The sequence below is a fragment of the Rathayibacter sp. VKM Ac-2929 genome (assembly GCF_022815495.1).
Classification (GTDB): Bacteria; Actinomycetota; Actinomycetes; order Actinomycetales; family Microbacteriaceae; genus Rathayibacter; species Rathayibacter festucae.
In genome coordinates, this window is record NZ_JALGRV010000006.1 from 115,152 (window position 1) to 229,356 (window position 114,205).

The window sequence follows — 114,205 nt, forward strand, 5'->3', positions numbered from 1 at the left end:
GAGCTGGTCGTCGGCGAGCGGCGGCGCCACCCGGTAGCCCTTGTTGGCCACCCGGGTGACGAGGCCGGTCCGCTCCAGCTGCACGAGCGCCTCGCGCACCGGCGTCGGCGAGACGCCGAGCTCGCGCGCCACCGCGTCGATCGACAGGCGCATGCCCGGCTCGATGTCCGGGCCGAGCAGCACGTCGAGCACGCGCTCGTAGACGTGGTCGCGCAGCCCCCGCCGCTCGATCGACTCCGCGCCGGTCAGGCGGAACACGGCGTCGGTCATCACAGCCTCGCGGGTCGGTGCGGAAGGGGCGCGCCGCGGATCACCCGGTTCGGGGCGCTCGGCACAGCGGTCGGCTCAGCTTACGCAGTCGCTCCCGAGCGCTCGTACGCGACGATCTCCTCCACCTTCGCGGCCGAGGCGCTCGACTCGTCGAAGACGTAGCCGAGCCACTCCCGCACGTTCCGCCGGGCGACCTCGATGCCGACGACGCGCTGCCCCATGCAGAGCACCTGCGCGTCGTTCGAGAGCACGCCGCGCTCCACCGAGAAGGAGTCGTGCGCCGTCACAGCGCGGATCCCCTCGACCTTGTTCGCCGCGATGGCGACGCCCAGGCCGGTGCCGCAGATCAGCAGCGCCCGGTCGGCCTCGCCGCGCGCGACCAGCTCGGCCGCCGCGATCGCGACGCTCGGGTACGGCGTGTGCGACTCCGCATCCACGCCGACGTCGACGACCGAGACGACCCGGTCGTCGGCCTCGAGGTCGCGCTTCAGGATCTCCTTGTAGTCGTAGCCGGCGTCGTCGGATCCGACGACGATCCTCCAGGTGGTGCTCATGCGGTCTCTCCTTCGTGGGTGGTCGGTGCAGTCGTGGACGGTGCGTCCGTGGTCGATGCGGTGCCGGAGGCGGCACCGAGCTGCGGCGCGATCGCCTCGACGATCAGCGCGAACGAGATCGCGCCGGGGTCGGGCGTCCCGAGCGACTTCTCGCCGTGCGAGCGCGCGCGACCGAGTCCGGGCATCAGATCGGAGGTGGCGTCGGCGGCCGAGCGCGCGGCCCCGGCGGCGGCGCCCCACGCGTCGGCGAGCGCGTCGCCCGCACCGGCCCGCTCCGCCAGCGTCCCGGCGAACGGCACCAGCGCGTCGACCATCGTCTTGTCGCCGACGCTCGCCTTCCCGTAGCCGCGCACGGCGTCGGAGGCGGCGGTCACTCCCGCGCTCACCTCGCGCGCGCTCACGGCGCGGTCGTCGCCGAGCGCCTCGCCGACACTGCGGAGGATGACCCCCCACAGCGCGCCGGAGGTCCCGCCCGCGCGGTCCGACCAGGCGTCGCCGGCCCGGGTGAGCAGCGTCTGCGCGCCCGCCCCGCGCTCGAGCACGTCGGCGGCCTCCTGCGCGGCCGCCCGCGCCCCGCGCTGCATGCCGATGCCGTGGTCGCCGTCGCCCGCGATCGAGTCCAGACGGCCGAGCTCGTCGGCGTTCGCGTCGATCACGTCGCGGATCGCCGCGATCGCGTCGGACAGCCGTGCCGCCGCGGCGCGCGACTCCTCCGAGGCCTCGCCGACCTCGGCGGCGACCTCCTCGGCCTGCGTCGCGGTGACGGCCACGAGCGCGCCGCCGTCGACCGCCCCGGTGCGGAAGGCCGGCGTATCGCTCGGCGCCGTCCACAGCGTCTCGAGCTCCTCGTCGACCCAGAACAGCGTCAGCGAGACGCCGGCCATGTCGAAGCTGGTGCAGAACTCGCCCACCTGCGGGTCGACGAGGGTGATCCCGCGCGCCTCGAGCAGATCGGCGATCGTGCTGAAGACGACGAACAGCTCCTCGCTCTTCACCGAGCCGAGCCCGTTCAGCACCGGGACGACCCGGGCGCCGTCGACGCTCACGCCCTCGGGGATCTCGGCGTCGGCGAGCAGGTGCGTCACGAACAGCTCGGCGAGCTCCGCAGCGCTCGGGATGTCGACCTCGTCGATCCCGGGCTCGCCGTGGATGCCCAGGCCGACCGCCATCCGGCCCTCGGGCACCGAGAACAGCGGCTCGTCGGCTCCGGGCAGTGTGCAGCCGGTGAAGGCGACGCCGAGCGAGCGGGTGCGCGCGTTGCCGAGCACGGCCACCCGCTCCACGTCGTCGATCGCGTAGCCCGCGGCGGCCGCGGCCCCGGCCACCTTGAAGACGGTGAGGTCGCCGGCGATGCCGCGGCGCTTGTGCGCCTCCTCGGGCTTCGCGCTGAAGATGTCGTCGGTCACGGTGACGGTGCGGCAGTCGATGCCGTCGGCGAGCACCGCGTCCTGCGCGGCGGTGAAGTGCAGCACGTCGCCGGCGTAGTTGCCGTAGCTGAGCAGCACGCCGCGGCCCTGCTCGCTCGCGCGGATCACCGACTCGACCTGGTGCGCCGAGGGCGAGGCGAAGAGGTTGCCCATCGCGGCGCCGTGGGCGAGGCCGGGACCGACCAGTCCGGCGAAGGCCGGGTAGTGGCCCGAGCCGCCGCCGATGACCACCGCGACCTCGGGCTCCTCGGAGCGGGTCGAGCGGGAGACGCCGCCGACCACCTTGCGGACCCAGCGGCCGTTGGCGCGGACGAAGCCGTCGACCATGTCGTCGGCGAAGTCGGCGGGTTCGTTCCAGAGACGGGTCATGCTCGTCGGCTCCTCATCATCGAGTGGGCCGGCCCTCCGGCCGGACCCGTCGATCCTATAGGATTTTCACCGCTCGCTCCAGGCGGCCGAGGCAGGTCGCCTACTGCCGCCCCACCGCCAGCGCCTCCTCCTCGACATCGAGGAACGCCAGCGCGCTGCGCACCGCCGGCTCCTGGTAGCGCCCCTCGGCGCGCGCCTTGAGCACCGCCTCGCGCTCGGCCGCGATCATCACGCGCCGCAGCCGGTTGTAGGAGTGGGTCAGCGGCTCCGCACCCTCCCCCTCCGGCGGGTTCTCCAGCGCGTCCGCGAGGAACACCGCGTTCCGCCGCAGCCGGTCGAGCACCCGCTCCTCGACGCCGTCCTGCGGCTCCTGGTCGAGCCGCGCCAGACCGGCCGACTGCGCCTCCGCCAGCAGCATCTGCTTCTCGACGTGCTCCTGCTGCTCGTTCGGCGCCGGCAGCCTGAGCAGCCGCACCACCCGCGGCAGCGCGAGCCCCTCGACCAGCGTCCCCGCGACCACCACGAACGCCAGGAACTGCAGGAACGCCCGCTGCGGCGTCTCCACCGGCAGCAGGAAGGCGGCGGCGAGCGTGACGACGCCGCGGATCCCGGCCACGGACACCCCGAGTGCCGTCGGCCAGGTCCAGCCGCGCTGCTGCAGCCGCCGCGGGCCGTGCCGGAAGAGGACGGTGGTCAGGCACATCCAGAGCACCCGGCTGCCGATCAGCGCCCCGAGCAGCGCGGCGCTGATGCCGATGCCCTGCCAGACGCCGATGTCGGAGTCGGCGGTCGCCGCGACCACCGAGGACAGGCTCAGCCCGATGAAGAGGAAGACGGCGTTCTCGAGCAGGAACTGGATGGTGCGCCAGTTCAGCGACTCCGCGATCCGCGCCTGCGCCGACTGGATGACCGGCGCCCGGAAGCCGAGGAACAGCCCCGCGACCACGACCGCGAGCACCCCCGAGCCGTGCAGCAGCTGCGCCGGGATGAACGCGACGTACGGCGTCACCAGCGACAGGCTCGTGTCCAGCACCGAGGAGGACACCTGCTTGCGCACGAAGCCGAGGACGACCGCGATCAGGATGCCGACCCCCGCCCCGACCACGACGGCCAGCACGAAGTCGAGCGCGATCCCGCCGGGGGTCACGGTGCTGACGATCGCGAGCAGCGACGCGTTCAGCGCCACCAGCGCGGTCGCGTCGTTGAGCAGGCTCTCGCCCTCCAGCACCGTCAGCATCCGCCGCGGCAGCCGCAGCCGCCCCGCGATCGCGGTCACCGCCACGGCGTCGGTCGGCGCCACGATCGCGCCGAAGGCCAGGGCTGCGGCGATCGAGATCGCCGGCACCACCGCCCAGGCGACCGCGCCGACCACCAGCACCGTGAAGACGACGAGCCCGACCGAGAGCAGCAGGATGCTGTCGCCGCGGGCGCGGACGTCGAGCACCGAGGTGCGGATCGCCGCCGCGTAGAGCAGCGGCGGCAGGATCCCGTAGAGGACGACGTCCGGCTCGACCACCACCTCGGGGATCCCGGGGACGAAGGAGGCCAGCGCCCCGACGGCGACCAGCGCCACGGGAGCCGACCAGCCCGCCTTGCCCGAGAGCCCCGTCACCAGCACGGTGACGACCACGAACGAGACGATCCAGATGATGGCGACGACCGGTTCCTCCACGCGGCTCCCTCCCGAGAGCCGAGCCTAGGCCCGAGGGCCGACGCTAGGCACCGGCCTCGTGGATGTCGCGAGCCTTGGTCACGCGCCCCGCGTCGACCGGATTCATGCCGAGCACGATCTTGCCGCGGGAGTGCCGCTTCTCGAGGTCGTCGAACGCGTCCTGGACGAAGCCGTAGGGGTAGAAGCCGGAGACCAGCACTCGCAGCTTCTGGTCGCGGACCAGCGCGACCAGCTCGCCGAGGATCTCGGTGTCGCGCCGCGCGGTCTCGGCGTCGGGCCAGACGGCGCGCAGCTCGATCTCCTTGCGGTCGTCGCTGGAGTGGAAGCGGGCCGGCTCGATCCCGAGCTCCTCGGCCAGCGCCGCGTTGTCGCCGCCGAAGTTGTCGAGGAAGACGGTCACGCCGTTCGGCGCCGCGGCGCGGATGCGGTCGGCGATGCCCTCGCCGTAGACGATCGGCTTCACGCCGATCTGGCGGAGGTAGTCGAAGTTGCGCTCGCCGCAGGTGCCCAGCACGGTCGCGCCGCGCAGCTTCGCCAGCTGGATCTCCATGCTGCCCACGCCGCCCGCCGCCGCAGAGACGACCACGGTGTCGTCCGGCCCGATGTGGGTGGCCTCGATCGCGCGCCAGGCGGTGACGCCGGCGAGGAACAGCGCGCCGCCGACCTCCCAGCTCACCGAGGCGGGCTTGGCGACCAGGTTCTCCCGCGGGACGACGATGTGGGTGGCGTGCGAGCCGACCAGCGCGTGGCCGACGACGTCGCTGCGGAGCTTGAGGTCGGTGACGCCGTCACCGAGGCCGACGACGATGCCGGAGAAGTCGGTGCCCTGGCGCATCGGGAAGGCCGCGGAGTGGTCGGAGTCGAACATCCCGCGCCGGATGAACGCCTCCATGTGGTTCACGCCGGCCGCGAGGACCTCGACCAGCACCTCCCCCGGCCCGGGCTGGGGCCGCGCGATGTCGGCGATCTCGAGCACGTCCACGCCGCCGAAGCGGGAGAACTGGACGGCACGGGCGGAGTCGGAGCGCTGACGGGACATGCGCTCATCATCCGCCCCCGGCGGCGCGACCCCGTGACCCCCGAAAGGGGACGTGCGACGCCGGAGGGGCCGATCGGGCCGTCAGGCGACGGTGCCGGCGTCCCCCTCGGCGACGGCGTCCGGGCAGTAGAGCTGCGTGCGCGGGCCGCTGCGGTCGATCACGTGCTCCGACATCAGGCGGCCGCAGAGCGGGCAGGCGCGGCCGGCGGGAGCCTCGGGCTCGGGCTGGTCGTAGGGCCCGAGCGGCGGCGGGCCGAGCCAGGGGAAGAGCCGCGCGTTGAAGCGCTGGTAGAGGGAGCGGGTCGGCTTGGCCATATGCTTAGTGTACTAATGATCAGTGCGCGAGGGGAAAGGGAGGACGAATCCGTGGAGGACGAAGCCGTGGTGGCCGATCCCGGGGACACCGACCCGCTCGCCCTGCGGAACCAGGTCTGCTTCTCGCTCGCCGTGGCCGCCCGCACCGTCATCGGCCTCTACCGCCCCGTGCTCGAGCCGCTCGGCCTCACCCACCCGCAGTACCTCGTGATGCTCGCGCTCTGGGAGCGCGCCCCGCGCTCGCTCGCCGACCTCGGTGCCGCCCTGCACCTCGAGCCCGCCACCCTCAGCCCGCTGGTGAAGCGCCTGGAGGCCGGCGGCTACGTCACGCGCGCCCGCAGCACCGAGGACGAGCGCCGCCTCGACGTCGCGCTCACCCCGGAGGGAGCCGCCCTCCGCGAGCGGGCGCTCCAGGTCCCGCCGCAGATCGTCGAGCGCCTCGACCTCCCCCTCGACGAGCTGATCGCCGTCCGCGACACCCTCACGCGCCTGATCGGCGCCGCCACCCGCCCCTGACGCTGCGGGCGAACCGACTCCGGCGACGCGTCATGCCGGTCGAGTAGCCCCGGAGGGGCGTATCGAGACCCACCACCGCCAGCAGGGCGGGTCTGCAGACTCGCGTCCTGACCGTGGTGGATCTCGATACGCGCGCTCCGCGCGCTACTCGATCAGCATGGATGCGCCGCGCCCCTCTTCGCCGACCCTGCGCGTCGGAGACTTCCGCTTGCAGAACGAAGGTCTTAACCGAGAAGAGCGGTTCAGGGGTGTGCACACGGCACGCCCCTGAACCGCTCTTCTCGGTTCTCAGTAGCTCAGTTCGCGACGCGGAGCGTGATCGCCGAGCTGGTCGTCACGTTGCCGGCCTTGTCCTGGGCCTTGGCCGTCACCTGGTAGCTGGCGTTCGGGTAGGACTTCGAGTTGGCGGACAGCGTCCACGTCCCGTTCGACTGCAGGACGCCGTTGCCGAGCTTCGTGCCGCCGGCGTAGAACGCGACGGCCGTCACTCCGACGTTGTCGCTGGCCGAGGCCACCAGGCGGATCGAGCCGACGACCGTGGTGTTGGTCGAGGGCGACGTGATGCTCACCGTCGGCTTCTGCGTGTCGGTCGCCGGCGGGGTGGTCGGCGTCGCGGTCGGCGTCGGGGTGGCGGTCGGCTTCGGAGTCGAGGTCGGGGTCGCCGTGGGCGTGGCCGTCGGAGTCGCGGTGGGCGTCGCCGTCGGAGTCGCGGTCGGCGTGGCCGTCGGCGTCGGGTCCGGCGTCGGAACGGTGCCGACGGGGATCGTGCTCACCGCGTAGCCGAAGTAGCGGCCGGCGACGGGGCGGGTCGGGTCGCCCTGGAAGGTGCGGCCGCGCTCGGTCGCCGCCTTCGCCTGCGCGATGACCTGGGCGCGGACCTGCGCCGGGCTCTTGCCCGCGCAGGATCCACCGGAGCTCATGCAGTCGAGGACGACGCCGCTGGTGCCGGCGGCCGCCATGCTGGTGCCCGACTGGATGTAGGCGTAGGTGCCGCCCTTCTTGGTGGTGTACGGGCACATGCCGGGGGCGGCGATGGTGTGCTTCTGGTCGGCAGCCGAGACGGCGAAGTTGCTGTTGGTCGAGACCGCGTCGTCCTTGGTCTGGACGCCGCAGGGCGCCGAGCCGAGTCCGCCGGGCTTGCCGTCGTAGTTGGCCATGTTGGTCACGGCGAGCACCTCGTCGTAGGCGGCGGGGATCCAGCCCGCGAGGTCCTCGGAGGTGTTGCCCGCGGAGCCGACGGAGACGATGCCCTTGGCCTCGAGGTCGCAGATCGCCTGGTGGATCACGTCGCCGTTCGAGCGGCCGCAGTTGCCGTCGTCGGTGCCGTAGGTGGCGAGCGACATGTTGACGACCTTGATGTTGTACTTCGCCGCGTTCGCGGAGACCCAGTCGAGGGCGCACATCAGGGTGCCGGTGTTGCCGCGGTTGTTCGCGTCGAGCGCGCGGACCGAGTAGATCGGAGCGCCGGGGGCGACGCCGACCGAGCCGGTGCCGTTGTCGAGCGCGGCCATGTAGCCCGAGACGCCGGTGCCGTGGCCGTTGGCGTCGGCGGCGGTGCCCGAGCCGAAGCAGTTGATCTGCTCCTTGAGGTTGTAGTCGGGGTGCGAGCTGACGCCGGAGTCGATGACCGCGACGGCCGGACCGGTGTAGTTCGTCACTCCGTCGCCGGCGCGCACCGGGGCCTTGTCGGCCTCCGCGGTGAGCACGTGCGAGGGGACGGTCTGCGCCTGGCCGTCGACGACCTGGTCGGCGGGGGTGATGCCGAGGACGCGCGAGTCGGCCTCAAGGACCGCCTTCTGGCGCTCGGTGAGCGGGGCGGTGAAGCCCGCGACGCCGCCCTCGAACTGCACGTCGTCGGCGACGCCGAGCGCGGCGACGACCTGCTCCGAGATGGAGCTCGAGTCGACCGACACGAGGTACTGGCCGGTCGTGGCGGCCTGGGCGGGGGCGGAGCCGGCGAGGGCGATGCCGGCGGTCACGGCGAGCGCGGTGGCCAGGCCGGCTGCGCGCCAGAGGCGCGAGCGGGCCGGCGGCGCGGCGGTGCGGGAAGTGGACACGGGTTCCGTCGATTCTGTCGGCGTCTCGGCCGACCTGTCGTGGTGCGGGCGGGTCGACGCAGGCACTCCGAGCGAGCGCCCGCGCCGCTGCAGCGGGGCTCGGGTCAGAGGCCGGGAGGCGGCGGAACGGTGCAGGCCCCTCCGAGCGTCGACGGGCGGAACCCGTCGGCTCCCCCCATCGGAGTGACCTGTCTTCGACTTCAACAGACTTCGGGCGATTTCACAGCGTCGAGGGTGGCCCCAGTTCGAGGGTGATTTGACCCCCTGTCCCACAGATGGGGACCTCATTGGAACCGCTTGCCCGACAGCTGCGGAAATGCCCGGTCACAGCGCGGGTTCAGCGCTCGTCCGGCTGGAACGCGGGCGGCTTGACTGCCCCCGGCCACGGAGTAGTGTCGTCGCTCGTGACACACGAGGGCCCCCCTTCGGGCGCGAAGGCGTCCCCCACCGGTGCGGACGACGCCGACGCGAACGAGCTCCGCACCGCGAAGCACTTCTTCATCGGCGAACCGCTCTCCAGCGACAAGCTCGAGGGCCAGCTCCTGCAGAAGCGGCTCGCCCTCCCGATCTTCGCGAGCGACCCGCTCTCCTCCGTGGCCTACGCGCCGCAGGAGCTGCTGATGATCCTGCTGCTCGGCGGCCTCTCCTTCCTCACCTTCGCGCCCTGGGTCGCCGGCTGCGTCGTCGTCCTGCTGGTCGTCGTCGTCCTCAGCTACCGGCAGCTGATCAAGGCCTACCCCTCGGGCGGCGGCGACTACGAGGTCGCCCGCACCAACCTCGGCGAGACGGCCGGGTTGACGGTCGCCGCGGCCCTCCTGGTCGACTACGTGCTCACCGTCGCGGTCTCGGTCGCCTCCGGCGTCGACAACATCATCTCCGCGATCCCCGCGCTGGCCCCGCTCCGGGTCGAGCTCGCGATCCTCTTCGTGATCCTCCTGGCCGCCGTGAACCTCCGCGGCGTCTCGGAGTCGAGCAAGGCCTTCGCGGTCCCGACCTACCTCTTCGTCGCGAGCGTCTTCGTGATGGTCGTCGTCGGCCTCGGCCGCGCGGCCTTCGGCGACGCCCCGATCGCGGAGTCGGCCGGCTACACGGTGCAGGGCGAGCAGCTCACCCAGGCCGCGATCGTCCTGCTGCTGCTGCGCTCCTTCGCCAGCGGCTGCGCGGCGCTCACCGGTGTCGAGGCGATCTCGAACGGCGTGCCCGCCTTCCGCGTCCCCAAGGTCAAGAACGCGCAGCGCACCCTCGTCGCGATGGGCACGATCGCGATCGTCCTCTTCGTCGGGCTGACCGCTCTCGCCCTCCTCTCGAACGTGCACTACGCCGAGAACGCCTGCCACCTCGTCGGCTTCACCGACTGCGCGACGACGCCGCAGCGCTCCGTGATCGCGCAGGTCGCGGCCGCCACCTTCGGCAACAACACGATCCTCTTCTTCGTGATCCAGGCCGCCACCGCCGCCGTCCTGCTGCTCGCGGCCAACACGGCGTTCAACGGCTTCCCGCTGCTCGGCTCGGTCCTCGCCCGCGACGGCTACGCGCCCAAGTCGCTGAACACCCGCGGCGACCGCCTCATCTACTCCAACGGCGTCATCATCCTGGCGCTCGTCGCGGCGATCATCCTGCTCGTCTACCAGGCCTCGCTGACGAGCCTCGTGCAGCTCTACATCATCGGCGTCTTCGTCTCCTTCACCCTCGGGCAGTCCGGCATGGTGAAGCACTGGATCCGGATGATCAAGAACGGCGAGGGCTCGCGCACCGTCAAGACGAGCCTCGCGATCAACCTCTTCGGCGCCACGCTCACCTTCGCCGTCCTCGTGGTCGTCACGATCACGAAGTTCACCCACGGCGCCTGGCTGGTCTACCTGGTGATGCCGATCCTCGGCGTGCTGATGGCCGGCGTCTACCGCTACTACCGCGATGTGGAGAAGGAGATCGAGGTCGACCCGACCACGACCTTCGGCGCGAACGGCGATCACGCCGTCGTCCTCGTCGGCCGGATGAACAAGCCGACCCTGAAGGCCCTCGACTACGCCATCGCCGCGCGGCACGAGTCGCTGGAGGCGGTGCACTCGTCGATCGACGACGCGCAGACCGCCCAGCTCAAGGCCGACTGGGCGCGGATGGACATCGAGGTCCCGCTGCGCTGCATCGCCTCGCCGTACCGCGACATCTCGTACCCGCTGATCAAGTACATCAAGGCGCACCGCCTCGAGCACGGCTCCGAGATCATCACCGTCTACATGCCGCAGTACATCGTCGGGCACTGGTGGGAGGGCTTCCTCCACAACCACAAGTCGCGCCGCATCCGCCAGAAGCTGCTGCTCGTGCACGGCGTCACCGTCGCGCTCGTGCCGTGGCTGCTCGACTCCTCCGAGCTGATCTACGGCCGCCGCTCGCGCCCGATCCCCGGCCAGTCCCGCCGCGGCGAGCCCGTGCGCCCCGTCACCCGCCGGCCCATCCCGCCCGCCTCCGTCCTGCCCAAGGGCGCCGCCGGCGAGGGCGCCCCGCGCAGCGGCTCGCGCACCGCCGCGGCCACCCGCCCTAAGAAGCCCGCCGGCAAGGGCGGCGGCAAGCGCCGCTAGCCCGGCGCCCTCCGGCGACGCCGAGGTGGACGCGAGCCGCGGATCGCGGCCGGTCCGTCGACCGCTGCTCCTGCCTCATGCTGATCGAGCAGCCCGCGCAGCGGGCGTATCGAGATCCACCAGCGCCAGAACCTGAGTCTGCAGAACCACCCCGCTGGCAACGGCGGGTCTCGATACGCCCCTGGCGGGGCTACTCGACCAGCATGGATGCGCGAGGCGGCGAGTGGACGCGGAACGGGGTTCAGCAGGGCCGCAGAGCCCCACGCGCGTCCGTTCGCGCGACTCAGCGCTCTCGAATGGACCCGATTCGGGCCCCGCTCGCGTCCGGGGGCCCGATTCGAGTCCGTTCGCCGACTCCGGCAGACCGTGCAGCTGCGGAGCGCCCCCGCAGCCATGCTGGTCGAGTAGCCCCGCAGGGGCGTATCGAGACCCGCCCCCGCCAGCACGCCGAGCCCGCAGACAAGCGTCCGGACGACGTCGGCTGCTCGATCAGCGAGGACGCGAAGCGGTGTCCCTCTCGCCGGAGACAGGTAGAGGGCCCGCGGCGACTCGCCGCGGGCCCTCGATTTCCCCTTGTGCCTTCCCCCGAAGGCGGCCCGCCCCAACGGGCCGTCATCGACGCTATCGGCGGGCTATGCACCCGCGCATCCTCCTCACGACGGATCCGCGTCAGCCCCCTGGCGTGGTGCGACGCCGAGCGCGAGGTGCCAGAGGACGGCCACCGCGAGCAGGGCGGCGGTCGTCCAGACGACCACGAGGACGGCCGCGTCGACGACGTAGGAGCGGTACGCCTCCTCGAACGGATCCAGCCCCGAGCCCGAGAGCACCACGCCGGCCGGGACGACCGCGGCGGCGAGGACGGCCGTCCACGCCGCGACCCGCGCGGGGCCTCGGTGGTCGACGGCGACGTGATGCGGCCGGCGGGCGACGTACCAGACGAGGGCGCCGATCCCGAGGCCCACGAGGCCGAGCACCCCGCTGGCGTACTGCGCCCACTTGTAGCCCGCGAACGGGCCGAGCTCCTCGCGGAGGAACGGCAGGGCCGCGACGAACGGACCGCCGTCGTGGGTGAAGGCGTCCCAGAGCACGTGCGACGCCGCGCCGATCACGATCCCGACGATCGCCAGGACGATCGCCGCCGTCCTCGCCCGCGCGGTGCTCGGCGGTGCCGGCGGCGGTCGCAGGCGCACCCGGACGATCCACGGCGCGAGGTCGCGCCAGGCGGGCCGGAGCAGCACCAGCCAGAGCACGAGGCCGACGGCGCCGACCGCGAGGTCGACCGTCACGACCCCGAGCATCGAGTGCGTCGCGTCCCGTGCCCAGCGCAGCGGCAGGTAGAGACCGATGTCCGGGGCCATCGCGCCGATCGCGACCGCCGCGGCGGGAATGCGGCTGTTCGTGAACGCCAGAGCGACGACGGCGTGGCTCGGCGTGAACGGCATAGTGCACGGTATCCCGTGCGCACCTCGCTCCGGCGGTCCCGGACGCCCCCCGCACGGCCCCCGCCCGGGGAGCTCGGAGCGCCGCGACCGTAGAATCGTCCGGACGTCCGGCCCTCCGGGCTGGTCGAGGCGACGGATCGGAGCGGGTGTGCGGAAGGCGTTCGCGATCCTCCGTCTCGCGCTCGCGGGGCTGGGGGCCGTCGGGCTCGTCGGCGACTTCCTCTACACCCTCGGCTTCCGGCTGTTCCAGATCGACAACTTCTTCGCGTACTTCACCACGCAGTCGAACATGGCCGGCGTCGTCGTCCTCGGACTCTCCGGCATCGTCGCCCTCGCCCGCGAGCGCGAGCCGCGCTGGCTCAGCACCCTGCGTGCGCTGGTCCTGACCTACATGGTCGTCTCCGGCATCGTCTTCGGGCTGATCGCGGTGGAGGCGAACAACCGCGGCGTCCGCGTCGACGTCCCGTGGTCGAGCGCGCTGCTGCACTTCGTCATCCCGACGCTCGCGCTGCTCGACTGGCTCCTCGCCCCCGGCCGCCGCCCCGTCGCCTGGCGCGGCACCCTCACCGTGCTCGGCTTCCCGATCGTCTGGGGCGTGATCACGCTGGTGCGCGGCGCGCTGATCGGCTGGTACCCCTACTTCTTCCTCGACCCCGCCCAGGTCGACGGCCCGGTGATGTTCGTGGTCTACGACGTGATCGTGCTCGGCCTGATCTCCGGCATCGCCGCCTTCATGCTGGCGCTCAGCCGGGTCCGGCCGCTCGGTGCGGCGCGCGCGACGGAGTGGCGGGGCCCGCTCGCCCGGCTGCGGGAGCGGCTCAGCCGGCAGCGACGGCGAACGGCGTGAGCGCCGACTGCGCGACCACGAGCAGCTCGTCGTCGCTGAGCGACTGCAGCGACAGGGCCTGATCGGCGCCGACGAGCCCGACGAGCACCGCCTCACCGGTGGACGGCTCGAGGTTCAGCCACTCCGTGATCCCGGCCGCCGAGCCCACCAGCGACCAGCGCGCGGGCAGGGCCGGATCGGTGTCCCAGAACGGCTCGTCGAAGCGGAGCCAGAGCGTCTCGACGACCCCGGAGCCGATCGCCGCGATCGCGGTGCGGTGCGCGAACGGCAGCGGCGGATCGAACGCGATCGCGTCGCTCTGCAGCACCCCGATCGGCACCGTGACGAGGACGCGGTCGGCGGTGAACGACTCCCCCGTCGCGAGCCGGATGCTCGCGCCGGTGTCGCTGTAGCCGATGCCGCTGACGGCCGCGCGCAGCGAGATCTCGACGTCGGTGAGCAGCGTCTCGACGAGGGGCGCCAGGCCGTCGGTGAGGACCGCGGCGGCCTCGTCGGAGGAGTCGGCGACGTCCTCCGCGGTGCTGGCGGCCGAGGCGTCGCCCAGCCCGTACCAGGCGGAGAGCTCGGCGGGAGCGGCGCCCGTGCGCAGCACCGGGCCGCCCGCGAGGAACGCGGCGACGCGGGCGGCGTCGCCGTCCCCGCTGCCGGGCTCGACGGCCGCCGGGTCGGGAGCGCCGGAGCCGGCGAAGGCATCGGCGAGCGGCAGGTCGGTGGGCTGCTCCGCCGCCCACTCGAGCGCGCGGGTGAGCGCCTTCGCGGCGGTGTCGCCGACGTCGGGGCGGTCGCCGTCCTCGGTGCTGGAGAGGACGGTCGCGAGGTCGACGGCGGAGGTGGTGATCCCGGCGTCGAGGACGCTCTCTCGGAGCGCGGGGCCGGCGCCGGCGAGCGCCCAGGCGCCGCTGTCGACGGCGATCGGCCAGCCGTCGGGGGTGCTGGTGGCGATGCGGCCGCCGACGCGGTCGCGCGCCTCGACGAGCGCGACGTCGTAGCCGGCGTCGAGCAGGCGGCGGGCGGCGACGGCGCCCGCGAGCCCGGCGCCGATGATCGCGATCCGCTCGCCCTCCTCGGCGATCGCGGCGATCTCGCCGGCCGCGCGGACCCCGGAGTTCCAGGCGCCCTGCAGGGTGCCCGGCTCCTGGGAGTCGGTGGCCTCGCCGGCGAAGAACAGGCGGTCGAGCACGTTCCCGGCCAGGTCGTCGCGGTGCTCGGGGGTGGCTCCGACCGCGAGGTAGGAGACGGCGCCGAGTGCGTACGGGTCCTCGGCCCAGCCGGAGCGGACGAACGCGGCCGGCGTCGGCACGGCGGTGGTGCTGGGCGTGGGCACCGGGGCCTCGGTGACGGAGCGCGTGGGGGTCGGCCGCGGCGGAGTGCAGCCCGCGAGGACCAGGAGACCGGCGCCCGAGGCGGCTCCCGACAGGAAGAGGCGGCGTCCGATCGTCATCCCCGTCATCCTACGTTCTCGCCGCCCGGCGGGAGCCGCGGACACGGGCCGCCCGGCGGACGCTCGATCCCGAGTGGTAGACCTGTCCCATGAGCAACGACATCCGCGAACTCTCCGAGGGCGAGAGCTACCTCGCCTTCTTCCAGGGCGGGCCGTTCGACGGCCAGACCGAGACCCGTGTCAGCACCGAGGGCGGCTACGAGAAGTCGGTCGACGTCTACGCCGCCGTCGACGGCCAGGAGACGCACCTCGTCTACACGTCCGTCTCGGCCAAGGAGGTCGGCGAGTCGGTCCACGTGACCTACGCGCTCGACGCCCCCGACTCCGACCCCGTCGAGGACCCGGAGGACCGCGGCGGCGGATTCCAGTAGTCCGCAGCAGCGCCTCCCCGCTCCCGCGCGGGAGCACGGACGCCGTCCCGGTCGCGATCTCGCGATCCGGGGCGGCGTCTTCGTCTGCGCCGAGAGGCTCTTCATGACGAACCGTGACGTCGCCCAGGTCCGCTCCGAGTCCGCTTCCCTACGATCGCGCCGGAGCGTCCGATCCACGGCCGCCCGGACGGAGACGACGATGCCCACCGAGCAGACCACCGCGACGATCGGCGCGCAGACCGCCGACTTCACCACCGGCTTCAACGAGACGATCGGCGACGAGCTCGCCACGGTCTTCGCGAGCGAGCAGGCCGACCTCGTCGAGAACGGCGTCCCCGCCGGAGCCGTCGCGGCCGGGGAGCGGCTGCCGAGCGCGACCGTGGTCACCGGGGGCGGCGAGAGCGTCGCGCTCTCCTCCCTCCTCGGCGACGGCCCGGCCGTGCTCGTCTTCTACCGCGGCGCCTGGTGCCCGTACTGCAACATCACGCTGCGCCACTACGACGCGACCCTCGCCCCCGAGCTGGCGAGCCGCGGCATCGCCTTCGTCGCGGTCAGCCCGGAGACGCCCGACGCCTCCGCCACGCTGGGCGGCGAGCTCGGCTTCACCGTCGTCACCGATCCGGGCAACGCGCTCGCCACCGAGCTCGGCATCGTCACCGCCCCCAGCGACGCGGCGATCGAGGCGCACACGGCGCTCGGCTTCGCGGTGAAGGACTCGAACGCCGACGACACCCCGGCGATCCCGTTCCCGACCGTCCTGGTGCTCGACGCCGAGGGCGTGGTCCGCTTCGCCGACGTGCACGTCGACTACACGACGCGCACCGAGACCGAGGCGATCCTCGCCGCCGTCGACGCGCTCTCGTAGCCAGTACGGGGAGGGGCTGTCAAGGGCCCCTCCCCTCACGGCTCGCTCCCCATCCGCGGCGCCACACTCCTTCGAACAGACAGTTGACGCCGATCCACGGCGCCGGAAGGAGCACGACTCATGGCAGAGATCACCGCCCACCACGGCCTCTTCAAGGACACGGACCTCCACGTCGACGACACCGGCGGCTCGGGTCGCCCCGTCGTCCTGATCCACGGCTGGCCCCTGTCGGGCGAGTCCTGGAGCGAGCAGGTCCCCGCGTTCGCGGCGGCCGGCTTCCGCGTCATCACCTACGACCGCCGCGGCTTCGGCCGCAGCGACAAGCCGCTCACCGGCTACACCTACGACACCCTCACCGAGGACCTGCACACGCTTCTCACCGAGCTCGACCTGCAGGACGTCACCCTCGTCGGCTTCTCGATGGGCGGCGGCGAGGTAGCCCGCTACTTCTCGAAGTACGGCACCGAGCGCCTGCACAGCGTCGTCTTCGCGTCGGCCGTGCCGCCGTACCTGATGAAGACCGACGACAACCCGGACGGACCGCTGGAGAAGTCGGCCGCCGCGGAGATGACCGCCGGCCTGACCAAGGACGAGGACTCGTTCTACGAGCAGTTCACCACCGAGTTCTTCTCGGTGAACGGCGAGCTCAAGGTCACCGAGGCGCAGCGCCAGGACGCGCTCGCGCTCGCGAAGCAGTCGTCCAAGCACGCCGCGCTGGCCTGCATGGCCGCGTTCGCCGGCACCGACTTCCGCGAGGACCTGCCGAAGGTCACCGTCCCGACGCTCGTCATCCACGGCGACGGCGACGGCACCGTCCCCTTCGAGGGCTCCGGTGCGCGCACGCACGCCGCGATCCCCGGCTCCGAGCTCCACGTCGTCGCCGGCGCCCCGCACGGCGTCAACGTCAGCCACGCCGAGGAGTGGAACCGCGTCGTCCTCGAGTTCCTGAAGAAGTAGCACGGGCGAAGGGGCGCTCCGCTGCGGCGGGGCGCCCCTTCCGTGTTCCCGGATCTCGATACGCGCGCTGCGCGCGCTACTCGATCAGCATGGAGGGCGCGCTGCTCGCTCCATCAGATCAGCATGAAGTGCATGCTGGTCGAGTAGCCGCGGCACGCGGCGTATCGAGACCCTTCCGCTCAGCCCTTCTCCGCGCCCTCCGTGGTGTTCATGATCCGCCGCTGGAAGACGAAGAAGAGCACCGCGACCGGGATCGACATCAGCACCGCCGCCGCGAGCTGCAGCGGGTACTGGTTGCCGGTGCCCAGCTGCCCGGAGACCAGCGAGGCGACTCCGGTCGTCAGCGTGTTCAGCTCCGGAGACTGCCGCGAGACGACGAAGTGCGAGAACTCGTTCCACGAGCCCTGGAACGACAGGATGAACAGCGTCACGATCGCCGGCCGCGCCATCGGCACCACGATCGAGCGGAACGTCCGGAACACGCCGGCCCCGTCGATCCGGGCGGCCTCCTCGATCGACAGGGGGATCGAGTCGAAGAACTGCTTCATGATGAAGATGCCCGCCGCGTCGACGATCAGCGGCACGATCATCCCCGCGTAGCTGTCGTAGAGCCCGAGCTGCTTGAGGATGAGGAACCGCGGGATCAGCAGCACCACCGCCGGCACGCTCATCACGCCGATGAACAGCGCGAAGAGCAGCCCGCGACCGCGGAAGCGCAGCCGCGAGAGCGCGTAGCCCGCGAGCGAGTCGAAGAACACCCGCCCGACCGTGACGAAGACGGTCACGATCACCGAGTTCAGCGTCCAGAGCGGCAGCGGCACGTCGGTGAACAGCCGCTCGTAGGAGGCGAACGACCAGGTCGCCGGCAGCAGCGACAGCGGGTTCGAGGTCGCGTCGGCGTCGGTCTTGAACGACGACGCCACCGAGATCAGGAACGGGTAGATGTAGACCAGGGCGAGGCCGATCAGCAGCAGGTAGCCGCCGATCAGCGAGGCGCGCCCGCGGGCACCGAGCTGCACGCGGCGGTGCGGCAGCGGTGCCTGGGGCGGCGGCTCCGCCTCGGTGCGCGGCTCGGAGTCGACCAGGGTGCTCATCGCACTCCTCCCGTCGTGAGGGTCGTCGCGGCGTCCGCGCGGGCGGCCCGGCGGGTCCGGCGGGCGCTCGGCTCGCCCTTCTCGCGGAGGATCGCGCGCTGCAGCAGCGTCAGGACGACGATGATGAAGAACAGGATGAAGGCGATCGCCGCGCCCTGACCCCAGCGGAGATCCGTGAACGACGACTCGTAGGCGAGGTACGCCGGGGTGAGCAGCGTCTTGCCGGGCGCGCCGCCCCCGGTCAGGTAGATCTGGTCGAACACCTGCCAGGTGCCGATCAGCCCCAGGGTGAGCACGGTGAACAGCGTCGGCTTCAGCATCGGCAGCGTCACCGAGAAGAACTTCCGCAGCGGCCCCGCGCCGTCCATCAGCGCCGCCTCGTCGATCTCGGCGCCGATGTTCTGCAGCGCCGCGAGGAACAGCAGCATGAAGGTGCCCGAGGTGGTGAAGATCGCCATGGTGATCAGCACGCACATCGCCACCGACGGCCCGGACAGCCAGTCCCACCAGGTCAGCCCCAGCGGAGCGCCGCCCGCGAACCACGCGCCGTCGACGCCGACGAGCCCGAGCAGCGAGTGCAGCACCCCGGTCGGATCCGCCATCCAGGTCGGGCCGTCGGCGCCGAACCAGCCGAGCACCGCGTTCACGACGCCGGAGGCGCTGAAGAGGAACAGGAAGATCACCGTGATCGCGATCGACGAGGTCACGGACGGGAAGTAGAACGCGGTGCGGAAGAAGCCGCGCCCGCGCAGCACCCGGCGGTTGACCTGCACCGCCAGGAACAGCGCGAGCGCGGTCTGCAGCGGCACGACCAGCAGCACGTAGTAGACGTTGTTGCGGATCGCCGTGCCGAAGTCCTTCTGCGCCAGCCCGGAGTCCAGGAGCACCGCCCGGTAGTTGTCGGCGCCGACGAACTGCGCGGTCGGGCCCAGCGGCGAGCCGAGGCCGTTCCAGTTGCTGACGCTCACCCAGAGCGCGAGGGCGATCGGGACGACCAGGAAGACGCCGACGACGAGGATCGCGGGGAGGGTGAACAGCCAGCCGTAGCGGGCCTCGTTCCCGCGGATGCCGGAGCGGCGGCTCCGGGCGGCGGTGGCGGTGCTCATCGGCGTCGTCCCGCGCTACTTCGCGTTCGCGGTGTCGAGCGCGTCCTGCAGGTTGGTCTGCAGGTCCGCGAGGATCGCCTCCGGGTCGCCCGACGCCAGGCCCTCGAGGGCCGAGTTGAAGTCGGTGATCACGGTGGCGGCGCCGGCGAAGGCGACCGGGCTGACGGCGTAGTCGTTGCCGGTCACGAAGGCGGCGTTCTCGGGGTACTTGCTCGCGTACTCCGCGGCGCCCGACTCGGTCGAGGGGATCACGCCGAACGCGTCCGAGAAGGCGAGCTGCTGCTCGTCCGAGGTGAGCGACGCGACGAGCGACTCCGCCTGGTCGGCGGTGGTGCTGCCGGCCGGGATGCCCCAGCAGTTGCTGAAGGTGAAGGTCGACGTGCCGCCGGGGCCCGCGGGCAGCTCGGCGATCGTGTAGTTCACGTCCGGGTAGTCGGCCTCGAGCGCGCCGTTGATCCACGGGCCCTCGATCACCATCGCGGCCGCGCCCTTGCCGAACGCCTCGCCGGACCAGCCGGAGTCGAGGTCGGCCGGGAACTTCAGCACGCCGTCGCTCAGCAGGGTCTTCACCTCGGTGAGGCCCGCGACGTTCTCGGGGGTGTCCGCGGTGACGGTGGTGCCGTCCTCGGAGAGCAGCGAGCCGCCGGCCTGGTTCATGAAGGTGCCGATGCGGGCGTACTCGGGGCCGAAGGAGAGCCCGGTCACGCCGTTCGCGGTGAGCTTCTGCGCGGCGGACTGGAGCGACGCCCAGTCGGTCGGGATGTCGGCGTCGGTGAGGCCCGCGGCCGCCCAGAGGTCGGTGTTGATCACGAGGCCGAGCGTCGAGAAGTCCTTGGGCTCGCAGTAGAACTGGTCGTCGTAGGTGAAGGCGTCGCGCAGCGCCGGGTAGAAGGCGTCGGCGTCGTCCGCGTCCTGCGCGTAGGGCTCGAGGTAGCGGTTGCTCGCGTAGGTCTGGAACTGGTCCCAGCTCATGTAGAAGAGGTCGGGCGGGTTGCCGCCCGAGAAGCCCTGGCCGAGCTGCTGGGTGAGGTCGCTGGCCGCGACGACGTCGACGGCGGTGTCGTTCGCCTCGCCCCAGGAGTTCACGGCGTCGGTGACGGCGGTGGTCTCGGCGTCGCCGGACGAGCCGATCATCACGGTGAGCCCGGCGGAGTCGTCCGATCCGCCGCCGCCGCCGCCGCTCGAGCAGGCGCCGAGGGAGAGGGCGAGGCCGCCGGCGAGGACCGCGGCACCCCAGCGTGCCGTTCTGGTGCTGTGCGTCATGTTCTGACCTTTCATGGGTTTCGGGAGGGAGTCATGGGGAGTCGTGGGGGAAGCCGGCGCCCGGTGTGCGGCGTCAGCTCTCGGAGTGGTGGAGCGGGGTGCGCACGACGAGGTGCGGCGTGATGAGGCGGTGCGCCTCCCCGGGGGCGAGGGGGCGGTGGACGACGTCGTCGCCCTGCTCGCCGAGGAGGAGCTCGAGGGCGCCGGCCGCGACGGCGCCGAGGTCCTGCTCGACGCTGGAGAGGCCGACGGCTCCGGCGACCGGGGTGTTGTCGAAGCCGACGATCGCAAGGCTCGGCCGGCCGACCGCGACGGCCGCCATCGAGGCGCCGAGGGCGAGGGAGTCGGAGACGCAGACGAGCCCGTCGACGCCGGGGTGCGCCTCGAGGAAGGCGATCGCGGCGGAGCGCGCGCGCTGCACGTCGTCCTCGGCCTCCGCGACGAGCAGCGGCACGCCGGCGAAGCGCTCCGCCATCACCCGCTCCCAGCCGCTGCGGCGGTCGTCGCCGGTCGCCGAGCCGTCCGGCCAGCCGAAGAACGCGATCCGCGAGCAGCCCTCGTCGGCGAGATGCGCGGTGGCCTGCGCGACGCCCGCGGCGCCGTCGACGTCGACCCAGAGGTGCTGGGGGTCGCCCTGGTCGTCGAGCCCCCATGGGCGCCCGAAGGTGACGAACGGGACGCCCTGCTCGATCAGCCAGGCTGTGCGCCGGTCGCCGTAGAAGGTCGAGGTGAGCACGAAGGCGTCGACGTCGGCTCCGTCGCGGAGCTTGCCGATCCGCTCGATCTCCTCCTCGGGGCTCGCCGCCGTGTAGAGCAGGATCCGCATGCCGCGGGCGTCGGCCTGCTCGGTGACGGCGTGCAGGAAGCGGTCGAGCAGGCTGCCGGAGACGCCGTCGAGCACCCGGTCCATCCGGACGCCGATCGTCCCGGACTTGCGGGTGCGGAGGCGCCGGGCGGAGGCGTGCGGCCGGTAGTTGAGGTCGCCGATCGCCTTCTCCACCCGCTCCCGGGTGCTCTCGCGCACGATCTGCGGGCTGTTCAGCACGTTCGAGACGGTCTGGCGCGAGACACCGGCTGCGCGGGCGACGTCCTCGACGGTCGGCAGTGCCATGCGTCCTCCTCGACGGGTGTGCGGTGGTGCGATGCTCGGGCTTGATCGTTCAAATCCCCGCGGACCGAGTTATTTGATCGATCAAATTCCTGGGTAATGTTACCTGCGGCGACGGCGCTGTCAACCGGCCGTACGCTCCAGTACCGACGATCCAGTGAGGAGTCGAGCGTGACGACCGACCACGACGACCACCCCCGCCCGCCCCGGCAGCCCCTGCTGAACGACGCAGTCGTCCTGCTCCGGGCGCCCACCCAGCTCTGGAGCGACGACGCCGGCGAGCTCGGCGCGCTGCCCGCGCACGGGCTCTACCACGGCGACGTCCGCGTCCTGGCGGGCCTGCGCCTGCTCGTCGGCGGCGGGCCGCTCGAGTCGATCGCGGTCGGCCGCGACGGCGCCTCCTCCGCCCGCTTCACCGCCCTCGCGCGCCACCTCGACGACGACGCCGCCGACCCGCGCCTTCGCGTCGTGCGCCTCCGCACGGTCACCCCCGGCCGGCTCGAGGAGCGGATCCGGCTCGAGTCGGCGCTGCCCGACTCCGTCGCCACCACCGTCGAGCTCGCGCTCGACCCCGACTTCTCGCTCGTGCACGTGGTGAAGGCCGGACTGCGCGACGAGACCGCGGTGGCGACCGCCGTCGACGGCTCCTCCCTGGTCTGGACCCACGCAGGCGCCCGCGCCGAGGTCCGCGCCGAGGGCGCCGCGGTCTCCCCCGGCGGGACGCTCTCCTGGGACGTCGTCGTCCCGGCCCGCGGCGCGGTCGAGGTCGTCTGGAGCATCGCGATGACCGACTCCGCGGCCGTCGTCGGCGCCGCCCCCGGCCCCGCGGAGTGGGCCGGCGCCGTCGTCGAGGCCGGCGACTCGCGACTCGCCTCCTGGTGCCGCGCCGCCCTCGACGACCTGGACGCGCTGCGGATGGTGACCCTCGAGCGGCCGGACGAGCCGTTCCTCGCGGCCGGCGCGCCCTGGTTCTTCACGCTCTTCGGCCGCGACTCGATCTGGGCGGCGCGGATGCTCCTCCCGCTCGGCACCGAGCTGGCCGCCTCGACCCTCCGGGTCCTCGCGGGGCTGCAGGGCACCGAGCACGTCGCCGAGACGGCCGAGCAGCCGGGCAAGATCATGCACGAGCTGCGCTCGACGACCCTCGAGATCCCGGGCGAGGGCGTCTCGCTGCCGCCGCTCTACTTCGGCACCGTCGACGCGACCGCGCTCTGGGTCTGCCTGCTGCACGACGCCTGGCGCTGGGGTCTCGCGGACGAGGAGGTCGAGGCGCTGCTGCCGGCGCTGGAGGCCGCGCTGCGCTGGCTCCGCGACGAGGGCGACTCCGACGGCGACGGATTCCTCGAGTACGTCGACACCACCGGCCACGGCCTCGCGAACCAGGGCTGGAAGGACTCGGGCGACTCGATCCAGTGGCGCGACGGCAGCCTCGCCGAGGGGCCGATCGCACTCTGCGAGGTGCAGGCCTACGCCCACGAGGCGGCGGTCGGCGGTGCGGCGCTGCTCGAGCACTTCGGCCGCGACGGAGCGGAGTGGCGCGCCTACGCCGCCGCGCTCAAGGACCGCTTCACCGGCGCCTTCTGGATCGACGACGCCGACGGCGGGCACCCCGCGATCGCGCTGGACGCGTTCAAGCGGCCGGTCGACACCGTCACCAGCAACATCGGGCACCTGCTCGGCACCGGGATCCTGCAGCCGGAGCAGGCGGCCCGCGTGGCGGAGCTGCTCGGCTCCCCCGAGCTCGACTCGGGCTACGGGCTGCGCACCCTGTCGACCGACTCCGGCGGCTACTGGCCGCTCTCGTACCACGGCGGCTCGGTCTGGGCGCACGACACCGCGATCGCCGTGGCCGGGCTCGCCCGCGAGGGCTTCGGCGCGGAGGCGACCGCCCTCTCCCGCGGACTGCTCGCCGCCGCCGAGGGCTTCGGCTACCGGATGCCCGAGCTGCACTCCGGCGACGCCGCCGCCGAGGTGGCGGCCCCCGTGCCGTACCCCGCCGCCTGCCGCCCGCAGGCGTGGTCGGCCGCCGCCTCGATCGCGGTGCTCTCGGCCGCCCTCGGCCTCGCGCCCGGCGGCTCGACGCTCGTCGTCGCCCCGATCACGCCCGCCCTCGCCGGCTCGATCCGCGTCGACGGGATCCGCTACCGCGGCTCCGTCGTCCCCATCGACCGGCGCGACGCCCACTGAGCGGCGGAGGCCCGCGCCTTCTCTGCCGACCGAGCGGCCCGCGCCGCCCTCGCCGAATGAGCGGCCCGCGCCGCGGCCCGCGCCGTTTTCTGCTGATCGAGTAGGCCGCGCAGCGGGCGTATCGAGATCCACCATCGCCAGGACACAGACCCTGCGGACCACCGTCCTGACGACGACGGGTCCCGATACGCCCCTCCGGGGCTACTCGACCAGCAGGGAAGGGCGCCGCCTCACCGGGCCGCGCCGCCGTCAGGACAGCCGCGCCACGACCGCGCGGGCGATCCGCCGGCCGGAGCGGTTCGCGCCGATCGTCGACGCCGTCGGCCCGTAGCCCGCGAAGAAGACCCGGGGGTCCGTGAGCGACGCGCCGTCCTCGACCGCGACCCCGCCCTCGCGCTCGCGCAGGCCGAGCGGCGCGAGGTGCCGCAGCTCCGGGCGGAAGCCGGTGGCCCAGATGATCGCGTCGGCGCGGGTGTAGGAGCCGTCCGGCCAGCGCACCCCGTGCGGCTCGATCGAGGAGAACATGCCGCGCTCGTGCAGCACGCCGCGCTCGATGCCCGCCACGACCCGGCGCGTGCGCTGCACCCCGGTGCCGCCGACGATGCTCGGCAGCGCGCGGCCCGCCCGCGCCGCGCGGTCCTGCTCGGCCACCGCCTCCACCGCCGACTCCAGCGCGAGCTGCTCGCCGTCCCGGTAGACCACCGGTCGCCGCGTCGCCCAGGTCAGCGAGCGCGCGACCCGCTCCAGCTCGAGGAGGAAGCCGATCGCGGAGGTCCCGCCGCCGACCACGATCACCTGCTGCCCGGCGAAGTCGGCGGCGCGCAGGTACTCGGTCGTGTCGATCTGGACGCCCTCGAAGTCGTCCCGGCCCGGGTAGTACGGCAGGAACGGCGAGCCCCAGGTCCCGGTGGCGTTGACGAGGATCCGCGTGCGCTCGCTGCCGGCGTCGGTCTCCACGACGAGCGGTGCCGTCCTGTCGCCGATCGTCGCACTGCTGACGCCGCGCACCGCTACCGGCCGCCGGACGGCGAGCTCGTAGGCGCTCTCGTAGGCCTCGTAGTACTCCGTGACGACGTCGCGCGCGGGCCGGCGGCGGTCCGCGGTCGCGAAGGACAGGCCGAGCCGGTCCATCCCGGGCAGGTCGTGCACGCGGTGCGCGGAGCCGAGCCGGAGCGCCTCCCAGCGGAACTGCCAGGCACCGCCGGCGCGCGGCCCGCGGTCCAGGACGGCGAAGTCCACGCCCGGGCGCAGGCCCAGACGGCGGAGGTAGTAGGCGACCGAGAGCCCCGCCTGACCGGCGCCGACCACGACGACGGGCCGCGGATCGAGCGCACTGTCCACGGTGCTCCCCACGCGGTCGGGAGGCGCCGCTCACTCCGCTGCTCGCGCACAGGGGGGCCGGTGCCTCGTCTGCTAAACTACCGGCTAGATTTCATACTTCCTGTCTGCTTCTTTTTCTCCAGCCGGCTCACCGCCCGTCTGGCCTGTCATCGTGAGGGGGTCACCCATGGGGCGCGGCCGTCAGAAGGCAAAGAACACCAAGATCGCTCGGGAGCTGAAGTCGTTCAGCCCAACGGTCGATTACAGTGCGCTCGAGCGCGAGCTCAGCCACCCGGACGAGCCGGACTACTCGAAGTGGATCGACGACGAGGACGAGGGCGACGACACCGACCTCGTCGAGGAGCAGCACCAGAAGCGTGCCTGATCCCTCCTCCGCCGCGGGGCCGCTCCAGTCGAGCGACCCCGCGGCTTCTGCGTTCCCGGAGCAGTCCGGGCAGCACGGCCGCATTGAGCAGCTCTCCACCCGTGTCGCCTACGAGACCCCGTGGATCCGCGTCCGCGAGGACGAGGTGCGCTGGCCCGGCGGCGTCGAGGGCGTCTACTCCGTCGTCGAGCGCGCCGACTACGCGCTGATCGTCCCGCGCGAGCGCGACGGCTTCTGGCTGGTCGAGCAGTACCGCTACCCGATCGGCCGCCGCACCTGGGAGTTCCCGTCCGGCGGCTGGCCACACGACTCGCCCGGCGGCGACGCCGAGGCGCTCGCGCGTGCCGAGCTGCGCGAGGAGACCGGCCTGCGCGCCGGACGACTCCGACCGCTCGGCCGGCTCAGCGAGGCCGACGGGTTCGTCGCGCAGTCGTTCGACGTCTTCCTCGCCGAGGACCTCGAGCACGGCGAGCCCGAGCGCGAGGAGACCGAGCAGGACATGCGGCAGCAGTGGTTCCCGGACGCCGAGGTGGCGGCGATGGTCCACTCCGGTGCGATCGTCGGCACCTCCGACGTCGCCGCGCTCGGGCTGTTCTGGCTGGACCGGGGGCTCGGCTCGTGAGCGCGCCGACCGCCCGGGCGCGCTCGATGTCGGTCGTCGCTGCCAGGATGTCGAGATGAAGCCCGCGTCCGCGCCGTCGCCCGTGTGGCACTCGGAGACGCGCGGCCGCGACCTCGACGAGGCGCGCGCGTTCTACTCCCGCGGCTACAACGGGTCGGGCTTCCGCGCCGAGCACACCCGCGTCCCGTTCGCCTACCGCTACGCGTCGACCGGCCCTGGCCCCGTGAGCCTGCACGCGGCCTCCTTCCTCGGCTCGGTGCGCGGCACGGTCGAGCCCACCGGCGTCTACATCGTGCTCTGGCTCAACGACGGGCGCGCGAGCCTCGACCTCGGCCGCGACGAGAACCGGCTGGTCGCCGGCCGTCCGGCGATGTTCCCCTCCGGCCGCCCGTTCGGCTTCGAGACGAGCGAGTACCGCGACGCGCTGGTCCACTTCGACTCCGCCTACCTGGAGCGCGCCGCCGCCGAGCTGCACGGCACCGCGCCCGGCCCGATCCGCTTCGCCCCGCTCGCGCACTCGCCCGCCCCCTGGTGGGCGGCGGTGCGGGTGCTCCGCGACACGCTCACCGGAGTGAAGGCCCCCTCGTCGCTGCAGCGCGAGTCCGCGTCGCAGGTCGCCGCCGCGGCCGTGCTGCAGGCCTTCGCGCACCGGGTCGTCCCGCTGCCCTTCGCACCTCACTCGGTCAGCGCCCGGCGGCTGCGACGGGCGGTCGAGTTCGTGCACGCGAACGCCGACCTGCCGCTCGGCGTCGCCGACATCGCCGACGCCGCCGGACTGACCGTGCGCGGCGTCCAGCTCGCCTTCCAGCGCGCCTACTCGATGACGCCGCGGCAGTACCTGCGCGGCGTGCGCCTCGACCTCGCCCACGACGAGCTCGTCGCCGGCGGCCCGCAGACCCTCGTCGTCGGCGACGTGGCCGCGCACTGGGGATTCATCAGCGGCGGCCGGTTCGCCCAGCACTACACCCAGCGCTTCGGCGAGCTGCCGAGCGAGACCCTGCGGCGCTGAGTCGGCCTCGCTGAGCCTGCGGCGCTGAGTCCGCTGGCCTGTGTCCGGGCTGCCGTGTCCGCGTCATCGAACCGGCCTCACCGACTCCGCGACGCCGCAGGACGCAGCATCGGCCGCCGCTCCCGAGCGTCGGCCCGGCGGACCTGGCCGCACCGCGAGGACTCCGCCGCGCCGACCCCGCCAGGGCTCTCGGAGGCGTAGTGTCCGAAGTCCACCCGCGGAACGACCCGCGGGTCCGCGTCGATGGAGCCGCGATGTTCGAACCCGAAGGATCCGCGCGCCCGGTCGCCCGGATCATGTCCGTGACCGCCGCACTGCTGATCGGCGCCGTCCTCGTCGGCGGCGCGGTCGGAGCCGCGGTCGCCCTGGCCCTCTACCTCCCGAGCGCGCTCGCCGCCGGAGCGCTCGACCCCTCCGCGCTGGTCGGCTTCGGGATGCTGATGGGCGTCGCCTCCGGCGCCGGCCTCGGCGCGGTGGGAGGCCTCGGCGCGATCGCCGGCATGGTCACCGTCCGCGCGATGAGCCGCCGGAGCGGCGCCTTCATCGCCGGGACGAGCGTCGGCGCCGCGTTCGGCGTGCTGATCCTCGCCGCGAACCTCCTCGTCAGCCGCGACGCCGCCACCTGGATCACCGCACTGCTCGCCACGGCGGCCGCCTTCCTGCTCTGCGCGTGGGGCTCCTGGCTGCTGACCCGCCGCGAGCACTCCTGGGAGCGGGCGCACGCCCCCGAGCGCCGGCGCCCTCCCGCGCAGCCCGCCGCCCCGGGTGCTCCGTCGCCGGCGACCCGCCACCGCCCGGCCTGACGCGCCCCGCCCCTCCGGCACGGACCTCCGGCACGCGGTACCACCTCCGGCACGCCCGATCAGCCGATTCCGACGAGCCGAAGGTCGATTCACGAGCCGAAGGTCGAACCGGACGGCTCCGCGGTCAGCCCGCGTACGAGCCGACCAGGCGCACCGCGCCGCCGTCGACGCCCTTGGCGCCCTGCTCGAAGCCGTCGAGCGAGCGCTCGCTCAGAGACACCCGGCCCGCGACCCAGGACGGCACGCCCGACGCCTCGAGCGCCGCGATCACCGCGGGCGCCGCGTCGGCGTCGACGACGGCGAACATCCCGATGCCGAGGTTCCAGGTGCCCTCGGTGCTCTCCAGCGTCGCCCCCGACATCGCGGCGAGCGCGCGGAACACGTCGGCCGGGCTCCAGCTCGAGCGCTCGACCTCGACCCAGGAGCCGCGCGGCAGCACCCGCGCCAGGTTCGCCGCGATCCCACCGCCGGTCACGTGGCTGATCGAGTGCACGCCCGCGCCGAGCGCGTCGTCCTCGAGCACGCGGAGCAGCGGCGCCGTGTAGAGGCGGGTCGGCTCGAGCAGCACCTCGCCCACGATTCCCCCGAGTTCGGCGGAGGGGTCGGTGAAGCGGATCCCCTTCTCGGCGAGGATGTGGCGCACGAGCGAGTAGCCGTTGGAGTGCAGCCCGGAGGAGGCCATCGCGATCACCAGGTCGCCGTCGCGCACCCGGTCGGCGCCGCGCACCGCGTCCGCCTCGACCGCGCCGACGGCCGCACCGGCCACGTCGTAGTCGTCCGGGCCGAGGAGCCCCGGGTGCTCGGCGGTCTCGCCGCCGACGAGCGCGGTCCCGGTGGCCGAGCAGGCGCGGGCGATCCCCGCGACGATGTCCGCGATCCGCGCGGGGACGACCTTGCCGCAGGCGATGTAGTCGGTCATGAAGAGCGGGCGGGCGCCGACCACGACGATGTCGTCGACGACCATGCCGACGAGGTCCTGCCCGATGGTGTCGTGCTTGTCGATCGCCTGCGCGATGGCGACCTTCGTGCCGACGCCGTCGGTCGAGGTCGCGAGCAGCGGCGCCCGGAAGTCCTTGAGGAACGAGACGTCGTAGAGCCCGGCGAACCCGCCCACTCCCCCGAGCACGTTGCGGTCGTGGGTCGCGGACACCGCCGCCTTCATCAGCTCGACGGCGAGGTCCCCGGCCGCCGTGTCGACTCCCGCGCGGGCGTAGCTGCTCGTCTCGTTGCTCACGCGACGACCCTACCGAAGGGCCGCGCCGTGCAGACGCTGCGATCCGCCGGGGACGACCCGCGATCCCCGTCTGCGCCAGGATCGTCTCCGTGCTGCTCGCTCCCGCCCTGCCCGAGGACCTTGCTGCACTCCGCGCCTTCCTCTCGGAAGCGGATCTCACCCTCGCAGGCCTGGAGGACCACTCGGTCCGTCTCTGGATCGACCGCCGCGAGGACGGGACGATCTGCGGCAGCACCGGTTTCGAGCTCAGCGGAGACGGTGCTCACGCGCTGATCCGCAGCGTCGCGGTCTCGGCCGATCGCCGGAGGACGGGAGCCGGGACATCCCTCGCGCGCTATGCGCTGAGAGCGGCCGCGGAGAGCGGGGCGACCGACGCCTGGCTGTTCTCCCGCCGCTCGGGCACCTTCTGGCAGACGCTCGGCTTCACGCCCGCTGATCGGGCCGCGCTGACGGAGGCCCTCCCCGGCGCGCACCAGGTCGCCCTCTTCGCGCGGACGGGACAGCTCGAGAACGAGGTCGCCTGGCGGCGGTCACTGCGCGATCCTCTCGTCGTCGAGCCGGAGTCGCCCCCACCCGCCGAGGACGGCTGCAGCTGAGACGCACTCCCGAGGAGCAGCCGCAGCGCACCCCCTTCAGGGGTTGATCTCAGAATCGCGACTGACACAGCAATGGTTGCGTTGCCATGATCGGCGCAGTCCCCTCCTTCATCCGGGACGGCGCCGCGCTGCACGCCGTCCTCCGCACCCCGAGGAATCCTGATGGCCGACTCCGCCTTCCCGTCCGGCTCGCCGCTCCGCCGCCGCTCGATCGTGGCGGCCGCCGCCTGGTCGGTCCCCACGGTGGCCGCCGTCGTCTCCGCCCCGACTGCTGCCGCCTCGACACCACCCGAGCCCGTCGGGCCGCCGGGCCTGCGCGACGTGTCCGGGTTCGAGGCCGTCCGCTGCGAGGTCGTCCCGGCCGGCACGGTCGTGTTCCAGGCCCTCGACGGAACGTCCCCCGCGGCGAGAGGCGGCTCGGTGACCGTCTCGCTCCCGCCCGGCCTGAGCTTCTCCGCCGGCGACAGCACCGGCGGCGGCGCCTCCGCCGTCGTGCCCGTCGGCGCGGAGGGCGTCGTCTCCGTGCCGGCGTTCACGGCCTCGGGCTCCGCGGGCGCGTACACGGTCACGGCCGCGTACGGAACGGCGATCGCCTTCGCGGAGGGGACCGTGACGGCGAGCCCGGGGCAGGTGCTGGAGCTCACGCGCTCTCCCGGCGGAGCGAACCAGCGGCCGACCTTCTCCACCGCCATCGTGCCGGGCGTCGCCGACGGGGTCCACGGAGCGATCTCCGGCGACGAGGTCGCGGCGAGCGCCGGCCGGAACGCCGCCGTGCTGACCGCTGATGGACGGGTGCGCTACTGGGGCGCGAACTTCGGCGCTCCGGTGACGACCCCGGGCACGCTCACTCTCGGCCAGAGCCCGGTGACGGGGATGGTCTACGTGGACACCTGGACCTGCGCGCAGGCCGGCAACACCTCCGCCGGTGGGATCGCCGCCGGCGTCCGAGCGGACTCCGTCCACCAGTGGGCGCGCGCCGGCACCGGCACGGGCCCGCTCACGGTGGCCGCCGTGACCGGCGTCAGCGGCACCGTGCTCGCCGCGGAGTCCAACGACGGCTACAGCTACGCCCTCACGAGCAGCGGACTGCACTGGTGGGCGAACGCGACCTCGGGCGACCGGGTCGCCGCGACGCTGATCGCGGGCACGGCCGGCTCGACGGCGATCAGCACCTGGAGCTACCGCCGCGTCAACGGCGTCCTCGTCTTCGGCGGCGCGATCCTCCTCGCTGACGGCAGCGTGAGCTTCTGGAGCGGAAGCCACGCCCTCGCCCCCTCGATCGGCGCACCCGCCGACATCGTGGAATTCCAGGCCGGCCAGTCCTCCACCTATGCCCGTACAGGCTCCGGCGAGCTGTGGACGCAGGGGGTCGCCTTCACCCCCTCGCCCGGCGGAGCGGCGTGGACCCGACGCGCGGAGAACGTCGCGACCAGCAACGCCTGGTCCTTCGAGGAGTACACCGGCGGCGTCTACGTCACCACGGCGGGCGCGGTCGTCCAGTTCATGGCCGCGCAGCCCGTCGGCGGCATCGTCTTCAGCACCGAGGCGCGGACGATCCCCGCGGGCGTCACCCTGACGAAGGTGTTCAGCACGGACGGCACCTACCTGGCACTCGCCTCGAACGCGACCGTCTACGCCTGGGGCGGCAACCTCGACAACTCCGGCCGCTCGCAGCCCGCCCTCGTCGCCGGAGTCGCGAACGCCACCGACCTCAACGCCTGGGGCTTCCACGGACCGTCCTACGTCGGCGGCGGGTACGTCATCTCCTCGATCGGCTGCTGACGCCGTGCGATCCGCCCGCCTCGCGACCCGCGAGCGCGCCCGCCCGGGCGGATCCGCCGGGAGCGAACCGTTAGGGGATGCGTCGTCCGCGTGCCAGGATGGACCGTCAATCCCCCCTGCTATCCCCTTGGGAGCCCCTCCGGCATGTGCGGAATCGTTGGGATCGTGTCCTCCGGACCGGTCAACCAGTCCATCTACGACAGCCTCTCCCTCCTGCAGCACCGCGGCCAGGACTCGACCGGCATCGCGACCGCCGACGGCAGCACGCTGCACATCAAGAAGGCGGCGGGGCAGGTCCGCGAGGCGTTCCGCACCCGCGACATGCGCTCGCTGCTCGGCACGATGGGCCTCGGGCACGTCCGCTACGCCACCAAGGGCAACGCGGAGCGCGAGGAGGAGGCGCAGCCGTTCTACGTGAACGCGCCGTACGGCATCATCCTCATCCACAACGGCAACCTGACGAACACGCGCGAGCTCACCGAGGAGCTCTTCACCGTCGATCGCCGCCACCTCAACACCACCTCCGACACCGAGCTGCTGGTCAACGTGCTCGCGAACGAGCTGCAGGCCTCGATCTCGGGCCGCGACCTCGACGCGGACGAGGTGTTCGACGCGGTCGCCCGCGTGCACGAGCGGGTCGAGGGCTCCTACGCCACGATCGCGCTGATCGCCGGCCACGGACTGCTCGCGTTCCGCGACCCGTTCGGCATCCGGCCGCTGATCGTCGGCCGCCGGTTCAATGTGAACGGGCCGGACGACTGGGTGGTCGCCTCCGAGTCGCTCGTCCTCGAGGCGCAGGGCTTCGAGATCGTCCGCGACGTCGCTCCGGGCGAGGCGATCTTCATCACCCCCGACGGCCGGATGACCAGCCGCCAGTGCGCGAAGAACCCGCGGCTCATCCCGTGCTCGTTCGAGTACGTGTACCTCGCGCGGCCCGACTCGATCCTCTCGGGGATCTCGGTCTACGAGGCCCGGCTGCGCCTCGGCGACCGCCTCGCCGACACCATCGCCGAGTACACGCCGGGCGGCGCGATCGACGTGGTCATGCCGATCCCGGACTCCTCGCGCCCCGCCGCGATGCAGGTCGCGCAGAAGCTGGGCATCCCGTACCGCGAGGGCTTCTACAAGAACCGCTACGTCGGCCGGACGTTCATCATGCCCGGGCAGGCGGTGCGCAAGAAGTCGGTGCGGCAGAAGCTCAACGCGATGTCGAGCGAGTTCAAGGGCAAGAACGTGCTGATCGTCGACGACTCGATCGTGCGCGGCACGACCTCGAAGGAGATCGTCGACATGGCCCGCACGGCCGGCGCGAACAGCGTCACCTTCGCCTCCGCGGCGCCGCCGGTGCGCTACCCGCACGTCTACGGCATCAACATGCCGTCGCGGCAGGAGCTCGTCGCACACAACCGCCGGATTCCCGAGATCTCGGAGGCGATCGGCGCCGACTACCTGATCTACCAGGAGGTCGCCGACATGAAGGCGGCGATCCTGGAGGGGTCGGACGTCACCGACCTCGAGACCAGCTGCTTCACCGGCGAGTACGTCACCGGCACCGTCACGCCCGAGTACCTCGACTGGGTGGAGCGCACGCAGCTGAGCTGACGCTGGGAGGGCGCGCATCGGGCAGGCACAGCGCCCGGATGCGCGCAACGGGGTGCCCTGCGGCGGCGCATCGTCCATGATCGTGGGGCGCCGCTCCGTGCGCCCGAGACGAGGAGTCCCCGTGATCTACCGCCTGCTGCCCCTGCTCCTGACGTTCATCGCGGGCCGCCTGAAGAAGTCGCAGAAGGCCAAGCGCGCCACGCAGAACGCCGCGCGCTCGACGAGCCGCAGCAGCCGCAAGCGCCGCTGACCGCTGCGCCTGGAGAGCGTCGTCCCTAGCGCGTCGAGGCGTCCGGCTCCGTGCCGGGCGCCTCGTTCTCGTCCGAGGCGTCGTCCGGGTCGTCCGCCGGCTCGTCGTCGATGTCCGCCTCGCGGGCGACCGTGCGCTCGGCGGTGGTGCGGACGACGCGGCGGCCGACGACCCGGTCCAGGATCACGACGACGAGAGCAGCGAGACCGCCGAAGATCGTCACGAAGAGCAGCAGGCTGAAGCCGAAGACCTGTGCCTGGCTGAAGCCTTCGGTCTCGGGCAGCGCGAAGGTGAGCACGAAGGCGACGATCGCGCCGAGGCCCGCGCCGAGTGCGAGGATGCGCCAGACCCGCGGCGAGCGGCGGACATCGACCTCCTCGCGGGTGATCTCGACGTCGTCGGGGCGCGGCGAGGAGTCGAGCGGATCGGTCATGCCTCCATTGTCCCCTGTGCCCGGCCGGGTGCGGGCCGAGTGGCGAGGCGGCGGCGGATCGGGTACCGCGCGGTGCGGGGCGGGGCCGCGGCATGCTGATCGAGTAGCCGGCCGAGCCGGCGTATCGAGATCCACCGTCGTTCGGTGGGTAGGTCTCGATACGCCGCTGCGCGGCTACTCGACCAGCATGAAGAGGGCGCTGCGCGACTGTTCGACCAGCACGGGGGCCCAGCAGCATGTTGATCGAGTAGCCGGCGGAGCCGGCGTATCGAGATCCACCGTGATCGAGACGCTGGTCTGCAACATGCTGATCGAGTAGCCGACGAAATCGGCGTATCGAGATCCACCATCGTCGGAACAGTGGTCTGCAGGCCCCCGCGCTGGAGGACGGTGGGTCTCGATACGCCGCTGCGCGGCTACTCGACCAGCATGAGGGGGGCGCCGCCTCGCGGCTCCGAGGGCGCGGCTCCGCAGCCGCGGTCACATGGAGTGGAGGAGGCGGCCCGCCTGGGCGCGGAGCTCGCGGACGACGGTCCGCACGGAGAGCCGCTCCGCGCGGTCGGGGCGCATCAGCGCGACGATGTGGCGCACGGAGTTCACGCCGCGCAGGGGCTTCACGACGATGCCGGCCGTGCCCGCGGTGTAGCGCGGGACCACGGCGATGCCGAGGCCGGCCGCGACGAACGCCTCCGTCACGCGCGTCGAGGCGAAGCGCTGCTCCACCCGCACCGGCTCACCGGAAGTCGTCTCGATCTCCTGCATGATCCGCTCGAAGGGGAAGCCGTCGGGCACCCCGATCCAGGTCTCGCCGACGAGATCGCCCGCCGTGACGGTCGCGCGGTCGGCGAGCCGGTGGCCGAGCGGCAGGGCGATGTCGAGCGGCTCGACCATCAGCTCGGCCATCGCGAGCCCGTGCCCGGCCCAGGCGCTGCGGCCGGTGGGCGAGTGCGCGAGGACGATGTCGAAGTCGGCGGTGAGATCGAGGAACTCGTCGGTCCCGGGATCCGCGTCCTCGCAGTGCACGACGAGCCCCTCGACGCTGCGCAGAGCGACCAGCGCGTCCGGCAGCAGCATCTGCCCGGCCGTCGGGAAGGTGGCGATCGTCACCTCGCCGATCGGATTGTTCTTGAAGGTCTGCCACACCGCGTCGGCGCGTTCGAGAGCGGTCGCGATCTCCGTGGCGCTGCGGGCCAGCTCGCGGCCGGCCGCGGTGAGGACGACGCCGCGTCCCGAGCGCTCGATCAGCGGCACTCCCGCCTCGCGCTCGAGCACCTTGAGCTGCTGCGAGACCGCCGAGGGAGTGCGGTGCGTCGCCGCCGCCACCGCGGTGATCGAGCGCCGCATCGAGAGCTCTCGGAGTAGTTCCAGCCGTCGCACGTCCATGTAGGAACGCTACACGTCAGGCCAAGAACAGTGCGATTGTCCTAAGGAACAGAAAGTCCGAGAGTGGACGTTGTACAGAGCATCCCGGCGGATGGATCGCCAAACCTGGCAGACACGTCGGAGCAACGAAAGGCAGAACACTCATGAGCATCGCAATCCTCGTCGTCCTCGGTGCCGTCGCCGCATGGGGCACGGTGTCGACGGTGCTCGTCGCCAGCCGCGACGGATACCGTCAGGTCCCCGTCCGCCACTGAGCCCCGCGCTCCGCGACAGCACCTCATCGCGTTCCGATGCCGTCTCCCCACCCGGGGAGGCGGCGTTCTCGCGTTCCAGGGGGCGCCCGCACGTCACGCTCCCCCGGAGACGCAGAAGAGGCCCCGCGGCGCGAACCGCGGGGCCTCTCCTGTGCGAGCGCTACTTCGCGGCGGTGCGGCGGCGCAGACGCGCCACGGTCATGCCGAGTCCGAGCAGCAACGCCGCGATCCCGGCCGCGAAGGCCGGCGTCGCGTCGACGCCGGTCGCGGCGAGGTGACCGGTCGAGCCGCCCGAGGCGCCGGGAACGGCGGGAGCCGTCGTGGCCGGGGTCGTCGGGATGACGGTCTCGGTGGGCTCCGGGGTCGGGGTGGGCGTCGTGGCGACGGCCGCGACGGCGAAGTCGAGGCTGATCGTCGTGCCGGTCGCGTCGCCCAGGGCGAAGCTCGCGGTGTGGGTGCCGCCGGCGAGGCTCTCGCCGATCGGCACGGCGACGGAGGCGCGACCCGTCGAGTCGTCGGTCACGGCCCGCGTCGGGTCGATCTCGGCGGTGGTGACGACCGCGTCGTCGACCGAGACGGTCACGACCGTGTCGGTGGGCGCTCCGGTGCTGAACAGCAGCGAGGAGAGGTCGACGGTCATCGTGTCGCCGACCGCGTACTCACCGGACTCGGGCAGGTTGGCGGTGAGGCCGATCGAGCGCTGGACCGGGTCGGGGCTGACCGTGCCGAGGTCCTGGATGTAGGACACGAACGCGTCGAGGTCGATGCGGCCGGAGTCGGCCGTGCCGGTGCCCTCGGTGAAAGTGCTGAAGCCGTCGCCACCGGTGGAGAGGAAGCTGTTCGTCACGATCGTGAAGGTCGCGGCCGGGTCGATCGGAGCGTTCTCGAAGAAGACCTCCGAGATGCGCGAGCCCTCCGGGGCGGCCGGGTCGAAGACGTAGGTCAGCGCCGCCGAGGTCGCGAGCTTGAGCTGCGGGTGGCTCGAGCTGCCGACCCACTGCTCCTCGAGCAGGTCCTCGATCTGCGCTCCGGTGAGCTGGAGCGTCACGAGGGTGTTCGCGAACGGCTGGGCGTCCGACGCCTCCGCGTAGGTGACGACGCCGTCGGCGTCGCCCGGGGTCTCGGCGCTGGCGGCGAAGTCGAGGTCGTCGCGCAGGCCGCCGGCGTTGGTGAAGGCGATCTGGGTGCCGAGCTCACGGGTGGCCCAGAGCTGCGCGTCGGCGACGAGGTTGCCCAGCGTCGACTCCGAGCCGCGGTTCGTGGTGATGCCGTCCTCGCGGTAGGCGCGCGAGATGTCGTCGGTGATGGTGCCGACCTGGACGCTGCCCTCCTCGACGGCGACCGCGGCGGCCGCCTCGACGATGGCGGCGACCTCGGGGTCGGCCGGGTAGGCGCCGACGTCGATGGTGTCGGCCGGGTCGTCGGACTCGGGGTCGTCGGCGACGACCGTCAGCGGCAGGACCTCGCTGGTGAGCGAGGTGAGCTGCTTGGTCGCCGGGTCGACGGTGAGGGCCATGTGGCCCAGGTTCTCGGCGTAGCTGCCGGTCTGCGAGACGACGGTCGGGAAGGTGCGGCCGGCGTCGATCGTCGCGTTGTACTCCTGGTGGCTGTGACCGGAGACGATGGCGTCGACGTTCGGGGCGACGGCGTTCACGATCGCGCCGAACTTGGGGTCGTCCGCGGGGGCGTTCGCCTCGGCGGCGTCGGCGTCGGCGCCCTCGTGCAGCAGGAGGACGATGACGTCCGCCTCGCCGTTCGCGGCGTCGCCGTCCTGGAGCTCGGTCGCGACCTCGTTGACGTTCTCGACGATCGGCTCGATCGAGAGGGTGGAGATGCCGCCGGGGCTGACCAGCGTGCCCAGGTCCTCGGTGATCGCGCCGATGAAGGCGACCGAGACACCGCCCTGGTCCGCGATGAAGTACGGGTCGTAGGCGCGCTCGCCGGTCGTCGTGTCGAAGAGGTTCGCGTTGACGTACGGGAAGTCGGACTCGTCGGTCACGCGGCCGTCGACGTCGGAGCGGCCCTTGTCGAACTCGTGGTTGCCGAGGGTGCTGACGTCCAGGCCCATCTCGTTGAGCACGTCGAGGGTCGGCTGGTCGTCCTGCACCTTCGAGGTGAAGGTGGAGGCGCCGATGTTGTCGCCGGCCGAGACGAACAGCGTGTTCGGGTTGGCGGCGCGGTAGGAGTCGACCGCGCCGGCGAGGACAGCGGCGCCGGCGGTCGTGCCGTCGGCCTCGATCCGGCCGTGGAAGTCGTTGATCGAGAGGATGTCGATCGCGACATCGCCCTCGGCGGCACTCGCGGGGGCCGCTCCGAGGAGGGCCGCTCCGGCGACCGCGCTGACGGCGGTGACGGAGAGGAGTCTGGTCAGGCCGCGACGGCCGGAGGTAGTGCATCGCATCTGTAGGAGGTCTCCAAGCATCGAGCGGCGATTCGGAGAGAACTCCTGCCGCAGTGGGGGAACTTTCCCAGACAACCCGACGCGGGCCTGTCCGTCAAACGTCGATCGGGGCGGCGGCGGTGCGTTTACGAGATGTTAATTCGCCGACGGCCGGTGGACGTGGAGCAGCGGGAGGAACGGCGAGAGGTCGGCGCGCACGCCCGAGGCGTGGATCCGGCCGCTCGCGAGGCCCTCGCTCCAGGGGAGGGAGCCGGTGGCGAGCGGCAGCCAGGTGGCGGCGTCCATCTCGATCACGTTCGGCGGCGTGCCGCGGGTGTGGCCCGGGCCCTCGACGCACTGGGCGGCGCCGAACGGCGGCACGCGGACCTCGACGCTGCGGCCCGGGACGTTCGTCTCGATGATCTGCAGGAGGAAGCGCACGGCGGTCGCGGTCGTGTTGCGGTCGGCCCCGCCGGCGAGCGCCGCCCGCACGGCGTCCTGCCCGGTCACCTCGTCGATCTTCCCCTTGGCCATGCGTCCAGTCTGCCGTGCCGCCCGGTGCCCCCCGGTGCCCGGCGGCTCCGCGAGATGCCACTTGTGCACGCGACACGCCGCAGAAGGCGTGCACAACTGGCATCTCGCGGAGGAGGGAGGGGGCGCGCGGCGACGGGGCGCGCACCCGGGCGGGGGCGCTCCGGGGCGGGCCTATCCTGTCAGGGTGAAGATCCTCGTCCTCGGCTCGGGTGCCCGTGAGCACGCCATCATCACCGCCCTGCTCGCGGAGGAGGAGGCGCACGAGATCATCGCCGCCCCCGGCAACGCGGGGATCGCGCGCGACGTGGAGGTCATCCACTTCGACACCAACAGCCCGCGCCTGGTCAGCGACTTCGCGGTCGAGCAGGGCATCGAGCTCGTCGTCATCGGCCCGGAGGCGCCCCTCGTCGCGGGGGTCGCCGACGCCCTGCGCCGCCGCCGCATCCCCACCTTCGGTCCCGACCGCGCGGCCGCCGCCCTCGAGGGCTCGAAGACCTTCGCCAAGCGCGTGATGGACATGGCGCGCGTCCCCACCGGCCGGGCGACCCGCGTCTCGACGCTCGTCGACGCGACGCGCGTCATCGACGAGTTCGGCGCCCCCTACGTCGTGAAGGCCGACGGCCTCGCCGCCGGCAAGGGCGTGCTCGTGACCGAGTCGCGCACCGCCGCCGTCGCGCACGCCGAGTTCTGGCTGCAGTCCGGCGACGTGCTGATCGAGGAGTTCCTGGCCGGCCAGGAGGTCTCGCTCTTCCTCCTCTCCGACGGCCACGACGTCGTCCCGCTCTCGCCCGCCCAGGACTACAAGCGCCTCGCCGACGGCGACGAGGGACCGAACACCGGCGGCATGGGCGCCTACTCCCCGCTCCCCTGGCTCGCGGACCGCTGGGAGAGCGAGCGCGCCTTCGTCGACGAGGTCATCGACACCGTCGCCATCCCGACCATCCGCCAGCTCGAGCGCGAGCGGACCCCGTTCGTCGGACTCCTCTACTGCGGCCTCATCGTCACCGACGTCGGCATCCGCGTGATCGAGTTCAACGCGCGCTTCGGCGACCCCGAGACGCAGGTCGTGCTGCCGCGCCTGGTCTCCCCGCTCTCGGCGCTGCTGTTCGCCGCGGCGACCGGCGCGCTCGCCTCCGTCCCGTGGCCGGCCTTCTCGGAGGACGTCGCCGTGACGGTCGTGCTCGCCAGCGAGGGCTACCCCGAGAACGCGGCCACCGGTCGCCCGCTCGGCGGCCTGGAGGCGGCGGCCGAGGTCCCCGGCGTGACGATCGCGCACGCCGCGACCCAGCTGGTCGACGGCCGCTTCGTCGCCACCGGCGGCCGGGTGCTGAACGTCGTCGCCCGCGGCGCCGACTTCGCCGAGGCGCGCGAGCGGGCGTACCGCGCGCTCGACCTGATCACCCTCGACGGCGGCCAGTACCGCCGCGACATCGCGCTGCGCGTCGCCGGGCGCTAGCACGGAGGCTCCCGCCGGCGCCTCGACCCGGTCGCCGGAGTGGGACGACGTGTCTCGCCGCGCCGCGCCCGTCGGCGGTCGTCGCTAGCGTGTGGCGCACCCGGCAGCCCGTCGCCCCGACCGAGCCGCCTCCGTCGCTCCGGAAGGCCGCCGTTGTCCCCTGCATCCCGCTCCCGGTCCCGCGTCCGCCTCCTCGCCACCGTGGGGGCGGTCCTGTCGCTGCTCGCGGGAGCCGTCGCGGCGGGGTCACCGGCGCAGGCCTCGGCGGCCGAGAGCATCGTCGTGTCCGGCATCGTCCGGGCCGCCCGCATCGACTCCGTTCCCGCTCCCACCGGCGAGGCGTACCGGGTGCAGGCGGTGGACGCGTCCTCGACCGTCGTCGAGGAGGTCGTCACCGAGGAGGCCTACTCGCTGACCCTCCCCGCGGGCGGGAGTTACGCGGTGCGCGCGGAGGTGATCGACGACGACGCCTGGTATCCGACGTGGAACGCCGGCAACCCTCTCGGCGGCCTCTACGGCAGTCCACTCGCGAGCGAGGCGGAGCACTTCACCGAATCGAACGAGGGTGTCGACATCCTGGTGGCGTCCGCCGGCACTGTGACCGGAGGGATCCTCCCGGCCGGTGCGCCGGGCGTCACGAGGGCGGACTTCATCGTCCAGGCCTGGATCATGGACGGGAGCGGGAATCTGGTCGAGTTCTCCTCGCTGCCGGTCCGCGGCGGCCCCGAGGCGGAGAGCCGCTACTCGTTCAGCGGCGCGGACCGCCTGCCCACGGGCGTCTACGTCTTCCGGCTCACCGAGGCGGGCGTCCCCGCGTACGACGACGAGTACTTCGAGGAGGCGGCTCGACTCGGCCAGTACGCCTACCAGTCGCTCGCGCCCGACGGCCTCACCGGCATCGACTTCACTCCCACCCCGTACGACTCGGACGTCGCGCGCGTGGCGGGGGTCGACCGCTACGAGACGGCGGCCCTGGTCTCCGTCGAGGGGTACGTCCCCCGCGACTCGCCGCTCTACGTCGCGAGCGGAGCGAACTGGCCGGACGCCCTGTCCGCCGGTCCCGCCGCGTCCGCCCAGCGTGGCAGCCTTCTCCTGACCGACCCGCTGGTGCTCCCCGAGACCGTCGCCCGCCAGGTCGAGGACCTGCGGCCGAGCCGGATCGTGGTGGTCGGGAGCGCCCTCTCGGTCAGCGACGCCGTGCTGCGGAGCCTGGACGACCTGACCGACGCTCCGGTCGTGCGGATCGCCGGCCGGGACCGCTACGAGACGTCGCGGCGGATCGTCGCCGACGCGTTCCGCGGCACCGACTACTCGACGGTCTTCCTCGCCACCGGCACGGACTTCCCCGACGCCCTCTCGGCCGCGCCGATCGCCGGGCGTCGGCTCGAGCCCGTCCTCCTCGTCGACGGCGCCCGGAGCGATCTGGACAACGCGACGCGGAACGCGATCCGCCGGCTCTCGGCGGAGTCGGGCCAGCTGCTCGGCGGAACCCCGTCGATCAGCTCCGGCATCGAGTCGGCCCTGCGCGCGTCGACCCTCGTCGAGTCCGTCCACCGGGTGGCGGGGACGGACCGGCATGACACCAGTCGCCTGCTCAACGCCCTCTATCCGCCGTCGGAGCTGGTCGACGAGGCCTTCGTCGCCTCGGCGACGAGCTTCGCCGACGCTCTGGCCGCCGGGCCTGCGGCGGCGGAGCGGGGGGCACCGCTGTACCTCAGCGAGCCGACCTGCCTCCCGGGCGCGACGAAGACGGCGATCGCGAGACAGGACCTCGACTACGTGACGATCCTCGGCGGCACTCCGACGCTCTCGGCCGCGGTCGGCCGGCTCCGGGCCTGCTGAGCGGGCGACTCCTCGAGAGTCGTCGTAGCGGGAGCTCGAGGACGACGATCTCTGGAGCGCGGATTCGGCGGACGGGGGTCAGGCGGTGCGCAGGGGCGTGCGGCGGGTCGCGGACCACCAGAGCGCCGCGCAGCCGAGGACGGCGGCGCTGCACAGGGCCATGACGGTGCGCGGCTCGAGGAGCAGGATCCCGAGCGAGACCAGGGCCTGGCTGAGAGCGATCGCGAGCATGGCGATCATGGTGTCGACCGCGAAGACGCGGCCGCGCAGGTCGTTCGCGGTGATCGACTGCAGGCCGTAGCCGCTGAGACTCGCGTTCATGCTGCCGCCGATGTGGGCGATCAGGACGAGGGCGATCGCGAGGACGACCGAGGTGCTGATCGACACCAGGGCGTAGCCGAGGCCGAAGAGGAGCACGGCGGCGACGATCCCGCCGCGCAGGTCGGGCGAGCGCTCCGCCGCGGACCGCGCGACGCGGGGCCCGATCACGGCGCCGACGCCACGCGCGGCGAAGAGGAGACTCGCGGCGACGGCGGGGTCCGCCGCCATCGTCAGAGCGAGCGCCGGGAAGAGCGCGATGGCGCCGTTGCCGAGGTGGCTGCCGGGCTTCGCCAGCAGGAGGGCCGGGATCCGCCGGTCGGAGCGGCAGAAGGCGGCGACCTCGCGGACATCGCGGGCGAACCGGGCGAGGCCTCCGCGGCGGCCGGCCTCGCGCCCCGCCCCCTGCCCCGCCCCGTGATCGGCGCCGCGCGCCGCGGGCAGGCCGAGCAGCAGCAGCGCGGAGAACCCGTAGGCGCCGGCGGTGATCGCGAAGCAGAAGTACGGCGAGACGAGCGCGGAGGCGATGCCGCCGAGGGAGGCGCCGAGCGCGAGCATCACTCCCCAGACCGAGTTCAGCCCGGTGCTCGCGACGAGCAGGCTCTCCCTCGGCACGATCTGCGGGACGATCGCATTCACGGCGGGGGTGAAGAACGCCTTGCCCGCCGCGAGCAGTCCGAAGGTGAGCACCGCGAGCCACGCGGTCCCCGCCGACTGCAGCAGGAACAGCGGCAGCACGGCGAGCGCCGACCCCGCCTGCGCGGCGACCAGCACCGTGCGGCGCGACGTGCGGTCGACGAGCCCGCCGGCCCAGAGCGAGAGCACGGCGATGACCGCGGTCTCGGCCGCGAGCAGCAGCGCGCCGAGGGCGCCGTCGCCGGTGAGGCGCTGGAGCAGGACGATCAGCGGGATCATCGTGAACCAGTCGCCGCCCTGGCTGACGATCTGGGCGAGGAAGACGCGGCGGTAGTCCGGGTTCGCCCGCAGGATCCGCCGGACGCTCTCGCGCGCGGTCGTCATCGCGGCGGGGTCCGTCCGGTCGGTCGTCGGGCGTCTCCGTCGGTGTCGGTGGGGTGCGGCCGGAGCTCGACGGCGAGAGTGAGCACGCTCCCGGTGCCGAGCTCCAGGCGGTGGACGCCGCTCGGGAGGGAGCGCAGCCTGGGGACGCAGACCTCGGCGAGGATCGAGCGCGTGCCGAGGACGGTCCGCTTCTGCTCCGAGCGCAGGACCAGCTCGGTCGAGAGGGTCGCGTTCACGATCTGGCAGCAGTCGGCCGGCACGGTGACGACGCGGCCCGGCTCGGTGCAGATCAGGACGACGCCGACGTCCGTGCGGAGCAGGAGCACGCCGTCCCGGTCGCTCTCGCGGTGGGCGCCGGCGCCGTGGTGCAGGAGCGCGCGGTACCAGCGGTGCACGCGGAGGAGGCAGACGCGCTGGCCCGGATCGAGCGCGGTGAGGTCGCGTCCCCAGGCGGGGACTCCCCCGGCGACCATCCGCAGGGCGATGACGCACACCTCGGCGGGCGACGCCGAGCGGGGGAAGGTCTGGTAGTCGTTCAGCCCCGGCATCCCCCGGGCCTGGAGGTGGTCCATCCGCACGAGGTTGGTCCGCGACGCGTACGGGGAGTCGCCGCCGCGCACGACCGAGCCGAGCCCGGCGATGGCGGCGGTGGCGTGGTCCTGCTTCATCTCGACGACGACCGGCCGCGGCTGCGCCTCGGTGATCGCCGCGCACTCGGCGAGGACGCGGTGCAGTCCGACGATCGTCGAGCCGAGGTCATGCGCGTGCTCGGGGGACTCGCACTCCTCGGACGGCAGCCCGTCGAAGAGGTCGTACGTGACGCCGTCGAAGGGGTGGCGCCGGAAGAGGTCCCGCACGACGTCGACCATGACCCGCCGGGCGCGCTCGCTGCGGAAGCACAGCGAGGAGAACATCGCCGGGTTCAGGATCGGGGCGCCGTGCGCGTCCTGGACGAGGAGGTCGCCGACCCGCCCGAAGGCCGCGGAGGCGGGACCGACGGCGTGCGGGGCGCACCAGATGATCACCCGGCTGCCGAGCGCGTGGATCGACTCGATCAGCCACGGCAGGTCCGGGTACTTGACCGGATCGGGTCCAGTCGCCGATGTCCATCGGCACGTCGTCGCTCGAGTCCCGTCCGCGGCCGAACCAGCCGTCGTCGATGACGATGTTCGGGATCCCCAGCTCCGCGGCGAGGCGGGCGTTCCGCAGGACGAGCTCCTGCGTGACGTGCTCGGAGCTCCAGTCGACCCCGGTGCACCAGTAGGGCTCGAGCGCCTCGGGGCGGGTGGGGTAGCGCACGTCCAGGGCCAGCCGCTCGCAGGCGGAGAACCGCCGCAGCACCGAGCGCCAGTCGGCGTGCTGCGACGCGGGGAGGACAGCGATCCAGAACCGGTGCACGGCCTCGCCGTCGGCACCGGCCTCCGCAGTGTCGGCGAGGTGGAGCAGCGTGAACTCCACCCGGAGCCGGCGGAAGTGCACGTTCAGCGCCCGGTTCGAGGCGGGCTCGTGCAGGGTGATGTCCATCTCCGTGGGCGCGGCGATCACGCCCACGCCGCTGGCGCCGCCGCCGAGCCGCTCGAAGACGTAGACCGGCGTCTTCAGCGAGTTCGCGCGGACCTGCAGGTCGCCGCTGAAGCGCCACGCGGAGACGGGGTGGCTGCTGTTCATGTGCCAGCGGCCCGTGTCCGGGACGTCGACGTGGTCGAGGGTGTCGAGGGTCGTCGTGTAGACGACGCTCACGTCGCGCAGCCCGGGGCGGGCGGGCAGGCCGACCTCGAGCAGCTCGTCCGCGGCGCCGGTGAACCGCCAGCCCGTCGGGACGGGAGTGCTGTCCGCGACGACGAGGCGGCCGTCGCCGGTCGCGACCAGCACGGCGCGGAATCCGACGGACGTCCCGTCGACGCGCCGGGCACGGACCTCGACGCTGCCGGCCGCGGTATGCCGGGCGGTGCTGTCGCTGGATCCCACGGTGTGCTGCTTCCTTCGTCGGCGGTGCCCGGCGGAGTCGGCGGCGCCGCGACGATCCGTGACCGTTCACGGAGCGCAGGGCCGCCTCGTACCGCGACACGGTGATCCGCGCCGTTCAGGGCATGGTGACGTTAGCATTCGAGCGCGTGCGATGAGTACCCGCGGGATCGGGGAGGGGCGCGGCGGGGGCGGGGCGCCGGTGTCGGGAGGGCGGTGTCGGGAGGGCGGGCGATCCCGGCCCGGGGTCAGCGCGCGGTCGCGACGATGTCGCGGAGGGCCTCGCCGAGGTCGGGGTGGGCGAAGGTGAAGCCGGCCTCCTCGAGGCGGCCGGGGACGACCCAGCGGCTCTTGAGCAGCAGCTCGGACTCGGTGCGCAGGGCGAAGGTCGCCGGCTCGAGGACGAAGCGCGGGGCGGGCAGGCCGATCCGCCGGCCGACCGCGGCGCGCAGGAGGCGGGAGAGCTCGGTGTTGTCGCTCGGGTTGGGCGCGGCGAGGTTCACGGGGCCGTCGAGGGGCTGCTCCTCCGGGCCCTGCTCCTCCAAGAACCGGATCGAGCGGTAGACGTCCTCGACGTGGATCCAGCTGAAGTGCTGGCGTCCGTGGGTGGGGCGGTACTCGTGGTGCACGCCGGCCGCGCGCCGGGCGCGGGTGGCCGGCCAGCGGCCGTCGAACTGCGGGCCGCCGAGGCCGAGCCGGGCGAGCTTCAGCAGGATGCCGGTGGCCGGGCCGTCGCCGAGCACGATCGTCATCCGCAGGGCGAGGCGGCGGACGCCGGGGGTCTCGCCGGCGAAGAACGCCTTCTCCCAGGCGCGTGCGACGTCGACGGAGAAGCCCTCGCCGAGCACGCCGTCCCGCTCGGTGTTGGCGCGCTCCTCCTCGTGGCGGTAGATGGTGGCCGTGCTCGCGTTCATCCAGACCGGCGGCGGGGTCGCGGCGGCCGCGGCGGCGCGGTGCAGCTCCGTCGTCGTGTCGATCCGGGAGCGCAGGATCTCGGCGCGGTTGGCGGCGGTGTAGCGGCAGTCGACGCTCTTGCCGGCCAGGTTGACGAGGAGGCGGGCGCCGTCGAGGGCCCGCGTGATCGCGGCGGTGTCGCCCCAGCGGGCGTCGGGGCCGGAGCGGCCGATCCGGCGGACGGTCCAGCCGTCGGCCTCGAAGCGGCGGGCGAGGTCGGTGCCGAGGAAGCCGCTCGCTCCGGCGAGGACGACGACGGGGCGCGCGGGGTCGGGCATGCGTTCATCGTGCCGCATGGCGGGCGTTCGTCGCGGCTCCGGATCCTCAGAGCTTGCGGGCCGCCGCCAGCGCGCCGGCGAGGCGCTCCGGGAAGCCGGGCGGGACGTCCTCGGGCAGGGCGTCGACCGGCCACCAGGCCAGGGCGTCGCTCTCGTCGCTGACGGCGAAGGGCTGCGCGGGGTCGGCGATCGCGCCGTAGCCGATGTCCCAGTGAGTGCTGCAGCGGCCGAAGCCGCCGCCGAGACCGTGCCGGTCGAGGTCGAGCGGGACGTCGCCGAGCAGGGTGAGGGCTGCGAGGCCGCTCTCCTCGCGGGCCTCGCGCTCCGCGGCGGCGGGGACGGAGGCGTCGGCCGGCTCGACGTGCCCGCCGAGCTGCACCCAGAAGCGGCCCTTGCGGTGGTAGCAGAGCAGGACCCGGTCGAGTGCGGGCGAGAGCACGAAGCAGCTCGCGGTGACGTGCTCGGGGCCGCCGTCCCGCTCGAGCGCCGCGTCGCCGTGCTCCGCGAGGAAGGCGAGGTACTCGTCCCGGAGCCCGGCGAGCGCCGCGGGCGCCGCCCACTCCGCCAGCTCGATGCTCAGCCTGCCTCCACGCGCGTTCTCCACCCGCACGAGCGTAGGCGTACGCCCCCTCCCGCGGTGCGCGTGCAGCCCGCAGTTCGCGAGATGCCACCTATGAGGGCGACACGCCGAGACGGGGGCTCATAAGTGGCATCTCGCGGGGCGAGCCGGGGGTGCGAGCCCCGGCGGCAGTCCGCGAGATGCCACTTCGGTACGCGACACGCCGAGTGAGCCGTACCCAAGTGGCATCTCGCGGGGAGGGCCCGGGGTACCCGTGCGGCCGCAGCCCGCGAGATGCCACTTACGAGGGCGACACGCCGAGGCGGAGGCTCATAAGTGGCATCTGGCGGGAGGGAGGGGGTCAGACGGCCAGGCCCGAGAGGCCCTCGCGGTCGACGCGGCGGTGGAAGCGCATGCCGGCGAGGCCGCCGAGGACGGCGCCGACCAGGGAGACGACCAGGGCGGCGAGGACGGTCACGATCGCGGTGACGGTGGCGTCGCCCGCGTCGAGCGGGATCTGCGGGAAGCCGCTGACGGCGGAGAGGATCTGGCTGCCTCCGGTGAGCGCGGAGACGATGCCGACGACGATCGCGACGACGACGGCCCAGGCCCAGACCGCGACGCCCTGCTTGGCGCCGCTGAAGCGGGCCATCCGGCCGGCGACGTAACCGCCGGAGTAGTAGGCCACGAGGAGGATCACGAGCAGTGCGATCGCGCCGACCCAGCCGAAGGCGGCGGGGTCCGCGGCCAGGTCAGCCGTGACGTCCTGCGTGCCGACGACGGCCGCGCCGATCGCGGTGACCAGGGCGGTGAGGATGACCGCGAGGCCGGTCGCGGCGAGCCAGCCGAAGAAGGCGCAGCCGATCTTGAGGCCGCCGAAGCGGTCCTTCTCGCGCTGGTGGATGTCCTTGCGCGCGGCGGTGCGGGCCTTCGCGGCCTCCGCGGAGTCGGGGTCGACGGGGGCGCGGTGCGCGGCGGGCTGGTCGTCGGGGGCGGTGGTCGCGGTGGCGCCTGTGGCGCCTGTGGCGGTCGAGGCGGTGCTCGTCGTGTCGAAGCGGGTGGTCGCGTCGTGGTCGGCGCCGCTCGGCTCGCTGCGGAAGCGGTCGCTGCGGTCGGGACCGGTGCTGTCGGAGCCGGGGCCCCGATCGGTGGGCGTGCTCATGTCGGCCTCCTCGTGCGCCCCGGTGCGGAGCGTCGGCTCAGTCAACTCCCCGGCTGCTCCCGGTGTCTCGGGCTTGACGGCGCGGATCGACGGGCGGCTCGGGTGCCGGCGGGGTCGTCGCCTCCTGCTGATCGAGTAGCCCGCGAAGCGGGCGTATCGAGATCCACCGTGGTCAGAAGGCGGGGTCTGCAGAGCCCGACTGCTGGTGACGGTGGGTCTCGATACGCCCCTGCGGGGCTACTCGACCAGCATGGCTGCGGCCGTGTCTTCCCAGTAGATCCACCATGGTCAGCAGGTGGGGTCTGCAGAATCAGCGTGCTGGTGACGGTGGGTCTCGAGACGCCCCTTCGGGGCTACTCGACCAGCAGGCAAGGGGGGCTGCTCATCAGAGCGGAAGAAGGCGTCAACCCCGTGGCGCGGCGGCGCGCGAGCGGCTTGCATGGGAGGACCGACCCACGACGAGAGGGAGCACCATGACTCCGGAATCCCCCGAGCAGACCCCGCCCGGTACCGAGGCCGAGCTGACGCCGAAGGCCGACCACGGCGAGACCAGCTACCGCGGCTCCGACCGCCTGCGCGGCAAGGTCGCCCTGGTCACCGGCGCCGACAGCGGCATCGGCAAGGCCGTCGCGATCGCGTTCGCCCGCGAGGGCGCCGACGTCGCGATCTCGTACCTGAACGAGCACGAGGACGCCGAGGACACCGCGAAGTGGGTGCGCGAGGCCGGCCGCGAGGCGCTGCTCCTCCCCGGCGACCTGCGGGACCCGGCGCACTGCCGCTCCGTCGTCGCCGAGACCGTCGAGAAGCTCGGCCACCTCGAGGTGCTCGTCAGCAACGCGGCGTTCCAGATGAGCCGCGAGGAGGTCACCGACATCCCCGACGAGGAGTGGGACCGCACCATCGCGACCAACATCAGCGCCTACTTCCACCTCGTGAAGTCCGCGCTGCCGCACCTGAAGAGCGGCGCCTCGATCATCGCGACGAGCTCGGTGCAGTCCGACCAGCCGTCGTACCAGCTGCTGCCCTACGCGGCGACGAAGGCCGCGATGCTCAGCATGACCGCCTCGCTCGCGCAGGCCCTCGGCGAGAAGGGGATCCGCGCGAACGCGGTCGCCCCCGGCCCGATCTGGACCCCGCTGATCCCGGCGACCATGCCGCCGGAGGCCGTCGCCTCGTTCGGCGAGCAGGTCCCGCTCGGCCGCCCCGGCCAGCCCGCCGAGGTCGCGCACGCCTACGTGCTGCTCGCCTCGGACGACGCCAGCTACATGAGCGGCTCGACGATCGCCGTCACCGGCGGGAAGCCGATCCTCTGAGCACCGCCACGCGGAGCCTCCGGAGCGCCGCTCACCCGCAGGAACGTGCGGTAGGTTCCCGCGGGTGAGCGTCCACATCCGCAGCATCGAGACGGCCGTCCCGCCCACGGTCCTGCACCAGCCGGAGCTCCGCGACCTCTTCGCCGCGCAGCCCGCCGTCACCCGCCTCGGCTCGCGGCTGATCGGCGCGGCCTTCAACGCCTCGGGGATCGACACCCGGCACACGGTCGTCGACGAGCTGGACGGCGAGGAGCGCGACGGCGAGAGCACCTTCTACGACGCCCGCTCCGGTCTTCTGCTCGACCCGGGCACGGCCGCGCGCAACGCCGTCTACACGGCCCGCGCTCCGGAGCTGTTCGCGCAGGCGGCCCGGCGCGCGCTCGAGGCGGCCGGCTTCGCGCCGGACGAGGTCACCCACGTGGTCACCGTCTCCTGCACCGGCTTCTACGCGCCCGGTCCCGACTACCAGCTGGTCCGCGCGCTCGGGCTGCGCGTCTCGACGCAGCGCTTCCACCTCGGCTTCATGGGCTGCTACGGCGCCTTCCCCGGGCTCCGCGCCGCCCGCGCGTTCTGCGAGGCGGACCCGTCGGCCGTCGTGCTGGTCGTCGCGGCGGAGCTCTGCAGCATCCACCTGACCAGCTCCAGCGACGCGGAGCAGATCGTCGCCACCTCCGTCTTCGCCGACGGGGCCGCCGCCGCGGTCGTCACGGCCCGCGCACCCGAGCCGGGCACCGCGGTGCTCGACATCGACGAGCTCGACACGACCCTCACCCCCGAGGGCGAGGACGAAATGGCCTGGACGATCGGCGACCACGGCTTCACCATGCGGCTGAGCACCTACGTGCCGTCCATCATCGGCACGAACATCACCGCCGCGCTCGAGCCGATGCTCGGCCTCGGCGGGGTCGGCGCCGCGGACGTGCAGCGCTGGGCCGTGCACCCGGGCGGCCGGAGCATCCTCGACCGCGTGCAGTCGGCGATCGGCCTCTCGGACGAGCAGATGCGGCCCTCGCGCGAGGTGCTGCGGACGGTCGGGAACATGTCGAGCGCGACCGTGCTGTTCATCCTGCGCCGCCTGCTGCACGGCGAGGCAGCCGACGGCGAGCGGATCGGCGCGATGGCGTTCGGACCCGGGCTGACCGTCGAGATGGCGCTGCTGACCAAGCGCGGCGGGGCGTGAGCGCCCACGCGCCGCTCGTCCCCGACCTCCGGCACCGGGAGACGGACGCGCAGGAGCTGATGGACGATCCGTCCTGCGACCGCGCCCTGCTCGACGCGACCTATGCGCGGTTCGGCACGGTGAACCGGCTCGTCTCCGGCTGGCGGCGGCTCTACCGGACCCGGCTGCGCCCGCTGTTCCGGAGCGAGGAGCCCCTGCGACTGCTCGACATCGGCTCGGGCGGCGGCGACATCGCGCGCTCGCTCGCCGACTGGGCGCACGCGGACGGGCTGCGGCTCGCGATCACCGCGATCGATCCGGACGAGCGGGCGTTCGCCTTCGCGACGTCGACGCCGGCGCCGGCCGGGCTCGAGTTCCGGCGGGCGAGCAGCGCCGACCTGGTGGCTGAGGGTGCTCAGTACGACATCGTGACGTCGAACCACCTGCTGCACCACCTGCCGGCGGAGGCTCTGAGCGCGCTGCTCGAGGACAGCGAGCGGCTCGCTCCGCGCGCCCTGCACAACGACATCGAGCGCTCGCGGCTGGCGTACACCGCGTACGCGGCGGCGACCCGGCCGATCGCCGCGGGGTCGTTCCTGCACTACGACGGGTCGCTGTCGGTGCGGCGGAGCTACACGGCGCCGGAGCTGCGCGTGCTGGCGCCCGAGGGCTGGCGCGTGGAGCGGGCGGCGCCGTACCGGCTGCTGCTGGCGCGCGGGTAGGGCGCGCTCGGGGCCGCGCGGCCGGAGTCACGCGTGGTCGGACTGCTGACCGGGGGCCGGCGGCGGGGCGGGAGCGGGTCGTGCCCGCCGGCCGGCGGAGCCCGGGCTAGCGGTGGGGGCGCTCGACGTCGTCGCCGGGCGTGCGCTCGTCGGGGCCGTGCGAGCGGCGGTACTGCCAGCCGGCGAGGGCGAGGATCAGCACGCCGCAGAGGACGGTGATGATGTCCGGCACGGAGACCCCGTCGCCGAGCGAGCTGATGCCGGCGCCGAGGAGCAGGACGCCGCCGATGAGGTAGAAGATGACTCGCGTTTTCATGGCCTCGTCGCTTTCGTCCGCCGGAACAGGCCCTGCGATGCTACCCGGTCGCGCCGGACGGCGGCCGGGCGCGGGTCCAGGCTGTGCTGGACCTCCCGCACGCGGAATCGGCCCCGGCACGCTGCAGTGCGCCGAACCGCGAGCCCGGGGCGGAAGCACGAGCCGAACGTCGAGGCTGAGTGCGACGGGCGCGCGCGAAGACGACGCTGTCCGCGGGGGACGCTCCATGCTGATCGAGTAGCCCTCGCAGAGGGCGGATCGAGATCCACTCGCGCCAGAAGGACGAGTCTGCAGACCCGCCCTGCTGACGACGTCGGGTCTCGATACGCCCCTGCGGGGCTACTCGACCAGAATGGGGTTCGCAGAGGCCCTCGGCGAGAGGGCGGCACCCCCTGCGGGGCTACTCGACCAGCATGCGGGTGAAGCGGCCCTCGACTAGGGGGCGCGGCCCGGGCTGTCAATGGGGCATCGGCGTGTCTGTCCGTCGATTCCGCGTGGAGGGGCTCCACCGGTTACCGTCCCCGAGGAGCTGTCCGCCGTGGGCGGCTCGCACTGACGAAGGGCGCCCGTGGCCACGCTGACCTATGGACCGCAGAATCTCGAGATCGAGTTCGAGGAGCGGGTGCTCGCCCACCTCAAGGTCGCCGTGCTGTCGAAGCTGCGGCGCAACGAGGCCTTCTCGCTCTCCTGGACCGAGGACGCCTCCACCGGCCACGGCCGCAGCTCGGTCTGGCTGCACCCGTCGGTGCCGCTGCACTTCCGCTTCGCCGAGACGCACCAGCCCAAGCTCAACCGCGCGTGGATCGAGCAGATGCTGAGCGTCGCGAGCATGCACGGCGAGCTGTCCGTCCTCCCGGAGCCCGAGGAGACGCGCCAGGGCTGAGCCCCCGGCCGCTCTGCCCCTCCGCGGTGCATCCGTCAACCCCACCCCCCGTCCCAGGGTCGCGTCGTAGCGTCTGAGGACAGTGACCGGGCGGTTCTCCGTCGGTCGCGACCACGGACGGAGACGACGATGACCGATACCGCGCGAGCAGTCGCAGCACCCACCCTCACCGGGACGGGAGGCTCCCTGCGCAAGGACGAGCCGATCGCCGTCCGCCACGCGCCCGATTCCGCCTCCACCGCCTCGCAGCCCGTGCTCGGCTGCCGGATCGACGTGAGCGGCCGGATCTTCACGGTCGAGCTCGAGATGGCCGGCATCTTCCTGCGGCAGGTGCGTCGCACGCTCCGTGACGGCGACAGTGCGCTCGTCCTTCTGCGTCACGTCGACGGGATCGAGATGATCCCCTTCACCCGTGCGACGCCGTTCGAGGTGTCCGACATCGTCTGCCCCGAGGGCGTCGAGCCCGTGCAGGCGCGGATCGACGAGGGACTGCGCGCCCGCTAGGACTGCCGCGGCGCGGGGTCGATCCCGCGCGGCCGTTCGATCGGATCCGCGCAGCCGCCGCGATCAGGCGGAGAGCGACGCCTCGATCAGCTGGACGATCCGCGGGTCGTCGGGCTCGACCGTCGGGCGGAAGCGGTGCACGGTGCCGTCCGCGGTGATCAGGAACTTCTCGAAGTTCCACTTCACCTTGCCGGCCTTGCCCGCCTCGTCCTCGGTCTTGGTCAGCTCCGCGTAGAGCGGGTGCGCCGAGCGTCCGTTGACCTTGACCTTCTCGAACATCGGGAAGGTGACGCCCCAGGTGGTCGAGCAGTACTCCTTGATCTTGTCGGAGTCGCTGAGCTCCTGGAGGAACTGGTTGCTCGGAAAGCCGAGCACCGTGAAGCCGCGGTCGCCGTACTGCTTCTGCAGCGCCTCGAGCTTCTCGTACTGCGGGGCGAGGCCGCAGCGGGAGGCGACGTTGACGATGAGCTTCACCGGCGCGTAGTCGGCGAGCGTCGACGCGGATCCGTCGATCGTGGTGAGCGGGATGTCGGTGATCGTCTCGGGCACGGGGGCTCCTTGTCGAGGAAGTGGGGTGATCGTCAGGCTATCCAGTGCAGCCGTGCGCGGGCCGCGAGACACTCCTCCACACCGCCGCCCTCGCCGCGATCCTCCCCCGTCGGCGCAACTCCCTCCCCGGCGGCGGACGGGCGACGCCACCATGGAGTCATGACCCCCTCCTCGCAGCAGCTCGTGTCGGTGGGTGGGCGGCGCCTGCGGCTGACCAACCTCGACAAGGTGGTCTATCCGGAGGCGGGGTTCACCAAGGCCGACGTCCTCTCCTACTACGCGTCCGTCGCCTCCGCGATGCTGCCGCACCTCGCCCGGCGGCCGGTGACGCGCAAGCGCTGGGTCGACGGGGTCGGCACTGTGGAGGAGCCCGGCGAGGTCTTCTTCGAGAAGAACCTGCCCTCCTCCGCGCCCTACTGGCTCAGCCGGACGACGCTCGCGCACTCGTCCCGCGACGTCGAGTACCCGCTCGTCGACGACGTCGCCGGGCTGACCTGGCTGGCCCAGCAGGCGGCGCTCGAGCTGCACGTGCCGCAGTGGCGGGTCGGCTCCGACGGCGAGCGGCGCCCGCCGGACCGGCTCGTGCTCGACCTCGACCCCGGCGAGGGGGCGGGGCTGGCGGAGTGCGCCGAGGTGGCGTTCCTGGCGCGCGACCTCCTGGAGGGGATGGGGCTCGAGCCCTTCCCGGTGACCAGCGGGAGCAAGGGCATCCATCTCTACTGCCCGCTGGACGCCTCCGCCTCGAGCGATCAGATCTCCTCGGTCGCGCACGAGCTGGCGAAGGTGCTCGAGGCCGACCACCGCGACCTGGTCGTCTCCGACATGAAGAAGACCCTGCGCGAGGGCAAGGTGCTCGTCGACTGGAGTCAGAACAGCGCCGCGAAGACGACCATCGCGCCGTACTCGCTGCGGGGCCGGATCCTGCCGCGGGTCGCCGCGCCGCGCACCTGGGAGGAGATCGGGGCGGCGGACCTGCGGCACCTCGCTCCGGACGAGGTGGTCGAGCGGCTGCGGAGTGACGGCGACCTGCTGCGCCCGGTGCTCGCGTCACGCGGTGCGGGGCTCGAGCCGTCGCCGGAGCGGATGGCGGGCTTCGCGGCGACCGACGCCTCCGCCGACCGGCTGGCCGCCTACCGCAGCATGCGCGACGCCTCGAAGACGCCGGAGCCGGTGCCCTCGCCGGGGGCGGGGATCGCGACGTCGGGCGACACCTTCGTCGTGCAGGAGCACCATGCGCGACGGCTGCACTACGACTTCCGGCTGGAGCACGACGGCGTCCTGGTCAGCTGGGCCGTGCCGAAGGGGCCGCCGCTGGACGGCGATCCGAACCGGCTGGCGGTGCAGACGGAGGACCACCCGCTCGAGTACGCGACCTTCGAGGGCACGATCCCCGCGGGCGAGTACGGCGGCGGCGAGGTGCGGATCTGGGACGAGGGCACCTACGCGCTGGAGAAGTGGCGCGAGGGCGAGGAGGTGATCGCGGTGCTGACCGGCCGGCCGGACGGCGGGCTCGGCGGCGAGCCGCGCCGGTACGCGCTGCTGCACACCGGGGCGAAGGGCGGGAAGGGGGACGAGAAGAACTGGCTGCTGCACCTGATGGCGCCGGGGGCCGCGGCGCACGGGGGACAGTCGCACGGAGGGAAGGCGCACGGGCGCGGGGGCGGGGTGCGGAAGGGCGGGGGGTCCGGCGGGGCGTCGGGGGCCGGGGCGGCGGGGTCTGGAGCGACTACGCCGTCCAGCTCTCCGATCGCGGAGGCCGCCGCGTTCCGGCCGATGCTCGCCACCGCCGGCCGGGCGGCGGACATCCCCGGGGACTCCGCGATCGAGATGAAGTGGGACGGCTACCGCGCCCTGGTGCGGGTGTCGGGCGGAACGGTGACCCTGACCAGCCGCAACGGCAACGACCTCACGGCCGCATTCCCCGATCTGCTGGATCCGATCGCCGAGGCGGTGGCGGTCGACTGCGTGCTCGACGGCGAGATCGTCGCGATCGACGACCGCGGCCGGCCCGACTTCGGCCGGCTGCAGACCCGCGGCGGCCTGACCAAGCCGCGCGAGATCGAAGCGGCGGCGCGCGCGACTCCGGTGCACCTGATGCTCTTCGACCTGCTGGCGATCGACGGCACGGAGGCGATCGGCCGCCCTTACGACGAGCGCCGCGCGGCTCTGGAGCAGCTGGCGACCGAGAACGAGCGCGTGCACGTCCCCTCGGTCTTCGACGGCGACCTGGAGGAGGCGATGTCGACGAGCCTCGCGCTCGGCTTGGAGGGCGTGGTCGCCAAGCGCCGGGACGCGGCCTACCGGCCGGGCGTCCGCTCCGGCGACTGGGTGAAGCTCACCCATCACCGCGTGCAGGAGGTGGTGATCGTCGGCTGGCGCGAGGGCGAGGGCGGACTCGTCGGCTCGGTCGGCTCGCTGCTGACGGCACTCCCCGGCGACGACGGCCTGGTCTACTCCGGCCGGGTGGGCAGCGGCTTCAGCGACCGCGAGCGTCGCGGCCTCGTCGACCGCCTCTCCGAGCACGCGACCGACGAGCCCGCGGTGGCCGTCCCACCCGCCGAGTCCCGCGGCGTGCACTGGGTCGAGCCCGTCCTCGTCGGCGAGGTCCGCTACCGCGAGCGCACCTCGGGCGGCACCCTCCGCCAGCCCGTCTGGCGAGGCTGGCGCGCCGACAAGTCCGCCGCGGAGGTGCGCCTGGAGTGACGGCGAGAGGCCGGAGACTTGGAGCGTCCACGGAGCCACTACATCTGAATCGGCTCCCAAGCCTCCATCAGTCGAAGGCTGTCCGTGACGCGCGTAAGGCCGCGACGCGCCGGACGCAGGGCCTTACGAATAGGAACGGAGAAGGTCTCCGCTGGCTTCATTTGGTCGAGCAAGCTATTCAGCTGCTCTCCGACGGCACCAAGACCAGTCAACTGACCCAAAGCCTTGTTGTAGCCATCCGCCAGCCCAGGATTAATGGACATGAGCTCAGTTGCGATACTTCGAAGGCGGCGCATGTCTAAATCGATATATTTTGTGGTGTTAAACATGCGCTCGCCGATCTCGCTGATTCGCTCAGATGGCTCCTTAAAGGAATTTGCCAGTCGCAAACTCCAAGTTTGCACCTGATGAGCAGACGGTTTACTGCCGACACCGCCCGACCCTGTAGCCGCATCCCCTAACGCCGCAATCGCAGGTGCCATAAGTTTGCTATCAGCCGTCAACTCGTCCATTTTTATGCCGAGCGAGATGGTGACCTCGGCGAGGCCCGGCCGATCCTCGTCGTCGTCCTCCTCGTCTTCGTTCGTTGGGTCGACGATATCGTCAGAACCCGTTCCGTCATGCTCGAGTTCCGCTAGCTTTGCCTCGGCAGTTTCGTAGGATTGAACGAAACGATCAGCCAATCTAGCCATCGTGGTCTTCCAAGCAGAAGACTTCGGATCCGACAGAACAGCTTCCTCAATGACCTCCCACTGCCGGGCCGACGCTTCGCGAACGACGTCATCGGTGGAATTCTCGTTGAAGATCGCCGGTGCATTGATGAGCAGGACGGGAAGCAAAAGCTCGTTGACGCCTAATGAAGATGCGTTCGCTTGGAAACGATTGAACTCCATACGGCAGTTTTGGCTATCCAGATAAGCGGCGCTAAGCAACGGAATGAATACAGATGCCGCCAGAATTTCCGCTTCGAGACGATCGCGCCAAAGCTCTCCCCACCCAATGCTTTCCTGATCCAGGAAAGCTTTTACCTTTCGCCCCGACTTTGCATAAATGAAATGGCTTAGGGTAGTCTTGAAGAGCGAAACCATTCCGTAGATGTCATCGTCAGCCCGAGCGTAGCTAAGGAAGACCGTTATTTCTCCTTCCCCGCTTTGGACCTTCGAGGAAGAAGGGCTCGCGCCTCTGTCCACCTCTAAATGCACCGAACCTACCTGCTTCCGACTTTTGCTCTTGCTAGCCACATATCCCCCGTCCGCGAGCTTTCCCTGGTTTTTTCGCTACGTCTTATGGATGCCTGATTGCGTGGGCAACGCGTCGGGTATCGCCAGAGCGAAATAAAGCAATCTCATGATGAGCGCCACGCGGCCTCGAAAGATAATCGATAGCGGCCTGCCGTGCACGAGAATTATGTCATAAGCCCTGGTCGGAAGCGGGCAATTGGGAACACCACGAGTGGTCAGTCGAGGCGGACGCCTCGGAGGAGGACGAGGGTGGAGCCGACGGCGACGCCGGTGCCGATGAGGACGCCGCCCGCGCCGGCCGCGGCGGCGATGGTGCCGAGGAGGGTCGGGAGGGCGATCAGGCCCAAGCGGTTGCCGGCCAGGCGGAGGGAGAGGGCGCGGCCGTGGCGGTCGGCGGGGGTGCGCTCGATCAGCCAGGACATGGTGATCGGCTGGCCGATGCCGAGGCCGAGGCCGAGCAGGGCGACGGCGACGAAGAGCAAGGCCGTGGGCGCGGGCAGGGCGGTGAGGACCAGGCAGACGGCCGAGACGACGATGCCGGCGACCATCACGCGGGTGCGGCCGAAGCGGGAGGTCGTCGCGCCGAGCAGGAGGCGGGAGGCCATCGAGGCGAGCGCGCGGACGGTCAGCAGGGCTCCGACCACGCCCGCGGGGAGGCCGCGCTCGGCGCCGAGGGCCGGGAGGTAGACGACGGTCAGGTCGACGGCGGCGACGACGGTCGCGCTGGTGAGCAGGGCGCGGGCGAGGCCGGGGATCCGCAGCAGGCCGAGCGTCGAGCCCTCGGACGGGGTCTCGACGGTGGCACGGGGTGCGGGGCGGGCTATCGCGGTGGTGACGGCGAGGAGGAGGACGGCGAGCGCGCCTCCGACCAGGAACAGCGGCGCGGGGTCGGGGCGGACGGCGCTGCCGGCGAAGACGGGGATGAACGCGGGGCCGATCGCCTGGCCGAGGGACGCTGCGAAGGTGTAGTAGCCGAAGCGGCTGTCGAGGCGGGTGCCGGCCGCTCCCCCGGCGACCACGGCCTGCTGGCCGACGACGCAGCCGAGGTGGCCGGCGCCGAGCAGGGCGGTGCCGCAGAGCAGGCCGACGAGGCCGCCGCCCGCGAGGAGCAGCAGGCCGGCGGCGGCGATCGTCAGCAGCGAGCCGCAGGCCATCACGAAGCGCGCGCCGACCCGGTCGACGAGGCCGCCGACGGGCAGCGCGATCAGCAGCGGCACCACCGCGAACGAGGCGCCGAGCGCCCCGAGCGCCCAGGCCGGCACGTCGAGCTGGATCGCCTGGTAGACGGCGGCCGGCCGCAGCAGGAAGGCGACGGCCTGGATGAGCACCGCGTGCGTGAGCAGCGCGCCGGTCGAGAGCGCCTGGCGGTCCGGCACGGCGCTCCCTCCCCTCGACGGGCGGTCGCCCGCCGTCCATCCTGGCGCACCGTCGGACGGGAGCCCGCGCAGACGATCGACGGCCCCGATGCGGTGAGCGAGGAGCTCGTTGGACTGAGTCGCCCGAGAAGGCTCGTTCCCGGGCCGGAGAACGCGCCTTCTCGGGCGACTCAGTGGGTGCGGGGCTCCCGCGGGCAGAGAGAGGCCGCGATCCGGCGCGAACGGCTCCTTCGGCGGGGAGGCAGCAGCCGGTGGTGACGGATCGGGCGACACGGAGGGGCGGGCAGGAGCGCGGACGTCGGGAGGTCAGCGGTCGAGCGGCTCCGGGCGCGGCTGGGCGTGCTCCGGCAGGACGCCGAGGTGGTGGCGGCCTCGGAGACGGAACCAGGCGAGGCCGACGGTGACGACCGCGCCGACGACGATGAGGGCGATCCAGCGGAGGGGGCCGTCGCCGTAGACCTCGGTCCGGGGCCAGGCGAGGTTCACGGCCATCGCGGCGCCCCAGAGCACGGCGACGATGTTGACCGGCAGGCCCAGGCGGCCGAGCGAGAAGCAGCCGGTGGGCGCGTCGGCGGTGGGCCAGCGGCCACGCAGGCGGCGCAGCAGCAGGGGCACGGTGACCAGGAGGTAGGCGAGGTAGATCAGGATGACGGCGACGCTCGTCACGGCGGTGAAGATCTCGGGGGTGCCGATGTTGACGACGAGGATCAGCACGGCGAGGACGCCGATCAGGACGGCAGGGGCGACCGGGGTGCGGCGGCGCGGGTCGACGCGGGCGAGCAGGGCGCTGCCGGGCAGGGCGTTGTCGCGGGCCATCGCGAAGACCAGGCGGATGCCGGCGGTGTGCACGGCGAGGGCGCAGACGGTGATCGCGACCACGATGCAGCCGAGGAACACCGAGCCGAGCGGGCCGCCGAGCACCTGGAGGACCACGAGCTGCAGGCCGCCGGACGGGGAGCCGAGTGCGGGGTCGGCGAAGTCGGGGGCGGCGAGGAGGCCGAAGAGGATGATCAGGCCGCCGAGAACGAACGAGGCGGTGATCGCGCGGAGGATCGCGGTCGGGGCGGTGCGCCGGGGGTCGACGGTCTCCTCGCCGAGCGAGCCGGCGGTGTCGAAGCCGTACATCACGTAGGCGGAGGCGATCGCGGCGATGAGGAACGCGCCGAGGTAGCCGCCGGGGACGCCCTCGCCGCGGCCGGCCGTCTCGAGGACGACGCTCGGTGGGTTGACCGCATTGGCGGCGAGGACGACGACGAGCAGCACCGCGGCGAACAGCTCGATCAGCACGCCGACGCTGTTGATGCGGGCCATCAGCCGCACGCCGATCGCGTTGACGCCGGTCGTGAACGCCACCAGGATCGCGCCCCAGAGCACCGCGCTGACCCCGGCGCTCGTGCCGGTGCCGTCGCCGACGAGCTGGAAGCCGCGCCAGATCTGCGGGAGCGTGCTCTGGTACGCGAGCACGACGGCGGCGAGCGAGACGACGGAGGCGAGGGCCATGATCCAGCCGGCGAGCCAGCTCACGGTGGGGCCGGCCAGGCGCTTGCTCCAGTTGTAGACGGAGCCGGCGACCGGGTAGCGCGCGGCCAGCTCGGCGAAGCAGAGCGCCACCGCCAGCTGCCCGGCGAAGACCATCGGCCAGGACCACCAGTAGGCGGGGCCGCCGTTCGCGTAGCCGAAGGAGAAGAGCTGGAAGGTGCCGGTCAGGATCGAGATGTAGCTGACTCCCGCGGCGAAGCTGCCGAAGCGGCCGATGCCGCGGGTGAGGGTCTGCCGGTAGCCGGACTCGGCCATCCCGTCGTCGGACATCGGCGCCTCCATGCACGGGGTCGGGCGCGTGCCCGGCCAGGATGGCAGGCGCCGGCGGGAGGCGGGGTGCGGAAGCACGGAAGGGGGGTGGGGGCGGGTGGTGATGGGGCTGGGAGGAGAGGTCGGGCGCCTCTGCGCCTGGGCGGCGGGGTCTCGATACGCCGCTGGCGCGGCTGCTCGACCAGCAGGGAGGGGACGACTCCAGCGCGTCTGCTCCTCGCGTGGGTCAGCGCGGGGTCGGTGGGCCGAAGACGAGGATCAGCTCGGCGGGGGCGTCCGACTCGTTGGCGACTCCGTGGTGGCTGCCGGCCGGGGCGTAGAGGGCGTCGCCCGCGCGCAGCACGGCGCTCTCGCCGTCGACGGTCATCACGACCTCGCCGAGCACGACCACGTAGAGCTCGTCGGAGCTCTCGGGCGAGCAGCTGCCGGCGTCGCCCGCGAGGTGCACGTGCTCGCCCTCGGAGGTGCCCGGCTCGAGGTGGAAGCGCATCACCGAGCTCGGCAGTGCGGTCGTGGCGCGGAAGTAGTACTCCAGATCGAGCACGCCCGAGCCGCCGTAGAGCGGGCGGCGGCGCGCATCCTCGCCGGATCTCTGGATCTGCACGGGTCCCCCTCCTCGGTCGCGGCGGCGGACCGCGCACGTGCTTCCAGGATGGCGGGCGCGGGCGCCGCAGCGCGACCTCTCACTCCCCCTGCCGCCCCGTGAGCAGAACGTTACGGACCGGCAACGGCCGCGAAATCGGCCGGAGTCTGCGCCGGTGATGCACTGAGGCCACTCGCTCCACTTCACCCCCTCCCCCCGGAATGGATCACGATGCCCGACCTCTTCTCCCCGTACACGCTCAAGGGCGTGACCCTCCGCAACCGCATCGCGATGTCGCCGATGACGATGTACCGCTCGACCGACGGCAAGCTGGACGACTTCCACCTGATGTATCTCGGTGCCCGTGCGGCCGGCGGGTTCGGCCTCGTCTTCCCCGAGCAGATCGCGATCACGCCCGACGGACGCACCACAGTGCACTGCGCCGGCCTCTACGACGACGACCAGATCGAGGGCCACAAGCGCGTGGTCGACATGATCACGTCGATGGGCGGCGTCGCCGCGATCCAGCTCGGCCACACCGGCCGCAAGGGCAGCCTCGTCACCCCGTGGGAGGGCGGCGCCATGCTCCCGCCCGAGCACGAGTCCGGCTGGCAGACCCGCGCGCCCTCCGCGATCGCCTACGGCGGCGACATGCCCTACGTGCCGCGCGCGCTGACCGTCGACGAGATCGCGCAGCTGATGCAGGACTACGCCGACACCGCCGCGCGCGCCGTCGAGGCCGGCTACGAGTGGGTCGAGATGCACTTCGCGCACGGCTACCTCGGCAGCGAGTTCTTCTCGCCGCTCGCCAACCAGCGCACGGACGCCTACGGCGGCAGCCTCGAGAACCGCACCCGGTTCCACCTCGAGGCCCTCGACGCGGTGCGCGCGGTGCTCCCCGAGCGCATCCCCCTGACGATGCGGCTCGGCGTCGACGACCTGCACCCGGGCGGCGCGACCGTCGACGAGTCGATCACGGCGATCGGCTGGATGAAGGAGCACGGACTCGACCTGGCCGACGTGAGCATCGGCTTCAACACCGACGCCATGCAGGGCGACATCCCGATCGGCAAGCTGGGCGGCATGGTCGGCACGGCCACCCGGATCCGCGAGGAGGTGGGCATCCCGGTCGCCGCCAGCTGGAACCTCGGACAGCCCGAGATCGCCAACCGGGTGATCGAGGAGGATCTGCTCGATCTGGTCTACCTCGGCCGCCCCGCGCTGGCCAACGCGCACTGGCCGGTCTACGCGGCCCGCGCCCTCGGCTACGAGGACCCGTTCAGCCTCGTCCCCGAGGACTGGGCGTGGTGGCTCCGCAACCTGCGGGGCGCCTCCGAGGCGATCGGCTGGCCGGCCGCCGCCCCCACGCGGCTCGGCGCACCCGCCGTGACCGCGGCGGCGCCCGTCGTGCGGCAGTCGCACGAGGTCGTCGAGCTCGAGCCGGCGGTGGAGGAGGAGCGCGAGGTCGCGTGACGGCGCGCGGGAGGGGGACGCTCCTCCTCCCGCGCCCTCAGCCCAGAAGGGGCGCCGCGACCGGCGGGGTCACTCCGAAGGCCGACACGTCCTCGCTGGTCGCACCGTCGAGGGCGAGCTCGGCGAGCACGCGGCCGATGGTCGGCGTGAACTTGAAGGCGTGCCCGGCGCCGAGCCCGACCAGGATGTCGGGGTGCTCGTCGAGCGGGCCGAGGACGAAGCGGCGGTCCGGCGTCAGCGCGTACTGGCAGGTGACGGTGCGCAGCACCTCGCCGGCGGCGGGAATCACGGCGCCGACGAAGCCCGCCAGCTCCTCCAGCAGCTCGGCCGAGGGGACGAAGGTGCGCTCGCGCGGCGCCATCAGGTTGTCGGAGACGTCGCGCGCGGCCTTGATCGTCGGCTCGCCGTAGGTCGGGAAGCCGTAGAAGCAGTGCTCGTCCTCCCAGATCCAGACCGGGAAGCGCTCGCGGTCGAAGGCGCTCGGCTCGGGCGGCGCGAAGTAGCTGACCTGCTCCTGCATCGTGACGAGCGGGATCTCGGCGCCGAGCGGTGCGAGCAGCTCGTTCGTCCAGGCGTCCGCGGCGAGGATCACCTTGCCCGCGAGCACGTCACCGCCCGCGGTGCGCAGGACGACCCCGTCCTCGCCGGGGAGCAGCGCCTCGACCGGCGTGCGGTCGCGGATCACGGCGCCGTGCTGCCGGGCCCGCAGCTGCAGCACGGCGACCGTGCGGGCGGCGTGCACGATGCCGGAGTCGGCGGTGTACACCGTCTGCGTGCCCTCGGGCAGCGAGAACTGCGGCCAGCGCGAAGTGACCTCGGCCGGCGTGAGCAGCTCGAACGGGACTCCGCTCTCGGTGAGGCTCGACCGGAACGCCTCGGCGGAGTAGGGGCTGCCGGCCGGGAAGAACACCAGCCCGCCGGTGATCGTGACGAGCGACTCGCCCGACTCCGCCTCGAGGTCGGCCCAGTCGAGGTACGCCGACTGCGCGAGCCGGACGTACTCGGGGGCGCCGTAGGAGGTGCGCAGGATGCGCGAGGTGTCGTGCGAGGCGCCGCGGACGTGGCCGAGCTCGAACTGCTCGAACGCGACGACCCGGGCGCCGCGGCGGGCCAGGTGGTAGGCGGCGGCGCTGCCGAGAGCGCCCATTCCGACGACGGCGACGTCGAACTTCTCCATGCTGATGCTTCGCTTCCGTGGATCGGTGAGGGCCGCCGGGATCGACGGCTCGGGTGACAGGGTCAGAGGACCTTGGACAGGAACGCGCGGGTGCGCTCGTGCTGCGGGTCGGCGAGGATCCGCTCGGGCGGCCCCGACTCGACGACGACGCCGCCGTCCATGAAGGTCACCGTGTCGGCGACCTCGCGGGCGAAGCCGATCTCGTGGGTGACGACGATCATCGTCATGCCCTCGGCGGCGAGGTCGCGCATCACGTCGAGCACCTCGCCGACCAGCTCGGGGTCGAGCGCGGAGGTCGGCTCGTCGAAGAGCATCAGGCGGGGTCGCATCGCGAGCGCACGGGCGATGGCGACCCGCTGCTGCTGACCGCCGGAGAGCGAGCGCGGGTAGGCGTCCGCCTTGGCGCCGAGACCGACCCGGTCGAGCAGCACGCGGGCGCGTGCCGTGGCGTCCGGCACCTTCTCGCGGCGGACCAGGACGGGCGCCTCGATCAGGTTCTCCAGCACGGTGAGGTGCGGGAAGAGGTTGAACTGCTGGAAGACCATGCCGATCTCACTGCGCCGCGTCGCGATCTCGGCGTCGCGCAGCTCGTGCAGACGGCCGTTGTGGCGGCGGTAGCCGACCAGCTCGCCGGCGACGCTGATCGTGCCCGCGTCGATCTTCTCGAGGTGGTTGATGCAGCGGAGGAAGGTGCTCTTGCCCGAGCCGGACGGGCCGAGCAGGCAGGTCACCTCGCCCGGCGCGACGGTCAGGTCGATGCCGCGGATGACGAGGTTGCCGCCGTACTGCTTGTGCACGCCGGTCGCCTGGACCATGGGCGCGGTCACAGCGCTCCCTCCCCTCGGGCGGCGGGCCGCGGCCTCGCGCTCGCGAGCAGCGCCCCGAGCGGGGTCGGGCCCTGGACGATCCGGTCGCCGCGGGAGAAGCGCCGCTCGATCATCCGCTGGCCCGCGCTGAGGACCGTGGTGACGAGCAGGTACCAGAGGCTGACGGTGATGAGCAGCGGGATCACCTCGAAGTTGCGGGAGTAGATGGTCTGGGCGGCGAAGAGGATGTCGGGGATCGCGATCACGCTCACCAGTGACGTCGTCTTCAGCATCGAGATCGTCTGGTTGCCGGTCGGCGGGATGATGACCCGCATCGCCTGCGGCAGGACGATCCGGCGGAAGACCTGGGCCCTCCGCAGCCCGAGCGCCTCGGCGGCGTCGACCTGGCCGGGGTCGACCGAGAGCAGGCCCGCGCGGACGATCTCGGACATGTAGGCGCCCTCGTTGAGCCCGAGGCCGAGGATCGCGGCGAGGAACGGGCTGATCAGCACGTTGGTGTCGGCGCTGGCGAAGGTGGGGCCGAACGGGATGCCCAGGCTCAGCTCGGGGTAGAGCGCGGCGAGGTTGAACCAGAAGATCAGCTGCACCAGGAGCGGCGTGCCGCGGAAGAAGGCGACGAACGCGCCCGCCGCCGTGGCGACCACGAGCGTCTGCGACTGCCGGCCGACGGCCATCAGGACGCCGATGACGATGCCGACGACCATCGCGATCACGGTGAGCAGGAGCGTGGTGCCGAGTCCGCGGAGGATCCGCCCGTCGAGGAAGTAGCCGAAGACGCTGCCCCACTCGAAGTTCGGGTTGGTCGCGACCGAGTGGGCGAGCAGCGCCGCCAGCACGAGGATCACGACGGTCGCCGCCCGCCGGCCCCAGTGCCGGACGGGGACCACGGTCTCGGGCGGCGCGGTGGTCGTCGCGCGCTGCTCCACGGCGGTCATCCGCTGATCTGGGCCGGGTCGGTGTAGAGCTCGGCCTGCTCGACCGCGCCGACCTCGACGCCGAAGCGCTCGAGGTTCTCCTGGTAGTCGCCCGTCGTCATCAGGTGCTCGAGGGCGGCCTGGAAGGCGGGGGCCAGCTCGGAGCCGTCCGGGAAGGCGATGCCCCAGGGGCTCGGCTCGAAGTTGACGTCGAGCGCCTCGAGCGCGCCGTCGGACTGCTCGGCCTGGAAGACGGCCGGGGGGACGGCGCTGACCGTCGCGTCGACGCGGCCGGAGCTCAGGGCGAGCACGGCGTCGGCCGCGGTCGGGAAGGTCGAGATCTCGATCGCCGGCTCGCCCGTCTCGGTGCAGACGGCGTCCCACTTCGGGAGCGTGATGTCGTTCTCGGTCGAGCCCTTGAGCACGCCGACGGACTGGCCGCAGAGCGTGTCGATCGTGAGGTCGAGCGGATTGCCGCCCTCGACCAGCAGCGTGGTGCCGCCGAGGAAGTCGCTGACGAAGTCGACGGTCTCGAGCCGCTCGGCGGTGACGCCCAGTGCGGCCGCCGCGGCGTCGATCTTCTTCGAGGCCAGCGAGGGGAAGAGCGCGTCGAACTTGATGTCCTCGAAGACGACGTCGAGGCCGAGCACCTCGCCGATCAGGCGCATCTCCTCGGGCTGCGAGCCCGAGAGCGTGGTGCCGTCGTCCGCGAGGTCGAGCAGCGGCGGGTAGCCGGGGCCGCTCGCGATGCGGATCTCGCCGGCCGCGGCGATGTCCTCGGGCACCAGGTCGGCGATGCTCTGCTCGAACAGGGCGCTCGGCTCCGCGTCGGTCGTGGCGGCGGCGTCGGCCGAGCAGCCGGCGAGGAGGGCCGCGGAGGCGAGCACCGCGGTGACGACGGCGGCCCGGCGGGCGGGGCGCGGCGTGGCGCGGGGCGCTGTGCGGGTCGCGGGGCGGGGGACGGTCGGGTTCATGGGACTCCTAGGGCTGTGGGAAGCGTTCGTGGAGCGGGTGACGGCGCGCCGCCGTCGCGCTCGGCGGGCCGTCGTGACCGCCGCCGGGCGAGTGCGATCACTGTAGGAACGGCGGGTTCCGGCGCTGTTACAGTGCGTGCTGGCGGCGATTCGGGCGCCTCGGGATTGACGGTTCTGCAGAGGGGCGGCTCGTGAGCGGACGCGTGACGACGGGCCTGCGGGTGGTGCGGCTGCTCGGCGAGCGGCCGGATCCGACGGCGCCGCTCGGGGTCGGCGTGATCGCCGCCGAGCTCGGCGCGCCGCTCAGCTCGGTCTCGCGGCTGTGCGCGGAGCTGGAGCGGACGGGGCTGATCGAGCGCGGCGCGGACTACGGCAGCTACCGCCTGGGCGCGGTCGCCGTGCGGCTCTCGGGACGGGCCGCGGCGCCGGTCGCGCGGTCGCTCCGCTTCGCGCTGACGCTCGCCTCGCAGCAGACCGGCGAGACCGTCGTGCTGGCGGCCGGGGCACCAGGGGCGATGCGGGTGATCGGCAGCGTGCTCTCGTCGTGGACCCTGCACTCCCCCGCCGCGGTCGGCGAGCGGATCGACGACGCGGGCAGCGCGATCGCCCGCGCCGCGGATCCGCTGGGCCCGGGCGACGACGCGGTCGCGGAGACGACCGAGGGGCTGCGGGTCGAGATCGCGACGCCGCTGCTGACGCCCGCGGGTGAGTGCGCGGCGGTGCTGGCGGTGCGGATGCCGACGGTCCGGCTGCGCGAGAACGGGCCGCGGATCCGGCGGGCTCTGGCGGTCGCGCGGCGGAGCATCGAGGCGGGGCTGAGCGGCTCGCGGGAGGCGGGCGCGGGGCACGACACGGCGGACAGCGACGACGCGCTGGTCTCCACCACCCCCTCCGCCGGCGGCTCCGCGCTCCACGCGGTCCTCCCTCTCCTCCAGCACCTGGCCGACGGGCCGGACACCGCCGCCGGCGCCGCGCGGGCGACGGGCCTCCGCCGCGACCGCACCGGCCGGCTGCTCGAGGCCTGCGTCGCGGCGGGCGTGGTCGAGCGCGGCGGCGACGGGGAGTTCCGCGTCGCCTGGGTCGTGCACGGCTGGTTCCGGGCGGCGGCCGCTCCGCTGATCGTGTCGCGCGGCGGGCCGCTGGTCGCGGAGGCGGCGCGGAGTCTTCGCGCCTGCGCGTTCGTCACCGTGCTCGCGGGGATGCGCAGTCTCACGCTCGTGGAAGAACTCGAGCTGGCCGGCGACGGCCTCGCGATGATCCCCTGGCTCGGCCGCGCCCACCCGATCGTCGGCTCGGACGGCGGCCCCACCATGCTGATGGACCTCGAGCCGGACGAGCTGACCCAGCTGTTCCCGGCCCGGCACACCCCGCGCGACCTGACCCGGTTCCTCCGCCGGATGCAGACCGTCCGCCGCGACGGCGTCCTCTCGATGCAGGCCTACGACGACGCCGGCATGGTCTCCATCTCGGCCCCGATCCGCGACGCGAGCGGCGCGGTCGTGGCGGCGGCGTGCCTGGTGGGCATGGCCGATGACGTCACGGCGCGCTCGCGCGAGCTCGAGCGCGCGGCGATCCGGCTGGCGGAGGCGGTGTCGGCGGTGCTGCGCTGACGATGTCCGCGCGCGGGCGTGCACGACGAAGGCTGGAAGCCGCGAGAACCGGCCTTCCTCAGCCGATCGGGCCTTCCAGGCTCAAGTGCGCACGCCCACTTCCATCACAGAGCGCAGAGACTCCGGCGAGGAGCATCGAAGGCCCGACACCGCAGGTCAGCGGCTCCGCTCGTGACGCGGGATCTGCGTCAAATCGATGCCGAGGACGCTCCGGAGCTGCGCGGCGAACGCCCGCTCGAGGTCGGCGCAGACCGGGTCGCCCTCGGTCCAGATCCGCGCGGCCCGGCAGCTCGCCTCGATCCGCTCAGCGGTCGCGGCCCGCCACCACTGCGGGTCGGCGGCTGCGGCGAGGAGGCTGCGGGCGTCCTCGACCTCGCGCCGGTAGCGGGTGAGCAGTCCGCGCGTCCTCTCGGGGTCGGCCTTGGCCGCCCAGAGGTCGTCGATGTGGGACTGCAGTTCGGCGTCCCCGACGCGGCAGGCGTGGAGGACCAGCTCGCGCGCGTTCTCGAGTGGCGGGGTGCGGGTGTCGTCGAGGCCGGTCACGGTCACGGCCGGTCGCCCGTGATGCGTCGGGCTTCGGGGGGTCGGGGGTCCAGCAGAGTCGTCATCGAGATCCTTCGGCGCGCAGTCGGGGGCGGGGAGCGGCGGGGCCCGGCGACGTGCGTCCGGCCGGCCGCGAGGGAGTGGGGGCTCTCCTGCGGCGGACGAGCAGTGCCCTCGTCGCCACGGCCCGAGGGTCGGCGTCCGCGGGCGGGCGCCTTCTCGTGGGGCCGCGGGGGGATGCGACGACGGCCGACTCCGGACCCGCTCGTCGACGACGCTATCTGAACATCCCTTCAGACATCGAGGTGTTGACAGGGCGCCGGATCCGCGCGGGTGGACCGGTGGCGGGCTCCGATGCTCGGTCACACCCCGTTCCGTGTCCAGTCGCAGTGCGCCTCCCGCGCGAGTGGACCCGCGTCGGGCTCTGGCGCCCTCGCAGCCCCCGCTCCGCGTCCAGTCGACGCGGCAGCACGCGTCAGCGCGTCGTCGCCATCACGCGCAGGCGGCAGGCCAGCTCCAGGGCGAAGCGGGTGTCCGGGTCCTCGAGGTCCAGGGCAAGGGCCTGCTCGATGCGGCGCACGCGGTAGTTCACGGCGTTCGGGTGCAGCAGCAGCACCTCGCCGGCCCGGGCGAGGGAGTTGCGGTTGCTGAGGTACGCCAGCAGCGTCCGCACGGAGATGGCCGAGCGCTCAGCGCCGAGGGCGTCCAGCGGCGCGAGCACGTCGTCGAGCAGCGCGCGGCTGAGCGGCGATGCGTAGAAGTCGAGCAGCACCCGGCGCAGGCCCGTGACGTCGGTGACCTCCACCGCGCCGAGGCGGCCCGCGGCGACGGCCGAGCCGGCGGTGATCCGCGCCTCCGTCGCCGACTGCCGGAGCCCCGAGGCGCCCGACTGCGGCGTGCCGAGCCCGACCGTGAACGTCCAGCCCTCCCCCGCGACCGCGCCGCCGTACGCGATCAGCCGCTCGGCCACGTCGCGCACGCGCCGCTGGTGGTCCGGCGCGCCCGACTCCTCCGACGCCACCACCACCAGGTCGTCGTGGAAGACCGCGAGGTGCCAGACCTCGTCGCGGCCGTCGGTCAGCTGGAAGGCGTTCAGCTCGATCGCCGCGACCAGCGCCGCGGGGAGGCGGCGCTCGGCGTCGTCGCGGTGGCGCGGGGTGATCCAGGCGGCGGCGTGCGCGGAGGCGACCGGCAGCCCGGCCCGCGCGGCGTCCACCGCGAGCGCGTCGATGCGCGAGGACTCCGCCAGCAGCAGCTCGACCACGAGGTCGGCCCGGGAGCGCGCCGGCCCGAAGCGCACCTGCGACTCGCGCTGCAGCGCCCGCGAGAGCAGCGCGGCGATCACCGGCAGCGCGATCACCGCCGCGGTCTCCGGCTGCTCGGCGACCAGCCGCCCGACGGCGACCTCGCCGATGCAGACCGCGTCGGGGTCGCTCCAGGTGACGGCCGGGTCCTCGATCATCCGCAGCTCGATCCCGAGCGCCGCCGTCGCGGCGTCGAGCACGGCCGCGCGCGCATCGAGCGGGTCGCCGTCGCAGGCGGCCCGGGCGGCGGCGATCGCGAGCTCCGCCCGGCCCAGCGCCTCGGCCGCCCCGCCGCGCAGCAGCCGGTCGATCGAGACGGCCAGCTCGGAGGGCGGCGCGCTCGCCGTCAGCACCGGCAGCGCCCCGCGGTCGGCCAGCGAGCGCGAGGTCTCGGCCAGCGCCAGCTCGCCGACGAAGAGCAGCGCGGCGACCTCGGCCGCGATCGCCCGCCGGATGACGATGTCGATCTGGTACGCCCGCGGCTGCTCCGCGCCGTGCAGCACGATCACCAGGTGCCCGGGCAGCGCCTGCCCCACGTCCTCGAGCGCGAGCATCTCCACTCCGCTGAGCGAGACGCCCGCCGGGTCGCCCGCGCGGCAGACCATGCCGAACTGCTCGCCGTGCTCGAGGACGTGGAGGAGGGACGTCTGTGCCATGAGCACAATCATGGCCGTTTCCTCATGGTGACGGCACATTCCACCCGCTTGCACCGCTGGCTAGCCTCGGAGCATGAGCTTCACGCCCCCGGCCGGACCGAGCCCCGTCCGCCTGATCACCCGCGACGACGTCGCTCCCCTGGCCGCCGGCTGCGCGGTCTTCGGCACCGGCGGAGGCGGCTCGGTGCACGGCGCCCAGCTCTCGGTCGAGAACGCGATCGACGCCAACGGCCCGGTGCGCGTCGTCGGCGTCGAGGACCTCGGCCCGGACGACGCGGTCATCATCATGTCCGGGATGGGCGCCCCCTCGGTCGGCATCGAGATGCTCGGCTCGAGCAGCCAAGCGCACACGCTGCTGCGCGAGGTCGAGCGCCTGATCGGCCGCCCGGTCACCACTGTGATGGCGGCCGAGATCGGCGGCAGCAACGGCGTCGCGCCGGTCGGCTGGGCCGCGGAGCTCGGGCTCGCGGTGCTCGATGCGGACGGCATGGGCCGCGCGTTCCCGAAGGCCACGATGATCTCGATGAACGTCGCCGGGCTGCCGAGCGAGTTCGCGGTGATGAGCGACGTGGTCGGCAACGTCACCGTCCTCCGCACCGTCGACATCGCCTGGCTGGAGCGCCACGCCCGCGCCTTCACCGTCGCGGCCGGCGGCATCGCCCTCGGCGCGCACTACCTGCTCACCCACGAGACCGCCCCGGGCGCCGTGATCGAGGGCACCGTCAGCCGTGCGATCCAGGTCGGCCGCCGCCTGCTCGCCTCCGCCGACCCGGTGACCGACATCGCCGAGGAGCTCGGCGCGGCCGTGCTGATCGGCGGCAAGGTCATCGACATCGACCGCAGCACCGAGGGCGGCTTCACCCGCGGCTCCGTCACGATCGACGGCGTCGGCGCCGACCGCAGCCGGATGGTGCGGGTCGAGATCCAGAACGAGAACCTCGTGGTGATCGAGGACGGCGGCGTGGTCGTCAGCGTCCCCGACCTCGTCTCGATCCTCGACTCCGAGACCGGCGAGGCGATCTCGACCGAGATGCTCCGCTTCGGTCAGCGGGTCAGCGTGCTCGCCTGGGCCTGCGATCCGCTCTGGCGGACCCCGCGCGGGATCGAGCTGGCGGGCCCCGCCGCCTTCGACTTCGACTTCGACTACGTGCCGTTCGACGGCGCCGTGGCGGAGGTGGCCCGATGAGCGCCGCACTTCGCGATCTCTCCGTCGGCATCGACGTCGGCGGCACCAACACCGACGCCGTCGTGCTCGACGCCGACGGCGCCGTCACCGCCTGGACCAAGCAGGCCACCACCGAGGACGTCACCGGCGGCATCCGCGCCGCGCTCTCCGCGGTGCTCGGCGAGCTGGGCGCCGACCGCGACCGCGTCTCCCGCGTCATGCTCGGCACCACCCACGCCACCAACGCGATCGTCCGCCGCCGCGACCTCGGCCGCGTCGCCGTGATCCGCCTCGGCGCCCCCGCCTCGACCGAGTTCCCCTCGCTCTCCGGCTGGCCCGCCGACCTCCGCGACACCGTGCTCGCCGGCAGCCTGCTCGCCGGCGGCGGCCACCTGATCGACGGCTACCCGATCTCGCCGCTCGACGTCGACGGCATCCGCCGCTTCCTCGACTCGCTCGAGGGCCGCTTCGACGCGGTCGCCGTCTGCGGGATCTTCAGCCCCTCCTTCCCGGAGCAGGAGCTCGAGGTCGCCGCGCTCGTCGCCGACCACGTCGGCGTGGACCTGCCCGTCTCGCTCAGCCACGAGATCGGCGCGCTCGGCTTGCTCGAGCGCGAGAACGCGACCGTCCTCAACGCCGCGCTGCACGGCATCGCCCGCGACGTGACGCAGGGACTGCTCACCGTGGTCGACGAGGAGCGCCTCGACGCCGCCACCTTCTTCGCCCAGAACGACGGCACGCTGATGGCGGTCGAGTACGCGGCCCGCTACCCCGTGCTCACCATCGGCTCGGGGCCCGCCAACTCGATCCGCGGCGCCGCGTTCCTCTCCGGCGCCGACGACGCGATCATCATCGACATCGGCGGCACCACCAGCGACCTCGGCGTGCTCGTCGACCGCTTCCCCCGCGAGTCGACCCTGCCGCGCGAGATCGGCGGCGTCCGCACCAACTTCCGGATGCCCGACATCCTCAGCGTCGGCATCGGCGGCGGCACGATCGTCGACACGGCCACCGGCGTGCCGACCACCGACTCGGTCGGCTACCGCATCGCCCGCGAGGGCCTGCTCTTCGGCGGCGCGACCGCCACCCTCACCGACGCCGCCGCGATGCAGCTGCCCGGGATGATCCCCGGCAGGGCCCTCCCCGCGCTGGACCGCGCCACCCGCTCCGCCCTCGGCAACGCCCTCGCCGTGGCGCAGGACCGGATCGAGTCGGCCGTCGAGCGGATGTCGCTCGGCCGCGTCGGCCTGCCGCTCGTGGTCGTCGGCGGCGGCGGCTTCCTGGTCCCGGACCACGTGCACGGCGCGAGCGAGGTGCTCCGCCCCGACCGCGGCAACGTGGCCAACGCCGTCGGCGCCGCCATCGCCCTGGCCGGCGGCCGCGCCGACCAGCTGTGCGACCACGTCGACCGCGCCGCCGCGATCGAGGCGGCCGGCCGGATCGCGATCGAGCGCGCGATCCAGGCCGGCGCCGATCCGCGGCTCGTCGAGATCGTCGACGTGCTCGAGACGCCGCTGTCGTACTCGGCCAGCGCCTCGCTCAAAGTCTCCGTGAAGGCCGCGGGCCCGCTGGCCCTGATCGGGAGTCCTGCACCACTCGCCCTGCATTCCCCGAAGGACGCATCATGACCCGTTCTCCCCGCACCACAGCGCTCCGAGTCCCGGCCGTCGCCGCGGGCTCGCTGGTGGCGCTGCTCGCCCTGAGCGCCTGCTCGGCCCCCGCCGGCGGCTCCGCGTCCGGCGCCGACCCCGTCTCGGGCGGCACCTTCTCCCTCGCGATCAACGACGACCCGGGCAGCCTCAACCCGTTCACCGGCGTCTCGCTCGTGCAGCGCGCGATGGTCACCTTCGGCTACGACTCGCTGGCCTACACGACCCCCGAGGGCGAGGTCGTGCCCTTCCTCGCCGAGAGCTGGGAGAGCACGCCCACCTCGATCTCGTACACGCTGAAGGACGGCATCACCTGCGCCGACGGCACCCCCTTCACCGCCGAGACGGCCGCGGCGAACTTCGCCTACCAGGCGAACGCCGACAACGGCACGTTCTGGTTCGGCTCGAGCGTCACCGCCGACATGACGGCGACCGCGGACGGGAACGTCGTCACCGTCACCTCGACGGCCAACAACCCGTTCCTGCTCCAGGGCACCGGCAGCATCGAGATGGTCTGCCAGGCCGGCCTCGACGACCCGTCGACCCTGACCGACACCACCAACGGCACCGCTCTCTACGCGCTGACCGCGTCGAGCCCCGGCTCCGACTACACCTACACGAAGCGCGACGGCTACACCTGGGGCCCGGACGACGTCACCAGCGACACGGAGGGCCTGCCCGACGAGATCGAGGCGCGGGTGATCACCGACGAGGCGACCGCCGCGAACCTGCTGATCTCGGGCGAGCTCAACGCCGCCTCCGTCATCGGCGCCGACCGCCAGCGCCTCGACGCGGCGGGCCTGGACACCGAGGGCGTGCTCAACCCGATCGGCGAGATGCTCTTCAACGAGCGCGCCGACCGCCCCACCGCCGACGTCCGCGTCCGCCAGGCGCTGACCCTCTCGCTCGACCGCGACGCCGTCGGCGAGCTGGTCACCGACGGCAACGCCGTCGACTCGGTCTCGCTGGTCAACCAGATCCCGCTCACCTGCGTCGCCGGCGGCCCGGAGTGGACGCTGCCCGACACCGACGTGGACGCCGCCGGCGAGCTGCTCGACGAGGCCGGCTACCCGCTCGGCTCCGACGGACTGCGCGCGAAGGACGGCGAGCCGCTGACCATCCGCTTCCTCTACGACGCCGGAACCCCCTCGCACGGCGCCGCCGCCGAGGAGGTCCAGCAGGAGTGGAACGAGCTCGGCATCACGACCGACCTGGTCGCCGAGGACTCGGCCGGCTGGTCGACCGACCTCTACCAGAGCTACGACTGGGACACCGGCTTCATCCAGCTCGCCCCCTCCAGCCCCGTGGTGCTGAGCCTTTTCTTCCTCGGTGAGACGAGCGAGAACGGCGGCTACAACTTCATGGGCGTCTCGAACCCCGAGTACAACGCCCTCGCGACGCAGGCGCTCAGCGCCGGCAGCGCCGACGAGGCCTGCGGTGTCTGGAAGCAGGCCGAGTCCGAGCTGATCGAGCGGGTCGACGTCTTCCCGCTCGCCGAGACGGAGTCGCCGATGTACGTCAAGGGCGCGACCCTCGAGCGTCCCGGCACCGTCGCTCCCACCACGATCCGGATGCAGGGCTGACCATGACGATCCCCTCGGTGCGACCCACGGCCCCGCTGTCACCGGCCTCCCCGCCGAGCGCGCCCGCGGCCGGTCCGCGCCGGGGGGATCGTCTGCTCGGCGTGGTCGGCTCCCCGCGCCTCGCCTTCCTGCTCAAGCGGTTCGCCCGCGCGGCGGTCTCGCTGGTGATCGTGCTGATCGCCTCCTTCTTCATGGTCCACTTCGTGCCCGGCGACCCGGTGCGCGCGGCCCTGGGCCCGACGGCGCCGGCCGAGACCGTGGCGGTGCTGCGGAGCACCCTCGGCCTCGACCTGCCGATCGGCCAGCAGTTCGCGAACTACCTCGGCGGGCTGCTGCGCGGCGACCTCGGCACCTCGATCAGCACGCAGCGGCCGGTCGGCAGCACGCTGGCCGAGCGGCTGCCCGCCACGCTGACGCTCTCGGTCGTCGCCTTCGCGGTCGCCGCGCTCGGCGCGTTCCCGATCGGCGTCGCGACGGCGGTCTCGGCCCGCGCCGGCAAGCACCGCACGCTCGACCTCGGCGTCTCGGGCCTGCTCGGCGTCGTGATCGCGATCCCCAACTTCCTGCTGGCGGTCGTGCTGATCTGGCTGTTCAGCATCGTCGTGCCGCTCGCGCCGTCCGCGGGCTGGGGCGGCCCGGAGTACGCGGTGCTGCCGGTGCTCGCCCTCGCCATCGGCCCGCTCGCCTACCTCGCGCGGATCGTGCACGTCGAGATGGTGCGGGTCTTGGAGGCGCCGTACCTCACCACCGCGCGCAGCAAGCGGCTGCCGGGGCACCTGCTCTACCTCCGGCACGCGCTGCCCAACATCGTCACGGCGACGCTGACCGCGGGCGGAGTGGTGCTCACCGGCCTCGTCGCCGGCACGGTGCTGATCGAGACGGTCTTCGTCATCCCCGGCATCGGATCGACGATCGTCTCGTCGATCACCACCAAGGACTACCCGCTGATCCAGGGCATCGTGCTGATGTACGCCGTCCTGGTCCTCGCCGCCAACCTCGTCATCGACCTGCTGCTCGCCGCGCTCGACCCGCGGTCGGCCATCGCGGAGGCCTGAGCCATGAGCACTGCATCCCGTTCCGCTCGCCCGTCCCTGGCCCACCGGCTCCCGGAGTCGCTGCGCACCCCGCAGGGCGTCGCCGCCGCCGTCGGCCTCGTCCTGGTGATCCTCGCGACCGTCCTCGGCCCGATCCTCTTCGGCGACCTCGCCACCGAGCGCTCGATCGCCGACCGCCAGCAGGGCGCGAGCCTCGCGCACCCCTTCGGCACCGACGACCTCGGCCGCGACCTCCTCGCCCGCGTCGTCGTCGCCACCCGCGTCTCCGTGCTGCTCACCCTCGGCGCGACCGGCATCTCGGTCGTCGGCGGCGTGCTGCTCGGCGTCGTCGCGGTGCTGCTGCCCCGCCTGCTGCAGCGGCTGATCGCCGGCCTCATCGACATCCTGCTGTCCTTCCCCTGGCTGCTGCTCGCGCTGTTCTTCTCGGTGATCTGGGGCACGACCGCGGTCGGCGCGATGCTCGCCGTCGGCTTCGCCGGCATCCCGGTCTTCGCGCGGCTCACCAGCACGCTCGCGGCCTCGGTGTCGTCCAGCGACTACGTCCGCGCCGCCGGGATGCTCGGCAGCCGCCCGCTGCGGACGACCGCCCGGCACGTGGTGCCGAACATCCTGCCGCCGCTGCTGGTCAACTCGGCCGCGCACGCCTCCGTCACGCTGCTCTCCTTCGCCGCGCTGTCCTTCCTCGGCCTCGGCGTCCAGGCGCCCGAGTACGACTGGGGCCGGCTGCTCAACGAGGGCGCGAAGCGGATCTACGTCGATCCGATGGCCGCGATCGGCCCCGGCATCGCCGTGGTGCTGGTGGGCGTCGTCTTCGCGCTGCTCGGCGAGGTCTTCAGCGAGTCGTCCTCGCGCCGCCGCCCGGTCAAGGCCGTGAAGCGCCGGCGCTCGGACGAGGTCGTCGCGCCCGTCACGGACGCGATGCCCGTCGTCGAGATGTCCGGGCTGCGCGTGGCGTTCCCCGGCCGTGACGGCGCGATGACCGAGCGCGTCCACGGCGTCGACCTGATGATCCTGCCCGGCGAGACCGTCGGCATCGTCGGGGAGAGCGGCTCGGGCAAGTCGGTCACGGCGAGCGCCGTCGCCGGGCTGCTCGGCCCAGACGCACTGGTCACCAGCGAGCAGCTCGTCTTCCGCGGCATCGACATGACCGCGGTGCCCAACGCCGCCGAGCGCCGCCGCCTCGGCCTCGAGCAGGCGATGATCTTCCAGGACCCGCTGACCTCGCTCAACCCGGCGCTCACCATCGGCCGCCAGCTGCGCGAGGCGAGCGAGGTGCACGCCCGCACCCCGCGCGCCGAGTCGCTGCGCCGCGCGATCGACAAGCTGAACCTGGTGCGCATCCCGGACGCCGAGAAGCGGGTCGGCCGGCTGCCGCACGAGTTCTCCGGCGGCATGCGGCAGCGGGCGATGATCGCGATGGGCCTGATGGGCACGCCGCGGCTGCTGATCGCGGACGAGCCGACCACCGCGCTCGACGTCACCGTGCAGCGGCAGGTGATGCAGGCGCTGCGCGAGGCGCAGACCGCGACCGGAGCGGCGATCCTCTTCATCTCGCACGACATCGCGCTGGTCAGCGGCTTCTGCGACCGGATCGTGGTGATGCGCGACGGTCGGGTGGTCGAGGAGATCGCCGCAGACCGCCTCGACGAGGCGCGGCACCCCTACACGCGCGGGCTGATCGCCTGCGTGCCGGACATGGCGACCGACCGGAGCGCGCTGCTCCCGGTGATCGCGGCGATCGACGAGGAGCCGCCTTCCGCGGACCGGACCGCCCACGACCTGCCCGCCCACGACCAGGAGGCACTGACCGCATGAGCGAGCTGCGCTACGAGGCGGTGACCGTGCGCTTCGGCCACGGCCGCTCGGCGACCACGGCCGTCGACGCCGTGGACCTGACGGTCCGCCCCGGCACCACCCACGGACTGGTCGGCGAGTCCGGCTCCGGCAAGTCGACGGTCGCGCGGGTCGCGGTCGGCCTCACCCCGCTGCACTCCGGCCGCATCCTGCTCGACGGCGTCGACATCACCAGCCGCGAGCCGTCGGCCCGGGCCGCGCGCCGCCGGGTGCAGATGGTGTTCCAGGACCCGCTGTCCGCACTCGACCCGCGGATGAGCGTCGGCGCCTCGATCGCCGAGGGGCTGCTCGCGACCGGCCGGCGCCACTCCACCGCCGCCCGCGACGACCGCGTCCGCGAGCTGCTCGACCTGGTGCACATCGACCCGGCGCGCGCCGACGACCGCCCGACCGCCTTCTCCGGCGGGCAGCGCCAGCGGATCACGATCGCCCGGGCGCTGGCCGCCGAGCCGCAGGTGCTGATCGCCGACGAGATCACCTCGGCGCTCGACGTCTCGGTGCAGGGCGTGGTGCTCAACCTCCTCCGGGAGCTGCAGCAGAGACTCGACCTCACGATGCTCTTCATCTCGCACAACCTCGCCGTCGTCCGCTACGTCAGCGACGAGGTCTCGGTGATGCGCGGCGGGCGCCTCGTCGAGCACGGCACGACCGACACCGTGCTGTCCGATCCCGCCGACCCGTACACGAGGCAGCTGCTCCGGGCCGTGCCCGTGATGGGCCGGCCTCTCGACCTGGAGGACGCATGACCGAGCTCCTGATCCGCTCCGCTCGCTTCGCAGGGCAGGACGCCCCCGCCGACCTGCTGCTGCGCGACGGCGCGATCGCCGAGATCGCCCCGGCCGGCACGCTGCCGGGCAGCACCGAGGCGCTCGACGCCGACGGCCGCTTCGTCGCGCCCGGCTTCTGGGACGCGCACGTGCACTTCACCCAGTGGGTGGTCCGCCGGCAGCGGGTCGACCTCGCCCCCGCGGCGAGCGCCGCCGAGGCCGTGGCGATCATGCGCGCGGCGCTGCCGGTGCGCGAGGACGCCGTGCTGATCGGCTACGGCTTCCGCGACGGACTGTGGACGGACGCGCCGACCCGCGCCGCCCTCGACGCGATCGCGCCCGAGCGCCCGGTCGTCCTGATCAGCGGCGACCTGCACTGCGGCTGGCTCAACAGCGCGGCCGGCCGGCGCTTCGGCCTGTCGATCCCGGAGGACGGGGTGCTGCGCGAGACGGAGTGGATCGGCACGCTCGACCTGATCGACGCCGTCGGCCTGCCCTCCGTCGCCGCCTACCGCGAGACCGCCGAGGCCGCCGCGGCGCGCGGAGTCGTCGGCATCGTCGAGTTCGAGAACGCCGACAACTCCCGCGCCTGGCCGGACCGCATCGCGGAGGGCGTCTCGTCCCTGCGCGTCGAGACCTCGGTCTGGCCCGACCGGCTCGACGACGCGATCGCCCGCGGGCTGCGCACCGGCGACGCCCTCGATCCGGCCGGCCTCGCCCGGATGGGCCGCCTCAAGATCGTCGTCGACGGCTCGCTGAACACCCGCACCGCCTACTGCTTCGACCCCTACCCCGGGATCGCCGCCGACCACCCGCACCCCTGCGGCGTGCTGAGCGTCGCGCCCGAGGAGGTGGAGGGCCTGCTGGTCCGCGCCCGCGACGCCGGCATTCTCCCGGCCGTGCACGCCATCGGCGACCGCGCGAACGCCGAGGTGCTCGACGTCTTCGAGCGGCTCGGCCTCGCGGGCACGATCGAGCACGCCCAGCTCGTCGCGGCCGAGGACTTCGCGCGCTTCGGCCGCCTCGGGCTCGTCGCGAGCGTGCAGCCGGAGCACGCGATGGACGACCGCGACGTCGCCGACCACCACTGGGCCGGCCGCACCGACCGCTCCTTCGCCTTCGCCTCGCTGCACGCGGCCGGCGCGACGCTCGCCCTCGGCTCCGACGCGCCCGTCGCCCCGCTCGACCCGTGGATCTCGCTGGCCGCCGCCGTCAGCCGCCGCCGCGACGGCCGCGAGGCCTGGCACCCGGCCGAGCGGCTGCCGTTCGACGTCGCGCTCGCGGCGAGCACCCGCGGGGCGACCGTCGCCGTGGGAGCCGCGGCCGACCTCGTGCTGCTCGACCGCGACCCGGCGACCGCCGACGACGCGGAGCTGCGCACGACACCCGTCGCGGCGACCCTCCTCGGCGGCCGGCCGACCTGGTCCGCGCTCTGACGGACTCTCCTCCACAGGGCCGTGCCGGACCGATGTCCTCCACAGGCCGACTCTCCTCCACAGGCAGCGCAGACCCACCCGTTCTCCACAGGACACCTCTCCTCCACAGGCCGCTCAGACCCGGCCGTTCTCCACAGCCACTCGCTCCTTCCCGACAGGACCCTCCCGCCATGCCCCTGATCACCACCCCGGCCGGCATCGCCGTGCACTACGAGACGACGGGCGACCCGTCCGGCCGCCCGCTCGTCCTGCTGCACGGCGGCGGCGCCCAGCTGATCGGCTGGGACGACCGCTTCTGCGAGCTGCTCGCCGAGCACGGCTTCTTCGTCGTCCGCACCGACAACCGCGACGTCGGCCTCAGCCAGGCGACCGGCGGCCCGGAGGACACCACGGCCGGCTACGACCTCGCGGACATGGCGCTCGACGTCGTCGCCGTGCTCGACGAGCTCGGGATCGCGCGCGCGCACCTCACCGGCATGTCGATGGGCGGCTACATCGCGCAGCTGGTCGCGATCCTGCACCCGGAGCGGGTCGCCTCGCTCGGCCTGATGTCGACCTCGCTCAGCTCGGCGCCGGAGTTCCTGGTCGGCGAGCACACCGGCGAGCCGATCACCGAGGTCCCGGAGTCGCTCGACCGCGACGCCTACATCGCCATGTTCGTCGGCGGCCAGCGGCACTACCAGTCGCCCGGCTTCCCCTTCGACGAGGCGGCGAGCGCCGCCCTCGGCGCCCGCTACTACGACCGCGCCTACACCCCGACCGGGCTGATCCGGCAGTGGAACGCGCTGCTGCGCGGACCGCTCGAGCGGCGGGAGGCGATGGCGAAGGTCACCGTGCCGGTCGCCGTCCTCCACGGCCGCGGCGATCAGAGCCTGCACTGGAGCGCCGCGCTCGAGACCGCGCGGATCCTGCCCCAGGCCGAGCTGCACCTCTACGAAGAGATGGGTCACGACATCCCGGTGGAGCTCTGGCCCGAATTCGCTGCGATCCTGGCTCGGACCGCCGCCCGCGCCGAGAGGACCGCCGATGCGTGAGAGCACCGAGTACGCGATGACCGACCCCGCCGAGATCCGCGCGCTGATCCGCGCGACGCCCTGGGCGACGATGGTCAGCGCGACCGAGGAGGGCGTCGTCGTCTCGCACTACCCGTTCCTGCTGAAGGAGCCGCTCCCCGGCGCCGACCCCGACGAGCTCGTGCTGGTCAGCCACGTCGGCCGGCCCGACGAGCGCGCCCACCGGCTCGGCGAGTCCGAGCTGGCCGTCGTCTTCCAGGGCCCGCACGGCTACGTCTCGCCCAGCTGGTACGGCGTCGCGCGGGCGGTGCCGACCTGGAACTTCGCCGCCGTGCACGTCTGGGGCGTGCCCGAGCTGCTCGGCGACGAGGAGAACCTCGCCGTGCTGGAGCGGCTCGTCGACCACTTCGAGGACGAGCTGCCCGAGCCGTTCCGCCTCCGGATCAGCGCCGAGAACTCGGCCTACGCCGAGCGGATCGTGCACGGCACGGTCGGCTTCCGGCTCCGGGTCACCCGGCTCGAGGCCAAGGAGAAGATGAGCCAGGACAAGCCGGCCGAGGTCGTCGACCGGGTCACCGCGGCGCTGGACGCGCCGGGGCCGTACTCGAACCCCGCGCTCGCCCAGCGGATGCGCCGCGTGCACGCCTCGATGCGGCCGGAGACTCCGCAGTGATCCCCGGCCTCCACGACGACCTGGTCCGCCTGCGCCGCCGCCTGCACGCCGACCCCGAGCTCGGCCTCGCCCTGCCGCGCACCCAGGCGCTGCTGCTCGAGGAGCTGGCCCCGCTCGGCCTCGAGATCACGAACGGCCGCGCCCTCGGCTCGATCACCGCCGTCCTCCGCGGCGGCCGCCCCGGACCGGTCGTCCTGCTGCGCGCCGACATGGACGCGCTCCCCGTCGTCGAGGCGACCGGGCTGCCCTTCGCCGCGACGAACGGCGCGATGCACGCCTGCGGTCACGACCTGCACATGGCCGGGCTGATCGGCGCGGCCCGCCTGCTCGCCGCCCGCCGCGACGAGCTCGCCGGCACCGTCGTCCTGATGCTCCAGCCCGGCGAGGAGGGCTTCGCCGGCGGCCGCCTGATGATCGAGGAGGGCGTCCTCGACGCCGCCGGCGAGCGCCCGGTCGCCGCCTTCGCGATGCACGTCGACTGCTCCACCGACTCCGGCCTCTTCGTCACCCGCTCCGGCCCGATGATGGCGAGCGCCAGCGGCATGCGGATCACCGTGACCGGCACCGGCGGGCATGCCGCGTTCCCGCACCTCGCCGTCGACCCGATCCCCGCGGCGGCCGCCCTGGTGCAGGCCCTGCAGACCTTCGTCGCCCGCCGCGTCCCGGCGACCGACCCCGCCGTCGTCTCGGTGGTCAGCATCGTCAGCGACTCGACCGCGCCCAACGTCCTGGCTGCACGGGTCGAGCTGATGCTCAACATCCGCACGCTCTCGCGGGACACCTTCGCCCTCGTGCGCTCCTCGCTCGCCGAGCTCGCCGCCGGCGTCGCCGCGGCGCACGGCTGCGGCGTCGAGACCGAGTTCATCGACTCCTACCCCGTCACCCACAACGACCCGGAGGAGACCGAGCGCGTGATCGCCGCACTCACCACCCGGCACGGCGCCGACCGCGTGCTCCGCCTCCCCGCGCCGTCGATGGCGTCGGAGGACTTCGCCTACGTCCTCGACGAGATCCCCGGCACCCTCCTCTTCCTCGGCACCCGCCCGCCCGGTGTCCCGGCCGAGGGAGCGCCGTCGATGCACTCCGAGTCGGCGGTCTTCGACGACGCGCTGCTCGGCCTGCACGCCGAGACGCTCGCGCAGCTGGCGCTGGACCGGCTAGCCCTGACCGCGGACGCGCCGAGTCCCGCCGAGGCGCTCGCGTGACCCGCTACCGCGCCGTCTCCCCCGACGCACTGCGGGCCGTCCTCGGCGAGCCCGAGCAGCCCGCCCGCGACAAGATCATGGACCGGCTCGACCGCAGCTGCCGCGTCTTCCTCGCGCACTCGCCGTTCGCCTGCCTCTCCACCAGCGACGCCGCCGGCCGCTGCGACAGCTCGCCGCGCGGCGACCGTCCCGGCTTCGTCCGCGCGATCGACGACCGAACCGTGGTGATCCCTGACCGCCTCGGCAACCGCCTCGGCGACTCCTTCTCCAACATCCTCGAGAACGGCCACGTCGGCCTGGTCTGCTTCGTGCCCGGCATGACCGAGACGCTCCGGATCAACGGCTCGGCGTACGTGACCGACGACCCGGAGCTGCTCGCGATGCTCGAGCAGGACCACGTCGTCCCGGACCTCGCCACCGTCGTCGAGATCGAGCAGGTCTACCTGCACTGCGGCCGGGCCCTGCTGCGCTCGCGGCTCTGGGACCCGGAGATGCAGGACCTCGCCGAGGAGGTTCCGAGCGCCGGTACGATGTGGGCCGAGGCCTCCAGGCTGAGCGCCGAGGTCGCGCGCGCGATCGACGACGCCTCGGACCTCGGCTACCGGACGCTGTACTGACGTGGCGGCGCACTGCCCGGTCGGGGCGCTGAGGTGAGCGACCGCGCGGGCCGGATCCCGCTCGTCGTCACCGCGATCGTGCCGCAGGCGGAGGGCGTCGTCGCCGTCGAGCTCGCCGACCCCGCGGGCGGCGACCTGCCCGACTGGGAGCCGGGCGCGCACCTCGACGTCCAGCTGATCACCCGGCAGGAGCGGCAGTACTCGCTCTGCGGCGACCCCGCCGACCGCCGCCGCTACCGGATCGCCGTCCTCCGCGAGGAGCACTCGCGCGGCGTCTCGATGTACATCCACGACTTCCTCCGCGTCGGCGCCACCGTGCACGTGCGCCCGCCGCGCTCCCTCTTCCCCCTGGCGAGCGCCGACGAGCACCTGCTTCTCGCCGCCGGCATCGGCATCACCGCGATCCTCCCGCTCGCCCAGCGCCTCGAGCGCGACGGGTCCCCGTGGACCCTGCACTACGCCGTCCGCAGCGCGGCCCACGTCCCCTTCCGCAGCGAGCTGGACGCGCTCGGCGACCGCGTCACCGTGCACTCCCCGGCCCCGGACTCCCCGGCCTCGAACTCCGCGGACCCGAACTTCGCGGCCCCGAACTTCGCGGCCCCGGACTCCGTCCGCCTCCGCGGCCGCCTCGACCTCCCTGCGCTTCTGGCAAGGCCCCGCCCCGGAGTCGTGCAGGCCTGCGGCCCGGCCCGCTTCCTCGACGCGATCGCCGCCGCGATGGCCGCCTGGCCCGCGGGCAGCCTGCACCTCGAGCGCTTCGAGCCCAAGCCCGTCGCCGCCCGCCCGAACGCCCCCTTCACCGTGCACTGCGCCCGCTCCGACGTCTCCGTCGAGGTCGGCGCCGGCCAGTCGATGCTGCACGCCCTGACCTCCCGCGACCTCCCCGTCACCGGCTCCTGCCTCCGCGGCGTCTGCGGCTCCTGCGCCGTCCCCGTCCTCGCGGGCCCCGTCGACCACCGCGACTCCCTGACGACGTCCCCCGACTCCCCCGTCATGTACCCCTGCGTCTCCCGAGCCGCAGCCTCCGCCCTGACGATCGACCTCTGACCCCACCCCTCCGGAGATGCACGCTGATCGGGTAGCCGCGGAGTCGCCCCACTCATGCTGATCGAGTAGCCCGCGCAGCGGGCGTATCGAGATCCACCCAGGCAAGAACTCCAGCCTGCAGACCCGCCCAGCCGAGCACGCCGGGTCTCGATACGCCCCTCCGGGGCTACTCGACCAGCATGGATTCCCCGCCCGAGCAGCCCGCGAAGCGGGTCATCCATGCCGATCAAGCCAGCCCGCGGAGCGGCCCTTTCTGCTGATCGAGTAGCCCGCGCAGCGGGCGTATCAAGATCCGCCCGCCACCAGAACTGAGGCTACCCTTACTGAGAATTAGGCTAGCCTACCCTCATGCACCGCACATCCAGCCCTCGCATCCCCCTGCTGATCGCCGGTCTCGCCGCCGCCTCCGTCGCCCTCGCCGGCTGCTCGTCCGGCGCCTCCGGAGCCGCGACGAGCGCAGCCGCCGAGACGATCGTCGTCGAGAACGCCAAGCCCACGCTGACCCTCGTCGAGGAGGACGGCGAGCAGTCCTACCGGGAGGACACGGCCGTCGCCCGCACCTCCGTCGAGGTGCCCGCCTCCCCCTCCGCCGTCGTCACCTTCGACATCGCCACGCTCGACACCCTGCACACCATCGGCGCCGGCGACGCCGTCGTCGCGATCCCCGACGCGACCCTCCCCGACTACCTCGCCGAGTACGCCGACCTGCCGAAGGTCGGCACGCTCTTCGAGCCCGACTTCGAGGCCGTCGCCGAGCTCGAGCCCGACCTCATCGTCACCGCCGCGCGCAGCACCGGCCAGTACGACGAGCTGTCCGAGATCGCCACCACGATCGACCTGACCGGCAGCTACGCCGGCACCTTCGACCCCGCCGCCGCCCTCGAGCGAGCCACGCAGCTCGGCGAGATCTTCGACCGCGAGGAGGAGGTCGCCGCCCAGGCCGCCGCCACCGAGCAGCTCGCCGCGACCATCGAGGACCGGGCCGACGGCAGCGCCCTCGTGCTCTCCGTCTCCGGCGGCGAGTACAGCGCCTTCGGCGAGGGCTCCCGCTTCGGCTACTTCTTCGACGACCTCGGCTTCACTCCCGCCGTCGCCGCGGCCGAGCTGCCCGGCACGGAGGGATCTCCGCACGGCGACACCGTCACGAACGAGTTCCTCCTCACCGCCGCGCCCGAGTGGATCTTCGCCTTCGACCGCGGCGCGGCCACCGGCGCCGCGAGCACCGCCGAGGCGACCCTCGACAACGCCCTCGTCGCGCAGACCCCCGCCGCGCAGAACGACCGCATCGTCCAACTGCCCGCGAGCGAGCTCTACATCGTGATCAACGGCCTCACCGCCGTGCAGAACGTGCTCGAGAGCGTGCACGACGCGATGCAGAGCTGAGCGCTCCCCGCGTGGTCCGTCCTCCCGTCCGCGCGCTGATCGTCGCGGGGACGGCGCTCGTCGCCGCCCTCGCGACGCTCTCGCTGTTCCTCGGGGTCGCCGAGCTCGACGCGTTCGTCCTCGTCGAGAGCCGCCTCCCCCGCACCCTCGCCCTGATCCTCGCCGGCGCGGCGTTCGCCGTCACTGGCCTGATCCTGCAGCTGCTCACCCGCAACCGCCTCGTCGAGCCCGGCACCACCGGCGCGACCGATGCCGCGACCCTCGCCCTGCTCGCCGTCCTCCTGCTCGCCCCCGCGCTGCCGATGGGAGCGAAGGCGGCGCTGGCCGCGGTCGGCGCCCTCGCGGGCGTGCTCGGCTTCCTCGCACTGTCCCGCCGCATCCCGGCGCGCTCCAGCGTCCTCGTGCCCGTCGTCGGCCTCCTCTACTCCGGAGTGATCGGCGCCGCCACCACCTTCCTCGCCTACCGCACCGACACCCAGCAGGAGCTCCTGAACTGGGGCATCGGCGACTTCTCCGGCATCCTCCGCGGCCGCTACGAGATGCTCTACGTCGCCGCGGCCGCCGCCGCCGTGGCCTGGATCGCCGCCGACCGCTTCACCGTCGCCGCCCTCGGCGAGGACACCGCCCGCGGCCTCGGCCTCGACACCCGCGCGGTGATGCTCACCGGTGTCGTCATCATCGCCGCGGTCACCGGAGTGATGATCGTCGTGACCGGCGCCCTGCCCTTCCTCGGCCTGATCGTGCCCAACCTCGTCAGCCGGCTCGTCGGCGACACCATGCGCCGCTCCGTGCCGCTCGTCGCCCTGCTCGGAGCGGCCCTGGTCCTCGCCTGCGACCTGGTCGCCCGCACCGTCCGCTTCCCGTTCGAGCTGCCGATCTCCCTGGTGATGGGGATCCTCGGCGGTCTCGTCTTCCTCCGCCTGCTGATCGGGCCCGCCCGTCGGAGGACCGCCGCGTGACCGCCCTCGCACCCCGCCGCGCCGCCCGCGCCCTCCGTCCGGAGACTCTGCGCAGCCCCGGCCCGCGCCTGGTGCTCCTGGCCGCGATCGCCGTCGCCGTCGTCGCCCTCTATCTTGTGACCGACCTCCCCGGCCGCTGGGAGTACGCCCTCGGCCTGCGCACCCGCACCGTTCTCGGCATGGTGATCGCGGCCGCGGCGATCGGAGTCGGCACCGTCCTCTTCCAGACCGTCACCGCGAACCGCATCCTCACCCCCGGCATCATGGGCTTCGACGCGGTGTTCCTGCTGCTGCAGGTGGTGACCGCCTTCGCGATCGGCCCCGCCCTGCTGGTGTCGGCGCCGCCACTCGCCTCCTGGCTGATCGAGCTCGTGCTGATGGTCGGCGTCGTCACGGCCCTCTACTCCTGGCTCTTCGTCCGCCGCCGACTCGATCTGCACGTCATCGTGCTCGCGGGACTGGTGCTCGGCGTGCTGCTGCGCTCGGTCACCGGCTTCCTGCAGCGCCTCCTCGATCCGGACACCTTCGCCGTCGTGCAGAACCTGACCTTCGCGAGCTTCACCTCCGTCGACCGCGAGCTGCTGCTGCCGACCGGCGTGCTCGTCGCCGCGGCGATCGCCTCCCTCTGGCCGATCCGCCGCTCCCTCGACGTGCTCGCGCTCGGCGAGGCGACCGCCGTCTCGCTCGGAGTCGAGCACCGCCGCACCGTGATGCACGTGATCGTCGCGGTCGCGGTGATGGTGGCGGCCTCGACCGCGCTCGTGGGCCCGGTCGCCTTCTTCGGCCTGATCGTCGCGAACGTCGCCTACACCGTCGTCGGCCACCGGCACCTGCGCAGCATTCCGGCGGCGGTCGCGGTCGGAGTGGTCGCCCTCGTCGGCGGTCAGCTCGTGCTCGACCGCGTGCTCGGCTTCGGCACCGAGCTGCCGGTCGTCATCGAGTTCGCCGGCGGCCTCCTCTTCCTCCTCCTCGTGCTCACCGGAAGGGCCCGCTGACATGATTCAGACCACCGCCGTCACCACCCGGCACGGGAGCGTCGTCGCCGTCGACGACGTCACGCTGGCCCTCGAGGCGGGCCTCACCGCGATCATCGGCCCGAACGGCTCCGGCAAGTCGACCCTCCTCGCCACCATCGGCCGCCTGGTGAAGCCGACCGCCGGCAGCGTCGGCGTCGACGGCCTCGACGTCGCGACCACCCGCTCCCGCGACATCGCCCGGCGCCTGGCGATCCTCCGCCAGGACAACCACGTCGCCATCCGCCTGAGCGTGGAGGACCTCGTCGCCTACGGCCGCTTCCCGCACGGCGGCCGTGGCACCTCCCCCGAGGACCGCGCCCACGTCGACGCCGCGATCGCCGCGCTGGACCTCTCGGCCGTCCGCGAGCGCTTCCTCGACGAGCTCTCCGGCGGCCAGCGCCAGCGCGCCTTCGTCGCGATGGCCCTCGCGCAGGACACCGACCACCTCCTCCTCGACGAGCCGCTGAACAACCTCGACCCGCGCCACGGCGTCGTGCTGATGAAGCTCCTGCGCCGCCTCGCCGACGAGCGGGGGATGACGATCGTCGTGGTCCTGCACGACATCAACGTCGCCGCCCGGTTCGCCGACCGCATCGTCGCCGTCCGCGACGGCCGCATCGCCCACCACGGCCCGGTCGCCGAGGTCCTCACCGCCCCCCACCTCGAGGCGCTCTACGACACCCCCGCGCTGGTGGCCGACGTCGCCGGCCACCGCATCGTCCTCTGGCAGTGACCCCCCTCCCCGCTCCGCGAGATGCCACTTGTGCACGCATTCCTCGGCGTGTTGCGCTCACAAGTGGCATCTCGCGGCGCCGCCGACACGTATCGAGATCCACCCCTCGCCCGATGCGCCCCCGCGGGGCCACTCGACCGGCACGCACCCGGACCCGCTCGGTCTAACGCAGCCCGGCCGCGCACTCCAGGAGGTCGGGGATGCCGCTCACGGGCTGCGGCTCAGCGGCGGCCCGCGGGCCGAGGCGGCGGAAGACCGGCGGCTCCGTCGCCAGCACCTGACCGACGGCGCGCCCCCCGGTCCAGACCGTCAGCAGCACCTCGCCGTCCGGGCGCTCCGGAGCGCCGATCTCGTAGACCCGGCCCCGCACGGCCGCGCGCACCGGCGTCTTCCGGGCCAGGTGCACCCACACCGGGAACTCGCAGACCATGTCGACTCCTTTCCCATCAGCCCTCGACCGGGAGGTACGCCACCAGGGCGTCCGCCGCGTCGTCCCCGAGCAGGATCGTCTTGTCCGCGAAGAGGATGTGCTTCATGCCGACCATGCTCGGTCGCAGTCCCCGCGCCGGGGGAGGTCCTTGACAGGACGGGGAGCGGACGGAAGGGAAGCGAGAGTCCGTCGGGGTTGCCGCCCGAGTCGAACTGGAGAAAGGTGTCGATCACGCGGGCGCCCGCCGGCTGTGACGAAGGCTGGAGACGGCGATGGGAAAACTGTTCTACGACGGATCCGTCGAGATCGACTTCGAGGACAGGGTGCTCGCGCACCTGCAGATCGTCATCACCGCGAAGCTCCGCCGCAACGAGTCCTTCCTGCTCAGCTGGCGCGACGACCACAGCATGGGCGACGGCCGCAGCGCCATCTGGCTGCACCCCGCGGTCGGCCTGCGCTACAAGTACTTCGGCGGGCGGATGCCCCGCATCAACCCGGCGTGGATCGCCGCGCTCACCGATCTCGCCAACTCCGCCGGCGGCCTCTACGTCGTCGCCGAGCCCGACACCGAGCACGTCCGCACGATCGACCGGGAAGCGCACTGATGCGCCGGCTCGACATCCTCTACGACGGAGCGCCCTACACGGTGAGCGACCGCACCGCCGCCCAGTTCCGGGTCGAAGTGGACGCCGCCCTCGCCGCGGAGACCCCGCAGTGGCTCACCGTGAACCACGGCGAGGGCCGCGCCAGCACCGCGCTCATCCTGATCACCCCGTTCACGGCGATCACGATCCTCACGAACGACGCCGAGGACGACGACACACCCGACGCGGCCTGAACGGCGCGGAGCCGACGCCGACGCGTCGACGCTGCCGGCGGCCGCCTCGTCGCTCCGGCCCGCGCGTCCCGGCACCGCGGCGGCTAGGGTAGGCGCGATGACCGATTCCGCCGTCCTCTGCGACCCGTATCTGCGCGGGTACCCGATCGACGGCGTCGCCATCTCCACCCTCGGCCGCACCTTCGGCGGCGAGACGATCGCCGCCAGCGACCCGACGGCCGCGCGGCTCGACGAGATCCAGCTCGACCTCGGCCAGGGCCCCTGCTGGGACGCGATCGCCGCGGGCGCCCCCGTGTCCCTGCTCGACACCGGCACCGACGTTCGCTGGCCGCTCTTCGCCGAGGCGGTGGACGCCCTCGACGTGCGCTCGGTGTTCGCCTTCCCGCTCACCTTCGCCGGGCTCTCGATCGGCGCCGTCGACCTCTACACCCGCGCCCCGATCACCCTCGACGACGCCGCGCTCACCGAGATCTCGGCGCAGTCGCCCGCCACCTCGCTCCGGGTGCTCGCCGCGGTGCTCCACGACGACGCGGACGAGGTGAGCAGCAACCCCGGGTCCCGGAGGGTCGTCCACCAGGCGACCGGCATGATCATCGCCCGCTACCGCATCGACTCGGACGACGCCCTCGTGCTGCTGAGGGCCCACGCGTTCGCCCAGCACCGCCCCCTCGTCGACGTCGCCCAGGACATCGTCGCTCGCCAGGACGGCTTCCCCGACCGCCCGCTCACCGTTCAGGACGACTCATGGTGATCAACTCCCGCGAGCGGAGCGTCATCGCGACCTTCGTGGCCCTCTCCGACACGCTCGTCGACGACTACGACGTCGTCGACTTCGCGCAGACGCTCGTCGAGAGCAGCGCGACCCTCTTCGACGCGGTCTCGGCGGGCCTGGTGCTCGCCAGCCCCGAGGGCACGCTCGAGGTGCTCGCCTCGACGGACGAGGACACCCGCCTGATCGAGCTGCTGCAGCTCGAGACCGCCGGCCCGTGCATCGAGTGCTACGACACCGGGCGCCCCGTCATCGTGCCGGACACGTTCGCGGTCGACGACCGCTGGGCCGAGTTCCGCACCCGCTCGCGCGACCTCGGCGTCCGGGCCGCGCACTGCGTGCCGATGCGCTCGCGGGGCACCACGATCGGCTCGCTCAACCTCTTCCAGGCCGGCACCGGCACCCTCGACCCCGACGACATCGCCGTCGTGCAGGCCTTCGCCGACGTCGCGACGATCGGCATCCTGCACCAGCGCGCGCTCCGCGAGAGCACCGTCACCCAGGAGCAGCTGCAGCGCGCCCTCGACAGCCGCGTCCTGATCGAGCAGGCGAAGGGCATCATCGCCTACTCCCAGCGCACCACCGTCGACCGCGCCTTCGAGATCCTCCGCTCCCGCTCGCGCTCGACCTCCACGCCGATCACGACCCTCGCCCGCCAGATCATCGAGGGCTACCGGGACTGACCGGCCGTCCGCGCCGCCCGCAGAGCGCAGGTCCGCGTATCGAGACCCGGCGGCCGAGGTGCCTGCGGTGGGGGATCTCGATACGCCCGCTGCGCGGGCTACTCGATCAGCATGGAGCGCCCGCATCCGCGCCCGCGCCCTCGCAGGCAGGGGCCGTGGAGAACAGGGAGCGCAGCTCGCCTTCCATGCTGGTCGAGTAGCGGGCCGCAGGCCCGCGTATCGAGACCCACCCCGGCCGGGCGCTACGCCGTCAGGGAGACCGCCGTCCAGGAGACCGGCGGAAGCGTCAGCGTCAGCACCCCGTCGGCCAGCTCGGCGTCGACGGGCTTCAGGCCCACCCTGTTCTGGTCGTCCTTGGTGTTCTTCGCGTAGACGTCCTCGTCGAAGATCCCGACGGCCTCCGCGACGGTCGTGACGCCGAGGCCGCTGACGTCAACGGTCACCTCGAGCGCCTCCGTCGTCGAGCGGTTCACCAGGAACACGGCCGCGCGGCCGTCGTCGAGCGTGGCCACCGAGTCGACCAGCGGCGCGTCGCCGTGCCGGGCGGTGGAGTACGAGCCGACCTCGATGCGCGGCCGTAGCACCGAGCCGGACGCGAGGCGCGCGGTGGTGGAGAACGGGAAGAACGTGGTCTGCCGCCAGGCCGCTCCGCCCGGCTCGGTCATGATCGGCGCGATCACGTTGACGAGCTGCGCGAGCGACGCGGAGGTGACGCGGTCGGAGTTCTTCAGCAGCGTGATCATCAGGTTGCCGAGCACGACCGCGTCGGCCACGGAGTACACGTCCTCGAGCAGGCGCGGCGCGTACGGCCACTCCCGGGCACCGGCGGTGTCGGCGGCGGCGAGAGCGGCCTCCTCCTCCTGGTGCTCCTGGAGGTACCAGATGTTCCACTCGTCGAAGGACAGCTTGATGTCCTTCGACTTCTTCAGCTTGTGCTTCACGTGGTCGACGGTGGCCGCGACCGTGGAGATGAAGTACTCCATGTCGAGCGAGGACGCGAGGAACGACCCGAGGTCGCCGTCGTACTCCTGGTAGTAGGCGTGGCAGGAGACGTACTCGACGTCGTCGTAGGCGTGCTCGAGGACCACGCGCTCCCACTCGCCGAAGGTCGGCATCGACGAGCCCGACGACCCGCAGATCACGAGCTCGAGGGACGGGTCGGCGATCTTGAGGGCCTTGGCGGTGCGGGAGGCGAGCTTGCCGTAGTCGTCGGCGTTCATGTGGCCGACCTGCCAGGGGCCGTCCATCTCGTTGCCCAGGCACCACATGCGGATGTCGTGCGGCTCCGGCGACCCGTTCGCGATCCGCTGGTCGGCGAGGAACGTGCCGGCCTTGCCGTTCGCGTACTCGAGGACGTCGAGGGCCTCGAGGACGCCGCGGGTGCCGAGGTTGACGGCGTACATGATCTCGCTGCCGGTGAGCTTCGCCCACTTGGCGAAATCGTCCAGGCCCACCTCGTTGGTCTCGAGGGAGTGCCAGGCCAGGTCGCGGCGGCGCGGGCGGTCCTCGCGCGGTCCGACGCCGTCCTCCCAGCGGTAGCCGGAGACGAAGTTCCCGCCGGGGTAGCGGACGGTGGTCGAGCCGAGCTCCTTGACCAGCTCGACCACGTCCAGGCGGAAGCCGTCCTCGTTCGCGGTGGGGTGCCCGGGCTCGTAGATCCCGTCGTAGACGCAGCGGCCCAGGTGCTCGACGAACGAGCCGAACAACCGCGGATTCACGGGGGCGACGACCGCGGCCGGGTCGAGGGAGATGCGCGCGGTCGCGGGCGGGGAGACGGCGCGGGAGGCGTCGGTCATGGCAGAGCCTTTCTGGATCGTGCTGAGGTGAGCGGTGATGCGGGAGTCCCGGCGCCGGTCGGCGTCACTTGACGGAGCCGATGGAGAGTCCGCCCTGCCAGTACTTCTGCAGGGTGAGGAACGAGACGATCAGCGGGATGACGGAGATCAGGGCGCCGACGATGACGAGGTTCCACAGCGACTGGCCGCCGGTGTTGACCGACGCCTGGGTCTGCCAGGTGCCGAGTCCGACGGTGACCGGGAAGAGCTGCGAGTTCGAGAGCATCACGAGGGGGAGGAAGTAGTTGTTCCAGGTCCCGACGACGGAGAGCAGCAGCACCGTCACGAGTGCGGGGCGCAGCAGCGGCAGGGCGACGCGGAAGAAGACCGTGATCTCGCCGGCTCCGTCCATCCGGGCGGCGTCGAGCATCTCCTCCGGCACCGCGTCCTGCGTGTAGACGCGCATGAGGTAGACGGCGAACGGATTGAGCATCGAGGGCAGGATGACCGCCCACACGGTGTTGGTGAGCTGGGCGGTGCTGAACATGACGAAGAGCGGGATGACCAGGGCCGTCGCCGGCACCATCACCGACCCCAGGACCAGCGAGAAGAAGGCGTTGCGGCCCTTGAAGGCGTACGCCGCGAAGCCGTAGCCGGCGAGCACCGACAGCACCGTCGCTCCGAGTCCGCCGGCGAAGGCGTAGAGGAACGAGTTGCCGAGCCACTTCCAGTAGAGGCCGTTCGAGTAGGTGAACAGCGAGCCGATGTTGGTGAAGAACTCGAAGGAGTCGCCGAACCACAGCGGGCTGACGGTGCCCGAGAACAGGCCGACCTGGTCCTTGGTCGAGGCCACGACGAGCCACCAGAACGGGAGCGCGAAGTAGACGACGAAGGCGAGCAGGATCACGTGCGGGAGCAGCTGGCGGCCGCCGCGGCGGCTCCGCGCCCGGACGGCGTCGTCGCGTCGCTGGACGCGGTCGCGCTTGGGGGCGAGCGAGAGGGTGCTCATGAGAGTCCGTTCCTCTTCTTGGTGGCCATCAGGAACAGGTAGGACCCGAGGAACACCACGAGACCCAGCGCGAAGGAGATCGCGGAGGCGTAGTTGAACTGGTTGTAGGAGAAGGCGAGGGTGTACGCGTAGATGTTCGGCGTGTACGACGCGTCGATCGAGCCCGACGCCAGCGAGCGCAGGATCTGCGGCTCGGTGAAGAACTGCAGCGTGCCGATGAGGGCGAAGACGAGGATCAGCACCATCGAGGAGGAGATCATCGGGATCTTGATCCGCAGCGCCGTCTGGATCGCGCTCGCGCCGTCCAGGCGTGCCGCCTCGTAGACCGCGGGGTCGATGCCCTGCAGGGCCGCGTAGATGATGATCATGTAGTAGCCGGCCCACTGCCAGGTGACGACGTTGACCAGGCTGCCGAAGATCGAGTCCTTGCCGAGCAGGTTCGGCGCGTCGAGACCGAGCCAGCCGAACACCTCCGTGGCGGGGCCGAAGGACGGGCTGTAGAGGAAGCCCCACATCAGCGCGCCGATGACCGCGGGCACCGCGTAGGGCACGAAGATCATCAGCCGGGCGAACCGCGAGAACCGCGAGGTGAGCGCGTCCAGCATCAGCGCGGCGATCAGCGAGACCAGCATCTGGATCGGGATCAGGATGAGGGCGAAGCGCACCACCAGCCAGACGCCCTCGAGGAAGAGGGGGTCCGAGAAGGCCTTGGCGTAGTTCGCGAACCAGACCCACTGATTGCCGGTGGCGACGGTCTTGTTCTGCAGGCTCAGGATGAACGAGTAGATCAGCGGCGTGATCAGGAAGACCACGAGGAAGATCCCGAACGGGGCGACGAAGACCCAGCCCCAGCGGGCGCGCCGGGAGGCGACGACTCCGGTGCGCGGCTTCTTCGGACGGGTCTCGGCGGGGGCTGCGGTGGCGGCGGGGGCGGGGACGACGAGGTTGGACATGGTGCTCCTTCGAGGAGGGACGGGGCGGCCGCCGCCCTCGCGGACGGCGGCCGCCGATCGTCAACCGACCGTGTAGCCCTGGCCCGCGGCGTACTCGCTGACCGCGGTCTGATAGGTCGAGAGGGCGTCCGCGACGCTCGAGTCACCGCTGTTCACGGCGTTCACCGCCTCGGTGAGCTTGTCGTAGGCGAAGTTCTGGAACGGCGAGACCTGGAAGCCCTGGTACTCCGTGGCGGCGGAGAGGAAGACGTCCTTGTTGATCTGCTGACCGCCGAAGAAGTCGTACTCGAGGTCCGCGAAGTAGTCCGATTCGAGGATCGGCTTCCACAGCGGGAACAGAGCGCCCTTCTCGATGCCGATCTTCCAGGCCTCCTCGGTGCCGAAGATCTCCTTCGCCACCGTCGCGGCCGCTTCCTTGTCCTCGGCCTGGCTGGTCACCGCGAAAGCGGATCCGCCGATGTTGATCTGGGTCGGCTCGGCGCCCTCCCACTGCGGGACCGGGGCGGCGCGCCACACGGCGTCGGTGTCGGCGCCCTCGAAGCCCTTCAGGTAGCCGGGCAGCCAGGCGGCGGCGACGACCGAGGCGTAGGTGCCGTCGACCAGGTGGGTGTTGTAGTCGGTGGTCGAGGCGTCCTCGGTGCCGACCAGGCCCTTCTGCACCAGATCACTCCAGTAGTCCATGACCTTGGCGCTGGCCTCGTCGTCGAGGTCCACCGTGACGTCCGTGCCGTCGACGGTGTAGGGCACCGAGCCGGCCTGCGCGAAGAGCGCCTGCTGGTAGGCGCGGCCGTTGCCGGGGAAGTCCGTCATGAGCGTGGTGGAGCCGGCGTCCTTGAGAGCCTGCGCCGCTGCGGCGTACTCCTCCCAGGTCGTCGGGACGGGGATGCCGTACTGGTCGAGGATGTCCTGGCGGTAGAGCATGCCGACGGGTCCGCCGTCGACGGGGATCGCGTAGGTGGCGTCGCCGCTGGAGACGTCGGCCCAGGCGCCCTCGGAGTAGTTGCTCTGCACGTCGCCCGCGCCGTACTCGGTGAGGTCGACGAGCGCGTCCTGCGGGATGTAGCTCTGCACGACCTCGCTCTCGAGCATGACGACGTCGGGTGCGCCCGAGCCGGCCTGCACGGCGGTGGTGAGCTTGGTGTACTCGTCGTTGCCGGCGCCGGCGTTGCTCCAGCAGATCTGGACGTCGTCGTGGCTGTTGTTGAAGAGGTCGACGATCCCCTCGAACTCCGGGTACCAGGCCCACATCGTGACGACCTTGGCGTCCTCGTTCACGATCGTGTTCTCGCAGGTGGCGGCGTCGCTCCCTGCGGAGCAGCCGGTCAGGGCGGCCGCGGAGGCGGCGACGGCCACCCCCGCCGCGAGCATTCTCTTCGTGTGACGCATCATTGCGTGTCCTTTCGGATACGGCCGTCGTCGGCCGGGAAGGGGGGGATCGTCCTGGAGCAGGTCGCTTGTACAACGATGGAAAACAACGTTGTAGAAATGATGATGCGGAGTTCGTCGGCGAGTGTCAAGAGCGCGGTCGCCGTCCGCGACGCAACCGTGATCAACGCGCTACGGCGCGGTCGACTCCCGCGACGTCACCGAGAAACCGGCCTCGTGCAGCGTCGGCGGCGCGAGGAGCGAGCCCTCGATCCGCCCCTTCAGCACCTCGACGGCGGTCCGCGCGATCTCGTCGCGGCCCGGATCGATGCTCGACAGGCTCGGGACCGAGTACCGCGATTCGTCGACGTCGTCGAAGCCGATGACCGCGACGTCCCCGGGGATGCTCAGCCCCTGCACCTGCAGCGCGCGGATGGCGCCGAGCCCGAGGGAGTCGTTCAGGGCGAAGACGGCGTCGAAGTCGACCCCGGACTCCAGGACCCTGCACATCGCCGCGTTGCCGTTGGCGCGGTGCCACGGTCCGGAGTAGCTGACGAGGCGCTCGTCGTAGGCGATGCCCGCCGCCTCCAGGGCCTCGCGGTACCCCCGCATCCGCAGCGCGGCCGAGCCGACGTCCTCGTTCTCGTGCGCCCCGAGGGCGACGATCCGCCGCCGGCCGGACTCGATCAGGTGGGTCGTCGCGGCGCGGGCGGCGGCGACGTTCTGCATGGTCACGTGGTCGAAGCGCGAGGTGAAGATCCGCTCGCCCAGCAGGACCAGCGGGTAGTCGACCGCGAGCGCCGGCTCGTCGGCCATCGCCATCCCCAGGGGGCTGAAGAGCAGCCCGTCCGTGAGCTGGCGCCGCGAGCTGCGCAGGACGTCCCGCTCGCGCTGCGGGTCGCCTCCGGTCTGCTCGATCAGCACGGTCAGACCCCGGTCGTCGGCCGCGCGCATGACGCTGTCGGCGAGCTCGGCGAAGTACGCCAGGCTCAGCTCGGGGAGCGCCAGCCCGATGACGTTCGTCCGCCCCCGCCGAAGGCTGCGGGCCGAGAGGTTCGGGATGTACCCCAGCTCGGCGATCGCGGCCTCGACCCGCTCGCGGGTCGCCGGGCGCACGTGCGGGTAGTCGTTGATGACGTTGGAGACGGTCTTGATCGACACTCCGGAGGCCCGCGCCACGTCGTGCAGAGTGATCGCCATCGATCTCCTTCGGTCGGGACCTGCTGAACATACAACGTTGTAGCCGACTCTAGCGCTCCCCTGAACGGGTGCGCCGGAAGGCGCCGCGCCGCCCACGGGCGGGGGCGGTCCCGGCGATCGGACGTCCAGCCGGCGCCTCAGAGGAAGTCGTAGCCCAGCTCGCCCCAGAGCTGCCGGGGGTCGGTGTCCCAGACCCCGATCGGCTCCCGGGAGCGCTCGAGCGCGTCGAGCCGGTCGCGCAGGTCGAGCGCGGAGTCGGTGCCGGACCCGGTCCGCTCGCCCCGCAGCAGGAGCGGGACCCCGACGCCGATGGTCAGGACCACCACCGCCGAGGCGTCGGAGGACGCCGCGTCCGCGAGAGTGACGGTGGCCATCCGGCCGCGGTCGGCCAGCGCCACCGAGTAGCGCAGAACGGCGTCCGCGGCCTCGTCCTCGAGGACGATCGCGCCCCCGGCGTACGACAGAGTCTTCATCTCATGCTCCCCTGGTGCTCTCGACGGATGGACGAGGTCCGACATCGGGGACCAGGATGCGGTCCGCTCACCGTACGCCACCCGGCCGCCGCCGCACAGGGTGGCGCCGGAGGAGCGACGCGACCGCGGTCCGCGCCGATCCGCCCTAGCCCCGGACCGGCGCGCATGTTAACGTGAACACCACCCGCCGGCCCCTCTTCGGCGGCCTGATCCCCCTCACCCAGGAAAGGTCTCGACGATGAGACGACGCTCCCCGGAGCCCCCTGCCACCGCGCCCCGGCGCCGTGCCCGGTCCCTCTTCCTCTCCGCACTCGCGTGCACGAGCGTCGCCCTCGGAGGCGCCCTCGTCCCCGTGACGGCCCAAGCTGCCGACGTGCCCGCGCCCACCGCGCACTACGACATGTCGCACGCCGGCTCCGCACTCCTCGACATCTCCGGCAACGGCCGCAACGCGACGCTGACCGGGCTCACCGACGCCTCCTTCGCCGACGCCGGCGGCGACCAGGTCGCCCGCTTCAAGTCCGACGGCTACGCGAGCCTTCCGAAGGGACTCGTCACCGGCACCGACAACGCCTTCGCCGTCGAGTACACGGTGAAGACGCAGACCACCGCGAACCAGTTCGGCTGGGTGATCGGCGACGGCGTCGGCCCCTGGAACACCACTCAGCTCGGCAACCACGTCTTCGTGAACCCGCGGAACCCCGACGGCTCCCCGAGCGGCCAGGTCCTCGCCGGCATCCGCGTGAAGGACAGCGGCAACGGCGAGACCCGGATGCCCTTCGGCGGCACCCTCAACCCCGGCTTCACCACCCTCACCCTCGTCGGCACCGGCACCGGCTCGAGCACCGCGCTGACCCTCTACCGCGACGGCGCGCAGATCTCGACGGTCACCGCCGCGAAGTCGATGGCGAGCATCGTCCCCTCCGGGAGCACGCTCGGCTACCTCGGCCGCTCGCTCTACTCCGGCGACCCGCTGCTCACCGCGGACGTCACCGACGTCAAGTTCTGGGACACGGCACTCACCGCCGACCAGGTCGCGTCGAGCATGCCGACCGCCGCCGCGAAGGCCGCCGCGACCTCGGCGCTGCTCCGCCCCGACATCCTGCCTGTGCTCCTGGCCGGCAACCCCTCGCTGACCGCCGTCTCGACGAACCTGACGCTCCCCGCGACCAGCAGCGGCGTCCCGCTCACCTGGACCTCCTCGAACCCCGCGGTCGTCTCCGGCACCGGAGTCGTCTCGCGCTCGATCACGCAGGACACCCCGGTCACCCTCACCGCGACCACCGGCCAGGGCGCCGTGCTGACCTTCGACGTCGTCGTGCTCGCCCCGAGCATCAACGACGACCTCGACGCGCTCGTGCTCGCCACCCGCACCACCGAGAACCTGCCTCTCGCCGTCACGGGAGCCAAGAACGGCACCGCCATCACCTGGACCTCGTCCGACCCGGCGCTCGTCACCCCGACCAGCACCTCGTACACCGCCCCGGCGGTCGGCGCGGCCGACCCGTTCCGCGGCGGCGGCGTCGTCACCCGTCCGGCCTACGGCTCGGGCGACGAGCCCGTCACGCTGACCGCGACCGCGACCCTCAACGGAGTCACCGAGACCCGCTCCTTCTCGCTGACGGTGGCCGAGCTCGGCCGCACCGCTCCCGACGCGGGCTACGCCTCGGCGTACTTCAAGTCCGACGGCGACGAGAAGATCTACCAGGCGGCGACGTCCGGCAACGACTTCTTCACCTTCTCGCCGGTCAACGGCGGCAAGGCGGTCATCACCTCGACGACCGACACCAAGGGCCTGCGCGACCCGTTCATCCTCCGCTCGCACAACGGCGACAAGTACTACATGGTCGCCACCGACCTCTGCATCTCCTGCGGCACCGGCTGGGGCGACGCGCAGTCCAAGGGCAGCCTCAAGATCGAGGTCTGGGAGTCGACCGACCTGGTGACGTGGACCCGCACCAACGGCGCCGACACCGGCATCACCGTCAACCAGCCGGCCGCCGGCATGACCTGGGCGCCGGAGGCGTACTGGGACGACGCGCTGCAGTCCTACGTGGTCTTCTTCTCCTCGCGCCTCTACTCCGACGCGACGAAGACCAACAGCGACAAGCTCTACTCCCGCGTCTTCTCGGTGATCACCCGCGACTTCCGCACCTTCACCCAGCCGCCCGCCACCTGGCAGGACACCGGCTACGCGCGGATCGACTCGACGATCACCAAGATCGGCGATTACTACTACCGCTTCACCAAGAACGAGGAGGGCGGCGCCGCCGGCACCCTCGAGGCCGGGAAGGACATCTTCCTGGAGAAGTCGACGGTGCTCACCGCGCCGACGACCTCGTCGAACTGGAACGCCGACCCGACCAAGACCTGGCAGCTGACCGACACCAACATGACGAAGCTCGAGACCGGTCAGGACGGCGAGGGCCCCGAGATCATCAAGCTGAACGCGGGCGACCCCAACGACACCACCGCGAACGGCGACGGCTACGCCTTCCTCGTCGACAACTACGGCCAGGGCGGCTACAAGGCCTTCGTGACCTCGGGAGCCGCCATCGCCGGCAGCTCGCAGTCGGCCCGCCTCTCGAAGTCGGCCGACTGGAACGTCTCGACCAAGGGCGGCCTCCCGGCCAGCCCGCGGCACGGCGCGTTCGTCAGCGTCCCGCAGACGGTCCTCACCGCGATGAAGAACTGGACCGGCGTCACCGCCGTCGACTCCACCACGACCCTCACCGCCGACGGCCGCACGGTCACGGCGACGGTCGCGGCGGCCGACAAGGGCGACGTCGCCGGCACCGTCACCTTCACCGGCGGCACCTGGAGCTCGACCGTCGCGCTCTCGGGCGGCTCGGCGAGCGCCGTCGTCCCGGCCGGAGTGAGCGGCGTCACCGCCTCCTACAACGGCTACGCCGATGCGCTGGTGCGCACCTCGGCCTCGGCCGCGCTGCCGCTCGACACCCTCGAGCTCGCTCCCGCCGTCTCGACCCGCTGCATCGCCGGCAAGGTCGTGCTGACGGTGACCGTCAAGAACACCGACACCGCCGCGGCCGACATCACCGTCGACTCCGCCTACGGCACGAAGGCGTTCCCCTCGGTCGCCCCGGGCTCCTCCGCCTCGGCCGCGTTCACCACGCGCCTGAAGTCGACCCCCGCCGGCTCGGTCACCGTCACCGGCACCTCCCCGGGCCAGCCCGCCTTCGCCGCCACCCTCCCCTACCAGGCGGCCACCTGCTGACCCCCTGACCCCGAGGCCCCCTCCCCTCCGCGAGATGCCACTTGTGCACACGACACGCCGTGAAAGGCGAGCACAAGTGGCATCTCGCGGAGGCCGTCAGGGCAGGTCGAGGCGGAAGCCGACGCCGCGGAGGGTGGTGATCGTCACCGCCGCGCCGAGCTTGCGGCGGAGCGCGAAGACGTGGACGTCGAGGGTGCGGGTGGAGCCGAACCAGTTGCAGTCCCAGACCTCGTCGATCAGGGCCTCGCGGGTGAGCACCGCCCCGGGACGCCTGGCCAGGGCGAGCAGCAGGTCGAACTCCTTGGGGGTCAGAGGGAGCTCCGTCCCGTCGAGGTGCACCCGACGGGACGCGGGATCGACGACGACCCGGCCAAGCGACAGGGGCGGCAGCGGGAGGGCGACCGACCGCGCCAGGCCGGTGCCGGCCCTCCTGCTCACCGCACGGATCCGCGCGATCAGGCCGTGCAGGCCGAACGGCTTGATCACGCAGTCGTCGGCGCCCACTTCGAGTGCGGCGACGGTGTCCGCCTCGTCGCTCCGCGCGGTGACGACGATGATCGGCACCTCGGATCGGCGGCGGAGCATTCGGCAGACGTCGAGCCCGTCCATGTCCGGCAGACCGAGATCGAGCAGGACGAGGTCCGCCGGTCCGGACGCGAGCGCTTCCCGGCCGCTCCTCGCGCGAGCGACGCGGTAGCCGTAGCGCTCGAGCGTGCCGGCCACGCAGTCGGCGATCGAGAGGTCGTCCTCCACGAGCAAGATGAGCACACCTCAGCCTGCCACGGTCACCCAGGCGAGCGCTCGACTGTCACGGCGCGACGGGTTCCTTCGAGGAGTGGTGCTCGATGATCCTCCACTCGCCGTCGATCGACTCGTAGACGAAGGTGAACCGGGCGTGAACGACCTCCCCGGTCGCCGCGAGATCGAACGTGTAGAGGCCGGTGTTCGAGGCGTAGCCGTCGCCGAGATCGCGGACGACGCTCTCGTCGATCGTCCCCGTCGGCCGCTTCTTGAGGAAGGCGTCGAAGTAGCCGATGCGCTCGGCCGAGGTGTCGAGGACCCCGGGTGCGACGGTCGGCAGCAGCACCGCGTCGTCCGCGTACAGCGCGTCCACCTGCGCGGGGTCGCCGGTGGCGAGCGCCGCGTTCCACTCGTCGAACAGCCCTCGCACCTCGGCGTCGGTGGGCGCGGCGACCGCGGCAGCGGCGGTCGCCGTGGACGCGGCCGGCGCGGGAGCGGCGCTGCACCCGGCGAGCACCAGGAGCAGCGCGGCCGGCGGCGCGAGCACAGCGGCGAGACGGCGGGACGAGCGGACACGACGAGACGACATGGGATTCCCTGACGACGAGAGGAGCGGCGGTCCGGCGGACACCGGCGCTCCCACACTCCCGCCCGCCCCGTCAGCGCCCGGTCACCCCCGCGTCACGCTCGGGTCAACGTCTGCTCCCCACCGCGAGATGCCACTTGCGTACGCGACACGCCGACGAAAGCGTGCACAAGTGGCATCTCGCGGGACCGCCAGCGCTGTGGCCGTCTCGCTGCGGGATGGCGGGTTCGAGCGAAATGACGGCTTCGGTGCCGGATGGCGCAGACGGATCTAGAAGCCGGCTCGCACCCTCACTACGGTATGGCGAACGATCGCTCGACCCCTCCCGTCCGGCCCGCCTTCCCTTCCCTGGAGCAGCATGTCCCGACGCCTCATCCGACCGACCGCCCTCGTGGCGGCTCTCCTCGTCCTCGGCACGGCCGTCCCGGCACAGGCCGCGACGACCGGCCCCTCCCCTCTCGACGATCCGCTCGTCGGGGTCAGGATGGAGGAGCTGAGCGTCCTGCCGGCGGATCCGGCGAGCTCACGTCCCGCCGCCGTGTACACGATCGTCGACGACCGGGACCTCGCGTTCCCGGTGGCGGTGACGCCGCAGCCCGGTGCCGAGGGGCCGGCGTACGACCTGCGGACGGCGACGCCGCTCGCCGCGGTCGCCGACGTCGTCCGAGGCCGGACCGCGCTCGTGCGCTGCTCGCAGGTGGCCGCCGCCCCGGACTCGCTCCCGACAGTGTTCGCGAGCCTCTGCAAGGCGGCTGGCGCCGCCGAGATGACCTGGAAAGACGGCCGGTCGCTCGGGGTGCCGATCTGGTACGCCCGCGACCTCGACGGGGGTCTGGTCTGCATCACGGGGACGGGAGCGGAATGCCTGACGAGCGAGCCCGGCGTCGATCCGGCGTCGGGTGCCGATCGCTGGCGGGTGTCCGCCGCTCGGTGCAGCTCCGCGGCGGCGGGCTCCCCCCTGCTGCAGGCCTGTGGTCGGCTCCGAGCCGCTCTCGACGACTCCGGGCACCGGATCGCGCAGCGCGCGTACGACCGTCAGCACGCGCGGATGGATCGGCTCTTCTCCCTCGGGCTGAACGACGCGAAGCTCGGAGCGGAGGCGGCGCTCCGCGCGAGGATCGCCGCCTTCGAGCCGCGGATCCTCCGGGCGATCGCCGAGCGGAGAAGCGCGTGCCAACCGTTCTGGCTGGCCCTCAGTCTCGGCTTGAGCATGGTCTTCTGCAAGGCCGCCGGTCACGATGTGGAGACGCTCGAGGCGGAGCGGAACGCTCTCCAGAAGGAGCACGGCGCCCGGGTCGCCGAGGCGCAGGCGGCACTCCGGGTCCGGATGGCGGAGGACTGGCACGAGCTGCACCGCACCTGGTCGGGCGAGGACCCCACCGGCTACGCGGCCCTGCTCCGGGTCGAGAGCAAGGAGCTGTCCGAGTTGAAGGCGGCGGAGGAGGAGTACCGGCGCGCCGCCGACAGTGACGAGCAGACGTTCCGCGAGCTGCAGCGGCAGTGGCTCCACGAGCGCAGCGCGATCGGGGAGGCGGAGCAGATCCCGCTGATCGGGCCGCTGATCCGGCACATCGAGGAGTACGAGCAGAACCCGAGCGGGACCAACCTCCGCCGCGTGTTCCTCGGAGCACTCGGACCGGCGGGCGAGGCCATCGAGGGCGGGCTGGAGCTCTCCGCCGAGACCAAGCTCAAGACCGGCGAGCAGCGGTTCCTCTCGGACGCGCTGCACGAGATCGGAGGGAAGGACGACTTCGGGACCACGCTCGAGACCCTCATCACCGACTTCTCGAAGGACCTCGGGGACGAGGCGGTGGAGGGGGTCCGCGAGAGCGGCCTCTGGAGCGACGCGCCCGGGTCCGATGCTCCGCCTGAGTCGCACTACGAGGACTTCGGGCAGCTCCTCGCCCGGGCTCCGCGGATGATCCCGGAGGCGACTCAGAAGTGGCTCCTCGCGAACGGGCCGCTCCGCGACAAGCTGGGGCTCGGCGGCACGAACACCTTCCCGGTGCTGAGCGCCACCAGTGCCGATCTGCGCCACGCCGCCGCACAGGTCGCCTTCGAGCGCGGGGTGGAGACGATCTTCACGCACGCGTTCGGCACGGACTACGAGCAGGTCGCGCGGAAGAACCCCGCCTGGACGGGCGCGGAGGCCCGGCTCATCACGGCGGAGCTGCTGAAGGTCCTGACGGACTCCGCCTATCTGGAGCAGATCAGTCCGATCTGGGTCGCCTCCGACACCCTGGGCGATCGGCCCGCCGCCTTCGTCTACGACGACGATCAGAGCGCGATCCTGCTCAACCAGGACCTCGTGAGGATCACCGACGGCTCCGCCAATCCGGAGTTCGCCAAGTTCTATCTCGAGGAGCTCGGTCACTCGCTGAACTGGTGGCGCTGCACGATCTTCGACGTCGAGGTGAAGCACTGCAGCGGAGAGGGCGATGTCGGCGCCCGCTTCCGCGATGCCGTCATGCTGAGCACGTCGTCGACCGACCCCGGCTTCGGCGCCGCGATCGCGAGTCTTCCGGCCCACGATCAGGACAGCTCCTCGACGGTCCTGTTCACCGGCGGCTCGACCGCGCATCTCGAGGGCTGGAACTCCTACAGCTCCCTCAACTCGCACATCTCCGGGAAGGGCCGCTTCAGCTTCCTCCTGCGGGCGGGGATCGAGCTCTCCTCCGAGTACCCCGGGGTGAGCGACGAGTTCGACCTCGAGATGTCGGTCGGTGCTCCGTCGATGACGAGGAGCGGCAATCCGTGGGTCACCTCTCCGAACGGGCCGTGCAAGGTCCGGCAGCTCGCTCTCAAGGAGGACTGCAACGTCCCCACGATGTCGATCGCGCTCTCCTTCCGCGACTCGATCAACTACTCCGTTCTCGGCGCCCCCGGGGTGAAGGACACGGCGTTCGCGAAGGCGGGGGTCAATCTCTCTCCGGCGCTCGTCCGGAAGCACGGCGTCCGGCTCTACTTCCAGCCGAAGGCCGGAGAGCCCGACGCGTGGCGCTTCCTGCCCGGCCACACGATCTACTTCAAGGAGTTCAGCCTGGCCGGTGACGGCAAGGTCGACGGCACGAAGATGCTCGACACGTTCGCCGGCAAGCGGATGCCGGCCCCGCACCGGCTCGACGTCGCCGGGAAGGCGACCGTCGAGGGCAGCTACATCGTGGAGATCGCCACCCGGGAGAAGTCGGCGCTGGACACCTGGCTCGCCCTAGACGTCTCGAGCGCGCTGCTCGGCTGCGCCGGCGGCTTCGTCTTCGCGATCGTCGCGGAGCAGGACCCGATCACGGGCTGCCACGTCGGGTCCGATCTCCTCGAGGGGATCGAGACCGCGGCGGAGGCGGCGGACGGGCGGCTCACCACCTTCCTGACCTCCAACGCCTCCGTCGCCGTGCCCCTCTCCGTGGAGTACAAGGCCACGCGATCGGCGGGCCGCGTCACCGACCTCCCGGCCGATGTCCCGCCGCAGTCCGGAGTGGAGATGTGGGAGGTGGGCCCGCCCCCGGCCGCCGCCGCGCACTCCGCCGAGCAGGTCTCCTCCCTGCGGACGAAGGCGAGCACCGCGCTGAAGAAGATGAAGTCGGTGTCCTTCACCGGCCTGGCCGTCTTCCGCCCCCGCATCAGCTGGACGCTCGGAACGCGCACCCTGCACCTCGGCACCCACTCGCTCCCCACCGCGAACCTCATCGAGTAGCCCGCGTCCCCTCCCCCGCCGCGAGATGCCACTTGTGCGCGCGACACGCCGTGAGAAGCGTGCACAAGTGGCATCTCGCGGAGGGCGTCAGCCCGTGGGACGGGTCAGCTCGTCGGGGTCAGCAGGTCGGCGTGGTGCACGGCCGCCACGTTCGGGTGCGCGCGCAGGCGGTAGCGCAGCGCGTTCTCGCCGTAGGTCTCGAGGATCGGGCTGTTGGTCGGGTCGACCGAGAGGCCGGACTTCAGCTCCTCGGGCAGCGGCAGCGAGGGCATCGTCGAGTCGAGCGACGGATTGAAGAAGAACGGGATCGAGATCCGGTCGGTGCCGATCAGCGGCGAGATCACGCGGTGCAGCGTCGCCTTGAGGTAGCCGCCGGTGGCCAGCTCGAGCATCTCGCCGATGTTGACGACGAACGCCCCGGGCAGCGCCGGCGCCTCGATCCAGGAGCCGTCGTGCTCGACCTGCAGGCCGCCCTTGCCGGGCTCGACCAGCAGCAGGGTCAGCACGCCGCCGTCGCGGTGCGCACCGACGCCCTGCTTGGGCTCGGGGTCGGAGGTGCCGGGGTAGCGGACGACCTTGACCAGCGAGAACGGCTTCTCGGCGAACGCCTCGTCGAACACGTCGGCCGGAGCGTCGAGGGCCACGGCCCAGGTGCGCAGCAGGCGGATGGCCACCGCGGCGAGCTCCTCGTGCCAGCGCTCGAAGACGGCGCGGAACTCGGGCAGCGACTCCGGCCAGAGGTTCGGCCCCTCGAGGCGCTGGTAGTCCGGGACGTCGGCGCCGGCCGGCACGGTCTCGCGGTCGATGCCGATGTCGACCTGCTCGCGGTAGTCGACGTCGCCGTTGGTCAGCTCGGCGCCGAAGCGGGTGTAGCCGCGGAACTGCGGGCTGGCCGTGTTCTCGATCGCCAGCTTCTCCTCCTCGGAGAGCTCGAAGAAGCGGCGGGAGACGGCGACCACGTCGTCGAGGAGGTCCTGCGGCACGCCGTGGCCGACGAGGTAGAAGAAGCCCACGTCGTGCGTGGTCTCGCGGAGATCGCGGCGGAACGCGGCGGCTTCCTCCTCTCCCTGGTCGAGGCGGGAGAGGTCGAGGATCGGCAGGGAATCGGTCATGGGGAAAGCCTTGCGCAGTTCGCCTTCTCCGCACCGATTGTTACGACAACTAAATGCGAAGACCCAGCCTGCGCCCGGGACCGAGGTCTCCGGACGCAGGCTGGGCCCGCGGATGCCGCCGAGTGTTACGGCGTGGGCATGCCGCCGTTCACGTGCAGCGTCTCGCCGACGACGTAGCTCGACTCGGGCGAGGCGAGGAACACGTAGGCCGGAGCGAGCTCCGCAGGCTGACCCCAGCGGCCGAGCGGCGTCTGCGAGCCGACCTCGGGCAGCTTCTCCGGCGGCTGGCCGCCGGCGGTCTGCAGCGGGGTCCAGATCGGGCCGGGCGCGACGACGTTCACGCGGATGCCCTTGGGCGCGAGCTGCTGCGAGAGCGCCTTCGAGAACGTGTTGATCGTGGCCTTGGTGGAGGCGTAGTCGACCAGCGTCGGCGACGGCTGGTAGGCCTGGATCGACGAGGTGCTGATGATCGCGGAGCCCGGGGCGAGGTGCGGCACGGCCGCCTTCGTCATCCAGAACATCGCGTAGACGTTGGTCTTGAAGGTCTCGTCGAACTGCTCGTCGGAGATGTCGAGGAAGTCCTCGACCGACTGCTGCTTGCCGGCGTTGTTGACGAGGATGTCGAGGCCGCCCAGGCCCTCGACGGCCTTCGCGACGGCGCCGACGGCGAAGTCGTGGTCGGTGATGTCGCCGGGGATGGCGACGGCGACGCGGCCGGCCTCCTCGATGAGGGCGACGACCTTCTTGGCGTCGGACTCCTCCTCGGGCAGGTAGACGATCGCGACGTCGGCACCCTCGCGGGCGTAGGCGATGGCGACGGCCGCGCCGATGCCCGAGTCGCCGCCGGTGATGAGCGCCTTGCGCCCCTCGAGGCGGCCGGAGCCGCGGTAGGTCGACTCGCCGCGGTCGGCGAGGTCGTCCATCTTCGAGTCGAGGCCGGAGCCCTCCTGATACTGCTCCTCGGTGTCGATGTCGGCGAACATCTTCGTGGGGTCCTGGAACGTGTACTGGTCGGTCGTGTTCTCGGAAGTCATGTCCTCGACGCTAGGCGCGACCATCGCGCCCGCGCGCGTGGTTGACAGCGCGGATCCCGCGCGGCAGAGCGGATGCCCAGCCCGCTTCCAGGTTCGACGTCCGCAGACGCCCGGAGATGCTGACCACGGCCCCCGCTTCCGGGAGAATGGCCCGGTGACCCGCGACGACTCCCCGGCCTTCGACCCGACCGCCCCGCTGCCCGGCTGGCAGCACGCCTACTCCGGCAAGGTGCGCGACCTCTACACTCCGGACGACTCCGACCCGGTGCTCGGCGCCGACCGGATGCTGGTCGTCGCGAGCGACCGCGTCAGCGCCTTCGACACGATCCTCGAGCCCGGCATCCCCGGCAAGGGCGAGCTGCTGACCGAGCTGTCGCTGTGGTGGTTCGGCCAGCTGGCCGACGTGCCCAACCACCTCGTCCCGGGGGAGATCCCCGAGGCCGTGCGCGGCCGCGCGATGCTCGTGAAGACGCTCGACATGTTCCCGATCGAGTGCGTCGTGCGCGGCTACCTCTCCGGCAGCGGCCTCAAGGAGTACCGGGCGACCGGCGCCGTCTCCGGCGTCGCGCTCCCGGAGGGCCTGAACGACGGCGACGTCCTGCCCGAGCCGATCTACACCCCCGCCTGGAAGGCGCCGCAGGGCGAGCACGACGAGAACATCTCCTTCGAGCGCACGGTCGAGCTCGTCGGCGAGGACGTGGCGGAGGCGCTGCGCACCCTCTCGCTGCACGTCTACCGGGAGGCGTCCGCGATCGCGCTGCGCAGCGGCGTCATCCTGGCCGACACCAAGTTCGAGTTCGGCGTCGACCGCGAGACCGGCGTCGTCACTCTCGGCGACGAGGTGCTCACGAGCGACTCCTCGCGCTACTGGGACGCGGTCGACTACGACGCGGGCGTGCGCGGGCAGTCCTTCGACAAGCAGATCGTCCGGGACTGGCTCGCCGACAACTGGGACGGCCAGGGCGAGCCGCCCCGGCTCCCGCACGAGATCGTCGTCCGGACCGCCGGTCGCTACCGCGAGCTGATCGAGCGCCTCACCCGCTGAGCGCGCCGCCCCGCGGGATGAGGGCAGCGGGATGCAGGGCCGCGGGCTCAGGCCGCGGGCTGCGGTCCGCGCTCGAAGATCCCGGAGAGCCCCTCGAGGATCGCGGCGAAGCGCACCGACTCGGCGTCGGCGACCGAGTCGGTGAGGGCGCGGACCTCGCCGTAGACCCGCTCGTCGGTCTCGCCGAGCGCCGTCTCGGCCCGGCCGGTCAGGCAGAGGATCCGGCCGCGGCCGTCGGAGGGATCGAGCACGCGGTCCACGTAGCCGGCGCGGGAGAGCCGGTCGACGAGGATCGAGACGGCCGCCGTCGTCAGACCGATCGCCCCGGCCAGATCGACCGCGCGGACGATCTCGTCGCGCCCGGCACCGGCGCCGATCAGACGCAGGGCGGCCAGGTCGGTCGCGCCGATGCCGAGCCGGCGCTCGACGCGCGCGTCGTAGCTCCGCTCCTCGGTCCGCAGCCGGGCCAGCAGGGCGAACAGATCCGGTCGATCGTCCATGGGTCGCCCTCCTGACGGCAGGCGCCCCGATCGGGAACTCGCTCCGACCATGCAACCACTTCTCGGCGGCCCGCGGGCGCCGTCCGGGAAACGCAGCACGCGCTGTCCCGGAAACGCACTGCTTGCCGAGCATTTAGCTAACCGATTTAGTCAATAAAGTACGCTGTTCTGCGGTGCGCCCCCTTCGGTGCGCCGGAAACGGCGGAGGAGAGTCGACGATGGGACGCCTGCTGTACGGGGCACCGCCGAGCGCGCACCGGTTCGAGGACCGCACCCTCGCGCATTTGCAGAGCGTGATCACCGCGCGGTTCCGCCGCGGCGAGGGCTTCCTGCTCACCACCGCGGACGACGACGGACGGCTGTCCGAGCTCTGGCTGCACCCCTCCATCGCCACGCGCTACGAGTACGACGCCGAGCGGCAGCACGACCTCAACCCGCACTGGCTGCGCGCGCTCACGGCGGCCTCGCACGGCCGGATCGGACTGCACGTCGTCCCCGAGCCCGAGAGCGCTCCCGATCCCCGGGCCAGGAGGATCCTCGCGTGAGCGACCACAACGGCACGCTCTTCCGCCGCGGCGGCACCGTCCGCTTCGTCCGCTGGGTGTCCTCGCGCGACGGGGGCTGGGCTCCGGAGATCATCCAGGGGCGCTACCTCGAGCGCGACGACAGCGGCTGGCTCGTCGAGATCGAGGGCACACCCACCCTGCTGACGAAGGACGACTGGGCCGTCTACCGCTGAGTCCGGCCGCGGTGCCGGACGCCGCGTAGTGTGGCGATAGTGCCTTCCGTCGCCCGCCGCGGCATCACCTCGGCCCCGTTCCTCCTGACCACCGCCGGCACGACGGCGCTCGTCTTCCTCTGCGCGTTCGAGTCGCTCGCGGTGACGACGATCATGCCGATCATCAGCGCCGACCTCGACGGCCGGGCGCTCTACTCGCTCGCCTTCGCGGCCACGCTCGCTGCGGCCGTCGTCGGCATGGTCACAGCGGGCTCCTCGGCGGACCGCCGGGGACCGACCCCGGCGCTGATCGCGGCGATCCTGCTCTTCACCCTCGGCCTGATCGCGGCCGGGACGGCGACGTCGATGCCGGTCTTCGTCGGCGCGCGCCTGCTGCAGGGCCTCGGCAGCGGAGGGATCACTGTCACGCTCTACGTGCTCGTCGCCCGGGTCTTCCCCGCCGAGCTGCACCCCCGGATCTTCGGCGCCTTCGCCGCAGCCTGGGTGGTGCCCTCGCTGGTCGGGCCGCTCGCCGCGGGCCTCGTCGCCGAGCTGACGAGCTGGCACTGGGTGTTCCTCGGCGTCGTGGCGCTGGTGGCCGTGGCGAGCGCGGTCATCGCGCCGACTCTGCGCGCGCTCGAGCCGCAGGCGCTGCGGCCCTTCGACCGGAGCGCGATCGGCCGCGTCGTCCGCGCCGTCGTGGTGGCCGCCGCCGTCGTCGTGCTGAGCACGAGCGCCGAGATCGCTCCGGAGGCGGCGGGAGTGGTGGCCGCCGTCGCGATCGCGGTGGTGATCCTCTCGGTCCGCGCCCTGCTGCCGGTCGGCACGCTGCGGGCGCGCGGTGTCCTGCCGTCGACGATGCTGCTGCGGGCCCTCGTCGCGGCCGCCTTCTTCGGCACCGAGGTCTACCTCCCGCTGCTGCTCAGCGAGCGGTACGGACTCCCGCCGTGGCTGTCCGGGGTCGCGCTCACCGCCGGCGCCGTCTCCTGGGCGCTGGGCTCGCAGCTGCAGGGCCGGCCGGGCACCCGCCTGTCGCACGGCGGCGCGATGCGCCTCGGCACGGGTCTGCTGCTCGCCGGCATCCTCGTCGTGCTGCTGACGGTCGTGCTCGCGCTGTCGCCGATCGTCGCCGGAGTCGGCTGGTTCCTCGCGGGCGGCGGGATGGGCGCGATGTTCCCGCGGATGGGCACGCTGACGCTCGGCCTCTCGGCGCCGGGGCGCGAGGGCTTCAACAGCTCGGCGCTGCAGATCGCCGACTCGACCGGCGGCTCGGTCTCGCTCGCGCTGACCGGGCTGCTGGCCGCCGCGGTCACCGGTCTGCTCGGGAGCGGCGCCGCGGTCTTCACGGCCACCTTCGCCTACGGCGCGCTGATCGCCGTCGCGGCGGTGGCCCTGGCGATCCGGCTGAGCGGGCTCCTCCGGTTCGAGGGCCGGGAGGAGCCCGCCGCACGGGATCGGGCCTAGGCCCGGTGCGGGCGCGGGGTCAGCTGTAGAGCGACTCCGGCACGTCGAGTCCGTAGATCGCGCGACCCGAGCTCCAGATCACCGAGCACGCCGCGCGCAGCAGGTCGGTCTCGTCGGAGCCGGCGTCGACGATCACGACGGAGTCCCCGTCGAGCCGGACCTTCGCCGAGCGCACCGAGTGGGTGCCGTTCCGGGCGACGACGGTCGCCGGGTACGGTGCGTCCAGCTCGCGCAGGTCGGCCAGGATGTAGGTCGGCCGCAGCTTCGGCTCGGCCGCGAGCAGCTGCTTCGCCCGGTCGATGCCGGTCAGCACGAGCACGCTCTCCATGCCGGAGGTGTTCGCCCCGGCGATGTCGGTGTCGAGCCGGTCGCCGATGAACAGCGGATTCGTCGAGCCGAACCGCGCGGTCGCCGCGTCGAAGATCGCGCGCTCCGGCTTGCCGGCCACGACCGGCAGGCGCCCGACCGCGGTGTGCACGGCGGAGACGAGCGTGCCGTTGCCCGGGGCGATGCCGCGGGCGACCGGGATCGTCCAGTCGGTGTTGGTGGCGACCCACGGGATGCCCGTGTGCAGCGCGAACGACGCCTCGGCGAGCTCCGCCCAGCCGACCGACTGCGCGAAGCCCTGGATGACGGCGGCCGGTGAGTCCTCAGCGCTGCGGGTGACGGTGAAGCCGGCCCGCTCGACCTCGGTGGTGAGGCCTTCCCCGCCGACGACCAGGACGGTCGAGCCGGCCGGGATCAGATCGGCGAGCAGCACGACGGCCGCCTGCGGCGAGGTGACCACGTCCTCCGGGCGCACGGCGAGGCCGAGGTCGGAGAGGTGGCCGGCCACCGAGACGTCGGTGCGCGAGGCGTTGTTGGTGATGTAGCCGACGCGGACCGTCTCCGCCGCGCGGTTCAGGCTCTCGACGGCGAACGGGATCGCGTCGGCGCCCTTGTAGACGACCCCGTCGAGGTCGGCGAGGACGCAGTCGCGCCCGTCCAGCGGGCTGGGCTCAGGCTTCGGGCTTCGGAACATCGGCGCCGTCCTCCTCGGTGTCGGTGGGGGTGGTGGTGTCGGTGTCGTCTGCGGACTCCACGTCGGTGGACTCCGCGGTGGTCTCGTCCGCGGCCTCCTCGTCGCCTGTCGCCTCGGCGGCGTCCTCCACCGACAGCGCCTCGGGCGTCGAATCGGCGAGGGCCTCCTCGAAGTCCGCGTCGGACAGGTCCGCGTCGTCGAGCGCGGCCTGGTTCTCGATCGCGTCCGCGGCCGTCGTCTCGGCGGAGACATCGGAGTCGGTGGTCTCGTCGTCCTCCACCGGTGCACCGGCGTTAGCGGGCTCGTTAGTCTCGACGGGCTCGTTGATCTCGGCGGGCTCGTCGATCTCGAGTGGCTCGTCGATCTCGAGGGGCTGGTCGATCTCGGGGGCGTCCTGCTCGGCGAGCTCAGCCGAGTCGGGATCGAGGCTGTCGTCCTCGTCCTCGTCGTCGATGTCGAGCGAGTCGTCCAGGTCGGCCTCGGGGGCCGCGTCGGTGTCGGGGGCCGCGTCGGCGGCGACCAGGCCCGAGAGCTCGGCGCGGGTGGCGGGCACGTACTCGCCCTCCTCCTCGACGACCTCGATGGTCTCGTCGTCGCCGCCACCCTCGGCCGCGAAGACGGCGCGCGCGGCGATGTCCGCGCGGCGCTGCCACTCGGCGGCCTCCTCGGCACGGCCGACCTCCTCGAGGACGAGCGCGTACGCGGCGAAGAGGTCGGGGCTGTAGGAGAAGGCGCGGTCGGGATCGAGCTGCGGGATCTCGAGCTCCATCAGCGCCAGCTCGCCCTGACCGAGGTCGAGGCGCGCCCCGGACATCGCGATCGCGAGCGACACCTGGGCACCGGGGCTCAGCGTGCTGCGGTCCACGGAGCGGCCGAGCTCGAGCGCCTTGTCGGGACGCCCAACTCCGCGCTCGCTGTCGACCATCAGGGGGACCTGCTCGTCCGAGCCGGAGATCCGGCGGTAGGTGCGCAGCTCGCGCAGCGCGAGCGCGAAATCTCCGGTCGCATAGGCCGAGATGGCCAGCGACTCGCGGACGACCGCGATCCGGCCGGCCCGGCGCGCGGCCGACAGCACGTGCCGGTGCGCGAGGTCCGGGTCCTCCTCGAGGAGACGGCCCGCCATCACCAGGTGGCGCGCGACCCACTCCGCGT

General features: G+C 72.6%; 102 protein-coding genes (2 of these 102 only partly in view). 51 read left to right on the forward strand and 51 right to left on the reverse strand.

Going from position 1 to position 114,205, the window contains the following annotated elements:
• The 6 genes from MT355_RS18780 to MT355_RS18805 all read right to left on the reverse strand — a co-directional run.
• On the reverse strand, positions 1-270 hold the beginning of the coding sequence (locus tag MT355_RS18780) for a GntR family transcriptional regulator (protein WP_123448089.1). The gene continues 444 nt to the left of window position 1, outside the view; only the first 270 of its 714 coding nucleotides appear in the window; the start codon lies at positions 268-270; the stop codon falls past the left edge of the window.
• Positions 271-350: 80 nt separating this feature from the next.
• Positions 351-824: a ribose-5-phosphate isomerase gene (locus MT355_RS18785; RefSeq protein ID WP_123741040.1), complete on the reverse strand. Its 474-nt coding sequence runs from the start codon at positions 822-824 to the stop codon at positions 351-353.
• A complete protein-coding gene (locus MT355_RS18790) occupies positions 821-2,620 on the reverse strand; it encodes a dihydroxyacetone kinase family protein (protein ID WP_243600690.1) in 1,800 nt (599 codons plus the stop codon). The genes MT355_RS18785 and MT355_RS18790 overlap by 4 nt, the downstream gene beginning before the upstream one ends.
• A 100-nt stretch (positions 2,621-2,720) precedes the next feature.
• On the reverse strand, positions 2,721-4,292 hold the full coding sequence (locus MT355_RS18795; protein WP_243600691.1) for a sodium:proton antiporter: 1,572 nt from the start codon (positions 4,290-4,292) through the stop codon (positions 2,721-2,723).
• A gap of 43 nt (positions 4,293-4,335) precedes the next feature.
• The gene (locus tag MT355_RS18800) at positions 4,336-5,331 is read right to left on the reverse strand and encodes an NADP-dependent oxidoreductase (protein WP_243600692.1); all 996 of its coding nucleotides are present in this window, start codon (positions 5,329-5,331) and stop codon (positions 4,336-4,338) included.
• 81 nt (positions 5,332-5,412) lie between these two features.
• Positions 5,413-5,646 (reverse strand): hypothetical protein, encoded by a 234-nt coding sequence (locus MT355_RS18805; RefSeq protein WP_160091094.1) that lies wholly within the window; start codon positions 5,644-5,646, stop codon positions 5,413-5,415.
• 51 nt (positions 5,647-5,697) lie between these two features.
• Here MT355_RS18805 and MT355_RS18810 point away from each other — a divergent pair, with 51 nt between their 5' ends.
• A complete protein-coding gene (locus MT355_RS18810) occupies positions 5,698-6,162 on the forward strand; it encodes a MarR family winged helix-turn-helix transcriptional regulator (protein ID WP_243600693.1) in 465 nt (154 codons plus the stop codon).
• A gap of 296 nt (positions 6,163-6,458) precedes the next feature.
• Here the strand turns inward: MT355_RS18810 and MT355_RS21710 are convergent, their stop codons facing one another.
• Positions 6,459-8,219, reverse strand: a complete 1,761-nt coding sequence (locus MT355_RS21710; protein ID WP_243600694.1) for an Ig-like domain-containing protein — start codon at positions 8,217-8,219, stop codon at positions 6,459-6,461.
• Between the two features lie 500 nt (positions 8,220-8,719).
• Between MT355_RS21710 and MT355_RS18820 the strand changes: the two genes are divergently transcribed.
• On the forward strand, positions 8,720-10,798 hold the full coding sequence (locus MT355_RS18820; RefSeq protein ID WP_243582199.1) for an APC family permease: 2,079 nt from the start codon (positions 8,720-8,722) through the stop codon (positions 10,796-10,798).
• A 653-nt stretch (positions 10,799-11,451) separates the two neighbouring features.
• On the opposite strand, the gene MT355_RS18825 is transcribed toward MT355_RS18820, so the two are convergent.
• Positions 11,452-12,240, reverse strand: coding sequence for a DUF4184 family protein (locus MT355_RS18825; RefSeq protein WP_243600695.1), 789 nt, complete (start codon positions 12,238-12,240; stop codon positions 11,452-11,454).
• Between the two features lie 148 nt (positions 12,241-12,388).
• Here MT355_RS18825 and MT355_RS18830 point away from each other — a divergent pair, with 148 nt between their 5' ends.
• Positions 12,389-13,087 carry a Pr6Pr family membrane protein gene (locus tag MT355_RS18830; protein WP_123706324.1) on the forward strand — a complete coding sequence of 233 codons (699 nt, stop codon included), beginning with the start codon at positions 12,389-12,391 and terminating at the stop codon, positions 13,085-13,087.
• On the opposite strand, the gene MT355_RS18835 is transcribed toward MT355_RS18830, so the two are convergent.
• On the reverse strand, positions 13,059-14,528 hold the full coding sequence (locus MT355_RS18835; protein ID WP_243600696.1) for an NAD(P)/FAD-dependent oxidoreductase: 1,470 nt from the start codon (positions 14,526-14,528) through the stop codon (positions 13,059-13,061). The genes MT355_RS18830 and MT355_RS18835 overlap by 29 nt on opposite strands.
• 89 nt (positions 14,529-14,617) lie before the next feature.
• On the opposite strand from MT355_RS18835, the gene MT355_RS18840 reads away from it, so the two are divergent.
• The 3 genes from MT355_RS18840 (at position 14,618) to MT355_RS18850 (ending at position 16,721) form a co-directional block, all read left to right on the forward strand.
• A complete protein-coding gene (locus tag MT355_RS18840) occupies positions 14,618-14,899 on the forward strand; it encodes an oligoribonuclease (protein WP_123448078.1) in 282 nt (93 codons plus the stop codon).
• Between the two features lie 199 nt (positions 14,900-15,098).
• Positions 15,099-15,764: a peroxiredoxin-like family protein gene (locus MT355_RS18845; protein WP_243600697.1), complete on the forward strand. Its 666-nt coding sequence runs from the start codon at positions 15,099-15,101 to the stop codon at positions 15,762-15,764.
• Positions 15,765-15,884: 120 nt separating this feature from the next.
• Positions 15,885-16,721: an alpha/beta fold hydrolase gene (locus tag MT355_RS18850; RefSeq protein ID WP_123448076.1), complete on the forward strand. Its 837-nt coding sequence runs from the start codon at positions 15,885-15,887 to the stop codon at positions 16,719-16,721.
• Positions 16,722-16,900: 179 nt separating this feature from the next.
• Here MT355_RS18850 and MT355_RS18855 read toward each other — a convergent pair whose 3' ends face one another.
• From MT355_RS18855 to MT355_RS18870, 4 genes are all read right to left on the reverse strand, one after another.
• Entirely contained in the window at positions 16,901-17,815 is a 915-nt protein-coding gene (locus MT355_RS18855; protein WP_123706320.1) for a carbohydrate ABC transporter permease, read from the reverse strand.
• On the reverse strand, positions 17,812-18,921 hold the full coding sequence (locus MT355_RS18860; protein WP_123732499.1) for a carbohydrate ABC transporter permease: 1,110 nt from the start codon (positions 18,919-18,921) through the stop codon (positions 17,812-17,814). The genes MT355_RS18855 and MT355_RS18860 overlap by 4 nt, the downstream gene beginning before the upstream one ends.
• A gap of 15 nt (positions 18,922-18,936) precedes the next feature.
• Complete coding sequence (locus MT355_RS18865; RefSeq protein WP_243600698.1) at positions 18,937-20,184, reverse strand: extracellular solute-binding protein; 1,248 nt, start codon at positions 20,182-20,184, stop codon at positions 18,937-18,939.
• A gap of 73 nt (positions 20,185-20,257) precedes the next feature.
• The gene (locus MT355_RS18870; protein WP_243600699.1) at positions 20,258-21,295 is read right to left on the reverse strand and encodes a LacI family DNA-binding transcriptional regulator; all 1,038 of its coding nucleotides are present in this window, start codon (positions 21,293-21,295) and stop codon (positions 20,258-20,260) included.
• A 168-nt stretch (positions 21,296-21,463) separates the two neighbouring features.
• Here MT355_RS18870 and MT355_RS18875 point away from each other — a divergent pair, with 168 nt between their 5' ends.
• Positions 21,464-23,479 carry a glycogen debranching N-terminal domain-containing protein gene (locus tag MT355_RS18875; protein WP_243600700.1) on the forward strand — a complete coding sequence of 672 codons (2,016 nt, stop codon included), beginning with the start codon at positions 21,464-21,466 and terminating at the stop codon, positions 23,477-23,479.
• A gap of 249 nt (positions 23,480-23,728) precedes the next feature.
• On the opposite strand, the gene MT355_RS18880 is transcribed toward MT355_RS18875, so the two are convergent.
• Positions 23,729-24,820 (reverse strand): NAD(P)-binding domain-containing protein, encoded by a 1,092-nt coding sequence (locus tag MT355_RS18880; RefSeq protein ID WP_243600701.1) that lies wholly within the window; start codon positions 24,818-24,820, stop codon positions 23,729-23,731.
• Between the two features lie 166 nt (positions 24,821-24,986).
• Here MT355_RS18880 and MT355_RS18885 point away from each other — a divergent pair, with 166 nt between their 5' ends.
• The 4 genes from MT355_RS18885 (at position 24,987) to MT355_RS18900 (ending at position 27,618) form a co-directional block, all read left to right on the forward strand.
• Positions 24,987-25,184 carry a DUF3073 domain-containing protein gene (locus tag MT355_RS18885; RefSeq protein ID WP_123448069.1) on the forward strand — a complete coding sequence of 66 codons (198 nt, stop codon included), beginning with the start codon at positions 24,987-24,989 and terminating at the stop codon, positions 25,182-25,184.
• On the forward strand, positions 25,177-25,806 hold the full coding sequence (locus MT355_RS18890) for an NUDIX hydrolase (RefSeq protein WP_243600702.1): 630 nt from the start codon (positions 25,177-25,179) through the stop codon (positions 25,804-25,806). The genes MT355_RS18885 and MT355_RS18890 overlap by 8 nt, the downstream gene beginning before the upstream one ends.
• A 55-nt stretch (positions 25,807-25,861) precedes the next feature.
• The gene (locus tag MT355_RS18895) at positions 25,862-26,815 is read left to right on the forward strand and encodes a helix-turn-helix transcriptional regulator (protein WP_243600703.1); all 954 of its coding nucleotides are present in this window, start codon (positions 25,862-25,864) and stop codon (positions 26,813-26,815) included.
• A gap of 254 nt (positions 26,816-27,069) precedes the next feature.
• Positions 27,070-27,618: a hypothetical protein gene (locus tag MT355_RS18900; protein WP_243600704.1), complete on the forward strand. Its 549-nt coding sequence runs from the start codon at positions 27,070-27,072 to the stop codon at positions 27,616-27,618.
• A 124-nt stretch (positions 27,619-27,742) separates the two neighbouring features.
• On the opposite strand, the gene purM is transcribed toward MT355_RS18900, so the two are convergent.
• On the reverse strand, positions 27,743-28,852 hold the full coding sequence (gene purM / locus MT355_RS18905; RefSeq protein WP_243600705.1) for a phosphoribosylformylglycinamidine cyclo-ligase: 1,110 nt from the start codon (positions 28,850-28,852) through the stop codon (positions 27,743-27,745).
• 89 nt (positions 28,853-28,941) lie between these two features.
• Between purM and MT355_RS18910 the strand changes: the two genes are divergently transcribed.
• The 4 genes from MT355_RS18910 (at position 28,942) to MT355_RS21445 (ending at position 33,082) form a co-directional block, all read left to right on the forward strand.
• Positions 28,942-29,448 carry a GNAT family N-acetyltransferase gene (locus MT355_RS18910; RefSeq protein WP_243600706.1) on the forward strand — a complete coding sequence of 169 codons (507 nt, stop codon included), beginning with the start codon at positions 28,942-28,944 and terminating at the stop codon, positions 29,446-29,448.
• Between the two features lie 162 nt (positions 29,449-29,610).
• Positions 29,611-31,230, forward strand: a complete 1,620-nt coding sequence (locus MT355_RS18915) for a hypothetical protein (RefSeq protein WP_243600707.1) — start codon at positions 29,611-29,613, stop codon at positions 31,228-31,230.
• Positions 31,231-31,374: 144 nt separating this feature from the next.
• Complete coding sequence (gene purF / locus MT355_RS18920) at positions 31,375-32,832, forward strand: amidophosphoribosyltransferase (RefSeq protein WP_123448060.1); 1,458 nt, start codon at positions 31,375-31,377, stop codon at positions 32,830-32,832.
• A 121-nt stretch (positions 32,833-32,953) separates the two neighbouring features.
• Positions 32,954-33,082, forward strand: coding sequence for a hypothetical protein (locus MT355_RS21445; protein ID WP_260303555.1), 129 nt, complete (start codon positions 32,954-32,956; stop codon positions 33,080-33,082).
• Between the two features lie 25 nt (positions 33,083-33,107).
• On the opposite strand, the gene MT355_RS18925 is transcribed toward MT355_RS21445, so the two are convergent.
• The 4 genes from MT355_RS18925 to MT355_RS18940 all read right to left on the reverse strand — a co-directional run bounded on the left by MT355_RS18925 (position 33,108) and on the right by MT355_RS18940 (position 38,066).
• A complete protein-coding gene (locus MT355_RS18925) occupies positions 33,108-33,515 on the reverse strand; it encodes a hypothetical protein (protein WP_243600708.1) in 408 nt (135 codons plus the stop codon).
• A gap of 480 nt (positions 33,516-33,995) precedes the next feature.
• Positions 33,996-34,898, reverse strand: coding sequence for a LysR family transcriptional regulator (locus tag MT355_RS18930; RefSeq protein WP_123448058.1), 903 nt, complete (start codon positions 34,896-34,898; stop codon positions 33,996-33,998).
• A 414-nt stretch (positions 34,899-35,312) separates the two neighbouring features.
• Positions 35,313-37,553 (reverse strand): bifunctional UDP-sugar hydrolase/5'-nucleotidase, encoded by a 2,241-nt coding sequence (locus MT355_RS18935; protein ID WP_243600709.1) that lies wholly within the window; start codon positions 37,551-37,553, stop codon positions 35,313-35,315.
• Between the two features lie 135 nt (positions 37,554-37,688).
• The gene (locus MT355_RS18940; RefSeq protein WP_243600710.1) at positions 37,689-38,066 is read right to left on the reverse strand and encodes a sterol carrier family protein; all 378 of its coding nucleotides are present in this window, start codon (positions 38,064-38,066) and stop codon (positions 37,689-37,691) included.
• A gap of 184 nt (positions 38,067-38,250) precedes the next feature.
• Between MT355_RS18940 and purD the strand changes: the two genes are divergently transcribed.
• On the forward strand, positions 38,251-39,522 hold the full coding sequence (gene purD, locus MT355_RS18945) for a phosphoribosylamine--glycine ligase (RefSeq protein ID WP_243600711.1): 1,272 nt from the start codon (positions 38,251-38,253) through the stop codon (positions 39,520-39,522).
• 153 nt (positions 39,523-39,675) lie between these two features.
• The gene (locus tag MT355_RS18950; RefSeq protein WP_243600712.1) at positions 39,676-41,364 is read left to right on the forward strand and encodes a cell wall-binding repeat-containing protein; all 1,689 of its coding nucleotides are present in this window, start codon (positions 39,676-39,678) and stop codon (positions 41,362-41,364) included.
• Between the two features lie 78 nt (positions 41,365-41,442).
• Here MT355_RS18950 and MT355_RS18955 read toward each other — a convergent pair whose 3' ends face one another.
• The 6 genes from MT355_RS18955 to MT355_RS18980 all read right to left on the reverse strand — a co-directional run bounded on the left by MT355_RS18955 (position 41,443) and on the right by MT355_RS18980 (position 47,620).
• Positions 41,443-42,702, reverse strand: a complete 1,260-nt coding sequence (locus tag MT355_RS18955) for an MFS transporter (RefSeq protein ID WP_243600713.1) — start codon at positions 42,700-42,702, stop codon at positions 41,443-41,445.
• Positions 42,699-43,559: a hypothetical protein gene (locus MT355_RS18960; RefSeq protein WP_243600714.1), complete on the reverse strand. Its 861-nt coding sequence runs from the start codon at positions 43,557-43,559 to the stop codon at positions 42,699-42,701. Before MT355_RS18960 ends, MT355_RS18955 begins: the two co-directional genes overlap by 4 nt.
• On the reverse strand, positions 43,459-44,670 hold the full coding sequence (locus tag MT355_RS18965) for an alpha-galactosidase (protein WP_243600715.1): 1,212 nt from the start codon (positions 44,668-44,670) through the stop codon (positions 43,459-43,461). Before MT355_RS18965 ends, MT355_RS18960 begins: the two co-directional genes overlap by 101 nt.
• 245 nt (positions 44,671-44,915) lie before the next feature.
• The gene (locus MT355_RS18970; protein WP_243600716.1) at positions 44,916-45,899 is read right to left on the reverse strand and encodes an epimerase; all 984 of its coding nucleotides are present in this window, start codon (positions 45,897-45,899) and stop codon (positions 44,916-44,918) included.
• A gap of 46 nt (positions 45,900-45,945) precedes the next feature.
• Positions 45,946-46,503 carry an NUDIX hydrolase gene (locus MT355_RS18975; protein WP_243600717.1) on the reverse strand — a complete coding sequence of 186 codons (558 nt, stop codon included), beginning with the start codon at positions 46,501-46,503 and terminating at the stop codon, positions 45,946-45,948.
• Between the two features lie 316 nt (positions 46,504-46,819).
• Complete coding sequence (locus tag MT355_RS18980) at positions 46,820-47,620, reverse strand: hypothetical protein (RefSeq protein WP_243600718.1); 801 nt, start codon at positions 47,618-47,620, stop codon at positions 46,820-46,822.
• Between the two features lie 473 nt (positions 47,621-48,093).
• On the opposite strand from MT355_RS18980, the gene MT355_RS18985 reads away from it, so the two are divergent.
• The 3 genes from MT355_RS18985 (at position 48,094) to MT355_RS18995 (ending at position 50,814) form a co-directional block, all read left to right on the forward strand.
• Positions 48,094-48,933, forward strand: a complete 840-nt coding sequence (locus MT355_RS18985; RefSeq protein WP_243600719.1) for an SDR family oxidoreductase — start codon at positions 48,094-48,096, stop codon at positions 48,931-48,933.
• 64 nt (positions 48,934-48,997) lie between these two features.
• Positions 48,998-50,113 (forward strand): 3-oxoacyl-[acyl-carrier-protein] synthase III C-terminal domain-containing protein, encoded by a 1,116-nt coding sequence (locus MT355_RS18990; protein ID WP_243600720.1) that lies wholly within the window; start codon positions 48,998-49,000, stop codon positions 50,111-50,113.
• On the forward strand, positions 50,110-50,814 hold the full coding sequence (locus MT355_RS18995; RefSeq protein ID WP_243600721.1) for a methyltransferase domain-containing protein: 705 nt from the start codon (positions 50,110-50,112) through the stop codon (positions 50,812-50,814). The genes MT355_RS18990 and MT355_RS18995 overlap by 4 nt, the downstream gene beginning before the upstream one ends.
• Positions 50,815-50,920: 106 nt before the next feature.
• Here the strand turns inward: MT355_RS18995 and MT355_RS19000 are convergent, their stop codons facing one another.
• A complete protein-coding gene (locus tag MT355_RS19000) occupies positions 50,921-51,130 on the reverse strand; it encodes a hypothetical protein (RefSeq protein ID WP_123706287.1) in 210 nt (69 codons plus the stop codon).
• Between the two features lie 568 nt (positions 51,131-51,698).
• Between MT355_RS19000 and MT355_RS19005 the strand changes: the two genes are divergently transcribed.
• Positions 51,699-52,013 carry a hypothetical protein gene (locus MT355_RS19005; protein WP_123737654.1) on the forward strand — a complete coding sequence of 105 codons (315 nt, stop codon included), beginning with the start codon at positions 51,699-51,701 and terminating at the stop codon, positions 52,011-52,013.
• Positions 52,014-52,142: 129 nt separating this feature from the next.
• Positions 52,143-52,517, forward strand: coding sequence for a hypothetical protein (locus MT355_RS19010; RefSeq protein WP_243600722.1), 375 nt, complete (start codon positions 52,143-52,145; stop codon positions 52,515-52,517).
• Positions 52,518-52,580: 63 nt separating this feature from the next.
• Here the strand turns inward: MT355_RS19010 and MT355_RS19015 are convergent, their stop codons facing one another.
• Positions 52,581-53,066 (reverse strand): glutathione peroxidase, encoded by a 486-nt coding sequence (locus MT355_RS19015; protein WP_243600723.1) that lies wholly within the window; start codon positions 53,064-53,066, stop codon positions 52,581-52,583.
• A 159-nt stretch (positions 53,067-53,225) separates the two neighbouring features.
• Between MT355_RS19015 and MT355_RS19020 the strand changes: the two genes are divergently transcribed.
• On the forward strand, positions 53,226-55,769 hold the full coding sequence (locus MT355_RS19020) for an ATP-dependent DNA ligase (protein ID WP_243600724.1): 2,544 nt from the start codon (positions 53,226-53,228) through the stop codon (positions 55,767-55,769).
• 38 nt (positions 55,770-55,807) lie between these two features.
• Here the strand turns inward: MT355_RS19020 and MT355_RS19025 are convergent, their stop codons facing one another.
• From MT355_RS19025 to MT355_RS19040, 4 genes are all read right to left on the reverse strand, one after another.
• Complete coding sequence (locus MT355_RS19025) at positions 55,808-57,010, reverse strand: toll/interleukin-1 receptor domain-containing protein (protein WP_243600725.1); 1,203 nt, start codon at positions 57,008-57,010, stop codon at positions 55,808-55,810.
• A gap of 215 nt (positions 57,011-57,225) precedes the next feature.
• Positions 57,226-58,386 carry an MFS transporter gene (locus MT355_RS19030; protein ID WP_243600726.1) on the reverse strand — a complete coding sequence of 387 codons (1,161 nt, stop codon included), beginning with the start codon at positions 58,384-58,386 and terminating at the stop codon, positions 57,226-57,228.
• Between the two features lie 306 nt (positions 58,387-58,692).
• Entirely contained in the window at positions 58,693-60,195 is a 1,503-nt protein-coding gene (locus MT355_RS19035) for an APC family permease (protein ID WP_243600727.1), read from the reverse strand.
• A gap of 226 nt (positions 60,196-60,421) precedes the next feature.
• Complete coding sequence (locus tag MT355_RS19040) at positions 60,422-60,799, reverse strand: cupin domain-containing protein (protein ID WP_127887753.1); 378 nt, start codon at positions 60,797-60,799, stop codon at positions 60,422-60,424.
• 210 nt (positions 60,800-61,009) lie between these two features.
• Between MT355_RS19040 and MT355_RS19045 the strand changes: the two genes are divergently transcribed.
• Entirely contained in the window at positions 61,010-62,251 is a 1,242-nt protein-coding gene (locus MT355_RS19045) for an NADH:flavin oxidoreductase/NADH oxidase (protein WP_243600728.1), read from the forward strand.
• A 37-nt stretch (positions 62,252-62,288) separates the two neighbouring features.
• Here the strand turns inward: MT355_RS19045 and solA are convergent, their stop codons facing one another.
• The 4 genes from solA to MT355_RS19065 all read right to left on the reverse strand — a co-directional run bounded on the left by solA (position 62,289) and on the right by MT355_RS19065 (position 66,143).
• A complete protein-coding gene (gene solA, locus MT355_RS19050) occupies positions 62,289-63,428 on the reverse strand; it encodes an N-methyl-L-tryptophan oxidase (protein WP_243600729.1) in 1,140 nt (379 codons plus the stop codon).
• A 62-nt stretch (positions 63,429-63,490) separates the two neighbouring features.
• The gene (locus MT355_RS19055) at positions 63,491-64,255 is read right to left on the reverse strand and encodes an amino acid ABC transporter ATP-binding protein (protein ID WP_308197440.1); all 765 of its coding nucleotides are present in this window, start codon (positions 64,253-64,255) and stop codon (positions 63,491-63,493) included.
• Entirely contained in the window at positions 64,252-65,190 is a 939-nt protein-coding gene (locus tag MT355_RS19060) for an amino acid ABC transporter permease (protein ID WP_243600730.1), read from the reverse strand. Before MT355_RS19060 ends, MT355_RS19055 begins: the two co-directional genes overlap by 4 nt.
• The gene (locus MT355_RS19065; RefSeq protein ID WP_243600731.1) at positions 65,187-66,143 is read right to left on the reverse strand and encodes an ABC transporter substrate-binding protein; all 957 of its coding nucleotides are present in this window, start codon (positions 66,141-66,143) and stop codon (positions 65,187-65,189) included. The genes MT355_RS19060 and MT355_RS19065 overlap by 4 nt, the downstream gene beginning before the upstream one ends.
• Positions 66,144-66,334: 191 nt before the next feature.
• Between MT355_RS19065 and MT355_RS19070 the strand changes: the two genes are divergently transcribed.
• A complete protein-coding gene (locus MT355_RS19070; protein ID WP_243600732.1) occupies positions 66,335-67,753 on the forward strand; it encodes a helix-turn-helix domain-containing protein in 1,419 nt (472 codons plus the stop codon).
• A 156-nt stretch (positions 67,754-67,909) separates the two neighbouring features.
• Here the strand turns inward: MT355_RS19070 and MT355_RS19075 are convergent, their stop codons facing one another.
• Together MT355_RS19075 and MT355_RS19080 are read right to left on the reverse strand one after the other, a co-directional pair.
• On the reverse strand, positions 67,910-68,302 hold the full coding sequence (locus tag MT355_RS19075) for a hypothetical protein (RefSeq protein WP_243600733.1): 393 nt from the start codon (positions 68,300-68,302) through the stop codon (positions 67,910-67,912).
• Positions 68,303-68,771: 469 nt separating this feature from the next.
• The gene (locus MT355_RS19080; protein ID WP_243600734.1) at positions 68,772-70,256 is read right to left on the reverse strand and encodes a CdaR family transcriptional regulator; all 1,485 of its coding nucleotides are present in this window, start codon (positions 70,254-70,256) and stop codon (positions 68,772-68,774) included.
• Between the two features lie 73 nt (positions 70,257-70,329).
• On the opposite strand from MT355_RS19080, the gene MT355_RS19085 reads away from it, so the two are divergent.
• The 16 genes from MT355_RS19085 (at position 70,330) to MT355_RS19160 (ending at position 88,411) form a co-directional block, all read left to right on the forward strand.
• On the forward strand, positions 70,330-71,442 hold the full coding sequence (locus MT355_RS19085) for a DUF917 domain-containing protein (RefSeq protein ID WP_208322988.1): 1,113 nt from the start codon (positions 70,330-70,332) through the stop codon (positions 71,440-71,442).
• Positions 71,439-73,049 carry a hydantoinase/oxoprolinase N-terminal domain-containing protein gene (locus MT355_RS19090; protein WP_132436526.1) on the forward strand — a complete coding sequence of 537 codons (1,611 nt, stop codon included), beginning with the start codon at positions 71,439-71,441 and terminating at the stop codon, positions 73,047-73,049. The genes MT355_RS19085 and MT355_RS19090 overlap by 4 nt, the downstream gene beginning before the upstream one ends.
• The gene (locus MT355_RS19095) at positions 73,046-74,653 is read left to right on the forward strand and encodes an ABC transporter substrate-binding protein (protein ID WP_243600735.1); all 1,608 of its coding nucleotides are present in this window, start codon (positions 73,046-73,048) and stop codon (positions 74,651-74,653) included. Before MT355_RS19090 ends, MT355_RS19095 begins: the two co-directional genes overlap by 4 nt.
• 101 nt (positions 74,654-74,754) lie before the next feature.
• Entirely contained in the window at positions 74,755-75,708 is a 954-nt protein-coding gene (locus tag MT355_RS19100; RefSeq protein ID WP_243600736.1) for an ABC transporter permease, read from the forward strand.
• Between the two features lie 3 nt (positions 75,709-75,711).
• Positions 75,712-77,523, forward strand: a complete 1,812-nt coding sequence (locus MT355_RS19105) for a dipeptide/oligopeptide/nickel ABC transporter permease/ATP-binding protein (RefSeq protein WP_243600737.1) — start codon at positions 75,712-75,714, stop codon at positions 77,521-77,523.
• A complete protein-coding gene (locus MT355_RS19110) occupies positions 77,520-78,308 on the forward strand; it encodes an ABC transporter ATP-binding protein (RefSeq protein WP_243600738.1) in 789 nt (262 codons plus the stop codon). The genes MT355_RS19105 and MT355_RS19110 overlap by 4 nt, the downstream gene beginning before the upstream one ends.
• A complete protein-coding gene (locus MT355_RS19115) occupies positions 78,305-79,765 on the forward strand; it encodes an amidohydrolase (RefSeq protein ID WP_243600739.1) in 1,461 nt (486 codons plus the stop codon). Before MT355_RS19110 ends, MT355_RS19115 begins: the two co-directional genes overlap by 4 nt.
• A 170-nt stretch (positions 79,766-79,935) precedes the next feature.
• A complete protein-coding gene (locus tag MT355_RS19120) occupies positions 79,936-80,799 on the forward strand; it encodes an alpha/beta fold hydrolase (RefSeq protein ID WP_243600740.1) in 864 nt (287 codons plus the stop codon).
• Entirely contained in the window at positions 80,792-81,451 is a 660-nt protein-coding gene (locus MT355_RS19125; protein WP_243600741.1) for an FMN-binding negative transcriptional regulator, read from the forward strand. Before MT355_RS19120 ends, MT355_RS19125 begins: the two co-directional genes overlap by 8 nt.
• Positions 81,448-82,656 (forward strand): M20 family metallopeptidase, encoded by a 1,209-nt coding sequence (locus tag MT355_RS19130; protein WP_243600742.1) that lies wholly within the window; start codon positions 81,448-81,450, stop codon positions 82,654-82,656. Before MT355_RS19125 ends, MT355_RS19130 begins: the two co-directional genes overlap by 4 nt.
• Complete coding sequence (locus MT355_RS19135; RefSeq protein WP_243600743.1) at positions 82,653-83,273, forward strand: MSMEG_1061 family FMN-dependent PPOX-type flavoprotein; 621 nt, start codon at positions 82,653-82,655, stop codon at positions 83,271-83,273. The genes MT355_RS19130 and MT355_RS19135 overlap by 4 nt, the downstream gene beginning before the upstream one ends.
• 33 nt (positions 83,274-83,306) lie before the next feature.
• On the forward strand, positions 83,307-84,320 hold the full coding sequence (locus MT355_RS21715) for a PDR/VanB family oxidoreductase (protein WP_243600744.1): 1,014 nt from the start codon (positions 83,307-83,309) through the stop codon (positions 84,318-84,320).
• Positions 84,321-84,668: 348 nt separating this feature from the next.
• A complete protein-coding gene (locus MT355_RS19145; RefSeq protein ID WP_243600745.1) occupies positions 84,669-85,703 on the forward strand; it encodes a siderophore ABC transporter substrate-binding protein in 1,035 nt (344 codons plus the stop codon).
• A gap of 11 nt (positions 85,704-85,714) precedes the next feature.
• Positions 85,715-86,662, forward strand: coding sequence for an iron chelate uptake ABC transporter family permease subunit (locus MT355_RS19150; RefSeq protein WP_243600746.1), 948 nt, complete (start codon positions 85,715-85,717; stop codon positions 86,660-86,662).
• Positions 86,659-87,657, forward strand: a complete 999-nt coding sequence (locus MT355_RS19155; protein WP_243600747.1) for an iron chelate uptake ABC transporter family permease subunit — start codon at positions 86,659-86,661, stop codon at positions 87,655-87,657. Before MT355_RS19150 ends, MT355_RS19155 begins: the two co-directional genes overlap by 4 nt.
• 1 nt (position 87,658) lies before the next feature.
• On the forward strand, positions 87,659-88,411 hold the full coding sequence (locus tag MT355_RS19160) for an ABC transporter ATP-binding protein (protein WP_243600748.1): 753 nt from the start codon (positions 87,659-87,661) through the stop codon (positions 88,409-88,411).
• Positions 88,412-88,574: 163 nt separating this feature from the next.
• Here the strand turns inward: MT355_RS19160 and MT355_RS19165 are convergent, their stop codons facing one another.
• Positions 88,575-88,841, reverse strand: a complete 267-nt coding sequence (locus tag MT355_RS19165) for a hypothetical protein (RefSeq protein WP_243600749.1) — start codon at positions 88,839-88,841, stop codon at positions 88,575-88,577.
• Between the two features lie 272 nt (positions 88,842-89,113).
• On the opposite strand from MT355_RS19165, the gene MT355_RS19170 reads away from it, so the two are divergent.
• The 4 genes from MT355_RS19170 (at position 89,114) to MT355_RS19185 (ending at position 91,131) form a co-directional block, all read left to right on the forward strand.
• A complete protein-coding gene (locus tag MT355_RS19170) occupies positions 89,114-89,446 on the forward strand; it encodes an ATP-dependent DNA ligase (RefSeq protein ID WP_123737630.1) in 333 nt (110 codons plus the stop codon).
• Positions 89,446-89,679 carry a hypothetical protein gene (locus MT355_RS19175; protein ID WP_243600750.1) on the forward strand — a complete coding sequence of 78 codons (234 nt, stop codon included), beginning with the start codon at positions 89,446-89,448 and terminating at the stop codon, positions 89,677-89,679. The genes MT355_RS19170 and MT355_RS19175 overlap by 1 nt, the downstream gene beginning before the upstream one ends.
• A 97-nt stretch (positions 89,680-89,776) precedes the next feature.
• Positions 89,777-90,430 (forward strand): GAF and ANTAR domain-containing protein, encoded by a 654-nt coding sequence (locus MT355_RS19180; protein ID WP_127887769.1) that lies wholly within the window; start codon positions 89,777-89,779, stop codon positions 90,428-90,430.
• Positions 90,424-91,131, forward strand: a complete 708-nt coding sequence (locus MT355_RS19185) for a GAF and ANTAR domain-containing protein (RefSeq protein WP_243600751.1) — start codon at positions 90,424-90,426, stop codon at positions 91,129-91,131. Before MT355_RS19180 ends, MT355_RS19185 begins: the two co-directional genes overlap by 7 nt.
• Before the next feature lie 242 nt (positions 91,132-91,373).
• Here the strand turns inward: MT355_RS19185 and MT355_RS19190 are convergent, their stop codons facing one another.
• From MT355_RS19190 to MT355_RS19215, 6 genes are all read right to left on the reverse strand, one after another.
• Entirely contained in the window at positions 91,374-92,927 is a 1,554-nt protein-coding gene (locus tag MT355_RS19190) for an alpha-N-arabinofuranosidase (protein WP_243600752.1), read from the reverse strand.
• 64 nt (positions 92,928-92,991) lie between these two features.
• Positions 92,992-93,915, reverse strand: a complete 924-nt coding sequence (locus MT355_RS19195) for a carbohydrate ABC transporter permease (RefSeq protein WP_123444558.1) — start codon at positions 93,913-93,915, stop codon at positions 92,992-92,994.
• Positions 93,912-94,868 carry a carbohydrate ABC transporter permease gene (locus MT355_RS19200; protein ID WP_243588067.1) on the reverse strand — a complete coding sequence of 319 codons (957 nt, stop codon included), beginning with the start codon at positions 94,866-94,868 and terminating at the stop codon, positions 93,912-93,914. Before MT355_RS19200 ends, MT355_RS19195 begins: the two co-directional genes overlap by 4 nt.
• A gap of 60 nt (positions 94,869-94,928) precedes the next feature.
• Positions 94,929-96,257, reverse strand: coding sequence for an ABC transporter substrate-binding protein (locus tag MT355_RS19205; protein WP_243600753.1), 1,329 nt, complete (start codon positions 96,255-96,257; stop codon positions 94,929-94,931).
• Between the two features lie 168 nt (positions 96,258-96,425).
• Complete coding sequence (locus MT355_RS19210; protein WP_123737624.1) at positions 96,426-97,433, reverse strand: LacI family DNA-binding transcriptional regulator; 1,008 nt, start codon at positions 97,431-97,433, stop codon at positions 96,426-96,428.
• 137 nt (positions 97,434-97,570) lie between these two features.
• A complete protein-coding gene (locus tag MT355_RS19215; protein ID WP_243600754.1) occupies positions 97,571-97,906 on the reverse strand; it encodes a hypothetical protein in 336 nt (111 codons plus the stop codon).
• Positions 97,907-98,279: 373 nt separating this feature from the next.
• On the opposite strand from MT355_RS19215, the gene MT355_RS19220 reads away from it, so the two are divergent.
• Positions 98,280-101,141 carry an immunoglobulin-like domain-containing protein gene (locus MT355_RS19220; RefSeq protein WP_243600755.1) on the forward strand — a complete coding sequence of 954 codons (2,862 nt, stop codon included), beginning with the start codon at positions 98,280-98,282 and terminating at the stop codon, positions 101,139-101,141.
• A gap of 96 nt (positions 101,142-101,237) precedes the next feature.
• Here MT355_RS19220 and MT355_RS19225 read toward each other — a convergent pair whose 3' ends face one another.
• Together MT355_RS19225 and MT355_RS19230 are read right to left on the reverse strand one after the other, a co-directional pair.
• Positions 101,238-101,909, reverse strand: coding sequence for a response regulator transcription factor (locus MT355_RS19225; protein ID WP_243600756.1), 672 nt, complete (start codon positions 101,907-101,909; stop codon positions 101,238-101,240).
• Between the two features lie 40 nt (positions 101,910-101,949).
• On the reverse strand, positions 101,950-102,471 hold the full coding sequence (locus tag MT355_RS19230) for an SgcJ/EcaC family oxidoreductase (RefSeq protein ID WP_243600757.1): 522 nt from the start codon (positions 102,469-102,471) through the stop codon (positions 101,950-101,952).
• 355 nt (positions 102,472-102,826) lie between these two features.
• On the opposite strand from MT355_RS19230, the gene MT355_RS19235 reads away from it, so the two are divergent.
• Positions 102,827-106,159: a hypothetical protein gene (locus tag MT355_RS19235; protein WP_243600758.1), complete on the forward strand. Its 3,333-nt coding sequence runs from the start codon at positions 102,827-102,829 to the stop codon at positions 106,157-106,159.
• A 104-nt stretch (positions 106,160-106,263) separates the two neighbouring features.
• Here MT355_RS19235 and MT355_RS19240 read toward each other — a convergent pair whose 3' ends face one another.
• Together MT355_RS19240 and MT355_RS19245 are read right to left on the reverse strand one after the other, a co-directional pair.
• Positions 106,264-107,271, reverse strand: a complete 1,008-nt coding sequence (locus tag MT355_RS19240) for an isopenicillin N synthase family oxygenase (RefSeq protein ID WP_123706620.1) — start codon at positions 107,269-107,271, stop codon at positions 106,264-106,266.
• 125 nt (positions 107,272-107,396) lie between these two features.
• The gene (locus tag MT355_RS19245) at positions 107,397-108,305 is read right to left on the reverse strand and encodes a glucose 1-dehydrogenase (protein WP_173251032.1); all 909 of its coding nucleotides are present in this window, start codon (positions 108,303-108,305) and stop codon (positions 107,397-107,399) included.
• Between the two features lie 154 nt (positions 108,306-108,459).
• On the opposite strand from MT355_RS19245, the gene MT355_RS19250 reads away from it, so the two are divergent.
• Positions 108,460-109,350: a phosphoribosylaminoimidazolesuccinocarboxamide synthase gene (locus MT355_RS19250; RefSeq protein WP_243600759.1), complete on the forward strand. Its 891-nt coding sequence runs from the start codon at positions 108,460-108,462 to the stop codon at positions 109,348-109,350.
• A gap of 47 nt (positions 109,351-109,397) precedes the next feature.
• Here MT355_RS19250 and MT355_RS19255 read toward each other — a convergent pair whose 3' ends face one another.
• Positions 109,398-109,850, reverse strand: a complete 453-nt coding sequence (locus MT355_RS19255; RefSeq protein WP_243600760.1) for a MarR family winged helix-turn-helix transcriptional regulator — start codon at positions 109,848-109,850, stop codon at positions 109,398-109,400.
• A 218-nt stretch (positions 109,851-110,068) separates the two neighbouring features.
• On the opposite strand from MT355_RS19255, the gene MT355_RS19260 reads away from it, so the two are divergent.
• Genes MT355_RS19260 through MT355_RS19270 form a run of 3 tightly spaced genes read left to right on the forward strand, consistent with a single transcriptional unit; the run spans position 110,069 to position 112,032 of the window.
• Positions 110,069-110,395, forward strand: a complete 327-nt coding sequence (locus MT355_RS19260) for an ATP-dependent DNA ligase (protein WP_243600761.1) — start codon at positions 110,069-110,071, stop codon at positions 110,393-110,395.
• A complete protein-coding gene (locus tag MT355_RS19265; protein WP_123444572.1) occupies positions 110,392-110,589 on the forward strand; it encodes a hypothetical protein in 198 nt (65 codons plus the stop codon). Before MT355_RS19260 ends, MT355_RS19265 begins: the two co-directional genes overlap by 4 nt.
• Before the next feature lie 39 nt (positions 110,590-110,628).
• The gene (locus tag MT355_RS19270) at positions 110,629-112,032 is read left to right on the forward strand and encodes an MFS transporter (RefSeq protein WP_243600762.1); all 1,404 of its coding nucleotides are present in this window, start codon (positions 110,629-110,631) and stop codon (positions 112,030-112,032) included.
• A 19-nt stretch (positions 112,033-112,051) separates the two neighbouring features.
• Here MT355_RS19270 and MT355_RS19275 read toward each other — a convergent pair whose 3' ends face one another.
• Both MT355_RS19275 and MT355_RS19280 read right to left on the reverse strand, forming a co-directional pair.
• Complete coding sequence (locus MT355_RS19275; RefSeq protein WP_123444573.1) at positions 112,052-113,053, reverse strand: HAD-IIA family hydrolase; 1,002 nt, start codon at positions 113,051-113,053, stop codon at positions 112,052-112,054.
• Positions 113,031-114,205, reverse strand: partial view of a hypothetical protein gene (locus MT355_RS19280; protein WP_243600763.1) — the 3' portion only. Its footprint extends 100 nt past the window's final position; 1,175 of the gene's 1,275 nt are visible here — the last part of the coding sequence; the start codon falls outside the window, past its right edge; its stop codon occupies positions 113,031-113,033. Before MT355_RS19280 ends, MT355_RS19275 begins: the two co-directional genes overlap by 23 nt.

What these genes read in the sequence shown, in the direction of transcription:
- MT355_RS18785 (WP_123741040.1), bottom strand. Translation starts at nt 824, where the DNA reads ATGAGCACCACCTGGAGGATCGTCGTCGGATCCGACGACGCCGGCTAC.
- MT355_RS18790 (WP_243600690.1), bottom strand. Translation starts at nt 2,620, where the DNA reads ATGACCCGTCTCTGGAACGAACCCGCCGACTTCGCCGACGACATGGTC.
- MT355_RS18800 (WP_243600692.1), bottom strand. Translation starts at nt 5,331, where the DNA reads ATGTCCCGTCAGCGCTCCGACTCCGCCCGTGCCGTCCAGTTCTCCCGC.
- MT355_RS18805 (WP_160091094.1), bottom strand. Translation starts at nt 5,646, where the DNA reads ATGGCCAAGCCGACCCGCTCCCTCTACCAGCGCTTCAACGCGCGGCTC.
- MT355_RS18825 (WP_243600695.1), bottom strand. Translation starts at nt 12,240, where the DNA reads ATGCCGTTCACGCCGAGCCACGCCGTCGTCGCTCTGGCGTTCACGAAC.
- MT355_RS18835 (WP_243600696.1), bottom strand. Translation starts at nt 14,528, where the DNA reads ATGACGATCGGACGCCGCCTCTTCCTGTCGGGAGCCGCCTCGGGCGCC.
- MT355_RS18840 (WP_123448078.1), top strand. Translation starts at nt 14,618, where the DNA reads ATGAGCAACGACATCCGCGAACTCTCCGAGGGCGAGAGCTACCTCGCC.
- MT355_RS18845 (WP_243600697.1), top strand. Translation starts at nt 15,099, where the DNA reads ATGCCCACCGAGCAGACCACCGCGACGATCGGCGCGCAGACCGCCGAC.
- MT355_RS18850 (WP_123448076.1), top strand. Translation starts at nt 15,885, where the DNA reads ATGGCAGAGATCACCGCCCACCACGGCCTCTTCAAGGACACGGACCTC.
- MT355_RS18855 (WP_123706320.1), bottom strand. Translation starts at nt 17,815, where the DNA reads ATGAGCACCCTGGTCGACTCCGAGCCGCGCACCGAGGCGGAGCCGCCG.
- MT355_RS18860 (WP_123732499.1), bottom strand. Translation starts at nt 18,921, where the DNA reads ATGAGCACCGCCACCGCCGCCCGGAGCCGCCGCTCCGGCATCCGCGGG.
- MT355_RS18865 (WP_243600698.1), bottom strand. Translation starts at nt 20,184, where the DNA reads ATGACGCACAGCACCAGAACGGCACGCTGGGGTGCCGCGGTCCTCGCC.
- MT355_RS18870 (WP_243600699.1), bottom strand. Translation starts at nt 21,295, where the DNA reads ATGGCACTGCCGACCGTCGAGGACGTCGCCCGCGCAGCCGGTGTCTCG.
- MT355_RS18885 (WP_123448069.1), top strand. Translation starts at nt 24,987, where the DNA reads ATGGGGCGCGGCCGTCAGAAGGCAAAGAACACCAAGATCGCTCGGGAG.
- MT355_RS18895 (WP_243600703.1), top strand. Translation starts at nt 25,862, where the DNA reads ATGAAGCCCGCGTCCGCGCCGTCGCCCGTGTGGCACTCGGAGACGCGC.
- MT355_RS18900 (WP_243600704.1), top strand. Translation starts at nt 27,070, where the DNA reads ATGTTCGAACCCGAAGGATCCGCGCGCCCGGTCGCCCGGATCATGTCC.
- MT355_RS18915 (WP_243600707.1), top strand. Translation starts at nt 29,611, where the DNA reads ATGGCCGACTCCGCCTTCCCGTCCGGCTCGCCGCTCCGCCGCCGCTCG.
- purF (WP_123448060.1), top strand. Translation starts at nt 31,375, where the DNA reads ATGTGCGGAATCGTTGGGATCGTGTCCTCCGGACCGGTCAACCAGTCC.
- MT355_RS18925 (WP_243600708.1), bottom strand. Translation starts at nt 33,515, where the DNA reads ATGACCGATCCGCTCGACTCCTCGCCGCGCCCCGACGACGTCGAGATC.
- MT355_RS18930 (WP_123448058.1), bottom strand. Translation starts at nt 34,898, where the DNA reads ATGGACGTGCGACGGCTGGAACTACTCCGAGAGCTCTCGATGCGGCGC.
- MT355_RS18935 (WP_243600709.1), bottom strand. Translation starts at nt 37,553, where the DNA reads ATGCGATGCACTACCTCCGGCCGTCGCGGCCTGACCAGACTCCTCTCC.
- MT355_RS18940 (WP_243600710.1), bottom strand. Translation starts at nt 38,066, where the DNA reads ATGGCCAAGGGGAAGATCGACGAGGTGACCGGGCAGGACGCCGTGCGG.
- MT355_RS18955 (WP_243600713.1), bottom strand. Translation starts at nt 42,702, where the DNA reads ATGACGACCGCGCGCGAGAGCGTCCGGCGGATCCTGCGGGCGAACCCG.
- MT355_RS18970 (WP_243600716.1), bottom strand. Translation starts at nt 45,899, where the DNA reads ATGCCCGACCCCGCGCGCCCCGTCGTCGTCCTCGCCGGAGCGAGCGGC.
- MT355_RS18980 (WP_243600718.1), bottom strand. Translation starts at nt 47,620, where the DNA reads ATGAGCACGCCCACCGATCGGGGCCCCGGCTCCGACAGCACCGGTCCC.
- MT355_RS18985 (WP_243600719.1), top strand. Translation starts at nt 48,094, where the DNA reads ATGACTCCGGAATCCCCCGAGCAGACCCCGCCCGGTACCGAGGCCGAG.
- MT355_RS19000 (WP_123706287.1), bottom strand. Translation starts at nt 51,130, where the DNA reads ATGAAAACGCGAGTCATCTTCTACCTCATCGGCGGCGTCCTGCTCCTC.
- MT355_RS19010 (WP_243600722.1), top strand. Translation starts at nt 52,143, where the DNA reads ATGACCGATACCGCGCGAGCAGTCGCAGCACCCACCCTCACCGGGACG.
- MT355_RS19020 (WP_243600724.1), top strand. Translation starts at nt 53,226, where the DNA reads ATGACCCCCTCCTCGCAGCAGCTCGTGTCGGTGGGTGGGCGGCGCCTG.
- MT355_RS19035 (WP_243600727.1), bottom strand. Translation starts at nt 60,195, where the DNA reads ATGTCCGACGACGGGATGGCCGAGTCCGGCTACCGGCAGACCCTCACC.
- MT355_RS19045 (WP_243600728.1), top strand. Translation starts at nt 61,010, where the DNA reads ATGCCCGACCTCTTCTCCCCGTACACGCTCAAGGGCGTGACCCTCCGC.
- solA (WP_243600729.1), bottom strand. Translation starts at nt 63,428, where the DNA reads ATGGAGAAGTTCGACGTCGCCGTCGTCGGAATGGGCGCTCTCGGCAGC.
- MT355_RS19060 (WP_243600730.1), bottom strand. Translation starts at nt 65,190, where the DNA reads ATGACCGCCGTGGAGCAGCGCGCGACGACCACCGCGCCGCCCGAGACC.
- MT355_RS19065 (WP_243600731.1), bottom strand. Translation starts at nt 66,143, where the DNA reads ATGAACCCGACCGTCCCCCGCCCCGCGACCCGCACAGCGCCCCGCGCC.
- MT355_RS19080 (WP_243600734.1), bottom strand. Translation starts at nt 70,256, where the DNA reads ATGGCACAGACGTCCCTCCTCCACGTCCTCGAGCACGGCGAGCAGTTC.
- MT355_RS19085 (WP_208322988.1), top strand. Translation starts at nt 70,330, where the DNA reads ATGAGCTTCACGCCCCCGGCCGGACCGAGCCCCGTCCGCCTGATCACC.
- MT355_RS19090 (WP_132436526.1), top strand. Translation starts at nt 71,439, where the DNA reads ATGAGCGCCGCACTTCGCGATCTCTCCGTCGGCATCGACGTCGGCGGC.
- MT355_RS19095 (WP_243600735.1), top strand. Translation starts at nt 73,046, where the DNA reads ATGACCCGTTCTCCCCGCACCACAGCGCTCCGAGTCCCGGCCGTCGCC.
- MT355_RS19105 (WP_243600737.1), top strand. Translation starts at nt 75,712, where the DNA reads ATGAGCACTGCATCCCGTTCCGCTCGCCCGTCCCTGGCCCACCGGCTC.
- MT355_RS19110 (WP_243600738.1), top strand. Translation starts at nt 77,520, where the DNA reads ATGAGCGAGCTGCGCTACGAGGCGGTGACCGTGCGCTTCGGCCACGGC.
- MT355_RS19115 (WP_243600739.1), top strand. Translation starts at nt 78,305, where the DNA reads ATGACCGAGCTCCTGATCCGCTCCGCTCGCTTCGCAGGGCAGGACGCC.
- MT355_RS19120 (WP_243600740.1), top strand. Translation starts at nt 79,936, where the DNA reads ATGCCCCTGATCACCACCCCGGCCGGCATCGCCGTGCACTACGAGACG.
- MT355_RS19125 (WP_243600741.1), top strand. Translation starts at nt 80,792, where the DNA reads ATGCGTGAGAGCACCGAGTACGCGATGACCGACCCCGCCGAGATCCGC.
- MT355_RS19145 (WP_243600745.1), top strand. Translation starts at nt 84,669, where the DNA reads ATGCACCGCACATCCAGCCCTCGCATCCCCCTGCTGATCGCCGGTCTC.
- MT355_RS19160 (WP_243600748.1), top strand. Translation starts at nt 87,659, where the DNA reads ATGATTCAGACCACCGCCGTCACCACCCGGCACGGGAGCGTCGTCGCC.
- MT355_RS19165 (WP_243600749.1), bottom strand. Translation starts at nt 88,841, where the DNA reads ATGGTCTGCGAGTTCCCGGTGTGGGTGCACCTGGCCCGGAAGACGCCG.
- MT355_RS19170 (WP_123737630.1), top strand. Translation starts at nt 89,114, where the DNA reads ATGGGAAAACTGTTCTACGACGGATCCGTCGAGATCGACTTCGAGGAC.
- MT355_RS19175 (WP_243600750.1), top strand. Translation starts at nt 89,446, where the DNA reads ATGCGCCGGCTCGACATCCTCTACGACGGAGCGCCCTACACGGTGAGC.
- MT355_RS19180 (WP_127887769.1), top strand. Translation starts at nt 89,777, where the DNA reads ATGACCGATTCCGCCGTCCTCTGCGACCCGTATCTGCGCGGGTACCCG.
- MT355_RS19185 (WP_243600751.1), top strand. Translation starts at nt 90,424, where the DNA reads ATGGTGATCAACTCCCGCGAGCGGAGCGTCATCGCGACCTTCGTGGCC.
- MT355_RS19190 (WP_243600752.1), bottom strand. Translation starts at nt 92,927, where the DNA reads ATGACCGACGCCTCCCGCGCCGTCTCCCCGCCCGCGACCGCGCGCATC.
- MT355_RS19195 (WP_123444558.1), bottom strand. Translation starts at nt 93,915, where the DNA reads ATGAGCACCCTCTCGCTCGCCCCCAAGCGCGACCGCGTCCAGCGACGC.
- MT355_RS19200 (WP_243588067.1), bottom strand. Translation starts at nt 94,868, where the DNA reads ATGTCCAACCTCGTCGTCCCCGCCCCCGCCGCCACCGCAGCCCCCGCC.
- MT355_RS19205 (WP_243600753.1), bottom strand. Translation starts at nt 96,257, where the DNA reads ATGATGCGTCACACGAAGAGAATGCTCGCGGCGGGGGTGGCCGTCGCC.
- MT355_RS19210 (WP_123737624.1), bottom strand. Translation starts at nt 97,433, where the DNA reads ATGGCGATCACTCTGCACGACGTGGCGCGGGCCTCCGGAGTGTCGATC.
- MT355_RS19215 (WP_243600754.1), bottom strand. Translation starts at nt 97,906, where the DNA reads ATGAAGACTCTGTCGTACGCCGGGGGCGCGATCGTCCTCGAGGACGAG.
- MT355_RS19230 (WP_243600757.1), bottom strand. Translation starts at nt 102,471, where the DNA reads ATGTCGTCTCGTCGTGTCCGCTCGTCCCGCCGTCTCGCCGCTGTGCTC.
- MT355_RS19235 (WP_243600758.1), top strand. Translation starts at nt 102,827, where the DNA reads ATGTCCCGACGCCTCATCCGACCGACCGCCCTCGTGGCGGCTCTCCTC.
- MT355_RS19240 (WP_123706620.1), bottom strand. Translation starts at nt 107,271, where the DNA reads ATGACCGATTCCCTGCCGATCCTCGACCTCTCCCGCCTCGACCAGGGA.
- MT355_RS19245 (WP_173251032.1), bottom strand. Translation starts at nt 108,305, where the DNA reads ATGACTTCCGAGAACACGACCGACCAGTACACGTTCCAGGACCCCACG.
- MT355_RS19255 (WP_243600760.1), bottom strand. Translation starts at nt 109,850, where the DNA reads ATGGACGATCGACCGGATCTGTTCGCCCTGCTGGCCCGGCTGCGGACC.
- MT355_RS19260 (WP_243600761.1), top strand. Translation starts at nt 110,069, where the DNA reads ATGGGACGCCTGCTGTACGGGGCACCGCCGAGCGCGCACCGGTTCGAG.
- MT355_RS19275 (WP_123444573.1), bottom strand. Translation starts at nt 113,053, where the DNA reads ATGTTCCGAAGCCCGAAGCCTGAGCCCAGCCCGCTGGACGGGCGCGAC.